Origin of the sequence: Nonomuraea sp. SYSU D8015 (assembly GCF_008065375.1) — a bacterium.
In the GTDB taxonomy this organism is placed as follows: domain Bacteria; phylum Actinomycetota; class Actinomycetes; order Streptosporangiales; family Streptosporangiaceae; genus Nonomuraea.
In genome coordinates this window covers 1-114,631 of sequence record NZ_VJYI01000014.1, presented here as the reverse complement: position 1 = coordinate 114,631, position 114,631 = coordinate 1, and the positions used below count along the sequence as shown (strand labels likewise).

Below are 114,631 nucleotides of genomic sequence, written 5' to 3'. Positions count from 1 at the left end.
GATGCCAGGCGCTCCCGCGCCGAAGTTCACCAGCACCGCCCCGTTGCCCTGCCTGTCGGCGGCCAGCCGGCCGAGCATCAGGGTGATCTTCCGTCCGCCGGGACGGGACCAGTCCACCGGTACGCGAAGTGCGGCGCACTCCATGCCGAGACCGCCGTCACCGTCCGGACACGGCCCCCAGCCGAGCGTGCTGCGGGCCGACGCCTGCTGGGGTGCCAGTGTGGCGAGGAGGCAGAGCGCCATGGCCGGCGCCGCCGTATGACGTGCGAAGTTCTTCATGCCGGAAGCCTGACGGAGGGCCCCGGCCAGATCGTCCACCTTTCGATAGACATCCGCGCAGATCTTCGGCGTCGGTCAGGTGAGGCCCGCCCCGCCGCTCTCCGTCGGAAGCGAGTCGAGCCAGCGGGTGAGGCGGGCTCCTTCGCGGGTCATGACGTCCGGGTCGCGCAGGGCGTTGGCCAGCAGGGACATGCCCTGATAGCCCGCCACCAAGGTGAGGGCGAGGTCGCCGGGGTTCGGCAGGCCGGCCTGGCGGAACTGGTCCTCCGCCCAGTCGAGGAGGAGGCGGATCACCTTCGCCGCCTCCAGGTCGAGCCCGCCGTCGTCGCGTTTGTCGAGTTCGGCGGCCAGAGTGCCGGTCGGGCAGCCGTATCGGGCCGCGACGTCGCGCCGGCCCACCCAGGTGTCGACCAGCGCCTTGAGGCGGTCGAGGGGGTCAGGCAGCTTGCCGAGCTCACCGGTGAGCTGGGCCAGGTGGGCGGCATGCTCGTTCAGGGCGGCCTGGACCAGCTCGTCCTTGGTCTTGAAGTAGTAGTACACGTTGCCCACGGGGACATCGGCGGCCTTGGCGATGTCGGCGATGGTGGTGCGCTCTATGCCCTGCTCGTGCAGCACCCGTGCGGCCGCGGACATGAGCCGCCGCCGCTTGCCCGCGGCACGGGATTCCGGTGAGTTGGTCACCCAACTAACTGTAGACAGACCTGCCCGTCAGGCACTAGGCCCGGCCCTCCGGCGGAGCGCTGAAAGCCGCGACCACATCGCCGCCCAGCCGATCGCTGCCGCAGACACGGACCTTTCCGAACAACTGAGAGGCGCGGCTCGAGGTGAGCGCGCGGCAGGGCCTTCCTGGCGCAAAGCCGCAGATCACCATATAACCTCTCCTCCATGACCGGATCCCTGCTCGAGGTGATCGCGCTCAACGTGCGCGACGCCGTGGCCGCCGAACAGGGCGGAGCCGACCGGCTGGAGGTCGTCGCCGACATGGCGGCCGACGGGCTGACCCCCTCTCCGGAGACGGTCGCCGCGATCGCCGCGGAATGCCCTCTTCCCCAGATGGTGATGCTCCGCTGCGACGCCAACTTCGCCGCCGACCCCGACGCCCTCGAGCGGCTGGGCCGGGACGCCAAGGCGCTGGCGCAGGCGGGGGCGGCGGGATTCGTGTTCGGGTTCCTCGACGGCGCGGGCGCCGTCGATCTGGCGGCCACCGAGGCGCTGATCCACGCCGTGTCCCCTTTGCCGTGGACCTTCCACCGGGCCGTCGACCACGCGGCCGACATCCAGGCGGCCTGGCGTGCCGTGCGTCTGCTGCCCAACCTCGCGACCGTGCTCACCTCGGGCTCGCCCACCGGCGTGGGCGACGGCCTGCCGGTGTTACGGGCCCGCGCCGAGGCGGGCGACGGGTCGATCATCCTGGCCGGCGGAGGCCTGCGCCCGGCACACGTGCCCGTCCTGCTGGACTACGGCATCCGGGCCTTCCACGTCGGATCGGCGGTGCGGGCCAGCTGGTCGGACCCGGTCGAGTGGCGGCTGGTACGCCAGTGGCGGGCCTTGGTCGAGCGCGACTGAGCCGGTCAGTGCAGGGCGGCGTCGGCCCTGCGCAGCGCGGCGGCGAGGGTGCGGATCGTGGCGGGCTCGTCCATGACGCCGCCCCCGGCGTCCCGCTGCTCCTCCCAGGCGGTCACGCGCTCGCGGTAGGAGTCGTAGTCCGCCAGATGGAAGGCGTAGACGGTGGCGAACCGGCTGACCAGGTGTGACGGGTGCATGTCCCAGCCCTGGTAGAAGCCGTGCCGCAGCGAGTGGCGCACCAGCTCGGCGTGCCGCCGCCACAGTGCGTGCACATCGGCCCTGCGGTCGGAGGCGGGTGAGGCGGCGAGCGAACCGTCCGAGAGCTCCACGCCCGTGCCGGCGAACGCCGTCTGCATCACGTGTCTGGCGTGGTCGCAGGCCGGATGGTCGAGCCGCTGCTCGTGCGGGGGCAGCCCGAGCGCGGCCGTGTAGTCGAACACGCCGAAGTGGGCCGCCGCCAGCCGCCCGCCCAGCGCCTCGGCCAGCTCGGCACGCAGGAACGGCAGCGTCTGCGGCGCCTCCACCTGCATCTCGAACCGCAGGCGGACGCCCGGCCCGGCCTCCAGCCGCTCCAGCACGTCCGCGAACTGCCCGAGGTAGTCCTCCATCAGCACCTTCGGGAACGTCACCGTGAACCCGTCAGGCAGCGACCCGGCCCGCTCGATCACCCCGGTGACGAAGCCGTCGAGAGTCCGCACCGATCGCCGGGGGTCGCCGTCGGCGAACGACTTCACCCGCGGCCCCCACCGGCGCGGCAGCGCCCCGGCGGCGTGCAGCGCGGCCACCGCCTCGGCGGCCTGCGCCACATGCCCGTCCTCGACCTCGTCGGGGCGTACGCCGTAGCCGTCCTCGAAGTCGATCCGAAGGTCCTCGATAGGCTCGTGCGCGAGCTTGGCGAGGACCTTCTCGTGGACGGCCGCGGCGAGCCGCTCCGGCGCGCCGAACACCTCGGCCAGCTCGACGGGCCCGCCCATATGGGCCTTGACCAGGGACAACGCCTGGTCGCGCCACTCGGCCACGGTGTGGGCGGAGAACCGGTCGGCCGGCACGTACACCGTGTGGACCGGCTGCCACCCGGGCGAGGCGGACAGCTGCGGGTAGCGGGCCTGCTGGGCCCGGTAGGCCGCCGCGAAACCGGGCGGCAGATCAGGGACGGCAGGCACGGAGCATGGCCTCCAAACCGACGAGCTTGACACGTTCGCCGCGGCCGAGGGACCTGGCCAGCTCGGCCTCGGCCGCCTCGATCGCGAGCCACTCGTCGTAGGTTATGGGCCTGATGCCGCGTTCTGCCAGCAGCTCGTCGATGGGTCGCGCCGCCACACGGTCGCGCCCTTCCAGGTCGGACAGCAGCGTACGGACGGTTTCGGCGGCGTCGGACTTGTTGGTGCCGATCACCCCGGTAGGGCCGCGTTTGAGCCAGCCTGCCACGTATTCGCGGTCGCGGACCCGGCCGGCCTCGTTCGGCACGGTCATGGTCTTGTCCGAGAACGGGACCCCGGGCAGCGGAACGCTCTGGTAGCCGACCGAGCGCAGCACCATGCCGACCGGCAGCGTCTCGAACTCGCCCGTGCCCACCACGCGGCCCTCCTGCGACAGCCGGGTGCGTTCGAGCTTGAGCCCCTCGACCCGTTCGGCGCCGAGGATCTCCACGGGCCGCAGCCAGAAGCGCACGTCGAGGCGGCGCGGGCGGCCGACCGGCTCGCGGGCCGCCCATGACTGCAGGACCTTGATGTTGCCCTGGACCTGGCGCGGGAAGTCGCCGCCGAGCACGATGGCCTCGTCGGGGCGCACGCAGACGTCGGCGTTGGCGAGATCACCCAGCTCGCGCAGCTCCTTCAGGGTGAACTTGGCGTGCTCGGGGCCGCGCCTGCCGACCATGTGGATGGCCTTGACCTGGCTCTCGGAGAGGCGCTGCAGCACGTCGTGCGGCACGTCGGTGGCGCGCAGCTCGTCGGCGGTCTTGGCCAGGACACGGACCACGTCGACGGCCACGTTGCCGACGCCGATCACCGCGACCTCGGGGCTGTCGAGCGTGAACCGGCCCGGATCGACGTCGGGGTGACCGCAGTACCAGTTGACGAAGTCGGTCGCGGCCACGCTGCCGGGCAGGTCCTCGCCGGGTATGCCGAGCTTCCTGTCGACCATCGCTCCCGTGCAGTAGACCACCGCGTCGTAGGCGCCCAGCAGGTCGTCGACGGAGACGTGCTCGCCGAGGGTGACGCCGCCGAGGAAGCGGACCTCGGGCAGCTCCAGAACCCTCCGCAGGTAGTTCGCGATCGACTTGATCGACGTGTGATCGGGTGCGACGCCGTACCTCACCAGCCCGTACGGTGTCGGCAGACGTTCGAGCACGTCGACCTGCACGGGCTCAGCAGACTGCTTGACCAGCGCCTCGGCCGTGTAGATCCCGGCGGGGCCCGATCCGATGACCGCCACACGCAACGCCACGTTGCCTCCTAAGACCCGGCCGCCCTGAGCACGCGTCCCACCAGATGCAACCGGCCAGTGTGATCGATGTATCCCCGGTCGCCGGTGCGGACGAACCCGTCCTTGGCGAAAACCGCTTGATCGATGCTGTTGCCAACGTAGCCGCTCATGACCGCCTCCGACCGGAGAAGCACCTCACCGGGCTCCTCGGGAGGCAGGACGCGGCCCTGCTCGTCCCTTACCGACACGTCCACCCCGGCGCGCGGCCGGCCGACGCTCACCTCGGCGTCCTCGGGCGGGTCGTCGGGCCGCGTGCCGAGGCCCAGCCCGGCCTCGGTGCAGATGTAGCGGTTGCAGACCGGCACGCCGTATCTGGACCGCAGCGCGCTGATCAGCTCGGGCGGGGCGGGGGCGCCGCTGGACAGGACGAGCGTCAGGCCGGGCAGGTCGCCGTCGCACGCCAGGATGCCGGCCAGCTGGTCCGGGGTGCCCTGCAGCACGCCGATCGCGTGCTCGCGCATGACCCGCATGACGCCGTCCACGCTCCACGACGGCAGCACGTGACACGTCCGCCCGGTCTGCAGGAACACCGGCAGCCGGGTGGCGAACCCCAGCCGGCCGAGCGGGTGCGGCACCAGCCGGGCCTCGCCCGTGCCCCAGCGCGTCCCCGCCCCGTGGACGCGGATGGCCTCCAGCTGGCGCTCGCCGAACAGCACGCCCTTGGGCGGCCCGGTCCTGCCCGACGTGAACGTGATGACCACCGGGCGGCCTGGGTCGGGCGGGAACGGCGGCGGTGGCGGCTCGGCCCTGCGCAGTCCGGTCAGCGGCGCGGGGTCGTAATCGTGCCGTCCGCCGCCGTCATCGTGCCCGACCGGCAGCGTCACCACGTCGAGCCCGGACATCGGCGGCAGCACACCGGGAACGGTGATGACGATGGCCGGGTCCAGCGTGTCCAGCAGCCCCACGCGCTCGGTGCCGAGGCCCGCGGCCACCGCGCCGATCTTCGCGGCGGCGACGTGGCAGATCACGAACTCCGGGCCGTCGGGCAGCGCGAGAACCACGATGTCGCCGATCCGGATGCCCCGGTGGGCGAGCCCGGCGGCCACCTCGTCGGACAGCCGGTCGAGGTCGGCGAAGGTCAGCGAAGTGCAGCCGGTGACCACGGCCGCGCGCGCCCCGAACCTACGTGCGGCCGCACCGGCCAGCAGGCGCAACATGGCAGCTCCTGGGACAGCGGACGCACTTCCAACTTAACTCGCCCGCCGCGCCCGATCGCGCAGTGCGATCTTGTCGATTTTGCCGTTGACGTTGGTGGGGAGGGAGTCGAGGACGACGACCCGCTTCGGGACCTTGTAGTTGGACATGTTCTCCCGCGCCCAGGCGATCAGCGCCTCCGGGACGACGGTCGCGCCCGGCCTGGGCACCACGTACGCGATGCCCGCCTCACCCGTGCCCGGGTCGGGCACGCCCACGACCGCCGCCTGGGCGAGTGACCCCTCGCGCAGCAGCAGCGACTCGACCTCGGCGGGGGAGACGTTGAAACCGTTGACGATGTAGAGCTCCTTCTTGCGGTCCACGATCGCCAGATTGCCGTGCTCGTCTAGCACGCCGACGTCGCCTGTGTGCAGCCAGCCGTCCGCGTCGACGGCCTCGGCCGTCTTCTCCGGGTCATCCCAGTAGCCGCGCATCACGCCGTAGCCGCGCTGAAGGATCTCGCCGCGCTCGCCGGGCGCGACCTCCTTGCCGTCGTCATCGACGATCTTGACCTCGATGCCCGGCACGGGCCGCCCTGTGGTGCCGGCGATGACCTCGATGGGGTCGCCGGCCCGCGTCATGGAGACGACCGTGCCCTCCATCAGCCCGTACGCGTTGATCATCCGCTCCAGCCCCACCCGCTCGACCAGCCGCCTGATCAGCGGCGCCGGTACGGCGGCGGCGCCGCAGATGGCCACGCGCAGCGACGACACGTCCCAGGAGCCGCGCTCCAGCTCGTCCAGGATCCGGGCGAACAACGTGGGCGGCCCGGCCAGGATCGTGACGCGCTCGGCTGAGATCATCGACATGAGGGCGTCGGGCGTGAAGATCGGAATCGGCAGCATCGTGGCGCGGCGCATCACGCAGGCCACGAGCCCGGCGTTGAGCCCGAACCCGTGGCTGAACGGCGCGATGATCGGGTAGCGGTCGCGCTCGTCCAGCGTGACGATCTCGGACCAGTCCCAGTAGCCGCGCACGACCTGGGCGTGGTCCAGCATCACGCCCTTGGGCGTGCCGGTGGTGCCCGACGTGGACATGATCTCGCACAGGTCGTCCGAGCGGACGGCGAGCGCACGGTCCTCCGCCTCCCGCGCGGAGACCCGCGCGGCGAGGGCGCGTAACTCCGGCGCCGGGGGGACGATCGTGTGGCTCAGGGCGGGCAGCGGCGGCAGCAGCCCGGCGAGCGGGACGGCGCCGGGCCCCTCGCCGGTGATCAGCACCTTCGCGCCGGTCTTCTCGATGAGCTGGGCGGCCTCGATGCCCTTGTACCGCGACGACAGCGGCACGATCACCGCGCCCGCGTCCCAGATCCCGAACGCGTGCGTCACCCAGTACGCCGAGTTCACCCCCCACATCGCCACGCGGTCGCCGGGCTCGACGCCGAGGGCGATGAGGCCGCGGGCGACCTTGGCGGCCGCCGCCCGCAGCTCCGACAACGTCACCCGGGTGCCGCCCTCTGCGATCACCACGGCATCGGGGTGGTGCGCCGCCTGGTCGCGCAGCATGCGGGGGAGCGTCCCCCAGTCCGGTGCCATCGCTCGCCCCCTAGGTGATGAGAGCCCGGTCCCTGCCCAGGTGGTGGCCGCGCAGGTCGTTCACCGTGCCTGGCCGGGGCGTCTCGGAGACCTCCTGGGCGATCTCCACGTCGATCGACACGGGGGTCAGCGCCTGGACGGCCTGCTGGATCCGCGAGCGCCACATGGGGTTGCCGACCAGGCTCTCCCGGTTGAAGGTCACGGTGAGCACGGCCGCGTCCAGCGTGCCCTGGCGGCTGATCGCGAGCTCCCAACCGGCCACGCCGTCGATCTTCGACAGCGCCTTCTCGACGCGGGGCAGCGCCAGCCACACGCCTCTCACCAGCACGTGCTCGCCCACGGTGTGGGCTGGCGCCGGTATGCCGTCGCCGTCGGCCCTGGCGACCTGCCCGGTCCTGAGCACGGCGTCGCCGAGCGTCGAATGCCCGTGCGGCGTGACGACCAGCTCGGCGAGCCCGGGACCGGGGGCCTCGTCCTTGGCCAGGGCCGCCAGCCCCAGCAGGCCGTCCGCCAGCGGCGTGAGCGGATCCTCCTCCGCCGCCCGCCAGGCCAGAGCTCCGCCGCCGAACGGGCTCGCGTACACCTCCGTGACGCGCGCCCCGAACTCCCAGGCGAGATGGCCGAGCGTGCGCTTCGAGGCGATCTCGCCGGTCAGGACGATGTTCCTGAGCCCGAGATCCAGCGGGTCCAGGAGGAACTCCAGGTGCAGGCGGGCGAGGAAGTCCATCGCGCCCGTGGGGGTGGCGACCAGCGTGGTGGCCCTGAGCGCGGACAACGCGTGGTGCAGGCGCATGCGGCCGCGCGGCCCGAGGTCGGCGGCGGCCTGCGCGACGTCGGCCGCGGCGGCGGTCCACAGTGCGCCCGCGGGCTCGGCCAGCGCCACCGCCACGCGGTCCCGCTCGCCGACCCCGGCCGCCCGCAGGGCCGCCGCGGTCAGCCCGGCGGCGGCGGTACGGTCGTCCGGGCCCAGCGGGAAGACGCTCGACGCGTCGGGGGAGACGAGCAGCAGGCCGGTGGCGGAGTGCGCGGCCGCCCCGAGATCGTCCCGAGTGAGCCAACGGGTCATCAACGCACCACCTCGGTCATGAAGAGCGTCATCGATTCGCACACCCGCTCGTGCGCCAGCCCGCCCACCTGGGCCTGGATGATGAGGTCCGTGGCGCCGGCCTCGGCGATCCTGGCCAGGGCCTTGCGCGAGCCCTCCACGTCGTCCACCACCACCATGAGGTGCTCGCGCAGCGTGGCCATGGCCTCCTCGGGCGGCAGCCCGGCGGCGAGCTGGCCCAGCACGCGGTGGGTGGCGTGGCGGGCGTCGTAGTAGTCGGGCGGGGTCACCAGGTTGACCTGGCGGCGGATGTACCACAGGACGGGGTCGGCGGCCGTGGCGTTGGCCTCCTCCCGCGTGGGGGCGACGAACCAGGGGATCATGAGGGCGACGCGGCGGGTTGCCGGGTCGAAGCCATGCTCCGCCAGACATTCCCGATATTTCGTGATGTCGGCGGCTACGTCGTCGATGCCCTTGAGCATCGTCATGCCGAGGAGGTTGTAGCCGTGCCTGGCCGCCGCCAGGTAGCCCTCCAGCGACGTGGACGCCACCCACACCGGTGGGTGCGGCCGCTGGACCGGCCGGGGGTAGACGGCCACGTCGGGGATCTCGAAGAACTCGTTCGACCGGCTGATCGGCTCGCCGTCGGCCTGCCAGATGGCCAGCGTCGCCTCCAGCGAGTCCTCCCAGATCTGCCGCGACTTCTCGAACGGCCGCTGGAACGCCTGGTACTCCAGCGGCGAGGCCCCGCGTCCCGTCCCGAACTCCACGCGCCCGCCGCTCAGCACGTCCAGCGTGGCCACCCGCTCCGCCGTGCGGATCGGGGACTGGAACGGCAGCAGCACCACGCCGAGCCCCAGGTGGATGCGCTCGGTCCGCTGGGAGATGGCGGCCAGGACCAGGTCGGGAGCCGAGGAGTGGGAGAAACCCCTGGTGAAGTGGTGCTCGACGAACCAGGCGGTGTCGAATCCCAGCCGGTCCCCCAGCACGACCTGCTCGACCACGTTGTGGAACGCCTGCTGCTCGACTTCGCGGGTGCGGCCGCGGACCTCCAGTTCGTACCCCAGGCTGATCCGTAGCGACGTCATCCGGCCTCCATTGATGAACCAAGCGCTCGCTTGGTAGAGAGTATCAGCAGCAAGGACTTGCGGGAAGGGCGCGGGCCCGATCAGAGTGGATGCCTGTGAAGCGAAAGCACGCGCTGAGGCGGCCGAAGGAAACCACGGTCCTCGATCACGGCGACGACGATCTCTCGCTCACGAGTGCCCGCCGCTACGAGGCGTTCGGCCGGGTGATGGCCGCCCTGGCGACCGAGGCCGACTTCATCGAGTCGTGCCGCGACCTGACGTGGTGGCGCGGGGCCGACCACAGCTGGCACATCGAGTGGCGCGACGGTCCCTACGCGTCCGAGGCGGCCGCCCTGCTGGCGGAGCAGGTGCGCGATCCCGACTACGAAGGGTCGCTCGTCACCGAGGCGGGTCCGGGCGGCGACGCCTCCGCTGTGCTGGACGTGATGGGCGTACGGTTCGAGTTGCGGGCGATCGACCCGATGGGGCGGGCCACCGTACGCGCCCGGCCGGGCTTCTGGCGCCTGGCCGAGGCCCTCGACACCACCCGCCGCACCAACGCCCGCCACCCCTGGGAAGAGCTCCTGGGCGGCTAGACCTTCCCGGCGCACCCTGGCGCACCCCTGGCGCGGTCCGGCGCGGTCCGGCAAGGCGCCCTGGTGCGCCTCTTCCCGCCCCGCCACCGTCCGAGCCCACGCCTCCATCGTCCCCGGCCACGCGCGCCCTGCAGCGCCGTCGGCTCGCGCCGCGCTCACCGGCGCCGCGTCCACCGGCACCGCACCTGCCGCACCGCCCGGCCCTGCCTCGCGCCGGAGCCGTCCGCGCCGCTCGCCTGCGCCGGCCACGCTCGCGTGCGCCGGGCCATCCGCGCCGGCCCGTGCGTTGGGCGCCCAAACCGTGCCCAGGCGCACGCTGGCCGGTGGCGCCGCGCCATGTCCGCTACTCGCCGGCCCCCTGCCCCTGCCCCGCGTGTGCCGTGACGCGGGTGTGCCGTGCCGCGTGTGTGCCATGCCCCGCGCCTGCCGCTGCCTGTTTGCGCCGCCCGTGCCGCCACTGCCCGTGGCGTGTCCGCCCGTACCGCTTGTCTCCACGCCGCTCCTGCAGGCGCCGCACCGGCCGCCGTGCGGTGATGATCCTGCGACGGCCGCTGGAAAGTGGTCCGCCGGGGCGGGTCAGGTGCCGAGGACGTGGGGGGCCAGGCGGGCGCGGTGGGCCTGGGGCGGGCCGAAGAGTTGCGCGTCGGACGTGGCCCGCTTCAGATATCGGTGCGCCGGGTGCTCCCACGTGATCCCGATCCCGCCGTGGACCTGGATGTTCTCGCCGGCCGCCGACAGATACGCCTCCGTGCAGTACGAGCCGGCGATCGCCGCGAACACCCCGTCCCTGGCCGCCGCCCCTGCCGCCGACCTGGCCGACTCCACGAGGAGCAGCACGTCGGCCAGCTTGTGCTTGATCGCCTGGAACGACCCGATCGGCCGCCCGAACTGCTCCCGCCGCTTGGCGTGCTCCACGGCCATCTCCAGGCACCGCTGCGCCCCGCCCACCTGCTCGGCGGCCAGCGCCGCGATGCCGAGGTCGCGTACGCGGGCATGCGACCCGCCGTCGCCGAGCCGCCGTACCGGGACCTCCTCGAACGTCAGCCGCGTCAGCGGCCTGCTCTCGTCCATGGTCGGGTACGGCTCCCGCCGCGTCGGCGCGGCCTCCACCAGCGCGTCCCCGGCGTAGACGAGCACCAGGTCGCCCTCCAGCGCGTACGGCACCACGCCCGTGAGCAGCCCGCCCGCCAGCCGCAGCTCGCCGTCCCCCGGCAGCACCACGGTCGCGGTCGCCGACCCCTCGGCCAGCGCCGCCAGCACGCCGGAGGCGTCACACGCGGTCGCGGCCGCGACGGCCATCACCGCCGACTGCAGGAAGGGATGCGGGGACAGGACCCGCCCCAGCTCCTCCGCCACCGCGGTCATCTCGGCCGGTCCGCATCCGGCGCCGCCGTACTCCTCGGGGACGAGCAGCCCCGCGACGCCCACGTCGCGCGCGAACTCCCGCCAGGACGCGCCGGGACGCCCGGCGAGGTAGTCGCGGACAACGGCGCGGAGCTCATCGGGAAGCGACACGGCCCTCATGCTAACCAAGCGATTGCTTGATTTGGTAGAGGTATGACCGAAATTTGCCTTTTGTGTAGGTTCACATAATCTGGAGCTGGTCATCCCTAGGGCCGCCAGGGGAAGGGTTGACCGGGGAATGGAGATGAACAACACCGCAATCGACTACGCCGACCTCGCCGAGTACGACCGTCGGCAGAGTGCCATCGAACGGCACCTGGTCGCGGCCTTCCTGGGGGGACTGGTCGTCGGCCTCGCAGGCATGCTCGTCTCCGGTCGCGGCCCCGGCTGGATCGACCAGCTCTACGACCCGTACGTCTACCTCGCCCTGAGCCTGGGGGTCGGGGTCAGCGCGTCGGGATTCGGCTGGGCGTTGCTGACGACGTTCCTGGCGGCGGTGTCCACGCTGGTCGCGGCCATCGGCGCGAGCGCGGTCCGCGGCGACCTCGCCTTCGACATCATCGGCGGCAGCGCCGCCGGGCTCAACTGGACCCTTGCCCTGCTCGTCGGCCTGGGCCTGCTCGCGTACGTCACCCGCAGGGACGACGCCTGGGGCGACCTGGCGGCGGGCGCGGTCGGCGCGGCGCTGATCGCCGACATCGTGGACCGGGCGACGCCGGGGTTCATCGACGGCGAGCGCTCGTTCTGGCCGATGCCGGCGCTGGCCGTCGGGCTGGCGGCGGTCGGCGTGGTGCTCGCCCTGCGCCGGAGCACTCGCTCCCGGATCCGCTCCCTCGCCCTGTCTGCGGTCTTCTCCGGCCTGTTCGTGACCGGCCTGGCGGGCTTCGTGGCGGGTTGGATACCCCTGGCGGTCTGATCTCCGCCGTGGCCTCGCCCAATAAGCCCGAGCGAACGGCTTCCCCAACTCGATAGCCTGTAATCCTCCACATCCAGGTTCGAGCAAGGAGTAGCCGTGTTGCTGCGCATGTCGTCGTTGTTTCTTCGCACCCTGCGGGACGACCCGGCAGACGCGGAAGTGCCGAGCCACAAGCTCCTCGTCCGCGCCGGCTATGTCCGCCGCGTGGCGCCCGGCATCTACTCCTGGCTGCCCCTGGGCAAGATGGTGCTGGAAAACGTCACCAGGATCGTCCGCGAGGAGATGGACCGGATGGGCGCCCAGGAGGTGCTCTTCCCCGCCCTGCTGCCCCGCGAATACTACGAGGCCACCGGCCGCTGGACCGAATACGGCGACACGCTGTTCCGGCTCCAGGACCGCAAGGGCGCCGACTATCTCCTCGGTCCCACGCACGAGGAGCTCTTCACCGACATGGTCAAGGGCGAATACTCCTCCTACAAGGACTATCCGGTCACCCTTTACCAGATCCAGACCAAATACCGCGACGAGGCCAGGCCCAGGGCCGGCATCCTGCGGGGCCGCGAGTTCCTCATGAAGGACTCCTACTCGTTCGACCTCGACGACGACGGGCTCAAGCGCTCCTACGAGCAGCACCGCGAGGCGTACATCAAGACCTTCGACCGGCTCGGCATCCGCTACAAGATCGTGTTCGCCCAGTCGGGCGCCATGGGCGGGTCGGCGTCGGAGGAGTTCCTCGCGCCCACGCCCACCGGCGAGGACACGTTCGTGGCCTGCCACTCGTGCGGCTACGCCGCCAACGCCGAGGCCGTCACCACGCCCGCGCCCGCGGCCCGCGCGTACGACGACATCCCCGCCCAGCGGGTGATGGACACCCCCGACACCCCGACCATCGAGACGCTGGTGTCGTACGTCAACGAGCACCACGGCCTGTCCATCACCGCGGCCGACACGCTCAAGAACGTCGTCGTCAAGGTCTCCACGCCCGGCTCCGACAAGGTCGAGACGCTGGTCATCGGCGTGCCGGGCGACCGCGAGGTCGACTTCAAGCGTCTGGAGGCGGCGCTGGCGCCCGGCGAGCCCGCCATCTTCGAGTCCGAGGACTTCGTCCGGCACCCCGGCCTCGTACGCGGCTACATCGGCCCGCAGGTCCTGCGCGAGCTAGGCATCCGCTACCTCGTCGACCCCCGCGTGGTCACCGGCACCTCGTGGGTGACCGGCGCCAACGAGCCGGGCAAGCACGCCGCCAACGTCGTGGCGGGCCGCGACTTCACCCCCGACGGCACGATCGAGGCCGCCGAGGTGCGCGCCGGCGACCCCTGCCCCCGCTGCGGCTCCGAGCTGTCCATCGACCGTGGCATCGAGATCGGCCACATCTTCCAGCTCGGCCGCAAATACGCCGACGCCGCCGGCCTCGACGCCCTCGGCCCCGACGGCAAGCCGATCCGCATCACGATGGGCTCCTACGGCATCGGCGTCTCGCGCGCCGTGGCGGTCATCGCCGAGCAGGCCCACGACGAGCTCGGTCTGGTGTGGCCGCGCGAGGTGGCCCCCGCCGACGTGCACATCGTCGGCACCGGCAAGGAAAACCAGGTCGAGGCCGCACTGAAGCTGGGCGCCGAGCTGGAGGCGCGCGGCCTGCGCGTCCTGGTGGACGACCGGCCTCAGGTGTCGCCCGGCGTGAAGTTCAAGGACGCCGAGCTGCTGGGGGTGCCGACGATCGTGGTGGTCGGGCGCGGGCTGTCCCAGGGCGTGGTGGAGCTCCGCGACCGGGTGACGGGCGAGAAGTCGGAGATCCCCCTGTCGGACGCCCCCGCCCACATCACCGCCGCCATCGCCTGACCTGGCACGGGCGCCCCGTCACCGGGGGCGCCCTGCCCGGCGACGGCCTGTCACTCGGGTGCTGCGTCACATGGGCCCTCGGGGCGTCGGGTACCGCGCGGCGTGGGCAACAACGGCCGCACATGGCGTGGGCAATACACGGCCGCATGGCGCGACGGCACGGTGTGGCATAGGCGGCACGATGGCTGCGGCGGGAGTCGCCTGACTCAGCCGCGCACACGTGGTGTCACGACCGGGCCGTCTCCCGGGAGGCGAGGATCGAGGCGAAGAAGGCCTTGACCGGCTCCAGAACCCGCATCGGGTCGTGGCCCACGCCGGGCACGACGTCGAACCGCACGGAGATCCCGTGGGCCTCGAAGTTGTCGCGCAGCGCCTTGAGCCGTTCGACGCGCGTGACCCCGTGGGCGTCGGCGCCGTCCATCCAGTTGGCGTCCCCCCGGTTGTTGATCTCCCAGGTCTCCACGTCGAGGCTGCCCACGACCATCTGCACCGGCACGTCCCGCAGCTCCGCCACCCGCGGGGCCCGGCCGAACTCCTCCTCGAACCCCTTCAGCCCGACCCACCACGGGCTGCTGTGATCGATGTACGTGATCCGCCCCGGCGCGCCGATGGACAACCCGGCGAGCCGGTCGGGGTGCAGGTACGCGAAGCGGTGCACGAACTGGCCGCCGCCGGAGAACCCGTGCAGCAGGAACCGCCCCGCGTCCACGTTGAAGCGCTCGCCGACCTCGTCGGCCATGGCCAGCAGCACGTGGTCGAAGCGGATGTCGCCGTACCGGAGGAACTTGAAGTTGTGCAGGTCGTCGGGGTCGCCGATGCCGGCGGGGAAGAGCGGGGCGAGCACCAGGCAGCCGTGCTCCTCCGCCCACCTGGCGAAGTCGTCACGGTATTGCGGGCCGCGCCGCGCCGTGCCGTGCTGCAGGACGGCCATCGGCAGCGGCGCGCCGTCCGGGTCGTGCGCGGACGGGACGTACAGGCAGTAGGAGAACCTCTGGTCGTATCGCGACGCGAAAACGGTCGTGGCCCCCGCCGAATAGAACCCGGTCGGATGCCTGACGACGTGCAATGCTTCAGCCATGGAGCCTCAGCCTGCGCAAACATCGCTTCGATCACAAGGAGATTGACGCCGGCGCGGTAATCTGCAGGGTGGCCGTCACGCTCCTCCTCGACTCACCCGGCGCCGGATCCGTCGCCGTGCAGCAGTCGCCGCTGGCCGAGCTGTGCGCCTGCCTGCACGCCCTCGACGAGCCCGGCCACCACCCCGCCAGCGCGGGCTGGGTGGCCCGGGCGCACCGCGGCGTGGACGGCGGGCTTCTGGCCACGGCCACCGCCTGGGCGCCGCTCTGGGGCGCCTTCCGCGCCCGCTACCTGCTGCCGCTGTCGGCGGGTCCGCGCCGCACGCTGGCCGCCGAGCTGCGGGAGGTGGCCGAGCTGCCCGTCGGCGACTTCGTGGCGATGACCGTGCAGGCCCTGATCGGCAAGAACGAGACCGAGCTCGTCCCGAGTCTGGGCGACGACATGCTGCATCGGCTCCGGCTCATCTCCACCAGCCGCATGGAGATCGGCGCCAGGCTGCGGGCGGACCCGGAGGCGTTCCGCGGCGAGCTGCTCGATTTCCTCGCCGCCTTCGCGGCCGCGGCCTTCGACGCTGAATGGCCCGCGCTGCGGCCCGCACTCGACCGCGACGGCGCCCTGCGCGACCGCGAGCTGCGCAACAGAGGCGCGCGAGCCCTCGCCGACTACCCGGCCGCCGCCGTGGCCACGGGCCCGTCCGCCGGGCCGCTGCGGATCGTCTTCGACAAGCTCTACAACGCCACCGCACGCGTGCACGCCGGGCGTCCCTGCCTGCTGGTCCCCACGGTCCACGGCCGGCCGCACTTCGTGATCAAGCACTATCCCGGCTACCCGGTCGTCATCCAGTACAGCCCCGACGAGGCCGCCACGCCGACGCTGGAGACGGCCAGGCGCAGGCTCGCCGTGCTCCAGGACCCGACCAGGCTGCGCCTCTGCTACGCGATCCTGCGCCATCCGGTGCCCACCGCCGAGCTGGCCACGCAGCTCGGCATGACCGCGCCCCAGGTCTCCCGGCACCTGCGCAGGCTCAGGGAGGCGCAGCTCGTCCACACCCACCGGCGCGGCTCCGTCGTCTACTACCAGCTGGACGCCGCCGCCGTCGAACGCCTCGGACCCGACCTACTCTCCGTCCTGTACAGGTGAGGGCGAGGAGGAGGCCGAGGGCGACGACGACGCCGCGGACGCCGGCATGCCGGGGAAGGCGGGCGGGAGGGCAGGGCGGAAGGCGTAGGCGCGGGTCGTGGCCTCCTGCATGGCCAGCGCGGCGTAGCGGCGCAACGACACGTCGTGTGCGGCCGCCAGCTCGAGATAGGCCGCCGTGACCCCGGTCTCCAGGTGCACCGCCAGCTTGGCGGCCAGTGTGGCGTTGGAGGGGAAGAACGGCAGGGCGTAGGACGCGTCGGGCTCGACAGGGCGGCCGCCCCGCGTCGTGATGAACGAGCGCAGCTGGTCGCGCCGGGCCCGGTGGGCGTCGAAGGCCGCGCTCATCCGATCGCGCAGCGAGCCGGAGGTGCGCGCGCCCAGCAGCCCGTACGCGAACAGCGCCGCGTGCTCGGCCGCCAGCGCCTTGCGCAGCTTCTCGACGTCGTCGGGGCTCACAGCGACCCCGGCAGGGCGACGGCGTGGGCGGCCTCGCAGGCGCCGATGCTGGCGATCAGCTGGGCCACGCCGGGCGAGACGCCCGCGAGCTGGCGCGCCCGCAGGGCCGCCGCCTTGCGCTCGAGATCCCGCAGCTTCGACAGCGACACCTTCGGCGAGGCGGTGGACGACGGTGACGAGGAGGCCGTGGCGGAGGCGGTGGCCGTGACGTGCTTGCGCAACTCGTTCAGATGCGCCTGGTGGCGGTCGCGGAAGGGGCCGAGCTTCTCCGCCCCGCCCGCGATCAGGGACGAATAGAGCGCGATCGTGCGTTCCTTGTCGGCGATGAGCTCCTTCAGCAGGAGCGTCTCGGGGGAGTCAGGGGCCTTGGCGGGCGGCTGCGGCGGGCCCGAGGCGCTGCAGGCGGTGAGCGCGGCCGCTCCGCCCGCCAGCAGGACTCGCCGGGACAGGTGACGCGGGCGCACGAGCGGGACCTCCAGCTGACTACGGACGCTAGCATCGTACGGGCTGGTGCCCGGGATCGCTGTCGGCGACGCTCGCCATTCGACCGTGACGAGTGGCGCTCTTTCCGTGCCCTCGTACGGATAGGGTGTCACTATCGTCGCTGGCTGAGCGGCCAGGCGGCGCAGAGCCAGTGGCGAGGTCCGCCCGGCTGAGACATGACAATAGGGGAGGTCGATATGGGCAGCGCATCACCCCGCGACCACCTGATGAAGCTCCTGGAGCCCGTGGTCAGCGCGGAGGGCCTCGACCTGGAGGACATCACGGTCACCCAGGCAGGCAAGAGACGGCTGCTGCGCGTGATCGTCGACCGCGACGGCGGCGTCAGCCTCGACGACGTGGCCGACGTGAGCCAGGCCGTCTCCGCGGCGCTGGACGACGACGACTCGATGGGCCAGGCGGCCTACACGCTCGAGGTCTCCTCGCCGGGCGTCGACCGTCCTCTCACCGAGCCGCGCCATTGGCGTCGCGCGGCCAGACGCCTGGTGAAGGCCGAGATGAAGGACGGCACCGTGCTGGAGGGCCGCATCCTGGCGGCGGACGAGAGCGGCGTCGACCTCGACGTCGCGGGCACCGCGCGCCGGCTTGATTACGTGGACCTGACCCGGGGACGGGTGCAGGTGGAGTTCCGCCGCATCGACGACGTCGACGGCGACGAAGGCTAAGGGGGAGCCGCCGTGGACATCGACATGAGCGTCCTGCGCAGCCTGGAACGGGAAAAGGACATCTCCTTCGACCTGGTGGTCAAGGCGATCGAGGACGCGCTGCTGATCGCGTACTTCCGGACCGAGGGCGCGGCCTCCAAGGCCCGCGCCCAGCTCGACAGGAGCACCGGTCACGTCACGATCTGGGCAGCCGAGCTCGACGAGGAGGGCGACGTCGTCAGGGAATACGACGACACGCCCAACAACTTCAGCAGGATCGCCGCCACCACCGCCAAGCAGGTCATCCTGCAGCAGCTGCGCGACGCCGAAGACGAGATCAACTTCGGCGAGTTCGCCAGCCGTGAGGGCGAGCTGGTCTCCGGCGTCATCCAGCAGGGCAAGGATCCCCGGGTGGTGCTCGTCGACCTCGGCAAGATCGAGGCCGTGCTGCCGCACGCCGAGCAGGTCCCGGGGGAGGACTACGTGCACGGCGAGCGCATCCGCGCCTACGTGGTGCAGGTGAAGAAGGGACACAAGGGCCCCTCCGTCACCCTGTCGCGCACGCATCCCGGGCTGGTCAAGAAACTGTTCGCCCTGGAGGTGCCGGAGATCGCCGACGGCACCGTCGAGATCGCCGCGGTGGCCCGCGAGGCGGGACACCGTACGAAGATCGCGGTCCGGTCGCGGAAGCCCGGCGTCAACGCCAAGGGCGCGTGCATCGGCCCCATGGGCTCGCGTGTCCGCAACGTGATGACCGAGCTCCATGGCGAGAAGATCGACATCATCGACTGGTCGGAGGATCCCGCGGAGTTCGTCGGGAATGCCCTTTCGCCGGCACGTGTTTCACATGTCGAGGTTCTCGACTTGGAGGGACGCGTCGCGCGGGTGACGGTGCCCGACTACCAGCTCTCGCTGGCCATCGGGAAAGAGGGGCAGAACGCCCGGCTCGCCGCGCGGCTCACGGGATGGCGGATCGACATCCGGCCCGACACCCAGGCGGAAGATGCCGCCGGTTCCGTAGATGCGTCAACACGGTAAGCTGGAATATGGTGGCCAGGCGGCCCCACAGCGCACCTGTGTGGGCTGCAGGGTTCGCACGGCTAAGTCCGAGCTGCTCCGCCTGGTGCGGGTCGAGGACCATGTGGTCCCTGACCTGCGAGGACGGCTCCCTGGTAGGGGTGCATCGCTGCATCCGTCCTTGAGCTGTCTGGAGCTCGCCGAGCGCCGCCGAGCGTTCTTGCGCGCGTTTCGCGTGCCGGGGCCGCTCGACGTGTCGCCCGTGCGGGCGCACCTGGAGGGAGAACCACGAAATGTCATGTAGGACGCCGAGTTGATGGGCGGAGTCAGATTGCTATGAGCGCCTGATGAGCACGCGGCGATGAAGACGTCAAGGTAGCGACGGTCCGGACGGCACAGCCAGCCTCCCGGGCCGAGTAAGGGAGTGCAGTGGCGAAGGTCCGGGTATACGAGCTCGCTAAGGAGTTCGGCGTAGAGAGCAAGGTCGTCATGGCCAAGCTCCAGGAGATGGGAGAGTTCGTCCGTTCGGCGTCCTCGACCATCGAGGCGCCGGTGGTCCGCAGGCTCACCGAAGCTCTGGGCGCATCGAAGGGTGGGCCCTCGAGGGGCGGCGGACAGCCGTCCAACAAGCCGCAGCCGCCAAAGGCTGCTCCCCGGCCGGCAGACAGCCAGGCCGGCAACGGCGCCGCTCAGGCGCCTGTTCCGACTCCTCCGCGCCCGGGTCCCAAGCCCGGTCCGCGTCCGGGTCCCGCGGGCGGCGGTCAGCCGCGCCCGCCGGTGCCCATGCCTCACGCGCAGCAGCAGCCCGAGGCCGCGCGCGGTGAGACGCCCCAGGCTCCGCAGGCGCGCTTCGAGAGCGGTGCGCCCGCCAGGCCTACGCCGGGTCCGCGTCCGACGCCGGGCCCGCGTCCGGGTCCGGGTCCCAAGCCCGGCCCGCGTCCTGGTCCGTCAGGCGGCGGTTCCACACAGGCGCCGCGTCCCGGCGCTCCGTCGGCCGGCGGCCCGCGTCCCGGGCCGAAGCCCGGTCCGCGCGGTCCGCGCCCCGGCAACAACCCGTTCTCGTCCACGGCGAGCGGCATGGGTCAGGCCCGGCCGCCGCGTCCCGGTGGCCAGCGCGACGGCGGTGGCCCCGGCCAGCGCGAGCGTCGCGACGGCCCGCCGCGTGACGGCGGGATGCCGCGTCCGCCGCAGAGCCGTGCCGGCGGCGAGGCCGGTCCCCGTCCCGGCCCGCGTCCCGGTCCGCCGCCCGGCGGTCCGCGTCCGGGTCCCGGTGCGGGCGGTCCCCGTCCTGGTGGCCCGCGTCCCAACCCGATGATGATGCCGCAGGGCCGTCCTGCCGGTCCCGGCGGTGGCGGCGGTGGCCGTACCGGCGGCGGTCCCGGCGGTGGCGGCGGCGGTCGTCCCGGCGGTGGCGGCGGTGGCCGTCCCGGCGGTGGTGGCGGCGGCGGTGGTCGTCCCGGCGGCTTCGCCGGTCGTCCCGGTGGTGGCGGCGGCGCCGGTCCGCGCACCGGCACCGGTGCTCCCGGTGGCGGCGGCGGCTTCGGCGGTCGTCCCGGTGCGGGCGGTCGCGGCCGCGGTGGCGGCACCGCGGGTGCCTTCGGGCGTCCCGGCGGTCGTCCTGCGCGTGGCCGCAAGTCGAAGCGGCAGAGGCGCCAGGAGTTCGACAACATGTCGGCGCCGGCGATCGGCGGCGTGCAGGTCGCTCGCGGCAACGGCGCGACGATCCGCCTGCCGCGCGGCGCGTCGCTGTCCGACTTCGCCGACCGCATCGGCGCGAACCCGGCCTCGCTCGTGCAGATCATGCTGCACCTCGGCGAGATGGTGACCGCGACGCAGTCGGTCAACGAGGAGACGCTGCAGCTGCTCGGCGCCGAGCTCGACTACAACATCCAGGTCGTCAGCCCGGAGGAGGAGGACCGCGAGCTTCTCGAGGCCTTCGACATCGAGTTCGGCGAGGACGAGGGCGACGAGGCCGACCTGGCCGCGCGTCCGCCGGTCGTGACCGTCATGGGTCACGTCGACCACGGTAAGACCAAGCTGCTCGACGCCATCCGCAAGACCAACGTGGTGGCGCGCGAGGCGGGTGGCATCACCCAGCACATCGGCGCTTACCAGGTCGCCGCCGAGCACGAGGGCGAAGACCGGAAGATCACCTTCATCGACACCCCGGGTCACGAGGCGTTCACCGCCATGCGTGCCCGAGGCGCCAAGTCCACCGACATCGCGGTGCTGGTGGTCGCGGCCGACGATGGTGTGAAGCCGCAGACGATCGAGGCGCTCAACCACGCCCAGGCGGCCGACGTTCCGGTCGTGGTCGCGGTCAACAAGGTCGACAAGGAGGGCGCGGACCCGAACAAGGTGCGGGCCCAGCTCACCGAATACGGCCTGGTGGCGGAGGAATACGGCGGTTCCACGCTGTTCGTCGACATCTCGGCGAAGAACGGCACCGGCATCGAAGACCTCCTCGAGGCCATCCTGCTGACCGCCGACGCCGAGCTCGACCTGCGGGCCAACCCGACGATGGACGCGCAGGGCATCGCGATCGAGGCGCACCTCGACAAGGGCCGCGGCCCCGTCGCGACCGTCCTGGTCCAGCGCGGCACCCTGCGTGTCGGTGACTCGATCGTGTGTGGCGAGGCCTTCGGCCGCGTCCGCGCGATGCTCGACGACAACGGCGACGCGGTCGAGGAGGCCCCGCCGTCCCGTCCGGTCCTGGTGATGGGTCTGACGGCCGTGCCCAGCGCCGGTGACAACTTCATCGTCGTCACCGACGACCGGATGGCCCGCCAGATCGCCCAGCAGCGCGCGGCGCGCAAGCGCAGCGCCGAGATGGCGAAGTCGAGCCGCCGCCGCACCCTCGAGGAGCTGTTCAGCGACCTCGAGAAGGGCCGCGTCGATGAGCTCAAGCTCATCATCAAGGGTGACGTGTCCGGTTCGGTGGAGGCCCTGGAAGACGCCCTGCTCAAGATCGATGTCGGCGGCGACGAGGTCAGGCTCCGTGTCCTGCACCGCGCGGTCGGCGCGATCACCGAGTACGACGTCAACCTGGCCGTCGCCGACGACAACGCGGTCATCATCGGCTTCAACGTCCGTCCCGAGCCCCGGGCGCGCGACCTGGCCGAGCGCGAGGGCGTCGACATCCGCTACTACTCGGTCATCTACCAGGCGATCGAGGAGATCGAGGCGGCGCTCAAGGGCATGCTCAAGCCCGAGTTCGAAGAGGTCCAGCTGGGCACGGCGGAGGTCCGCGAGGTCTTCAAGGTGCCGAAGATCGGCAACATCGCCGGTTCGCTGGTCCGCTCCGGCGTGATCGTCCGCAACAGCAAGGCCAGGGTGATCCGCGACGGCGTCGTCGTGGCGGACAACCTGACCGTCTCGTCCCTGCGTCGCTTCAAGGATGACGCGACCGAGGTCCGCGAGGGCTTCGAGTGCGGCATCGGTGTCGGCTACAACGACATCAGGATCGACGACGTGATCGAGACGTTCGAGATGCGGGAGAAGCCGCGCGTGTGACACGCGGCCGGGCGCCCGGCGGGACATCCGCCGGGCGCCTCTCGCACGTCCAGGCCTGGTCCCCACCGCAGCAGGCCGGGCGTGCGTTCACCACACCAGGCCAAGCGGTGGTAGCCAACGATGTATGTGGGTGCTCTGACCCTGGACATCCTGCTCGGCGACGTACGGTCGCTGAAGCAGAAGCGCTCCGCCGTGCGGCCGCTGATCGCCGAGCTGCAGCGGCGTTATCCCAGCATCGCGGTGGCCGAGACCGGCCATCTCGACCTGCACCGCAGGGCTGAGATCGGCATCGCGGTGGTTTCGGCCTCCGCGGGCAACTGCAAAGAGGTGATGGACGCCTGCGAGCGGATGGTGGCCTTCCGCCCTGAGATCGAGCTGCTGTCGGCCCGGCAGCGCCTCTACAACGACGAAGATTGAACGACTGCACGGCCAGGACGTGCGTGAGGGGGAGCGAACATGGTGGATGCCGCACGAGCGCGCAAGCTCGCCGACCGCATCCAGCAGATCGTCGCCGAGATGCTGGAGCGCCGGATCAAGGATCCGCGCCTGGGCTTCGTCACCGTGACCGACACGCGCGTCACCGCTGACCTGCGCGAGGCGACGGTCTTCTACACGGTGTTCGGCTCCGAGGCCGAGCGGTCCGACAGCGCGGCCGCCCTGGAGAGCGCGAAGGGGATCATCCGCTCCGAGGTGGGCCGTCAGACCGGCGTGCGCTTCGCCCCCTCGCTGACGTTCAAGCACGACCCGATCCCCGACAGCGCCCGTCACCTCGACGACCTGATCAACGCCGCGCGGGCCAGGGACGCCGAGGTCGCGCGGCAGGCCCAGAGCGCTTCCTACGCCGGGGACGCCGACCCTTACAAGAAGCCCGAAGAAGAGGGCCCGGAAGCGGCTGGGGACGACCAGGCGTGACGCCCGACGTACGAGACAGGGCCGACCGCCCGGCACGCCTGGAGTCCCGCAACGGCGCCGGCGGCGGCACGATTCCGGAGAGCGCCTGGGATCGGGCGCTCCACCTGATCGGGCGGGCCGACGAGGTCGCGCTGGCCTGCCACGTGACCCCCGACGGCGACGCGCTCGGCTCGATGCTGGCCGTGGCCTTCGTGCTGCGGTCCATGGGCAAGCGGGTGGTGGCGTCGTTCGGCGACCGGATCTTCGCGGTGCCGCGCCTGCTGCGGTTCCTGCCCGGGCAGGAGATGCTGGTGCCGCCGGAGGAGTTCCCGGCCGCGCCGGAGCTGCTGATCACGTTCGACTCCTCGACGTTCGAGCGGCTGGGCCTGCTCAGCGACAACACCGCCAGGGCGCGTGAGGTCATCGTGATCGATCACCACCCGTCCAACGCCGGGTTCGGCACGCTCGCGCTCATCGACGCCACGGCGGCCGCCACGGCGATGCTGGCCGAGCAGCTGATCTACCGGCTCGGCGGGGGGCTCGACCGCGACATCGCCACGTGCCTGTACGCGGGCCTGGTCACCGACACCGGCTCCTTCCGCCACTCCTCGACCACGCCCGCGGTGCACCAGATGGCCGCCAGGCTCGTGGCGACCGGGCTGCGCACCGACGAGATCGCCCGCGAGCTGTGGGACCGCTCGCCGTTCGGCCTGCTCAAGGTGCTGGCGGCCGCGCTCGAGCGGGTGACGCTGGAGGAGGGCCCGACCGGCGGCATGGTGTGGACGTACATCACGCGGGTGGACCGCGCCGCGTACGGGCTGCCGTACGCCGAGCTCGAGGGCATCATCGACATCGTGCGGCGCACCGACGAGGCCGAGGTGGCGGTCGTGCTCAAGGAGGACGACCAGGGCGCCTGGCAGGTGTCCACCCGGTCCAAGGGCGCCGTCGACGTGGGCGCCGCGTGCGCGGCGCTGGGCGGCGGCGGCCACCACAACGCGGCCGGCTACACCTCGCACGCCGGCGTCGAGGAGACCATGGCCGCCCTGCGGCGAGAGCTGGGGAAGGCGTGATGGCCGAGAGCGGTCTGATCATCGTCGACAAGCCGGGCGAGTGGACCTCCCACGACGTGGTGGCCAAGATGCGGCGCATCGCCGGCACCCGCCGGGTGGGCCACGCCGGCACGCTCGACCCGATGGCGACGGGCGTGCTGGTGATCGGCGTGGAGAAGGCCACCAGGCTGCTCGGGCACCTGACGCTGACCGAGAAGGTGTACGAGGCCACGATCCGGCTCGGCGTCAGCACCAACACCGACGACGCCGAGGGCGAGGTCACCGCCACGGCCTCGGCCGCCGGCGTGACCCCGGCCGAGATCCACAAGGGCGTCGCCGCGCTGACCGGCGAGATCATGCAGATCCCGCCGCAGGTCAGCGCCATCAAGGTCAACGGCAAGCGGGCGTACAAGAGCGCGCGTGCGGGCGAGGCCGTCGAGCTGAAGGCCAGGCCGGTCACCGTGCGGGTGTTCGACGTGCTGGACGTCAGGGCCCATGACGACGTCGTGGACGTGGACGCGGTCGTGACGTGCTCCAGCGGCACCTACATCCGCGCGCTGGCCCGCGACCTCGGAGCGGCCCTCGGCGTCGGAGGGCATCTGACCCGGCTGCGCCGCACCCGGGTGGGGCCCTATGACCTGTCGCTGGCCAGGACCATCGAGCAGCTCGCCGAGGAGTGCGTGATCCTGCCGATCGGGGAGGCGGTGGCGGCGGCGTTCCCGCGCAGGGACGTGACCGCCGAGGAGGCGCGTGTCGTCGGGCACGGCGGGCGGCTGCCCGCCACCGGCCTCGGGAAGGGGCCGATCGGCGTGTTCGGGCCGGACGGCGAGCTGCTGGCGCTGGTCGAGGAGCAGGGCCGCACGGCCAAGCCGATCGCCGTCTTCGCCGGCTAGCCGCTTTCGGCGGCCGGCCGTCGCGTGTCGCCGCCGCGCACTGAGATCGCCGCACCCGGGACAAGGGCGCGCCTCCTGCCGAGGGGGCGATGCCCAGACGCGCGACCCTGCCGCCGACCGCCCCCGTCCGAACGGGCGCGCCGACCCAGCCTTGTCTCCGAAAGGACCCACACCGAAGTTCGGGGTGTGGGGGAGGAGGCAGTCGACCGTGGCGGATGTGTGGTGGCCTGTCGGCGCGGGTGCGCGGGTGCGCGGGTGCGCGGGTGCGCGGGTGCGGGCGGGCGGTGCCTGAGGCACAGAGGCGGTCGCTCAGGCGGGTTTGCGGGCGACGATGATGTCGCGGACGATCGCCTGGTCCACCCAGTGCTCGAAGTCCGGGTAGTCCATCACCTGGAGACCGGCGCCGGTGAGGATCTCCGCCAGGTCGGCGCTCTTGCCGCCGTAGGTGTTCCAGGAGATGCCCATCGCGCCGCCCGGGCGCAGCAGCTCCGCCCACACCGGAACGGCCTGGCGCAGCAGCTCCAGAGGGCTGCGGGACAGGCCGGAGCCGCCCTTGCTGCCATGCTGGACCCCGTAGGGGGCGTCGGTCACCAGGACGTCGAACGAGCGGGGCTTGAAGAACTCGCGGCTCTTGAGGGTGTCGGCGTTGACCATGGTCAGGTGCTGCACGTCGCCTGCCTTGACGGCCTCCTTCGACAGGCCGAAGGTGATGTTGAGCCGCCGCCCGACGAGGGCCCGCTCGCGGCGCACCGGCACGGTCTCGGCGGTGTGCTTGAGCCGCTTGTTGCGCAGCCAGGTCTTGATGAAGCCGGTGTACGCCTCGAAGTCCTTGACGTCGACGTCGATGCCGTAGGCGTCGTAGCCGTACATGAGGGCCTGGTTGAGCGTCGTGCCGCGGCCGCACAGCGGGTCGAACACCGACAGCCGCTCGCCCCCCAGCCCTCTGTCGGACGCCAGCACGGTGACGTTGAGCAGCAGCTTGGTGAAGTGCTCGTTGGTCTTGCCGGCGTATTTCTGGATGGTGATGAGGTCGCTGCTCAGCCGGTCGAGGGATTGCATGCGCAGCGGCCTGAGCAGCTCGCCTTCGATCCCAAAAATTGCGTAAACCGAGGAAAGATTCGACAAAAGCGAAATGTCCGGCTGGGTGAGCGGCTCCGCCGTCTCGAACGTCACGTACGGCACGCCGCCGATCGTGGTCTCCTCGCTGCCCAGCACCTCGCCGCGCAACGCCCGCGCACCGAAGACCGCCAGCTCGCTCCTCGTCAGCCGGACGGAGCTCTCGCCGTAGACCCGGTTGAAGGCAGGCAGGATCAGAAGCGCGTATCGAGGCATGATGACCGATCCTATCCTCCTCGATTGGAGGTAACCGTGGCGCGCGTGGCAGGCTTGTGGGGGATTGCCACGAGAAAGGGCCTAGCGTGCAGGGTTCGGGAAGGTCTGTCGTCACCATAGGCGTGTACGACGGGGTCCACCGCGGGCACCAGCGGGTGGTCGAGCGGGCCGTCGCCGTCGCCCGGGAACGGAAACTGCGTGCCGTCGCCGTCACCTTCGAGCCGCATCCGGACGAGGTCGTGCTTCCCGGGTCGCACCCGCAGCGGCTGACGAGCCCCAGGCGCAGGGCCGAGCTGCTGGCGGAGCTGGGGATCGACGAGATCGACACGGTGGAGTTCACGCTCGGCCTGTCGCGCACCAGCCCGGCCGACTTCGCCCAGGCAGTGCTGGGGGAGCGGCTGCGGGCCGCCGCCGTCGTGGTGGGGGAGGACTTCGTGTTCGGGCAGGGCGCGACGGGCGACGTCGAGACCCTGCGGATGCTGGGCGACAAGTACGACTTCGAGGTGGAGGTCGTGCCGATGCTCGACGGCGTCTCCTCGACCGCCATCAGGGAGCGGATCGTGGCCGGCGACGTCGAGGGCGCCGCGGCGGCGCTGGGGCGGCCGCACCGGGTGGAGGGCGTGGTCGTGCGCGGCTACCAGCGCGGTCGCCAGCTCGGTTTCCCGACGGCCAACGTCGAGACGCCGCAGCACACCGCCATTCCCGCCGACGGCGTCTACGCCGGGTGGCTGCAGTGCGTGCCCGTGGCCAACCTGCCCACCCTGTACGCAGGGGAGCGGTGGCCGGCGGCGATCTCGGTCGGCATCAACCCGACGTTCGAAGGGGTGCCGCGGTCGGTGGAGGCGTACGCGCTGGATCGGGACGATCTGGAGCTGTACGGGGCGCACGTGGCGGTGGAGTTCGCCGCCCGCCTGCGCGCCAACAGCCGGTTCGAGTCGATCGAGGCGCTGATCGAGCAGATCCACGCCGACGTCGCCGCCACCCGCCGTCTCACAAGCTAAACCCTTTCTTCTTTTACGCGCTGCCGTGGCCAGCCAAACGCCGACGCCGGCTCGCGTCTGTCCAGGGGAACGGCCGCTGACCGGTCACTGGAGCGATGAGCCTGGGCCGGAGAGAGCGAGGCACGATGCCAACGGAGGCCCGTAGCGAATGCGACCATAAGCAGGGCGCGCCGCCGTTACGGCGCGCACGGGCACCGGCTTCCGTGGTTTCAGTCGTTGCCCCTGAGGGAGTCCAGCAGGCGGGACAGGGCCGCTTGCGTGTCCGCCAGGTCGTCGGGACCGGCGGACTGGGCCAGCCACAGGGCCGCCTCGTTCATCGCGCCCGACAGCAGGCGGGCCAGCGGTGCCACCGGCTGGGCGGGAATCGTCCCGTTGTCGACGAGCGTGGTGAGCGCCTCGGTCAGGTGTTTGGCCGAGGACGCCTCGTCGATCGCGCGCCACTCGTTCCAGCCCAGCACCGCCGGGCCGTCGATCAACATGATCCGCTGGACCTCCGGATCCGCGCCGGCCGCCACGAACGCCGCACACCCGGCCTTGAGCTGGGCCCACGGGTCGTCCGACGCCTCCGCGGCCGCGACCACCCGGGCCGCCACCTCGTGCTGCACCTCTTCCAGCACGGCGCGGAAGAGATCGGCCTTGCCGTCGAAATGGTGGTACAGGGCGCCTTTCGTCACCCCCGACTCGCGCACGATCTCCGCGAGACCGACCGCGCCATAGCCCCTGGCCGCGAACAGTCGCCTGCTCACGGCGATCAGCGTCCGCCGCGTGTGCTCCTTCTGCTCGGCCCTCGTCACCAGCACTCCTTTGACATACCGATGGTACGCGAATAGCGTAGCCTCGCATACCGACGGTATGCGAAAACGGAGGGACGCCCATGGAGCTCAGCAGCTTCTACCCGGTGGTCTGCACGGCCGACGTGGCCGCGTCGAAGGACTTCTACGTGCGGTTGTTCGGGTTCGAGGTGACGTTCGAGGCCGACTGGTACGTGAGCCTGCGCCGCGGGACGTACGAGCTGGCCCTGCTCGACCACACGCACCCCACGCTGCCCGCGGCCTACCGGCGGCCGGTCGCGGGACTGCTGCTCAACTTCGAGGTGGCCGACGTCGACGCCGAATGGGAGCGGCTCGTCGTCCGCGAGGGGCTGCGCCCCGAGCTGGCGCTGCGCGACGAGGACTTCGGCCAGCGGCACTTCATCGTGTCGGATCCCGGCGGCGTGCTCGTCGACGTCATCACGCCCATCGCGCCGTCCGCCGAGTACGCCGCCCAGTACGCGTCCGGTGTGGGTCAGGGGCACCCGAGCACCCTGGACTAGGTGGTAACCTTGCATGTCGGCTCTGTGACGGCGGCGCTGTGCGCTGCCCCTGACGGCCTTCATGCGGCGACTGTAGGCACGCACGGTCGTTCGCGCATCGTCACATCAGCGCGTGCCCGTAGATTAAAGGAGAGCCGTGTCCCTCGACACCGCTGCCAAGAAGTCCATCATCAGCGAGTACGCGACGACCGAGGGTGACACCGGGTCGCCCGAGGTGCAGATCGCACTGCTCAGCAAGCGCATCAGCGAGCTCACCGAGCACCTGAAGACGCACAAGCACGACCACCACAGCCGTCGTGGCCTGCTTCTGCTCGTCGGTCGCCGGCGCCGCCTGCTGAAGTACCTGCAGAAGGTCGACATCCAGCGTTACCGGTCGCTGATCGAGCGACTGGGCCTGCGCCGATAACATAGAAAGGGAGTGGCTGCACGCCGCTCCCTTTCTCATATGGGTAGAGAGCTCATAAAGAGGCGGCCAGGCGCGTGGCGACGTGAATCGGCCCCGCGCCTGACGTACAACTGAAGATCCGAGACACACAGCCCCCGCGTCCGCTCAGCACCATGCGACCCGCGACGCCTGCGGGCCGGTCCTCGGTAGTGGCTTCCGGTAGACGTGATCTGACATCGCACCGGGCGCTTCGATCGAAGACCGGCGCTGCACCTAACGAGGGTGCCGGTGAAACAGGGCGCGGGAGACCGACCACAAGGAGGTCCCCCGTGGAGGGTGTCCACACTGCTGAAGCAGTCATAGACAATGGCTCATTCGGCACGCGCACGATCCGGTTCGAGACCGGTCGTCTGGCGCGTCAGGCGGCCGGCTCCGCCGTCGCCTATCTCGACAACGACACGATGGTGCTGTCCGCCACCACCGCGTCCAAGACTCCGAAGGAGCAGTTCGACTTCTTCCCGCTCACGGTTGACGTCGAGGAGCGAATGTACGCCGCCGGGCGCATCCCCGGCTCGTTCTTCCGCCGTGAGGGCCGTCCGTCCGAGGACGCGATCCTGACCTGCCGCCTGATCGACCGGCCGCTGCGCCCGTCGTTCGTCAAGGGGCTGCGCAACGAGGTCCAGGTCGTGGCCACCATCATGGCGCTCAACCCCGACCACCTCTACGACGTGGTCGCGATCAACGCCGCGTCCCTGTCCACGCAGCTGGCGGGCCTGCCGTTCTCCGGGCCGATCGGCGGCGTGCGGGTCGCGCTCATCGAGGGCCAGTGGGTGGCGTTCCCGACGCACCACGAGCTGGAGCGGGCGACGTTCGACATGGTCGTGGCGGGCCGCGTGCTCGGCGACGGCGATGTCGCGATCATGATGGTCGAGGCCGAGTCCACCAAGGACACGCTCAAGCTGGTCGCCGAGGGCGCCGTCGGGCCCACCGAGGAGACCGTCGCGCAGGGCCTGGACGCCGCCAAGCCGTTCATCAAGGTGCTCTGCGAGGCGCAGGCGCGCATCGCGCAGGTCGCGGCCAAGGAGACGGCCGAGTTCCCGGTCTTCCTGGACTACCAGGAGGACGCCTACGCCGCGGTCGAGTCCGCGGTGAAGAGCGAGCTCGCCGCCGCGCTCACCATCGCCGGCAAGCAGGAGCGCGAGAACGAGCTGGAGAAGGTCAAGGCGCTGGCCGCCGAGAAGCTCCTGCCCGACTTCGAGGGGCGCGAGAAGGAGATCAGCGCCGCGTTCCGCTCCGTGATGAAGAATCTCATGCGTGAGCGGGTCCTCAAGGAGGGCATCCGCATCGACGGCCGCGGCACCAAGGACATCCGCGCGCTGTCGGCCGAGGTCCACGTGGTGCCCCGGGTGCACGGCTCGGCGCTGTTCGAGCGCGGCGAGACCCAGATCCTGGGCATCACGACGCTCAACATGCTGCGCATGGAGCAGGTCATCGACACGCTCAACCCGGAGCGGACCAAGCGCTACATGCACAACTACAACTTCCCGCCCTACTCCACCGGTGAGACCGGCCGGGTGGGCTCGCCCAAGCGCCGCGAGATCGGTCACGGCGCGCTGGCCGAGCGGGCGCTGATCCCGGTGCTCCCGACCCGCGAGGAGTTCCCGTACGCCATCCGCCAGGTCTCCGAGGCGCTCGGCTCCAACGGCTCCACCTCGATGGGCTCGGTGTGCGCCTCGACGATGGCGCTGCTCGACGCCGGTGTGCCGCTCAAGGAGATGGTCGCGGGCATCGCGATGGGCCTGATCGGTGAGGGCGACACGTACGTCACCCTGACCGACATCCTCGGCGCCGAGGACGCCATGGGCGACATGGACTTCAAGGTCGCCGGCACCAAGGAGCTCATCACCGCCCTGCAGCTCGACACCAAGCTCGACGGCATCCCGGCCCACGTGCTGGCCGCCGCGCTCAAGCAGGCCAAGGGCGCCCGCCTGGCGATCCTCGACGTGATGCAGGAGGCGATCGACTCCCCGGCGGAGATGAACCCGACCGCGCCGCGCATCATCACCATCAAGGTCCCGGTCGACAAGATCGGCGAGGTCATCGGCCCGAAGGGCAAGATGATCAACCAGATCCAGGACGACACGGGCGCCGAGATCACCATCGAGGACGACGGCACGATCTACATCGGCGCGACCGACGGCCCGTCCGCCGAGGCCGCGCGGTCGGCGATCAACGCCATCGCCAACCCGCACATGCCGGAGGTCGGCGAGCGCTACCTGGGCACGGTCGTCAAGATCGCGGCCTTCGGCGCGTTCATCTCGCTCATGCCGGGCAAGGACGGCCTGCTGCACGTCTCGCAGATCCGCAAGCTGCACGGCGGCAAGCGCATCGAGAACGTCGAGGACGTGATGAGCGTCGGCGAGAAGATCCAGGTCGAGATCGCCGAGATCGACGGCCGCGGCAAGCTCTCGCTGGTGCCGGTCGAGGTCATCGAGAAGGAGGCCGCCGAGAAGGAGGCGAAGGGCGCCGTCGCCCCCGAGGGCGAGGGTGAGGCCCCGGAGCCCGAGGAGGCCGCCGCCGCACCGGCCGAGGAGAAGCCGGAGCGGCCGCGCCGCACCCGCACGCGCGTGCGCACCCGGAGCAGCAGCGGCGGCGACGGGGACGACCGGAACACGTGAACACGACGACGCTGCACCCCGGCAAGGACGGCGCCGGGGTCGTGAGGCGCACTGTCCTGCCGGGTGGGCTGCGCGTGGTGACCGAGACCATGCCGACCGTGCGGAGCGTCGCGGTCGGCATGTGGGTCGGCATCGGCTCGCGTGACGAGGCCCCCGAGCACATGGGGGCCACCCACTTTCTCGAGCACCTGCTGTTCAAGGGCACTCCGACGCGCGACGCGATGGAGATCTCCGCCTCGATCGAGGGCATCGGCGGCGAGATCAACGCGTTCACCGCCAAGGAATACACGTGCTACTACGCGCGTGTGCTCGACGAGGACCTGCCGATCGCGGTCGACGTGCTCGCCGACGTCGTGACCAGCTCGCTCGTGACCGAGGAGGACGTCGAGTCCGAGCGTGGCGTGATCCTCGAGGAGATCGCCATGCACGACGACGACCCCTCGGACGTGGTGCACGAGCAGTTCGCCGCCGAGCTGTACGGCGACTCGCCGATCGGCCGGCCCATCCTGGGCACGGTCGAGTCGATCAATTCCCTCGGGCGCGACCGCATCGCCGAGTACTACCACCGCTACTACCGGCCCCGCCGCACGGTGGTGTCGGTGGCGGGCAACGTGCGGCACGAGGAGGTCGTGGAGCTGGTCGTGCGGGCGTACGAGCGGGCCGGGGCGCTGACCGGCCCGGCCGAGTTCGCCCCGCCGCGCACCAACGGCCCCGGCGCCGACACGCGTTCGGGCGTCAGGGTGCTCGACCGGCCCACCGAACAGGCCAACCTGGTGCTCGGCACCACCGGCCTGGCCCGCACGGACGATCGCAGGTTCGCCCTGGGGGTGCTCAACTCCGCGCTGGGCGGCGGCATGTCGTCCAGGCTCTTCCAGGAGATCAGGGAGAAGCGCGGCCTGGCCTACTCCGCCTACAGCTACACCTCCGCCTACGCCGACACCGGCCAGTTCGGCATCTACGTCGGCTGCCTGCCGTCGAAGATCGACGACGTCCTCAAGATCTGCCGGGACGAGGTGGCCCGCGTGGTTACCGAGGGGCTGAGCGAGGACGAGATCGAGCGCGGCAAGGGGCAGATGCGCGGCGGGCTCGTGCTCGGACTGGAGGACACCGGCTCGCGCATGTCGCGCATCGGCAAGAACGAGCTGGTCTACGAGGAGCTCATGTCGGTGGACGAGGTGTTGTCCCGCATCGAGGCCGTCACCCCCGACGAGATCTCCGAGATCGCCGGCGACGTGCTCAACCGGCCGCTCACGCTCGCCGTGATCGGCCCGTACGGCGACAAGGACTTCACCGACGCCATCCGCTGACCGGGTGTCGTCGTGGCGGCCCGCCGCAGGCAGCGCAACCGCGCCTGCGGCGGGCCGTTTGTCTCTGTAGGGCGGCCGTCGCCTCCGGCGGACCCGCCGTAGGCAGCGCAACCGCGTCTGCGGTCTGCCGGGCGCCGTGGGGCGCGCCTGCCGCCGTCGAGTGGCGCGGCGGGACCGGCCACCTGCGGTTGAAGTGAGCGCGGAGGCGGCCGGCTGGAGGGCGCCGCCCGCCCGGCGTGGCGGATCCGCAGGCGGCACCCCTGGCGCCGAGCCGAGCGTCCCGAACCGAGTGGCGTGCGAGCACGTTGCCTGTGGCAGGCGGATGCCGGGAGTTCCGCCCACGCGGGCGCGGTGCCGCCTCAGGGCCCGGCGCTGCCCGGTGCGGACGGCGCGGTGCCGCCTCAGGGCCCGGCGCTGCCCGGTGCGGACGTGGCGCCGAGACCCGCCGACACGGGCGCGGCGTCGCCGCTCGCGGTGGTGGCGAGCCCGTGCGCGAGGACTGCGACAGGACAGAGGGGCGGCACTCCGATGGGCGCGTTTCCTGTTGGGATAGGGTGGTCGGTGTGATCAAGGTAGGTGTGCTCGGCGCCCGCGGTCGCGTGGGCGTCGAGGTGTGCAAGGCGGTCGAGGCGGCCACCGACATGGAGCTGGTGGCGGCGCTCGACAAGGACGACTCCATCGAAGGGCTCGAGGGCGCGGAGGTGGTGGTCGATTTCACCCACCCCGACGTGGTCATGGGCAACCTCGAATGGGCCATCGCCCACGGCGTGCACCCGGTGGTGGGCACCACGGGGTTCGACGAGGCGAGGCTGGCGACCGTACGCGGATGGCTGGCGGACTCCCCGGGCACCAACTGCCTGATCGCCCCCAACTTCGGCATCGCCGCCGTGCTCATGATGCACTTCGCGCAGCAGGCGGCCCGCCACTTCGAATCCGTCGAGATCGTCGAGCTCCACCACCCCAACAAGGCCGACGCCCCCTCCGGCACCGCCCGCCGCACCGCGGAGCTGGTGGCCGAGGCGCGAGCCAAGGCCGGGGCCGCCCCGATGCCCGACGCCACCAGCACCGCGCTGGACGGCGCGCGCGGCGCCGACGTGGGCGGCGTGCACGTGCACGCGGTACGCCTGTCCGGGCTGATCGCCCACCAGGAGGTGCTGCTGGGCGGTGACGGCGAGATCCTCACCATCAGGCACGACACGATGAGCAGGGCGGCGTTCACGCCCGGCGTGCTGCTCGGCGTGCGCAGGGTGCGCGAGCTGCCGGGCCTCACCGTCGGCCTGGAGCCGCTCCTCGATCTCTGATCTCCGGTTTGGCCGCACGACGTGCCCACCACCTGGTCGGTCGTGGGCACGTCGTGAGGAGAGGGTCCCGGCTCCGCACAGCCGGGCCTACGATCATCAACACTAATACGAGCGGCGAGTTCCGCCCGAAACATGAGATCGTGTCGGCATGGTGCGATGGGCTGAGGCCGGTGACCTTCCTGTGCTGGTGTCGATCGAGCTGGCGGCGGATCGGTTGTTCGAGCAGGTGGACATCACGTTCCCGCCTGGCACGACCATGATCGAGGAAGTGGACGATCCTGGGCGGGTCCTCGTCGAGGGGATGCCTCCGGCCGGGTTCGCGCTGGTGGGATGGGTGGACGGCAACCTGCATCTCGACCAGCTGGCGGTCCATCCGGACAGCATGCGCCAAGGCATCGGCGGGCGGCTGGTCTCGGCGGTGATCGACCACGCTCGGGCGGCCGGCGCGCCGTACGTGACGCTGACGACGTACCGGGACGTGCCGTGGAACGCGCCCTGGTACGCCCGGCACGGCTTCTCCGTGGTGCCTGAGGGGGAGTGGGGGCCGGAGCTTCGGGCGGTGGTGCAGCACGAGCGGGAGCTGGGGATCGAGGTCGCGCCACGCGTGGTGATGCGCCGCCCCTCCGAGTCCCCGGCGTAACGGCGACCCCGCAGCTCCGGGCCCTCGCCGCGACCGCCGCGACCACCGCGACCGCCATGGCCGCCGCGACCGCCGTGGCCGGGCGTCCGGCGGCGCGATCACCCACCCGCTGCAGGAGCCGCGCCTGCACGGTGCCGGTCCGCCGTTCCGGGGCGTGGCCGCCACAGCCGGGGTCATACGTCGTGGGAGCGAGGGCCGGTGGTCACGTGTCGGGGGCCTTCCGCGGCCGGTGGGCGCGGAGGGGCCGTCGGAAGCCGGTCGTCAGGGGGCGTGTCTCTCGACGGGCGGGCGCGAAGGGACGTCGGCGGGCAGGGCGGGCGCTGGGGGCGGGTGGGCAGGGGAGCGGTGGGAGGCGAGCCAGTCGACGGCGTAGTCGACGGCCGCGGGCAAGGAGAACAGGCGGGCCTCCGCCGCGCCGACCCGACCCCGCCGCACCGCGCCGGTCCCTTCGAAGTCCGCTCCCAGGGCGGCGAAGTCACCGGCGTTGACGGCCACGTCCTCGAACTCGCACCATTCCCGCCCGTTCCCGTCGTCCACCACGGCACGGAACCTGCGCCGCGGCGGGTCGGCGGTGTAGCGGTACTCGGCGAGGTGGAAGGCCGTGCACTTGTCGTAGCCGACGCCCAGCAGCAGGACGAAGGCGCCTGCGTCGTACAGCCGGGCGAGCGGCGACCGCTCACCCAGCAGGCAGTCGCGTTCGTGTCCCTCGACGATCTCGGCCGCTTGCGGCCCGATGGCGGCGAAGGAGGTGTGCGGATGCGCGCTGCGCCTGGCCCCCGGCAGCCGGCGGACGTGCTCGGCGATCCGGCCCATCTGGTGTGAGGGGGTCGTGGCGGGGTCGAAGGCAGGCATGCGGGCGCGGTACGCGGCCACCTCGTCCGGGGTCATTCCGGCCACCGCGGCCCGATAGATGGGTGAGGTGTCGGAGTTGCCCGCCGTGCCGGCGGGGACGACGAGTGTTCCGTCGTCGCCGAGCAGATCCCGCAGTGCCATGACCACGGTTTCCGCCCCACCCTCGGTGTGGCCGAGCCGGCTGAGGGAGGAGTGCACCATCAGCACCTGTCCCAGCCTGATTCCCAGGGCCGCAAAGTCATGACACAACCGGGCGAAACTAAGCAAAGCATCCTTTTCGCTATTTGAGCGCACCTTACGATCACATCATGCCCTAGAGGTGAACTGCCAGGGGCATTCGGGTTGATTGTGTAGTTTGTGGCGATCATGACGCTGAGTCGTTGATCGCTTGAGCGGTCCCCTATACTTCGACGAGTCTCGTGCCGCAATTTCTTCGGCAAGCGGTTCATATCCATTCAGCAAGAGGCGGGTTGTCGCATGACCGTCCTCGGTCGTGGCCGTAATGTTGTGTCCGAAAGGGCACAGGTCGAGGCGGAGGGCGTGGACGAGGCCGCAGAAAAGCCGCGCGAGATTCAAGCTCCGCCCCACCCGAAAGAGGGCAGGATCGCCCGTGTATGGGCAGGCTCGGCGATTTCCACGATCGGCATGCGGACGCTGGGCGTGGCCTATCCGCTCCTTGCTCTGGCGCAGACCGGTTCACCGACCGCCGCCGGATGGGCGGGGTTCTTCCTGACAGTTCCCGTTCTGGTGTTCTACATTCCCGGTGGGCTTCTGGTCGACCGGATATCCCCTCGTCGCATCATTCTCTTCGCGGAGTGCGGTCGCTGGCTGACCGTGCTCACCGTGCTCGTGGCGATGCTGTCCGTCGGCCCGTCGCTGACGTTCCTCATGGTGGCCGCGGCGGTGGAGGGCACGATGTGGGTCCTCTACACCTTGGCGGAGGCGGCGCTCCTGCAGTCCCTGGTGTTGCTGAGGCCGGGTCTGATGCAACGGGCGCTGGCCAAGAGGGAGGCCGTGAGCCATCTCGCGTCCATCGCCGGCAGGCCGCTCGGCGGCTACCTCTTCGGGGTCGGCCGATATGTCCCCTTCTTGATGAACGCAGTGCTGTTCGCGGTCTCTTTTCGGCTGTTCTTCGGATTGCGCCACGAGTCCATCCGCCGCTCGGCCGGCTCTTCGATCTTGCGTGAACTGCCCGGCGGCTTCCGCGCGCTCATGGACCAGCCGTTCCTCGGCGGCTCGATCATGCTGATGACGTTCACGAACCTGCTGGCCCACGCCCTCATCATGGTCTTCGTGGCCGGGTCACACGGCATGCCCTCCGTGGAGATCGGGCTCGTGCTCGCGGCATCGGGGTTGGGCGGGGCGGTGGGTTCCACCGTGGCCTACTTCTATCACCCGAGACGCTCGGTCCTGCTCAACCACAGTTGGATCTGGGCGGCGGCGCTGTTCCTGGCGGCGTTGGGGGCGTGGCTGGGAGCACGCTCGATCTTCTTCGCCGTGGCCTTCTTCACCACCGGCTTCGGCGGTGCGCTGACCAACGTGGCGATCAAATGCGCGGAGGTCTCCATCGTCGATCCGGGGACGCTCGCCCGCGTGGTCGGCGTGTCGCGGCTCTTCTCGCAGGGGGCCATCTGCCTGGCCGCGCCGCTCGGCGGCCTCCTGGTCACCTGGCGGGGCGTGACGGGCGGCACAGTGGTGCTGCTCACCGTCATGCTGCTCGCCGCGGCGCTGCTCACCGGCACGCGGCTGGGCAAATGGTTCGCCCCGCCCCTGCCCGATCTGCCGCGCGGCGTTCTGCAGGTGAAACAGTCGTCACAGAGCGGCGAGCTCTCGAGCGGGCCTGGCCAGGTGACCGGGAAGCGCCGGCTCCTTCGCGGAGATCGCCCGCCTGGCGAGACCCGTAGCGGACGTGAACTTGCCCGCTAGGTGCTCCACGCGGGCCGCGTAGAGCAGCAGCGGGCCGTGGTCGACCGCCTCCGCCAGCGCCTCCACCATCTCTTGCTGGGCTTCGTCCACGCGGTCGGTCCGCGCGAGCGCGAGGGCGTGAGCCACCTTGGCGAACGGCCACCGCAGCGGCTCGGCCCTCTCCAGGTCGCGCAGCGCCGCCTCGGCCTCGTCGCGGCCTCCCATGCCGGCCAGCATCTGACCGCGGCCCAGCAGGGCGCCGACGTTGTTGCCCTCCTTGTCGAGCACGCCGTTGAGCACGCCCACCGCCGCGTCGGGATGCCCGCCGTACCACAGCGCCCAGGCCAGCTCTGTCTGAATAGTGAGATCTGTCGGGACGCGCATCATCGCGGCGCGCAAGTCACGTACGGCCTCGGCGGGGGAGCCCTGTGCCAGCCGCAGCCGCCCCATGGCCATCAGCATGAGACCAACGGCGGCCGGAGCCCCGCCGGTCTCGTAGCTCTTGGCGGCGGCGCTGTAGTGTGCGAGGGCCTTTTCCACCTCTCCGTGCTCGTAAGCGACGTTGCCGAGCAGGGACTCGGCCTGTGCGCGCACATGCAGGTCGTTCCCTTCCGACCGGACCAGTGCCTCCTCGGCCAGTTTGGTCGCCTGCAGGAGATCGCCTTCTCCCAGGGCGCCCTCCGCCTCCCGGAGGAGGTCCTCCGGCCGGAGGCGCCTTCGGGTAGCGTCCACCCGTCCGATGTCGTGTTGGGAGGACTGGAGCAGGCGATCGTAGGCCAGCGCGTACGATCCCTCGCCCATACGTTGGTCGGCGCTGAGGATCCGCCGTTTCACCAGCAGAGCGATCACCGTCCTGCCGATCCCGGCGGTCTTGATCGCGCCGCGGCGGACCGGCTTCCTGTCACCGAAGGTGAGCCGCAACCACGTCCTCAGCCTGCGGTCGTCGCCGTCGAACCGCTCGGCGGCGATCTGCTTGATCTCCCTGTCGTAGTGTTCGGACAGGGCGCGCTCGGCGTGCTGGTGCACATCCCTTCTGGTGATCACGGTGGTCTCCGGCGGCAGGGACCTCCACAACGACTCACCGACCACCTGGAGGTGGGCAGGCTCCACGCCCTGCACCAGTTGCCGGCTCTCAGTCCGTGTCCTGACCCTGATGAGGTCGTGGACGACCTGCTCGGCCGCGCCCTCGGCGAACGTGAGCCCAGTTCCCTCGATCGGCCCTCGCAGGGCCTCCAACGCGCTGTCGAAGCCCAGTGCCTCCAGAGGCACGCGTTCCCACTCGGTCCCGGTGGGCTCCTGCTCGTCCGTCAGATCCGTCAGGTCCGGCCGGTCCACGTTGCCGAGTTCCCATTCATAAGGGAGCAGGTCCATCAGCCGGTCGGTGCGGATCGACAGCAGAAGCCGCAGCCCCTGGTCGGCGCGCAGCGCATCGGCGAGCTGGTCGAAGAACCAGTCACGGTGCAGTTGGCGCTGCCGGCCGCTGGCGAAGAGCTCCTCGACCTGGTCGATGGCGACCAGCGTGGGGAGGGGGTCGCCGTAGGCATCCCGCTTGACCGGCCGGGCCCGCAGGAATTCGGAGATCGTCATGTCCGCGCGCCGGTTGGGCGGTATCTGGGGCGACCACGACACCAGGAGAGCGAGCACGTACGGGTTGTGGAGAGGAATCGCCGCTCGCGGGAAGGCCGATCCGTAGGAGACCCGGCCGAGAGGGAGGACGTCGACCTTGTGAGGGCTCAGCAGCGGCATGACGCCTGCCTCGAGCAACGAGGTCTTCCCGATTCCTGAAGCGCCGTAGAGGACGGTCAGCCGCTGCGACTGCCACAATTTACGGATTTCGTGGGCTTCCTCGTCACGTCCGAAGAATCTGTCCCGATCCTCGGTGCGAAACGCGCGCAAGCCTCGATATGGTCCCGGCGTTTCCTGCCGTCCGTTCATGCCGGAATTCCCCATGCCGGTCCCCGTCCGCTTCGCATGTGCCGCGCATGTCCCCCGTGGCGGCCAAGCTGAATATCTAGATGAAGTTGTCGAAGCCTGCGGCCGGCTCCCGATTGTCCGACTGGCGCGAGGCTATGGCGCTCCGGAGTGCGGGATTGTCGACTTTGCTCAGCACGTCCGGCGACAAGTCGCTTATGTCGATCAGTCCGACCGGTCCGTGTTGCCTGTCACGCATGTGCACTCCATCCGTTTCGGTCATCCAAATATCGGGCGACATGCAGGCGCTTATTCAGATATGGCGATTCTTATTATGATTCTGTGATAAGCGTGGCCACTAATCAAGCTCTAGGATGGTAGCCAACGGTTACCGTACCTCTTCGGCGGTGGAGCGGAGGGCCGACGTGGCTGAGAATTCCATTCCCAAGCAGGGGCCGAAGGTCTGGGAACGGGTCCCCAAACGCAATCCGAACTTCACCGGCCGCAAGGATCTCCTGGCGGCGCTCAGGAAGAGCATGCACACGGTGACCGCCGTCGTGGCCCAGCCCCAGGCGTTACAGGGCCTCGGCGGCGTCGGCAAGACCCAGCTGGCGATCGAATACGCCTGGCAATACCGCGATCATTACGACCTGGTCTGGTGGGTCTCCGCCGACCAGCCGCTGCTGGTCCCGTCGGTGCTCGCGGGCATGGCGCAGGCGCTGGGCCTGCCGCCTGCGACCAGCACCGGTGTGGAGCAGGCGACACAGGCGGTCATCCGCACGCTCGAAAGCGGGGTTCCTTACCGGAGCTGGCTGGTGATCTTCGACAACGCCGAGGAGCCGGAATACATCAAGGATTTCCTCCCCAGAGGGCCCGGCCACGTCCTCATCACCTCGCGTAACTCGCGCTGGAGCGACCACGAGCCGACCATCGAGGTCGACGTGTTCAGGCGAGACGAGAGCAAGGCGTTCCTCCACAGGCGTCTGGGCGATGCGATCGGCGACGACGAGGCCGACCGCCTGGCCGACAAGCTCGGCGATCTGCCGCTGGCGCTGGAGCAGGCCGCGGCTCTGCTCGCGAGAACGCTGATGTCGGTCGACGAGTATCTGACGCTGCTCGAAGAGCAGACGAGCCGCCTGCTCAGCCTGGAAAAGGCGCCGACCTACCCGCAGTCGATGACCGCCGCCTGGCAGCTGTCGGTCTCCCAGCTCGAAGACCGCGTTCCCGCGGCCGTCGAGGTGCTGCGCTGCTGCGCGTTCTTCGGTCCCGAGCCCATCCCGCGCGACGTCTTCCGCCGCGGCAACCGTGTGGCGGGCCCCCGGCTCACGCCCGTCCTGTCGGATCCGATCGAGCTGACCAGGGCGCTGAGTCAGCTGGAGAGCCTGGCGCTGGTCAAGGTCGAGCCGACCACCCGCACGCTCCAGGTCCACCGGCTCAATCAGGCGCTGCTGCGCGACGAACTCCCGGAGGACCAGCGCGCCGAGTTCCGCCACGAGGTGCACCTGCTTCTTTCCGGCACCGCGCCGGCCGACCCCGACGAGACGACCAACTGGCCCCGGTTCGAGGAGCTCGCCGCCCACCTGGAGCCGTCGGGTCTCATCGAATGCACGGTGCCGGCCGTGCGCAAGTTCGCGATCGACCTCGTGCGCTATATGTACGTACGCGGCAGTTACCAGCAGGCGCAGGCACTGCTGAACGAGTACATCCAGAAGTGGACGGAAGCGAGCGGTCCCCGTCATTCCGACGTGCTCGTGGCGCGGATCCACCTGGGCAACGTCTACCTTGCGCTCACCCTGTACAGCAGGGCCCAAGAGCTCATGTCGGAGACCGTGGGCATGATGGAGGAGTCTCTGGGGCCCGACCACCCGGAGACGCTGTGGGGGAAGCAGAGCTACGCCGCCGCGCTCCGGGGCCGCGGAGAGTTCGGCAAAGCACAGGAGATCGACGCCGAGGTCGTCGAGGGTTACGAGCGCCTGTCGGGCGACAACGAAAGAGTCGTCCTGCGAGCCCGCGCCAACCTGGCTCTCGCCTACACGTTGACCAGCGAATACGTCCACGCGCAGAAGATGCTCCAAGAGACCTATCTCCGCCAGAGCAGCATGGACGGCTACGGCCGGCGCAACCTGCTGGCGACGTGGAGCAACCTGAGCAGGGCCGTGCGCCTGGGCGGGCAGCTCGAGGTGGCGATGAACATCGCCGAAGAGGCCTACAACTACGGGGTGGCGCAGCTCGGCGAGGACCACCCCCGCACCCTCCTGGCGGCCAAGGACCTCGCGATCTCGTTGCGCAGGAGCGGCCGCGTGACCGAGGCCCTGCAGCTCATGAGGGACACCCACCACCGCCTGCAGCGTCTCTACGGAGACGGGCACGCCGACACGATGGCCGCCGCCTTGGGCCTGTCCAACACCTTGCGCGCGAACGGCGACCTCGAAGAGGCGCTGACGATCGTGCGGCGGACACTCGAGCACTATCCCGCGGTCTTCGGGGCCAACCATCCGTTCGTCCATGCCAGCAAGATCAATCTGGCGCTGCTCCTGCGCCTCACGGGAGACGCGGCCCGGGCGCAGGAGCTCGACCAGGAGGTGTTGCACGGTCTCGGCGATCTGCTCGGCCGCGATCACGACTACGCCGTGACCTCCGCCGTCAACCTGCAAAACGATCTGGCCGCGCTGGGCCGGCACGACGAAGCCCGCGCGCTGGGCGAGGAGACCATGCGCCGGCTCCGGACGTACTTCACCCCCGACCACTACCTCAGCCTCATCTGCGCGGCCAACTTGTCACTGGACATGCAGGCCACCGGGGCCGAGGAAGAGGCCAAGCGGCTCCTGACCGAGACCGTGCCGCAGCTGGATGCCCTTCTCGGGCGCGAGCACCCCGACGCCCTCGCGGTGGCCGCAGGGCAGCGGGTCAACGGCGATTTCGATCCGCCGCCCATCTGATCGGCGGCGCACCGGCGTGGGGGCGGACGTCAGCCCGCCCCTCGCAGCCGCGCCACGTCCTGAGCGCACCGGTCTCGTATGTAGGTGATCAACCGGTACAGGTCGGCGCAGTAGACCGACGGTTCGGCGAAGCCGGCGGACGGGCTGTAGCGATGCGCGTAGAGGCCGCCACCGCAGGTGGACATGATGTCGCAGCTGCGGCAGAGGGGGGAGAGAGCGAGCTCCCCGATCTGCCGCGCGACGATCGCCGGATGCAGCAGCGCCCGGTCCAGATCGTCGCTGAGCACGTGCAGCCGGGTCTCCGGGGCGCCGTGATAGGCGCTCTTGAGGCTGTCCGCCTGCTCGATCTTCCCGTCGGTCTCGATGACGACCATGCGCACCGGAGACAGGCCGACGGTCTCCGTGCGGGAAGGGCCGCCCATCAGCAACCGCATGATCTCCCTGAACATGCGGATCTCGGTCTGCAGGACAGGGCTGTCGTACCAGACGTCGAAGATCTGGATCAGCCAGTCGGCGTACGGCGTCGCGCTCGAGCCGGGTTCGCGGAACGGAGGCGGGTCCGCCCAGTTGCCGTGAGGCAGCAGGAAGCTGACCGCGGGCGGGTCGTACTCCAGCAGCGCCTCGTACGTGCGCACGGGATCGTTGCGCACGTCGATCGTGCACAGGATGCCGCTGAACAGGTGGTGGTAGGGCCCCGCCGTCAGCCGTCGCAGCGATTCGCTCACCAGGGCATGGCTGCCACGCCCGTCGGCGAAACGGCGGTGCCGGTCCTGGCCTGCGGCGTCCCCGTCCAGGCTCACGCCGACGCGGATCTCCAGGGACTCGAACAACCGCAGGTACGCCTCGGTGAGCCGGACGCCGTTGGTCTGGACGTTGACGTTGACCCTCGTGCCGGTGTCCACCGCGCCGCGAACCCCGCGTACCACCCGGGAGATGAGCTCGGGCCCGGCCAGCAGCGGCTCGCCGCCGTGCAGGATGACGTCGATCTCCGCCAGGTCGTGGCGGGAGGCGTGTTCCGCGATGCGCTCGACCGCGCGGTCGGCGATGGCGTCGGACATCCTGCGCGGCTGCTCGCGCCAGCTCTGGTCCGCCATCTCGTAGACGTAGCAGTAGCGGCAGGCGAGGTCGCAGCGGCTGTGGACCTTCAGGATGAACTGCTGGAAGGGCAGCGGCTCCCAGCCTCCTGCCAGCAACGCGTCGACGTCGAGGAATTCCGGGAACCCCTTGGTGCGTAAGGGCTCCGATTCCGGGCTTCCGAACAACGGCTACCTCTTAAGCGTCGTGCGCCCCATTGTTACGCTGGCCGGGCGCTGCACCCTGTCCCTATCTCTCACGAATACCCCGACGAGTCAAGATTTATGACGATAAGGGCGAGATTTCCCTGGGTAATAATGAAATTCTTCGAAATGTCGGCAAAAGTCGTGGATTTTGGGAACCAGTGGTATTAGCGGGGGTGGCTGCCCTCCTGTGGCGGCGGATCCTCGAAGCGGGCCTCCTTCGGCGGCTCGCCCGTCACCTTCTCCACGATCGTGGCCGCGACCTGGTGCAGCTTGACGTTCCTGTCCTGGGAGACCTGGCGCAGCACCTCGACCGCCTGGTGCGAGGTGCAGCGGCGCTGGGCCATGACGATGCCGAGGGCCTGGTCGATGATCGCCCGCGTGGTGAGCGCCTCCTTGAGCTGCGCCGCCACCTGCCGCATGTGGGCCGCGTCGAGCGCCGTACGGAACAGCAGGCCGATGTGGTCGGCGGTCACGCGCACGGCGACCCGCGTCTCCTCACTGAAGGCCCCGCCCCGGCCCGAATAGAGGGTGAGCACGCCGAGCAGCCTGCCGTCGGACTTCAGCGGCTCGGAATGCAGGCTGAGCAGGCCGGACTCGGCGGCGAACCGGCGCCAGCGGGAGTCGGCGCCCAGGTCGGTGGCCGTCACCGGCTGCCCGGTGCCGAGCGCGTCGATGCAGGGCCCCTGCCCGATGGCCGACTGCAGCTCGTCGAGCAGGCCGGCCCGCTCGTGTGAGCACGCGACGGTGCGCAGGCCGTGTTCGGCGCACAAGGCGATGCTGACCATCGGGGAGTCGGGCATCGCCCGGCTGGCGATGGCGACGCACTCGCCGAGGGCGCGCTCGAACTCCTCGATGTCCGTGGGCGCGCTTGGCCGGTTCAATCAAGACCCCTTGCGCTTGGTTGTCCGGACCGCTTCTCCCGCCTCCTCCTTTCAGACTAGCTCTTCACGAGCTGTATGGGGCGGTGTCAGAAGACGATGGCCAGACCCACCGCGAACAGCAGCCCGTACGCCATCTGCAGCTTGCCCGTCTGCTGCAGCACCGCGATCAGCGCCGGCCCGACGGCCTTGCCGAGCACGGTCCTGATCGGGGTGACCGCCAGCGGCGCGGCGAGCAGCACCAGCGCGGCCCATGGCGTGATCGGCACCATCGCCAGCGCCACCACGAACGGCACCACCTGGCACACCACGTAGAGGGTGCGGGTGCGCTCGGCCCCCAGCACGACCGCCAGCGTGCGCTTGCCGGACTGGCCGTCGGTGCCCACGTCCCGCAGGTTGTTCACGACGAGCATGGAGCACGACAACAGCCCCACCGGGATCGAGGCCAAGAAGGCCGCCCAGCTCAGGGATTCGGTCTGCACGTACGCCGTCCCGACCACGGGGACGACGCCGAAGAACACGAACACGGCCACCTCGCCGAGACCGCGGTAGCCGTACGGGTGCTTGCCGCCGGTGTAGAACCACGCGGCCGCGATCGCCGCCGCACCCACGAGCAGCACCCACCACGCCCGCGTGACCAGCACCAGCACCAGTCCCAGCACCGCCGCCAGCGCGAAAGACCCCAGGGCGGCGGCCAGCACCTGCCGCGGCGTGGCCGCCCGCGAGCCCACCAGCCGCATCGGGCCGACCCGCTGGTCGTCGGTGCCCCGGATGCCGTCGCTGTAGTCGTTGGCGTAGTTGACGCCGATCTGCAGCGAGAGCGCCACGAACAGCGCCAGGATCGCCCGCCACCACACGAAGCCGCCCTCGCCGATCGCCACGCCGGTCCCCACCATGACGGGCACGACCGCGTTGGGGAGCGTGCGCGGGCGGGCGCCGGCGATCCACTGGTCGAGCGTCGCCATCAGCTGATGTCCGTGGTGAGCCTGACCATCCGGATCGGGCGGCCCATGTCGAGGACGCGTTCGGCCATGTCCTCGCCCCACCCGGCGGACTCCAGGAAGCCGAGCACCGCGTGGTTGTCGGCGAAGACCCAGGTCACGATCTGCCGGAAACCGTCGTCGCGAAGGTAGTCGACCGTCGCGTTGAGCAGGCGGCTGCCGTGGCCGCGGCGGACGAAGTCGGGGTCGACCAGGAGCGTCAGCATCTCGGCCACCACACTGGGGTCGAGGTCGGGATCCTCGGCGGGGGCGTGCGAGGCCAGGCCCACCACGCGCTCGCCGCCGCGAGGGGTGACCAGGGCGGCGCTGCCGCCCGCGCCCAGGGCCGGGAAGCCCTCGGTGTCGAGGATGGTCTCCACCGCCACCAGCACCCGATGCATGGGAGTGGGCGGGGCGACGATCGCCTCGTCCCACTGGCGCAGCCACATCTTCTCCGCCGCCGGGCCGGTCATCTGCTCAAGGGGCCCTTCGGGGAGGAACTCCCGATAGCCGTAGCGCCAGGCGCGGATCTGACAATTCGCAACCTGGAGAACATCCTCGCGCCGGGCCGCCCGGACGCCTACGTCTGCCATCTCGGCCCGCTCCTTCGCCTGCCGTTCGTGCCACAAGGCACGAGTTACACCGTATCGGTGTTTGACCCTTGGGGATGACGCGAACCCCGCTTCCTCGCCCGGTAAGCGCGTGTCTTGGTGCGATTGCCGCATATCCGCATAGAACACCACGAGCGAGAACGGTTCTTCGACGAGTCGATGAACGCCCACTGACACGTTCCCTCCGCGCACACCTTGAGCCGATCCCATCCCGCGCCCAGGGCGGCGGCCGCGATCCTGGCCAGACCCCCTGCCACGCCGTGATCTACGGGCGTCAGCTCGGGCCTCCCGTCGTGCCCAGTCCTGACGCGGAGGGGGAGGGCGGGCAGGGCGGCCGGCTCGCGTCTGAGCGCCGCTCTGAGGCCCTCGCGGAGGGCGTGGGCGATGAGGAGGTCGTCGTCGGTAGCGCGGTCGCGCAGGCCGGCGAGGCCGCGTTCGCGCAGCCAGAGGGCCAGCTCGGCGGGGGAGGCCAGCTCGTCGGTGTCGGACTCGACGTCGTAGGTGTTCACGAAGTCTCGGATGAGCTCCGCGGGGAACGACATGCCGGTCACTCTACTGGCATTGTGATCACGTGCGGCCGCGGCTGTCCGTCAGGGGCTGTGGCGTTGTGATCACGTACCGCGGCGGCTGTCCGTCAGCGCCTGGGCGAGCCGCCGCACGCCCTCGTTCAGCTCCGGCAGATGGGTGGCGGCGATGTGCGTGACCCTGATCCGCGGGCCGGGCGGCTCGGACGGGTAGTACATCCGACCGGGGCTCACCAGCGTGCCGTTGCGCCTGGCCGCCTCCACGAGGTCGTTCTCGTCGACGTCGGCGGGCAGACGCAGCCACAGATGCATCCCGCCGATCGGCAGCAGGTGGAGCTCCGCCTCCGGCATGCGCGCGGCGAGCGCGGCCACGAGCGCGTCGCGCCGGGTCCTGATCTCGGCGTGCACGGCCGTCAGATGCCGCCGCCAGACCGGCGACCCGACGAACTCCAGCGCCGTCTCCTGCAGCGGCCGCGCCACGAAGAACGACTCCACGAGCTGGGCGGCCCGCAGCCGGTGCGCGGCGGGCCCGCGGGCGATCACGGCCGCCACCCGCATGCTCGGCGAGAGGATCTTCGTCAGCGAGCCCACGTGGACCACGGTCCCGTGCTGGTCCATTGACGCCAGTGAGGGCGGGGCGTGCTCGGTCAGGTAGCGGGCGTAGTCGTCCTCGATCACGAACGCCCCCGCCGCCCTGGCCACCTGCAGCACCTGCTCCCTGCGCGCCACGGGCAGGGTGGCGCCGGTCGGGTTGTGCAGCGTGGGCTGGCAGAGGAAGACCCGCGCGCCGGTCACGGCGAACGCCTCGGCCAGCAGCTCCGGGCGTACGCCGTCCCTGTCCATGGGAACGGCGGTCGCGCGCAGCCCGGCCGCCTTCGCCGCCGCCAGCGCGCCGGGGTAGGTGGGCGTCTCGACCAGCACCGGCGTGCCGGGGGCCGCCAGGGCGCGGAAGGCGTGCGTGAGCGCCGCCTGGCCGCCGCTGACGATCAGCGCGTCGGCCGCGGTCACGTCGCCGCCCGCCTGGGCCGCGAACCACCTCCGCAGCTCCAGGAGGCCCGTCAGAGGCGGCGCCGCCCAGGCGTCCGGCCGCCGCACCGCCCGGGCCGCCGCGGCCGCCAGCTGCTTGTCCGGCCGCAGCCCGGGGTGGAGATAGCCGCCGGTCAGCGGCACCGTACCCTCGGGGATCGGCGTGAGCAGCGCCGCGACCGGACCGTCGTCCACCACCCGGTCACCGAGGGCGACCGTCTGCCAGGACAGGTCGGCGGTTTCCCCCTTTGTCGTGATTTGGTGCTGTTCGGCGACGAAGGTGCCGCTCCCCGGCCTCGTGACGACCCTGCCCTCCGCGGCCAGCTGGCCGAGGGCCCGCGACACGGTGACGGGGCTGACGCTGTGCCTGCGCATGATCTCCCGGCTGGACGGGAGCCGGGCCCCCGGGCCCAGCCGGGTGGCCTCTTCGCGCAGTATCGCGGCGATCTGGGCGATACTGCTATCGTTGTTCATGAAAGTTGAGAATAGCGCTACTGCCCTCGATCGAGTAGCGGTCCCGGCCGACGACCCCGAGCGCGAGCGCGAGCGCGTGCGCCGTCGCGGCACCGCCCTGGCCTTCCTCGGCGTCCTGGCCTTCTCCGGCTCCTTCCCCGGCACCGTCCACGCCATGGAGGGGTTCGATCCCTGGCTGGTGGCGATCGGCCGGGCCGCCATCGCCGCGCTGCTCGCGTTGGCCTGCCTCAAGGTCGCAGGCCGTCCGCTCCTCCCGCCGCGGCACCTCTGGCGGTCCTACGCCCTCATCTCCCTCGGCGTGGTCTTCGGCTTCCCCCTTTTCAGCGGACTGGCCCTGGCGCTGGGATCGAGCACCGCCCACGCCGCCGTGGTCACGGCCCTCCTCCCCGCCGCCACGGCCGTCTGCGCCGTCCTCCGGGCCGGCGAACGCCCCCGCCCGCTCTTCTGGGTGGCCTGCCTGGCCGGCGCCGCCGCCATCACCGCCTTCACCCTCACCCAGCACCAGGGCCAGGCGGCCTGGCCCGACCTGCTGCTCGTCGCCGCCCTGCTCTCGGCCGCGGTCGGTTACACGGAAGGCGGCCGCCTGGCTCGCCAGGTGCCGGGCTGGCAGGTGATCTCCCACGCCCTCGTCCTCTCCCTCCCCCTGACGGCTCCCGTAGCCGTCGCCCTGGCTTTCCTGACCCCGATCGCGATCACCCCTCACGCCGTCGCAGGCTTCGCCTACGTCTCGGCGGTCTCGATGTTCCTGGGCTTCTTCCCCTGGTACGCGGGCCTCGCCCAGGGCGGGATCGCCCGCGCCGGCCAGACCCAGCTCACGCAGCCCCTCCTGACGCTCGTCTGGGCCTGGTTCCTCATGGGCGAGCGATTCGGCCTGATCACGGTGGTCGCGGCCGTGGCCGTGCTGGTCTGCGTGGCCGTCACCCAGCGCGCCCGCACGTGACCCGCGGCGCGCCCGTACGTGCCCCGCATTGCATCCTGCGCCGGGAGTCGTGGCGCGCCCGTACTTGAAAGCCATGACGCCTCCCCGCAGGATTGGGGGAGGAGGTGTCACAACAATGGCGGACCTCACGATCCCAGAGGGCGGTTTCTGGCCCGCACCGGAAATCCCGCAGCCCAACATCTATCCCATGGAATGGCGGGTCGAGACGGAGAAACTCGCCGCCATCTACGAGAAGTCCAAACGCGTGGTCTGGAACCCGGCCGACCTGCCCTGGGACGGCCTGAACCCGGAGGACTTCACCCGGGAGCAGCGCCTCGGGATCATGTACTGGTTCGCCGTCCTGGCCAACTTCGACGCCTCAGGACCGGCGGTCTTCGCGCGCGCCACCATCCAGGCCTTCGAGAAGCACGAAGAGGACCCGGTCAGGAAGTGCTTCTTCTCCATCACCCGGGACGAGATGAACCACGAGGAGTGCTGCCAACGGACCATCGCCAAGCTCTGGCCCGGCGGCCCGCTCAACTGGACCCCGTCGGACGACCTGGAAAAGGCCGCCCACAACAACATCGGCTGGCTCTACCACAACGGCGGCCGCTACTGGAACGGCTACACCGCGGCCGTGGGCAAATACTCGCTGCCGGTGCTCTTCACCAGCTTCATGATGGGCGAGATGGCGGCCTCGACGCTGTTCAGAGGCATGGCGTCGGGCACCCGGCACCCGGTCTTCAGCGAGATGTTCCAGCGCATCGGCCGTGACGAGTCCCGCCATCTCCAGATCTGCATGACGATCCTGGAGAACGAATGGCCGGGCCTCACGGACGAGACCCGCAGCCTCATCACCCGCCAGCTCAGAGCCGGCTTCGTCTTCCTCAGCATGATCCTCTGGGAGCCCCCCGAGGGCTTCTGGGAGCTGCCGCCCTATTTCCTCCCCAACCACCGCGTCCTCATGGACCACGCCAGGGAGGCCGGCCTGGGCGTGCTGTCGTACGACGAACAGGCCGAGAACTGGCGCGTGGCCATGGCCCGGATCCGCGCCATCGTCGAACGCTGGGGCATCGCCTTCCCCGCCATCCCCGAGCTCGACCTGGAAGGCGTCCAGGTCGACATCATCGACCCCGAGGAGATCATCCCGGTCTTCTAAGCTTGGCTGCCATGTGGCCCCGCATGGACGGACTCAGAGTCCTCGAATTCGGCACGCCCGGCGACCTCCGTACGCGCCTGACCAACCTGGTCCTGGCCGGCGACAAGACCGCCACCGCCGGCCTCCTCACTCTCGACTACGAGGGTGAGGGGGAGGAGGTGGAACACGTCGGCGAACATCTGGTGGTCGTGGACGACACGGGCGCGCGGGCGACGGAAGTAGAGATCACGAGGGTCGAACTGACACCGTTCGCGGCGGTCACGTGGGAGTTCGCCCAGGCCGAGGGCGAGGGCTTCGAGTCGATCGAGCACTGGCGAGAGGCCCACCGCCGCTACTGGGCCGGCCACGGCCACGAGATCGACGACTCCTCAACGGTCGTGTGTCTGTGGTTCCGCGTCGTCGCCGGCTCAGGAGAAGAGACGTCGTGAGGCGGTTTCCTAGCGCTGTGACCACGGACCTTCGCAGGGCCGGCGCCTTGGGGCACACTCTGGTCGTGGAGGAGCATGACAGCGTTCAGCGGCTCTTGGACGACCTGTGTGCCGATCTCGGGTTCTGTCTGCCACCTAGCGAGCGACTGCGGCTGCGGGAGGCGCCTCCCACGAGTGTGGACGCCTTCACGGACGCCGTGTTCAGGGCCGAGGGGATGGACCCCCGACTCCACACGGCCCAACGTCGGCAGGTGAGAGACAGGATCGAGCGACGCCTACCCCGGCAGGCCGACGGGACGGATCGGTGAATCCCCGGGGAATCTCATGAAGTCGGCCATTTCTCCGGCGCGGACACGTAGGTGCCGCGGTACGGCACAGTGAACACCCACCCACGTTCGCGTAGATGCTCAACGGCCTTACGCGCGGTCACCTTGGCGACCCCGTGGCGCCGCATCAGCGCCTTCTCGCTCGGAATCGCCCGGTTGGGCCGGAGCTCCCCGCGCCTGATCCTGGCGATGACGTCCTTGGCGATGATCAGGTAGATGGCCCTCGACTCCTTCACGAGCGGCACACCCAGCGGGCCGACGAACGTGCCCTCTCCTTGGATGGTGTGGACCAGCCCACGCCTGCGGAGCTCCCGTGCGACGTTGCGCGCGGTGGTGCGGGCGATGGCGAACTCGGCCTCCATGACCGCCTCGCTCGGCACGGCCTCGCCTGGCCTCAACTCGCCGCTGACGATCTGCTCCTGGATGATCTCGGCGACTTGCACGTAGAGCGGGACGGGGCCTTCACGGTCGAGCATGCTCATATTGTAGGCGTCTCGATACAAGCAGTTGAGTGAAGTCAAGCCTGGGGCCACGACTCCTTGGGTGAGACGTAACTGCCGCGCTGTGCAACGGTGTAGATCCAGCCCTGCTCTCGGAGGAGCGCCATGGCCCGCCGCACCGTTTCGCGAGCGACGCCGTACTGCTCCACCAGCGCTGACTCGCCCGGGATAGGCCGTCGCGGAAGGAACTCTCCAGCCTTGATCTGCTCGGCGATGTCTGTCGCGATTTGCTGGTAAAGCGGCACCTTTCGCTTCTTGCGCGGGGCTTCTTCGGGTGTGCCGACAAAAGCCCCTTCGCCCTGAACGGTGTAGACCAGCCCTTCCTCGCGCAGCACGTGAATCGCCCGCCTGGCAGTCGTCCGGGCGACTCCGAACTCCTGCTGGATGTCCGCCTCGCTGGGCACGGGGTGTCCGGACGAGAGTCCAGAGACCCGGCGCCGGAGGATGTCGGCGATCTGGATGTAGATGTGGGTGTCCCCGTCGTAGTCGAGCACATAGGCAACATAGGCCAAGACGTACAAGACGCAACATATCCCTCTGTCCATATAGACAGAGGCTTCTTTCCAGATAGACGAGAGGAGACAAGCAGACGTATAGTCGCACCATGGCCGAACCTCTCCGACTGCCCGGCGATGGCGACACTTCGAGCGTCCACGTGCCGGACCCGCAGCCCAACCACACGCTGCTGAGATGGGACCCCGTGCGATCGTCGGGCGAACGCATACGTGTCGTGGCCTACACGAGCGACTGCCAGCCGACGTTCTACGAGCTGTGCCAGGCGGGCGGCCTGTTCTTCATTCGCAGGACCCGCCGAACTGGCGGACGGGTTCTGATCCACGAGTCGGCGAGAATCAGGCGCGCCCTGGTGATTCCTTTGTGGGAGGGCCTTCTGGAGGGAATGGATCCGGTCAAGCACTCCCCGGCATGAAGGACTCCATTGCCCAATTCGGTGGTCGCGGTGAGCTCCGAGTCGAGGCGCGCGAAGGGTGAGACTCGGGTCGCGCCGAGGGTTCGACAGGGCACTTCACTGAGAATGAGAACGGCCATCGCTTGGAACGCTTCGAGTCGCATGATCGGCGATGGCCGCCAGGACTGGTATGACCTGTGGGCGGGGTTGGTGCGGAAAATGTGATTGATGGCCTGGTCTTTTGTCGGGTATCTCTGAGCTCGCCGTGAAGTCCTTATAAGTGACGTCATTGGGCGCTGGATTGTCGCTTATGCCGATATTCGTCATAATTCGTGCAAGGGCTGGACAAGTCGACGAGCGTCAGGTTCAGAGAGATATGGCGCCTTCGTAGGGCGTGGTCTGCTCCTGCGCTTCCTGGAGGCGGACGCTGTGCTCGGCTGCGCGGGCGAGGAGGACTCAGTTGAGGTGAGGTGCGGCGGGGAGCGCCCGGGCTCGGGCAATGACTGGCGATGCGTCGAGCACGGGCACCCCTGCCAAAACACGTGAAGCCGCTGTTCCTCACGCGTTTTGCGCGCCTTTCGCGCAACCCCCGGCGGGGCGCCTCGGTCATTGGGACCGTCGACGCGACCGACAACGCTCCGCCTGGGATCGGCGCGGAACCGTGGACGTGGCCCCGTGCCCATCAGGAGGCGCGGGACCACACCACGACGAGTAAAGGCCGGCTGACGTCCGTATCGGCCTACCCGCGCCATTAGATTCTCATGGTCGTCGCTTGGAAAACCGGCGTTCGGCGCTATACATGGGATCATTCCGTTTGACGTTCGGTGGGTGGGTGGAATGGGTTTACGTGGGGATTCGCCGCCACGCCGTATCCGTGATGATCAGGTGGTCGAGGAGTCGCAATCCGACCGTTTCGGCGGCATCGAGGAGGTGGGCCGTGGCCTCCAGGTCGGCGCCGCTCGGGTCGAGGGAGCCGCTCGGGTGGTTGTGGGCCAGGCCGAACATCGCCCCGCCCGCGGTGAGCACCTGCGTGATCACCTCCCGGACCGGCATTGCCGTGTGGTCGGCGCCGCCCTCGGTCACGACCGAGCGTTTCAGCACGCGGCCGCCGGTGTCGCACACGACCATGACGAGGCGCTCCTGGGTATGGCCGCGCAGCAGCGGAGCGCAATGATCGGCCAGCTCTGCCGTGCTGGTGATGCGTTCGCGTTCGGGCCATGCCTCTGCTCGGCGGGCGAGGTGGAAGGCCGCAGCCACCCTCGCGGCCTTGGCCGGGCCGACGCCACGCACAGTGAGCAGCCGATGAGGGTCGGAACGGCCGAGCCCTTCGAGATCTCCGCAGTGCTCGATCACCTGGGCGGCCAGGTCCAGGGCGCTCGAACCGCGGAATCCCGAGCCGAGCAGCACGGCCAGCAGCTCACGGTCTGCGAGAGCGCTTGCGCCTCTGGACATGAGGCGTTCGCGGGGGCGGTCGTGCTTTGACAGGTCTTTCAGTGCCATCGGCAACCTCCGCGACCGTTGTATCAACGGGCACCGACAATCTCTGACCTGGGCTTTTGCCGGAATTGCGTGGTGGCTTTCGGAGGTGCGGCCTTTGACTTGTCGGACAGGTCGTAAGCGGTCGGTTGTGCAGGTGGCGATGCGCGTCTGCCGAGGGCGTCGTCACGTCTTGCGCTTGCCTGCCGTGGCGTTACGCGGGGTGGACGAGGGCGTGGTTTCGAGGCGGACATGTGGCCGGCTGCCATGGGCCTGCCGCGCAGAGGTGTGTCGCTGGGGTGGCAGGTGAGCCGAGCTCGTTGAGGGCTGAGGCATCCGCGAGGGCAGGGCGGTAGGGGGCGCGCCGGCGGGTGGTGTCCTGCTGCGGACGTGCGAGGTGGTCGGTGCGTCAAGTGGCTCCGGGCGGGAGGCGGGTCGCCCGGAGCCTTCCCCTCTTAGACGGGCATGCTGCCTTCGCCTTGTCAGACGGGCATGCTGTACGTGACGCGGAAGCGGTCGCCCGGGATGACGATGTCGCTCGTCTCCACGGGGCGGTCGCCGGCCCAGTGCGTACGTTCGACGTGCAGAACGTGGACGCCGGCCGCGAGGTCGAGGGCGTCGCTCTCGGCGGGGCGGGGGACACGGGTGTGTACGCTCTCGACGATCTCGGTGATCTTTATGCCGTGCGCGTACATCCTCGCCACCAGGCTCCGTCGCTCCTCTGTGTGCGTGGCGAGCTCCATCGGCTCGTACGAGGTGGCGAGCTGGAGCGGTCTGCCGTCGCCGCGGTAGACGTAGAAGGTCTTCGTGAGCGGGGTCGATTCCTTCACGCGCAGGCGTCTGGAGATGTCGGGGTCCGCCTCGGTCGGCTCGCTGTGCCAGTCCCAGGTCACGCGCCGGCCCTGGGCCTGCAGGTCGGCCGCGAAAGGGGCGGGGTGGTCGAGATATCGCCATCGGTGGAGGGGGGTCAGGTCGGGGCGTTCCCTGACGTAATGGCCCGAGCCCACGCGGCCGATGATGAGGCCTTCGGCGGCCAGCACGCGTAGGGCGTGCCGGGCAGCGGTCTCGCCGACCTGATACTTGCGGGTCAGCTGCGCCCGAGAGGGAATAGGCGCGCCTGGGGGAAGGCTGCCGTCGGTGATCTGTCGCCGGATGTCTTCGACGACACGCAGGTAGACCGGATCTGAGGTGGCCACTAGTCCATCCCTCGGGGTTCGTGTGAGGCGTTGCCCCATGTTGCCGTATTCGACAGGTAACCGACTGTCATCGATGGATGCTGGAGCCCCAACTTTGCGATGGCGGAAAATTATCGGGGAAACCCTGTAACGCAGATGTAAGGAGTGCCGATTCTCCGGTAGAGGTCGTCGATGTGTGTACCCCCGAGCACATATCGGCGACCTCTTCCAATGTCCGGCCGAGCGTGCGGTGAGCAAGTGGTCATCCCGTATCGCTGGGAAGTGGCCGTGCCTCGGAAGGTCGTCTTCTCCTAGGTTGTGGCGTCCGGCCCCACAAGGAGGCCTGCGCATTGCGTGCTTCGAGGAGACCTGGTGATCAGTATCGGCAAGCTTCTTCCGCCGGATCGGGAGGCGTGGGAAGGGCTGTTCCGCGCGTACATCGACTTCTACGAGCGGAGCGAGCCGGACGAGATGTACGACCGGGCGTGGGAGGAGTTCCAGGCGGGCACCCGGCTGCATGCCTTCGGGGCGAGGCTGGACGGGAGGCTGGTGGGGATCACGCATTTCCTCACCCACGGCAGCACGTCGGCGCCGGACACGGAGGTCTGCTACCTCCAGGACCTGTTCACCGCGCCGGACGTGCGCGGGAAAGGTGTGGGGCGGGCGTTGATCGAGGCCGTGGCGGGGTGGGCGCGGGAGCGCGGCTGCTCGCGCGTGTATTGGAACACGCACGAGTCGAACAGCACGGCCCGGCGCCTGTACGACGCGGTGGCCGAGAATCGGGGATTCATCAGGTATCAGATCGAACTGGCGTGATCGGGCATCCCTGGGCAGCGTTGGATTCTGGTGATGGGTCTGGTGCCAGGTCTCGGGGAGGTGGAAGCGTTTTCAGGGGGCGCGGTTTGAGCGGCGTCGGTAGGGGCCGGCGGCTCTCAGGACGCCCGGCGAACGGGGGCAAAGGGTGCCTCCAGGCAGGCGAAGCGGGGTGGCGGCGTCCAATGGATTTCTGAATCCAGGTAGCGTTCGCACTATGGCATCGCCAACTGGAACCACGGATGCACCCTTCGGCCGCATGCTGACCGCGATGGTCACCCCGTTCACCGCCGACGGTGAGGTCGACTACGTGGCTGTGCGCCGGCTCGCCGCCTATCTGGTCGACGAGCAGCGGAACGACGGCCTGATCGTCAACGGGACGACCGGTGAGTCGCCCACCACCTCCGACGAGGAGAAGCAGCGCATCGTCAGCGCCGTCCTCGACGCGGTCGGCGATCGCGCGACCGTGGTGGCGGGGGCGGGCACCAACGACACCCGCCACAGCGTCGAGCTCGCGAAGCAGGCGGCGCGTGCCGGAGCGCACGGGCTGCTGGTCGTGACGCCGTACTACAACAAGCCCCCGCAGGAGGGGTTGTATCGGCACTTCACCGCCGTCGCCGACGCGACCGACCTTCCCGTGATGCTCTATGACATTCCGGGGCGCAGTGGCGTTCCGATCAAGACCGAGACCCTTATCCGGCTCGCGCAGCATGAGCGTATCGTGGCCGTGAAGGACGCCAAGGGCGACCTGTTCGCCGGCAGCCAGGTGATGGCGGCGACGGATCTCGCCTTCTACTCCGGCGACGACCTGCTCAACCTCGCCTGGCTGTCGCTCGGCGCGGCCGGGTTCGTCAGCGTCGTCGGGCACGTGGTGGGCGCCGAGCTGGCGCGCATGATCCGGCTGCACAAGAGCGGCGACATCGCCCAGGCCCTGGCCATCCACGGCCAGGTGGCCCCGGTCGTGGACGGGATCATGCTGCGCGCCGGTGGCGCGATCATGGCAAAGGCGGCGCTGAGCATGGTCGGCGTGCCGGTGGGTCCGGTACGGCTGCCGCTCGTGGACGCCACGGAGCAGGAAAACGCCGAGCTGCGTGCTTGCCTGGTAGCCGGCGGGGTGAAGTTGACAGACGTATAGGAACGGGGAGGAACCGGGAGTTTTGAGCACACGATTTGACCGTGGGGGCCAGGCATGAGCCATCCGCATCCTGAGCTTGGCCCTCCTCCGCCGCTGCCCGATGGCGGCCTGCGCATCGTCGCGCTCGGCGGACTGGGAGAGATCGGCCGGAACATGGCCGTCTTCGAATACGACGGCCGGCTGCTGATCGTCGACTGCGGGGTGTTGTTCCCCGAGCCCGACCAGCCGGGCGTCGACCTCATCCTGCCCGACTTCGACTACATCAGGGACCGCCTCGACGACGTCGAGGCCCTGGTGCTGACGCACGCCCACGAAGACCACATCGGGGCGGTGCCGTATCTGCTGCGCGAGCGGCGCGACATTCCGCTCATCGGGTCCAAGCTCACGCTGGCCTTCATCGAGGCCAAGCTGACCGAGCATCGTATCCAGCCGACGAAAGTCCAGGTCGTCGAGGGCGAACGACACGCCTTCGGGCCCTTCGACTGCGAGTTCCTCGCGGTCAACCACTCGATCCCCGACGCGCTCGCCGTCGCGATCAGGACGCCCGCGGGCATCGTCCTGCACACCGGTGACTTCCGCATGGACCAACTGCCGAGCGACGGCCGGCTCACCGACCTCGGCGGCTTCGCCAGGCTCGGCACCGAGGGCGTCGACCTGCTGATGTCCGACTCCACCAACGCCGAGGTGCCGGGATTCGTCACCAGCGAGCGGGAGATCGGGCCGGTCATCGACGAGGTGATCCGCACGTCCGAACAGCGGGTCATCGTCGCCAGCTTCGCCTCGCACGTGCACCGCATCCAGCAGGTGATGGACGCCGCCGCCAAGCACGGCCGCAAGGTCGCGCTGGTCGGCCGCTCGATGGTGCGCAACATGGGCGTGGCCCGCGACCTGGGATATCTCAAGGTGCCGCCGGAGTTGATCGTCGACTCCCGCGCCATCGAGGAGTGGCCGCCGCAGGACGTGGTGCTGATCTGCACCGGCTCCCAGGGCGAGCCTATGGCGGCGCTGTCCAGGATGGCCAACCGCGACCATCCCATCCGCATCGCGCAGGGCGACACCGTGCTGCTGGCCTCGTCGCTGGTGCCCGGCAACGAGTCCGCGGTCAACAAGGTGATCAACGGGCTGACCAGGTGGGGCGCCCGCGTGGTGCACAAGGGCAACGCCAAGGTGCACGTCTCCGGCCACGCGGCCGCGGGCGAGCTCCTCTACGTCCTGAACCTGACCCGTCCGTCGAACTTCATGCCCGTGCACGGCGAGTGGCGGCACCTGCGCGCCCACGCCAAGCTCGCGGCTCTCACCGGCGTGCCCCAGGACCACATCGTGATCGCCGAGGACGGCGTCGTGGTCGACCTGGTCGACGGTAGGGCGAAGATCGTCGGCGCGGTGCACGCAGGGTACGTTTACGTGGACGGGACGTCTGTCGGCGAGATCACGGACACCTCGCTGAAAGACCGCAGGATCCTCGGTGACGAGGGGTTCATCTCGGTCGTGGTCGTGGTCGACTCCAACACGGGCAAGCTCACGGCCGGCCCCGAGATCCATGCGCGGGGGTCCGGCATCGACCCCGCGCAGTTCGAGCAGTTCATCCCGCAGATCGAGCGGGCCCTCCAGGACAAGGCCGCGGACGGCGTATTGGACGTGCAGGAGATTCGCCGGGTGGTCCGGCGTACGGTCGGGCGTTGGGTGAGCGACACCTACCGCCGCCGGCCCATGATCATTCCTGTGGTGCTGGAGGTCTGACCCTCCTCGCTTCCTGGTGATGGTGGTACGGCAGGCGCTTTCGTCTGCCGTACCGAGGGGGCCCGCCCGTGTGGTGCCTGTTCCGTGTGGTGCGTGTCCCGTGTGGCGGACGTCCAGCTGTGCCGGGCGCCGCCCGTGTGGCGCCTGTGCCGTGTGGCGGACGTCCGGCTGCGCCGGGCCCGGGTGGACTCGGCCTCTGGAAGGCAGCGGGGAGACGTTCGGCTGTGCCGGGTGCGGGCGGGTGTCTCTGGAAGGCAGCGGGCAGACGTCCGGCTGTCGGGGCAAAGAACTCATGTCAGGCATCTCTCCGGCGAAGCAGCCAAGTGGCGCCCAGCAGCGGAAGCGCGGCGTAGGCCACCAGGACAGCGGCGGCCGCGGCTGGTGGGAGGAGTGAGCCGTACACCGAGCTGGCGTTGCCGTCGCCGGTGATCTGGTGGGGAAGGGCACCGATCATGATTGATCCAAGGCGCTCGCTCCAGGGCTCCGGAACGTTGCCGATAATCATGGGAATGACGTAGACGAGCCCCGCAAGGAGAGCGATCGCGCCGGCCGTGGAGCGGAAGAGGGCGCCCAAGCCCAGGCCGAGCAGCGCGAACGCTGGAACCGTGAGGCTGATGGCGGTCAGAATGGGGAGTTTTTCCAGAAGTGCAGTGGCGTACGCGCCGGAGAACCGGTCGCCGAGCACCCACCGCGAGGCGGCGTACGTCCCGAACACCGTCGCCGGGCCGACGACGAGCCCCAGCAAGCCGACCACCGCGGCCTTGGCGGCGAGCACGGGCCAGCGCCGGGGGACGACGGTAAGGCTCGTTCTGATCAAGCCTGTTGCGTATTCGGACGTCATGGTGAGGGCTCCCAGAATGCCCATGCACAGCTGGGGCAGGATCACCAGGACCTCCTCCAGGTCGGCGATCCGGGCACTCGGTCTCCTCTCCGGAGGCGCGCTGTCGTACATGTCGGCGGCCATCAGGGCGAGACCGAGACCGATAAGGACGGCGCCGAGGCTGAGGCCGAGGAGAAGGTATGTCGAGCGGAGAGAGCGGAGCTTCAGCCATTCGGAGGAGAGGATCGCCTTCATCGAGCGGCTCCGTTCGTGACGCTGCCGGCGGTCAAGGACATGTACGCGTCCTCGAGTGAGGGGTAGCGCGCGGTCAGCCCGGCAATGGTGGTTGCGGCGATCAGCTTGCCGCGGCCGATGATGACGATGCGGTCGGCCGTGAGGGCCATCTCGCTCATCAGGTGGCTGGAGAGGAGGATCGTCCTGCCTTCGGCGGCCAGGGAACGCATCAGGTCACGGATCCAGCGCACCCCGTCGGGATCCAAGCCGTTGACGGGCTCGTCGAATATCAGCACACCGGGGTCGCCGAGCAGCGCGGCCGCAATGCCCAGCCGTTGCTTCATGCCCAGCGAGAAGCCGCCCACGCGCTTGCGTGCCACGCCCGCCAGGCCGACCTGCTCCAGCACCTCGGCCACGCGCGTGGGGGTGATGTCGTTGCTGCGGGCCAGGGCGAGCAGCTGGTTGTAGGCGCTGCGGCCGGGGTGGACGGCGCCGGCGTCGAGCAGTGCGCCGACCTCGCGCATCGGCTTGCTGAGCAATGCGTAGCGGCGGCCGTTGACCAGGGCCTGACCGGACGTGGGAGCGTCGAGGCCGAGGATCAGGCGCATGGCGGTGGATTTGCCCGCGCCGTTGGGGCCGAGGAAGCCGGTGACGTGGCCAGGCTCGACTGCGAAGGAGAGGCCGTCCAGGGCCAGCGTGTCGCCGTAACGTTTGGTGAGCCGTCGGAGTTCGATCACGGCGTACAGGATGCGGTGCGGAGGATCGGTCACGCGTCGGACCCAGGTTCGAAATTCAAGGTCAGACCGTGGGCTGACGTGGCGAGGTGGCGGTAGCGGCTACGGTTCAACGCGTGGACGAGACGAATCCCCTCTTCGCAAGGCGGCTGAGCCGCGGGCAGCTGATCCTGCTCGATCTGGCGGCGGGGTTCGTCCTTGCATTCGTGTTCTTCACATCGGCGGCCGGTGCGACGGCGCTTCCGCCTTGGGTGAAGATCACGCTGCCGTGCGGGTTGGGGCTGCCGCTGGCGCTGCGGCGACTGTGGCCGGTGCCCGTCTTCTTGTTCACGCTGGTGTTGGCGATCTTCGCTGTGGTGATCGGGGCCGTCGGGTTTCCGTGGTTCGCGCCTGCCTATGCGCTCTATGTGGTGGCCATGACGGGGAGGGCGGGCAGCCTCCTGCCGGTTTCGGCGATCGGGCTGCTGAGCGTGGTCACCATTGCCGGGCTGGCTGTGGCGGGCACGCCGCGGCAAAACGCTCCTGGCTGGATCCTGCACCTCGATGAGCCGCTCATGGGGATCGCCGCGCTGGGCAGTGCCTGGACGATCGGGCGGGCGGTGTCTGAGCGGAGGCGGTATGCGGCGCGTGATGCCGAGCGGATGGCGGCGCAGGCGGTGATGGAGGAGCGGTTACGCATTGCCCGGGAACTGCATGACGTCGTCACGCATAGCGTCGGGCTGATCGCGGTCAAGGCAGGGGTGGCGAATCACGTGATGGCCACCAAGCCAGAGGAGGCGCAGGATGCTCTCCGCGTGATCGAGACCGCCAGCCGGGGCGCGCTGGTTGAAATGCGGCATCTGCTCGGTGTGCTGAGGTCCGCCGAGCCACCCGAACGTGGTCCGGCACCCGGGCTGGCGGGACTGGAGGGCTTGGTGCGGCAGGCCCGGTCGGCGGGGGTGGAGGTGCACTGCGATTTCCGGATCGGGCGCCTTGGCGGGGATGGCGTGCGGTTGCCTGAGGGGGTGGAGTTGGCGGTTTATCGGATTGTGCAGGAGGCGCTGACCAATGTCGTCAAGCATGCCGCCCCCGCTCGTTGCAGCGTGTCCGTCGTCGCCGATGAAGATGGGAGGGCCGTGCGGATCGAGGTGGTCGACGACGGGCCTGGCAGACGTGCGCTGCCACCTGTGGAAGGGGCCGGACATGGACTGATCGGGATGCGGGAGCGGGTGATGATGTACGGGGGGACGTTCGAGGCCGGGAGGCTTCCTGGGCGGGGGTTTCGGGTCTTCGCGCGGTTGCCGTACGGGGAGGGTTCGTGATCCGGGTGGTCGTCGCCGATGATCAGGCCTTGCTCAGGGGGAGCTTCCGGGTGCTGGTGGACTCCGAGCCCGATTTGAGTGTGGTGGGTGAGGCCGCCACGGGGGTGGAGGCTGTTTCCGTCGCGATGGAGCACCGGCCTGATGTGGTGCTCATGGATGTGCGCATGCCGGAGATGGATGGGATCGAAGCTACTCGGAGGATCAAAGACGTTACCCGGGTGCTCGTTGTGACGATGTTCGATCTTGATGCGTATGTGTACGACGCGTTGCGGGCCGGGGCGAGTGGGTTTTTGCTCAAGGACACGCCGCCTGCCGATTTGCTGGCCGCCATCCGGGTGGTCGCGGCCGGGGAGGCGTTGCTGGCGCCTACGGTGACGCGGAGGCTGATCGAGCAGTTCACGCGGACTCCGGCCGTGCCACAGGTCAAGGGGCTGGACGGGGTGACCGAGCGGGAGCGGGAGGTACTGATGTTGATCGCGCGCGGGTTGTCCAACCGGGAGATCGCCGATCATCTCCAGGTGACCTTGGCGACGGTGAAGACGCACATCACCCGGTTGCTGGCCAAGTTGGAGGCCCGGGATCGGGCGCAGCTTGTCATTGCCGCCTACGAGAGCGGGCTCGTTTCTGCCGCGGGTTGAGGCTTGGGGAGCGCTTGGCGTGGAGAGGTTGCCTTCGTGAGTGACGTGCGGATCGTTTATCGAAAGTACGGCGGGGCGTTGCACTGGAATCATCCCGGTCGAGTTCTTGGGGAAGACGAGCACGGGGTCTGGGCGGGGGTGCCGCGCGGGACGGTGGCGCGCAAAGGAAATGGGCCGCCGGTCCCTTGGGAAGCGAGCACGATCATGTTGTTTCCCCGCGATGCGTGGTGGACTGCCTCTTTCCATTCACAGCCCCACTGGAGCGAGATCTACGTGGATGTCACCACCGTTCCGGAGTGGAGGGACGGTGAGGTGACGATGGTGGATCTCGATCTTGACGTCGTTCGGATGCCGGATGGGCGGATCTTCGTCGATGACGAGGACGAGTTCACCGAGCATCAGGTGGTGCTGGGATATCCGGCTGAGGTGGTCGCGCAGGCGGAAAGCGCGGCGCGGTGGCTGGTGGACGCGGTGGGAGAGCGGAAAGGGCCATTCGGAGGTGCGCATCTGGAGTGGCTGGCCATGGTGATCTGAGGGCTTGTGGGGGATCGCCGATGGCCAGGCGCTGGGCGGCTTCCTCATGGGCGGGAGCGAGGAGATCGCTTCCTGTTGGGTGAGGTCGGAAGCGCTTGCTGTTGGGACCGGGGCTAGGGGGTCGATGGTGTCGGGTAGGGATGGGGCCCGCGGCGGGTCTCATGAGACTTGGCGAAGGGCCTCCGTGAGGGCGGTCAGGCGTTCAGGGGAGGCGAGACCCGCGTGGTAGAGGTGGAACTCGGCCGCTCCTGCCTTGGCGTACGTCCTGAGGTGATCGGCCAGGACGGTGGCGTCGGCCGGGCGGGGCGGAAGGGCCAGGACGTAGGCGCCTACGCGCTGGCTCTGGGTCGACAGCTCCGCCAGGCGGGCCAGGCGGGCGGCGTCCGTGGAAGGGTCGCCCCAGCAACTGGCCACCAGCACGTCCGCGCCCGGTTCGCCCGAGGGGAGGGCGGCGAAGGCGCCGGCTGCCCATGGGTCGGGATTGGCGTGCAGGGTGATGGGGACGTCGGGAGCGGTTTGCCGGGCGACGGCGATCAGGTGTTCGCGTAGGGCGGTGGACAGGCCGACGCGGATCACGCGCACCTCGTCGGCAAAGGGGCCGAGGGCGTCCTCGACAGTGGCAGGTGTCGTGTTCGTGGGGTCGGCACCGGCTGTGCCGGGCCGGTGTGCGGGCAGCGAGCGGTCTATGGTGGCGCGGACCCGGGCCCTGGCGGGTTCGGGGTAGCGGGGGGCGCAGCGGGTGCAGAAACACAGGGACAGGAGGTCGGTGTCGGCGGTGGTCCAGTCCGCGCCGGAGGTCTTCTCGTGGACGCTCTGGTGGCCGAAGCCCATCGGGCCACAGGCCTCCAGGATCAGGCCGTCGGGCTGCCCGACGGTGAGGATCTCCTGGACCATGCGCTCGCAGTATTCGATGACGTCCTCCTGGGCCGGGCACAGCGCGTACGGGTACGGGTCGCCGAACGCGTTACGTACGGCGAGGTCAGGGTGTGCGGCGCCCAGGTGGGAGTTGTGGGTCAGGACGGTCCAGGCGTGGACCGGCAGGCCGACGGCCTTCAACGCGTCTCTGGCCTGGAGGTAGGCGTCGGCGGGGGTCCAGGTCGGTGAGGCGGGCACCAGGCGGCCCCAGGCGGCCGGGCGTATGGGCAGGTAGAAGGCCGGAAAGGGGACGTCGAGGACGCGATGCGACGGATGGTACGGGGTGGCGGCGCGCGTGGAGTGGTAGCTCGCCGCCAGCGCGACCGCGTCCACGCCGAGACCGGCCAGGCGCTCGGGGGCGGAAGGGTCACCGACCACGTCCCAGGGGTAGACGTAGGCGACATTCATGGCAGCGGGCTCCTGGTGGTGGTGGAGAGGGCGGAATGGGCGGGGGTGATGGTCATCGGAACGATCTCGGGACCGGGGGTGCGGTCACCAGCGCGGCCTCGCCGCCGTGAAGCCCGGCTGGAAGCGCTGCATGTACGTCGTGTCGTCCCGCGCCACGATCCCGCACCTCTCGTACTGCTCGTGCATCCGGGCCAGCGCGTCCCGGTCGAGCTCGACGCCGAGGCCCGGGCCGGAGGGCACCGGCACGGCGCCGTCGACGAAGCGGAGGCTGCCGGGCACGACCACGTCCTGGCCGTCCTGCCAGGGCGTGTGGGTGTCGCAGGCGAAGGTGAGGTTCGGGGTGGCGGCGGCCAGGTGGGTCATCGCGGCCAGGCTGATGCCGAGGTGGGAGTTGGAGTGCATGGACAGCGACAGCCCGAACGTGGTGCAGAGGGTGGCGATGTGCGCGGAGCGGACGAGACCGCCCCAGTAGTGGTGGTCCAGGAGGAGCACGCCGATCGCGCGGGAGGCGATGGCGGGCGGGAGGTGCTCGGGGGTGACCACGCACATGTTGGTGGCGAGCGGCATGGGGACGGCGGCCGCCACCTCCGACATTCCGGAAATTTCCGGAGTGGGGTCCTCCAAGTACTGGAGCGTGCCCTCCAGTTCACGTCCCACGCGGATCGAGGTCTCGACGCTCCAGGCGGCGTTCGGGTCAAGGCGCAGCGGCACCCCGGGGAACGCCTCGTGCAGCGCCTTGATGGCGGCGATCTCCTGGTCGGGCGGGAACACGCCGCCCTTGAGCTTGATCGACTTGAAGCCGTACTCCTTGATCAGGAGCGCGGCCTGCTCGACGATGCCCGCCTCGTCCAGCGCCGCGCCGAACCGGTCCGGCTCCTCACCGGGGTGGCCGGCCCACTTGTAGAAGAGGTACGCGCTGTAGTCGACGGCGTCCCTGGCCCGGCCGCCGAGGAGGTCGACGACCGGCACGCCGGCCGCCTTGCCGCGGATGTCCAGGCAGGCCACCTCGAAGGCGGCGAAGACCCGGTCGACGCTCTTCTCCTTGGTGGCGACGCCGGTCAGGCCGTGCAGGTCGCTCACGGCGTCGCCGACGATCGCGTTGATCCGGGCGTACATCGTGTTCATGGCGTGCACGTCGAGCCCGATCAGGGCCTGCGCGCACTCGCGCACCTTGCCGAGGTGACCGAGGTCGCCGTACGTCTCGCCCAACCCGGACAGGCCCTCGTCCGTGACGACCTCGACAATGGTCCGGAGGGCCCATGGCTCGTGAACTCCGGCGGCGTTCAGGAGGGGTGGATCCTGGAAGGCGACGGGCGTTATGCGAATCTCCCTGATGATCATGTTACCCCGTCCATATATGTGAACAATAGCCAGATTTGTGGACAAGTTGCCAAAACTGTAAGAATCAGGCTGAAGAAGTGTCAAGACTCCGAAGGGCCATTCGATGATCTACGGACACGACCCCAGGACCGGCGAGACCGTGGGCGCCGCCCTGCCAGAGACCGACAGCGCCGGGGTCGACTTGATCGTTTCCGCCGCCGCTGCGGCCGGCACGGCCTGGCGGTCCACTCCGGCGGCCGAGCGGGCGCTGGCCCTCGAGGCGGTGGCCGACGCCCTCGCCGCACACGTGGACGAGCTGTGGCAGATCGCCGACCAGGAGACCGCGCTCGGCGAGGTGCGTCTGCGCGGCGAGGTGGCCCGCACGGCCGGGCAGTTCAGGCTCTTCGCCCAGGTGATCAGGGACGGTGGCTACCTGGAGGCCATCATCGATCACGCCGACCCCTCCCTCACCCCGCCGCGGCCCGACGTGCGGCGCATGAAGCATCCGTTGCAGGGCGTGGTCGCCGTGTTCGCGGCGAGCAACTTCCCGTTCGCGTTCTCGGTGGCCGGGGGCGACACCGCCTCCGCCCTGGCCGCAGGCTGCCCGGTGGTCGTCAAGGCGCATCCCGGTCATCCGAACACCTCCGAGCGGGTGGCCAAGATCGTGCGGGAAGCTCTGCCGTACCCTGACCTGCTGGGTCTGGTCCAGGGCATGCAGGCGGGCATCGACCTGGTGAAGCACCCCACGGTGGTCGCGGCCGGGTTCACCGGGTCCGTGGCCGGGGGCAAGGCGATCCAGAAGCTGATCGACGAGCGGGAGGTGCCGATCCCGTTCTTCGGCGAGCTGGGCAGCGTCAACCCCGTGGTCGTGCTGCCCTCCGCGCAGGCGGACAGCGTGGCCACCGGGTTCGCCGCGTCGCTGACGCTCGGGGTCGGGCAGTTCTGTACGAATCCCGGCCTCGTGTTCGTGCCCGAGGGTGACGAGCTGCGCAAGGCCATCGTGGCGGCCGTCGAGGGGACCAGCGGCGGGCCCATGCTGGCCGAGCGGATCAGGGACGGATACCTCGGCGGCGTCGGGCGGCTCAGCGAGCTGCAGCTGCTCGCGGAGGGCAAGCCGGGCGAGGGCGCCTGGGCGGTCACGCCGAAGGTGTTCACCACGGATCTGGAGACGTTCGCGGAGAAGCTGCCGCACATCGGCGAGGAGTGCTTCGGGCCCGCGTCGATCGTGGTGACATATCGCGAAATTTCCGATCTGCGTCCCGTGCTCGAGCGGCTCGACGGCTCACTCACGGCCACCGTCCACGGCGCCGACACCGACGAGGCCGGTGACATCGTCGAGGTGCTCGGCAAGAAGGCCGGGCGGCTCATCTGGAACGGCTGGCCGACCGGCGTGGCCGTGTGCTGGGCCATGCAGCACGGCGGGCCCTGGCCCGCGGCCACCACGACGGCCACCTCGGTCGGGGCCACGGCCATCGACCGGTGGCTGGCGCCGACCGCGTACCAGGACTGGCCGGAGGCCCTGCTGCCGGACGAGCTCAAGGACGACAACCCGCTCTCCATTCCGCGCCGGGTCGACGGAACCTACGTGAAGTGAGCCGAAGGTGTTGCGCCGCCGCCGGTGATGGTCCGGGGGGTCGGGACCGTCTCCGGCGGTGAGCGGCGCGGTCCCGGTCCTGGGGGCCGGGTCTGTTCCGGTGGTGGGTGGGGTGCGGCCAGGTCCGAGCGTTGGGACGGTTCTGGGCGGTGGGTGGCGCGCGGTCTGGGTCCCGGAGGTTGGGGCCCCTTCCGGGCGGTGGGCGGTGCGCGGTCTGGTCCGGAGGTGGCGGGTCGGTTCGGGGGGTGGGCGGTGCGCCGTCTGCGCCGGAAACGACAGGACGTCTCCGGAGGTGGGGCGGCGAGGCGTCTGGTCCGGAGGTGGCAGGGTCCGCCGACAGTTGTCCGGAGATGACAGGATCCGCCACCAGCGGTCCGGAGGCGACAGGATTCGCCGGCTGGCGCACGTCTCCGGTGGCAGGCAGCGCGCCGCCGGTGCTCGGAACGTGGCGTGGTGCCGCCTCCGGACCATCGCCGGTCACGCCCCGGCGATCTCCAGCCCGGTGGCGATGATCTGCTCCAGCTCCGCCACATGCTCGGGCGCCGGATCGACGAGAGGCGCCCGCACGCCTCCCACATCCAGCCCACGCAGCCGTACCCCCGCCTTGACCAGGGAGACCGCATAGCCGGGCACGAGGTCGCGCAGCTCGACCAGCGGCAGGTAGAACCCGGTCAGCAGCCGCTGCACCAGCACCTCGTCCCCGCCCGTCACCGCCTTGTGGAAGGCCAGCGCGATCTCGGGCGCGAAGGCGAACACCGCGCTCGAATACAGGCTCACCCCGAGCCCTCGGTAGGCGGGCACGGTGAACTCGGCGGTCGGCAGCCCGTTGAAGAACGTGAACTCCTTGTCGGTCGACCGCCGCACGGTCAGGATGATCCGCTGCAGCAGGTCGAAGTCGCCCAGCCCGTCCTTGAAGCCCACCACGTTCGGCAACGCGGCCAGCTCGGCGACGGCGGCGGGAGTGAAACGGGCCGTGCCCCGGTGATAGATGATGATCGGCAGCGCGACGGCCTCCGCGACTTCGCGCACGTACCGCACCAGACCTGAGGAAGGGCCGGTGACCAGGTAGGGAGGCATCAGCAGCAGGCCGTCGGCGCGCTGCGCGGCGGCGGCGCGGGCGATCGCCTTGGCGGCGGGCAGCGCGCCGCCGGCACCGGCGAAGACGGGCACGCGCCCTTGAGTGGCGGCGACCGAGGTGGCCACGGTCCGGGTGTATTCGTCGAGATCGAGGGCGTTGAACTCACCGGTGCCGCACGCGGTGAACACTCCTCCCGCCCCGGCCGCGACCCCGTCGGCGACGTGCCGGGCGAGCACCTGCTCCGCGAGCTCGCCGTCGGCCCCGAAGGGGGTCACCGGAAAGAAGAGAACACCATCTAGCCGCATCAACAGTCCTTTCTAGCGGATGCCCTCCCTGCGCAGAGTGGCAGCCAGCTTGCGGGTGTGTTTGATCACCGCTTCGGTGATCGTCTCGACGGTGGCGGGCGTGAGACCCGCGGGCATGGAGCAGCTGATCGCGTCCGTGGCCGGGATGCGGTAGTCGACCGCGACGGCCACGCAGGCCACACCGGGTGTGCCCTGCTCTCGCTCGTACGCCCAGCCCCGCGTGCGAACCTGGTCGAGCTCGCCGGTCAGCTTGGTCAGGTCGGTGATGGAGTGCTCGGTGAGCCCCGCCAGCGGATCGGGGAGCAGGGCCAAGACCTCGTCGTCGGTGAGCTGGGCGAGCAGGGCCTGGCCGAGCGCGGTCACGTGCGCGGGCAGCCGTCGGCCCACCCTCGGGATCACGTGCGCGGCCTCCCGTGACTCCCTGGTCGCCAGGTAGAGCACGTGCGCCCCGTCCCGGCGAGCGAAGTGCACGGTCTGCCCGATCTCGTCCCGCAGGTCCTCCAGCGTCTCCTGCGCGAACGGCAGCGCCGGGTCCTTGTCCAGGTACGCGGTGCCGGTCAGGAGCGCGTGGGGCCCGATGCCGAACGCCGACCTCGCCGAGTCGGTCTCGACCCAGTTGAGCTCGACCAGCGTCCGCATGAGAGCATGCAGGCTGCTGCGCGGGAATCCGGTGCGCTGCTGGAGCTCCGACAGCGTCAGGTGGTCGTGCGACTCGGCCAGGACCTCGAGGATGCGTACCGTCCGCTCGGCGGACTTGACCAGCTGGGGCTCCATGCTCATCCCATCTCGTCTCCTGCGGCTCCTTATCACATCCAGAATATTGGATCGCGTCCAGATACATGGACATCTAACCCTTGACTGCGCCGCTTGTGAGGCCGCGCATGAACTGGCGCTGGAAGGCGAGGAACGCGATGATCGACGGCAGCAGCGCCAGCAGCGAGGCCGCGAGCAGCACGCCGATGCCGACCTCCTCGTCGGAGCGGAGCGAGCGCAGCGCGATGGGCAGCGTCCACATGTCCGACGTGGGCGCGACGATCAGCGGCAGCAGGTACTGGTCCCAGATCATGGTGAACCCGAAGACGCCGATCACGCCGAGCGCGGGACGGCACAGCGGCACGATGATCGTGGCGAAGATCCGCAGCTCGCCCGCGCCGTCGATGCGTGCGGCCTCCTCCAGCTCGACCGGCACCTCCTTCATGAACTCGGTCATGACCAGGATCGAGAAGCCCCAGGCGCCGACCGGCAGGATCATCCCGGCGTACGTGCCGATGAGGTTGACGTTCAGCCCCGGCAGATCGGCCAGGACGAGCGACAGGGGGATCGCGATGATCTCCTCGGGGAGCATCATCGTGGCGAGCATGAGCAGCAGCACGAACGTCATGCCGCGGAACTTCTTGCGGGCCAGCGAGTACGCCGCGAACACGCTCACGAGCATCTGCAGCAGCAGTCCGAAGCCCACGACGACGAACGAGTTGAGCAGATAGAGGTAGACGTTCTTGTCCTTGGCCTGGACGAAGTTCTCCAGCGTGAACTCGTCGGGCCACAACGTGAACGAGGTCGGGTCGAGGGTCTTGCTGAACGCGCTGACCAGCAACCCGACCAGAGGCCCGGTGAAAACGACCACCATGAGGCCGTAAATCAGGACTTTTGCGGTAATGGCCAGAGGTCCCTTCCGCGACTCCAGCCCCAGAGCGCTGTCGAACCTCATGCCGCCTGCCTCCTGCGCATCATCTGCACGACCACGGTGAGCGCGAGCGTGGCCAGGAAGAGCACGATCCCGCCCGCCGCGGCGACGCCCAGCTCGTTCGACTGGAACCCGAGCTTGTAGATCAAGGTCATGAGCACCTCGGACGAGCCGTTGGGCCCGCCGTTCGTGAGCACGTAGACCTCGACGAACACGCGCAGCCCGCGGATGGCGGCCAGCGTGAACAGGATCCAGAACACCGGCCGCAGCGCCGGCAGCGTGATGTGCCGCAGCCGGTGCCACGTGGAGGCCCCGTCCACGGCCGCCGCCTCGTAGAGCGTGCGGTCCACGCCGACCAGCCCGGCCAGGAAGATCATCATGTCGTACGGGGTGCCGCGCCAGATGCTCATCAGCATGATCGACCACAGCGAGGAGTTCTCGCTGCCCAGCCACGGCTGCGGGTCGATGCCCACCCAGCCGATGATCGTGTTGAGCATGCCGTTGTCGGCCGGGTGGAACATGATCCGCCACACCTCGGCCACCGCCGCCATCGTGGTGACCACCGGCAGGAAGGCCGCCGTACGGACGAACCACAGATAGCGGGCGGGGCCCTCGATGAGCAGTGCCAGGCCGAGCCCCAGCACGATCGAGCCGATCGTGGTGCCGAGCGCCAGCACGACACTGTGCCGGATCGCCGCGGCGAACGCGTCGTCAGAGATGATCGTCTGGTAGTTCTCCAGGCCGACCCACGTGCTGGTGATGTATTTGACCTCGTGGAAGCTCATCCACAGGCCCATCGCCATCGGGATGAACTTGAAGTACAGGAACAGCAGCAGCGCGGGCGCCAGGAACAGCCAGGCGATCAGCGGGCCCCGCCACCGCACCGGCTTGGTGCGGCGGTGGGGTGGCGCCGTCCCGGTCTTCGCCCGGGTGAGGGTGGAGGTCATGACGCTTTCTGGCTCTGCAGTTCCTGGGTGAGCTTGGTGTTGAGCCCGTCCATGGCGGTCTTGACGTCCGCCGAGCAGTCGGCCCAGACCGTGTTGATGGCGTCGGCGGAGGTCTGCCGGATCGGCGCCCAGTTGGGCACCGGCGGTGCGTAGACGGCGAAGTCGTACGACTCCTGGAACACCTTCCAGCGCGGATCCTGGCGCTCGGCGCTCATGTCGACGGTGGTGTTGACCGGCAGGCGGACGATGGCGCCGTTGGCGTCCTTGTTCATGCCGATCTTCTGGCCTTCGGGGGAGATCGCGAACTCGGCGAACTTCTTCTGCGCGTCCTCCATCTCGGAGCCGACCATCATGTAGACGTTCTCGCCCTCGCCGAGCGTGCCGGGGCCGCCCGATGGGCCCTTGGGCACCGGCAGGACCTCGATCTTGTCCGTGCCGACGCTCTTGACGAACCGGGCCAGCACGTACGGGCCGACCAGGTAGATGCCGCCCTGGCCCTTCTCGAAGACCTCGTGGGTGACGGTCGTGTCGTTGCTGACCGCGCCGGGGTTGACGGTCTTGGTCTTGCAGAACTGGTCCTGCAGGTATTGCACGGCCTCGACGAACTTGGGGTCGTTGGCGGTGGCCGTGTACTTGCCCGGGCCGTTGGCCTTGAGGAAGTCGCCGCCGTTGGCGTAGATCATCGAGGAGGCGTACCAGGAGGCGTAGCCGCGCTTGGTGCCGGCCGGGATGACGAACCCGCTGGTGTCCTTCTGGCCGTTGCCGTCAGGGTCCTTCTCGGTGAAAGCGCTGGCGAGCTTGGTGAGGTCCTCCCAGGTCTGCGGCGGCTCCATGCCGACCTTCTCGCGCCAGTCCTTGCGGACGATCAGCGCGAACGCCTGGGCGGAGAACGGGGCGGCGTAGAACTTGCCGTCGCTGCCGGTGGCGGCCTTCCAGGCCCGCTCCGAGAGCTTGTCGCCGCCGGACAGGGAGGCCTTGTCGACCTCGCGGAGCCAGCCCTGCGACTGCATGTTGCCGAGCTGGGCGGTGTCGTTGATGACGATGTCGGGAAGCTGCTTCTGCGCGGCCTGTTGGTTCAGCTTGGTCTCGAAGTCGTCGAAGAGCGCGACCACCTTCGTCTTGATCCCACTGGCCTTGGTGAATGCGTCGGCGAGCTTCTGCGCCGTCTTCGCGGAGTCGGAATCGGGCGCCTGCCTGATCCAGATCTCCAGAGCGTTGTCTTCTGAAGTTGATCCCCCGGAACCGCAGCCGGTCAGCGTTACGGCCAGAGACGCGATGATCGCGGCCCCGAGCAGACGACGTGACATCGGACCGCCTCCCGTTCACATACGTGGACATGAGTCGCAGGCTTGGATGTGAATGTGAACGTAACGAGCAGGAAGCTTTCCGGTCAATATTCAAGGATGTGAATTTCGGCCACAGTCGTGTACATCATGGATCCATGCGCATTCTCATGACCGGTGCCGCCGGGAAAGTCGGCACGCTGCTCCGCCCCCGGCTCGCCCGTGAGGGCCGCACCCTGCGGCTGTCCGACCTCCACGCGGTCGAGACCGGCCCGGGGGAGGAGTGGGTGACGGCTGACCTGGCCGATCCGGCCGCGATGGCCGAGGCGATGAAGGGCGTGGACGCGGTGCTCCACCTGGGCGGCCAGAGCCGGGAGCATCCGTGGGCCGACATCGTGCACGCCAACATCAACGGGACGCAGGTCCTGCTGGAGGCCGCCCGCAACGAAGGCGTCCAGCACCTCGTCCTCATGGGAAGCCATCACGCGGCCGGCTTCCACGCCAGGCCGGCGGACGGCGGGGAGCTGCCGGACTACGCCTTCCCGCGGCCGGACACCTTCTACGGCGTGAGCAAGGTCGTCATGGAGGCGTTGGGGAGTCTTTATCACGACCGGTTCGGCATGAACATCACCGTGGTGAGGCTCGGCACGTGCAACGAAGGGTCGCTCGACACGCGCGGGCTGGCCACCTGGATCTCGCCCGACGACCTCGCCAGGCTGGTCGAGGCGGCGCTGGTGGCGCCGGGGTACCACGTCGTGTGGGGGGTGTCGGACAACGCGCGGCGGTGGTGGTCGCTGGAGGAGGCGAAGTCCATCGGGTACGTCTCCCGCGACAACTCGGAGTCCCAGGCGGCGGCGCTGATCGCCGAGCACGGTGAGCCCGACCTGACCGATCCGGTCCACCACCGCGCCGGCGGCATCTTCACCCTCAAGGAACTCGGCGGCTCCTGGTAACTCCACCGGTCCCCGGCCGGGGCCGCGCCTCGGGATTCGGCCCCGGTCCGGCGCCTCCCGCACACGGACGCCGTCCTTCCGGAGCGGCAGGGCCGAAGAGACGGGCGGGACGTTGCGCGGAGTGGGGTAGGGCACGCTGCGAGCGCAGGGGGACGCGAACGGGCACGCGGCGGCCGCGGTGGGCACGTGCAGACGCGCGGTGGTGCGGTGACGTGCAGGTGGGCGGTGGGGCGATGGCACGTGCAGGCACCTGGCCGACGCGGTGGGCCGCATGCGGTGCGGGCGGCCTGAGGCGCGATGGCCGGGCCTGCGAGGGCCCTCGCGCGTCGTCAGGGCCACGCGCGAAGGCGTCGGCGCGTTGCGACGGGACGCGGCAAGATCGCCGCCGCCGGTGGCGCGCCGCGGGCGGCGGAGCGCGGCGTATGGGATTCCCCGAAGGCGGCAGGCCGGCGCGGCGGTGTGGCGGGGCATCGAGGCGGTGAACGGATGCGGCTCCCGCGGCGGAGCACGCCGCCTGCCGCACCCGCATGGCGCCCGCCGCCTGCCGCACCCGCATGGCGCCCGCCGCATGGCGCACCCGCATGGCGCCCGCCGCCTGCCGCACCCGCATGGCGCATAGCGCATGGGGTGCGCAATTCTCCCGAAAAGCGGCCCTACCCCGAGCCGGCCAGGCACCCTGTGGCGGCGTCGGCGCCCCTCCCGAGGCCGGCGTGACCCACAAGGGCACGCTGGGCCCGATGGTGCGACAGCGTTCGCCCAGGGCGGCGGTGAGTCAGGCAGGGGTGACGTGGGAGGATGCGGAGCGGCCCCCGGGTGATGGCAACCGGTTGCAAGAACCTTGACGGCCGGACCGGTGAAGGTCAAGGTTTAGTCTGGCAACCGTTTGCAAGGGAGGACGGCGATGGCGGCGACGATCAAGGACGTGGCGCGCGCCTGCGGCGTCCACGTGTCCACAGTCTCCCGCACCTTCTCCGCGCCGCACCTGGTCAATCCTGCCACCAGGAGCCGCGTGCTGGCCGCCGCGGACGACCTCGGCTACCGCCCCAACCGCGCGGCCAGGGCGCTCACGACGGGGCGCACGTTCAACCTGGGCCTGATCGTGGCGGACATCGCCAATCCGTTCTTCCCGCCGCTCATCAAGGCCGCCCAGGCGCAGGCGAGGGGCCGTGACTACCACGTGTTCGTGGCCGACACCGATGAGGACCCGCGGGTCGAGGAGGAGCTGATCAGGACGTTCACCAAGCAGGTGGACGGCGTCCTGCTGTGCAGCCCCCGCCTGTCGAACCGGATGATCGAGCGCCTGGCCGAGGACGTGCCGTTCGTGGTGGTCAACCGCCGCATCAAGGGCATGCCCGCCGTGCTGATGAACGTCGCCCAGGGCGCCAAGCTCGCCCTGGAGCACCTGTCGGGGCTCGGCCACCGCAGGATCGCCCTCGTGTCCGGCCCGATCGGCTCGTGGACCAGCAACGAGATGCAGGGCGTCGCCGCCGAGACGCCGGGGCTCGACCTCGTCTTCTTCGGCCCCAACCAGCCCACCGAGGCGGGCGGCCTTGGCGTGGCCGCCGACGTCGCGGCGTGCGGGGCGACCGCCGTGCTGGCCTACAACGATCTCGTCGCGCTCGGCCTCATCGAGGGGCTGGCGGCGATGGAGATCGGGGTACCAGACCAGATAAGTGTCGTCGGGTTCGACGACATCCTGCCGGGCCGGCTCAACCGGCCCAAGCTGACCACGGTGGCGATGCCCGCCGTGGCCGCCGGCAGGATGGCCGTCGACCTGCTGCTGCAGTCGGGGGGCGAGGGCGCGACCGTGACCCTCGACACCGCACTCATTGTCCGCGAGTCCACGGGAAGGGCCCAAAAATGATCTTCGGAACGATGCCGTCGGGGGAGCAGGTCGAGCAGGTGGAGCTGTCTTCGGGACGGCTGCGCGCCGAGGTGCTCACCCTCGGCGCCATCGTGCGCTCGCTGGAGGTGTCGGGCCGCAACGTGGTGCTCGGGCTGGACACGGTCGAGGACTACCTGACCCGCAGCCGCTACTTCGGCGCGGTCGTCGGCAGGTACGGCAACCGCATCGCGAACGGCCGCTTCACCCTCGACGGCGTCGAATACCGCCTGCCGGTCAACAACGGCCCCAACAGCCTCCACGGCGGCACCGAGGGCTTCGACCGCAAGGTGTGGACCATCCGAGAGCGCACCGGCGACTCGGTCACGCTCACGCTGACCAGCCCGGACGGTGACCAGGGCTACCCGGGCACGCTGACCGCCGTGGTCACGTACACCCTCCAGGACGACGCCCTGCGCATCGACTACGCCGCCGAGACCGACGCCCCGACCGTGGTCAACCTCACCAACCACTCCTACTTCAACCTCGCCGGCGGCGGCGACGTGCTCGACCACATGGTGCGGATCGAGGCCGACCACTACCTGCCGGTGGACGCGGACAAGATCCCGACGGGCGAGCTGGCGGCGGTCAAGGGCACGCCGTTCGACTTCACCGAGCCGCACGCCGTGGGCGAGCGCATTGACGGCGCGTACGACCACTGCTTCGTGCTGAACGGCGGCATGCGGGTGATGGCCGGCGGCCTCACCATGGAGGTCACGACCACCGAGCCGGGCGTGCAGTTCTACTCGGGCAGCATGCTGAACACGAACGAGACGCCGTACGGGCCCTTCGCCGGGCTGTGCCTGGAGACACAGCACTTCCCCGACTCGCCCAACCAGCCGCAGTTCCCCTCCACGGTGCTCCGCCCCGGCGAGCGCCGCACCTCCACGACCACGTACGCGTTCACGTCCTGACCTGGCGCGGGACGCCGGCGGCCTTGATCACCAGCAGGGCCACGTCGTCCTGCGACGGCTCGGCCGCGAACGTCTCGACCGCGTGCCGCATGCGTTCGGCCACCGCGTGGGCGCTCAGCCCCGTGCAGCCCGACAGCAGCCGGGCCAGCCCGTCGCCGTCGTCGAGCAGGCGGTCGCCGTCGCGCCGCTCGGTCACGCCGTCGGTGACGCACAGCAGCACCTCCTCCGGCGCCAGCTCGAACGTCTCGACGTAGAACCTGGCGTCGGCCTCGATGCCCAGCAGCAGCTGCGGCGTCGCCACGGTCTCCACCGTGCCGTCAGGCCGCAGCAGCAGGGGCGGCGGGTGGCCGGCCGAGGCGATCGTGCACAGCGCGCCGCCCTGGGGGAGCGGGGTCAGCTCGCCGCACAGCAGGCTGAGGAACCTGCCGTCTTCCCCCTCCTCCAGCAGCGCCTGGTTGAGCCGGTCGAAGATGTCGGCCACGGTGTAGTGCTCCTTGGCGAGCAGGCGCACGGCGTGCCGGGCCAGCCCGGTGACCGCCGCCGCCTCGGGGCCGCTGCCGCACACGTCGCCCAGCGCGAAGCACCAGTGGTCGGCCACGGTGAACAGGTCGTAGAAGTCTCCGCCCACGTCCGCGCCCTCCTCGGCCGGCTCGTAGACGACCGCCGACTCCAGGCCGGGCATGGGGGCCACGCGCATCGGCAGCAGGCTGCGCTGCAGCACCCGCGACGTGGTGGCCTGGCGGGCGTACAGCATGGCCGTGTGCAGGTTGAGCGCCACCAGCCGGCACAGGTCCGCCAGCAGGTCGGCGAGCTCCAGCGGCAGGGTCGGCTCGGCCCGGCCGATCACCAGCGCGCCGTGCGAGCGGCCCTGCGTGAGCAGCGGGAACGACAGCACGGTCTCCGGGCCGACCGGCCAGGACACCTCGTCGAGCGAGGTGCGCGGGATGGCCGGCAGCGACTTGCGCAGGTCGGCGTTGTGGCGCTCCTCGCTGTGCCAGACGTGGGCGAGCCTGGTCATGCCCGCCAGATCGGTCAGGTAGACCGCCGCCCAGGTCGCGATCTTTGGGACGACGAGCTGCGCGGTGAGTGCCGCGATCAGCTCCTCGTCGTGCACGCCCGCCAGCAGCTCGCCCGCCTCCGCCAGGAACGACAGCCGCCCCCGGTGCGCCCGGTCATGCTCCGCCAGCCGCTCGCGCTGCACGGGCACGGCCACCTGGCCGGCGATGTGCTGCAGGCTGACCGTCAGCTCCTGGTCGAAGCGCCCCGGTTGCGCGGCCGTCACCACGATGTAGCCGGTCACCTCGCCCGCCACCAGCAGCGGCGCGCACGCCAGCGAGCGCGCCCGCAGCTGCTCGGCCAGCTCGACGTCCTCCGCCAGCAGGTCGTCGAGCATCATGGGCGCCTTGCGGTCGGCCGCGAACACACCGGTGGCGAGCACCCCGACCAGCCCCGCCGTCGCGCCGGCGCCCGCCGCCACTCCGAACCTGGTGCCGCCCTCGGTCGCGAGCAGCACGTACGCCGCGTCGCCGCCGCTCGACACCTGGACGATCTGCGCGATCGTGTCGAGCAGCTCGGCGAACGGCATGTCGCGGTCGAGCAGCTCCTTGATGCGCCGGCCCGCCTCCCTGCGCATCGGCGCGGGCGGAGGTGTCAGGACGTAGCGGTGGTCGCAGGACACCACCATCCAGATCGCCGACCGCTGCCCCCTGGCCCGCAGGTGGGAGACGTAGACGGCCACCAGCCTGCCGTCGTGGTGCCGCATGCGCGCCTCACCCCGCCAGCGGCCCAGGCCGAGCGTGTCGGTGAGGGTCAGCGCGTAGGGGCCGTGGCCGCGCCAGGCGACCAGTTCCTCCAGCTTCATCCCGACGACCTGCTCGGCGCGCCAGCCGAGCAGCTTCTCCGCCTCGGAGTTCCACGACTGCACGATCCCGTCGCGGTCGCAGACGATCACGCCGACGTGCAGCGACTCGACGGGCGCCACCGGGACGGGGGCGGGCAGCAGGGCGCCCGCGGCCTCCTGGTGGTCGCAGCCGTCGCCGAGCTCCATGCGCACCCAGACGCGCTTGGCGTTCCTCGTGTACGTGACGCCCCACGCGTCGGCCAGCAGGCCGGCGAGCGCCAGGCCGCGCCCCGAGGTGCGCATCGTGTCGGCCGGCGGCGTCTCGTCGGTCGCGATGGTCCTCGTGGGGTGGTGGTCGTCCACCTCGATCTCCAGCTTCGCCGGAGTGGCCTCGACGTCCAGGCGGCAGGTCAGCTCGATGCCGGTGCCCGCGTGGACCACGGCGTTGGTGACGAGCTCGCTGGTCAGCAGCACGGCGTCCTCCGCCACATGGCTCAGCCGCCATTCGCCGAGCACCTGGCGGACGAACCTGCGTGCGTGCGCCGGGGCATGCGGCGTGCCCTCGAAGGCCGTGCTCGACACCCGGGTCGTGTCCACTCTGCGTCCTAGAACATCGCCAAATGCAGGTATTGACGACCCCCAGTTTGGCATACTGAGAGTGATCAAACTGCCACATCGTGTCAACGGCTCTTTTCTCGAGGAGGAGTGGGCCTGAGGTGCGGTGTCGCCGGCAGGCCCGTGTCGAGCAGCCCGAGCCGCCACTTTGGGAGGTGTGTCCAGATGGCTACCTTTGACGCAAGACGGTGGACCTACTTCGGGGTGCTTCCTCAGCCCCCGACCCTGGAATCGGTGGGAGCGGAGGGCCGCCGTCTTCCCCCGGGCCTGACGGCCTGGGTCTCCACGGCGGTGACGCAGTGAAGAACGCCGCATTAGCTGTGCAGCTCGAACCTTCTTGCACGGCTGGACCGCTCCACCAGGCGGATCTCCGGCCGTTGCTCGTGGCCCTGCAGGGCCTGCGTGACGGCAACTTCAGGCAGCGTCTCGACGTGTCGGACGATCCGTTCCTCGCCGAGCTCGCGACCGCGTTCAACCAGGTCGTGGACCGCAACGAGCACCTGGCCGTCCAGCTGGCCAGGGTGCGCGGCGAAGTGGCCAGGCGAGGGCGGCTGGACGAGCGGCTGAGCCCCAGCCCGGGCACCGGGAGCTGGGCGGTCAACGTCAACGCGGTCAACTCGCTGATCGACGCTCTGGTCATCCCCGCGGCCAAGGCCACGCGGGTGCTCAACGCGGTCGCCGACGGCGACCTGTCGCAGCGGGTCGACCTGCAGGAGGACAACCGGCCGCTGCGCGGTGGGCTGCGGCTCATGGGCAAGGCGGTCAACCGCATGGTCGACCAGCTCGCGTTGTTCTCCGGCGAGGTCACCAGGGTCGCGCGGGAGGTCGGCACGGAGGGCAGGCTGGGCGGCCGCGCCAAGGTGCAGGGCATGTCGGGCAGCTGGCGCGACGTCACGGAGGCCGTCAATGCCATGGCCGCGCGCCTGACCGCCCAGGTGCGCGACATCGCGGTGGTGACCACAGCCGTGGCGAGGGGCGACCTGACCAGGCAGGTGACGGTCGAGGCCACCGGCGAGCTGCTGGAGCTCAAGCTGACCGTCAACACCATGGTCAACCAGCTGTCGGCGTTCGCCAGCGAGGTGACCAGGGTGGCCCGCGAGGTGGGCACGGAGGGACAGCTCGGCGGACGGGCCGAGGTCAAGGGTGTGAGCGGCACCTGGAAGGACCTCACCGACAACGTCAACTTCATGGCCTCCAACCTCACCACCCAGGTGCGCTCGATCGCCCAGGTGACGACCGCGGTGGCCAACGGCGACCTGTCGAAGAAGATCACCGTGGACGCGCGGGGCGAGATCCTCCAGCTCAAGGACACCATCAACACGATGGTGGGGCAGTTGTCGGCGTTCGCCGACGAGGTGACGCGGGTGGCGCGTGAGGTCGGTACGGAGGGGCGGCTCGGGGGTCAGGCGCAGGTGCGGGGGGTGAGCGGGGTCTGGAAGGACCTGACCGACAACGTGAACTTCATGGCCTCCAACCTCACCGAGCAGGTCCGCGACATCGCCCAGGTCGCCACCGCCGTCGCCCAGGGCGACCTCAGCCGCAAGATCAGCGTGGACGTGAAGGGAGAGATGCTCCAGCTGAAGGACACCGTCAACACGATGGTGGGGCAGTTGTCGGCGTTCGCCGACGAGGTGACGCGGGTGGCGCGTGAGGTCGGTACGGAGGGGCGGCTCGGGGGCCAGGCGCAGGTGCGGGGGGTGAGCGGGGTCTGGAAGGACCTGACGGACAACGTGAACTTCATGGCCTCCAACCTGACCAGCCAGGTCCGCAGCATCGCCATGGTCACCACCGCCATCGCCAACGGCGACCTGTCCAAGAAGATCACCGTGGACGCGCGCGGCGAGATCCTCCAGCTGAAGGACACGATCAACACCACGGTGGACAAGCTGTCCGCGTTCGCCGACGAGGTGACGCGGGTGGCGCGTGAGGTCGGTACGGAGGGGCGGCTCGGGGGCCAGGCGCAGGTGCGGGGGGTGAGCGGGGTCTGGAGGGACCTGACGGACAACGTGAACTTCATGGCCTCCAACCTGACCAGCCAGGTCAGGAACATCGCCCAGGTCGCCACCGCGGTGGCCAACGGCGACCTGTCGAAGAAGATCGACGTGGACGCGCGCGGCGAGATCCTGGAGCTCAAGACCACGATCAACACCATGGTCGACACGTTGTCGTCGTTCTCCTCCGAGGTGACCCGGGTGGCCCGCGAGGTCGGCTCCGAGGGCCGGCTCGGCGGGCAGGCCGAGGTGGAGGGCGTCTACGGCACCTGGGAGCGGCTCACCAAGAACGTCAACGAGCTGGCCGGCAACCTCACCACCCAGGTCCGCGCCATCGCCGAGGTCGCCAGCGCCGTCGCCCAGGGCGACCTCAGCCGCTCGATCAGCGTCGAGGCCAAGGGCGAGGTCGCCGAGCTGAAGAACAACGTCAACCTCATGGTCGCCAACCTGCGCGAGACCACCCGCGCGAAGGACTGGCTGGAGAGCAACCTGGCCCGCATCGCCGGCCTCATGCAGGGCCACCGCGACCTGGTCGAGGTGGCCGACCTCATCCTGCGCGAGCTGACGCCGCTGGTCAGCGCCCAGTACGGCGCGTTCTTCCTGGCCGACGCCGACTCCCCGGACGGCGCGCTGGCCTACATCGCCGGCTACGGCGCCGCCCACGACGTGCTCCCCGACCCGGGCAGCCCCGGCTCGGGGCTGATCAGGCAGGCGGCGCTCGAACGCAAGCGCATCCTGCTGGAGGACGTGCCGCCCGGCTACCTCAAGGTCCACACGGGGCTCGGCGAGGCCGCGCCGGCCAGCGTCGTGGTGCTGCCGATCGTGTTCGAGGAAAACGTGCTCGGCGTGATCGAGCTGGCCTCGTTCAGCCGGTTCAGCGACGTGCACCTGGCCTTCTTCGACAAGTTCGTGGTCACCATCGGCGTCGCGATCAACACGATCATCGCCAACGCCCGCACCGAGGCGCTGCTGTCGGAGTCGCAGCGGCTGGCCCAGCAGCTGCAGGGCCGCTCCGACGAGCTGCAGCGCCAGCAGGCCGAGCTGCGCAAGTCGAACGCGGCGCTGGAGGAGAAGGCCCACCTGCTGGCCACCTCCTCCCGTTACAAGTCGGAGTTCCTGGCCAACATGTCCCACGAGCTGCGCACGCCGCTCAACAGCCTGCTCATCCTGGCCAGGCTGCTGGCCGACAACCCCGAGGGCAACCTGTCGGCGCAGGAGGTGGAGTTCGCCACCACGATCCACAACGCCGGCAGCGACCTGCTCCAGCTCATCAACGACATCCTCGACCTGTCCAAGATCGAGGCGGGGCGCATGGACGTGCGGCCGGAGAAGCTGCCGCTGAGCAAGCTGCTCGACTACGTGGACGCCACGTTCCGGCCGCTCACCGTCGACCGCGGGCTCACGTTCGAGATCGAGGTGCGGCCGGGCACGCCGCGCGAGCTCTACAACGACGAGCGCAGGCTCCAGCAGATCCTGCGCAACCTGCTGTCGAACGCCGTCAAGTTCACCGCCTCCGGCGAGGTGCGCCTGGAGGTGTCGGTCGATCCCACCCGGCGCACGCCGGAGGGCGAGGTGCTGGCGTTCGCCGTCAGCGACACCGGCATCGGCATCGACGCCGAGAAGCTCCCGGCCATCTTCGGGGCGTTCCAGCAGGCCGACGGCACGACGAGCCGGAAATACGGAGGCACGGGGCTTGGCCTGTCGATCAGCAGCGAGATCGCCCAGCTGCTCGGCGGCGAGATCCACGCCAGCAGCGTCGTCGGCGCGGGCAGCACGTTCACGCTGTACGTGCCGGCCCGGTGCCCGGTCCAGAGCGCGTCCGGCGAGCCCGAGCGGCAGCAGCAGTCCCCGCCCAAGGGTGTGGAGACCCGGCCCGCCGCCCAGCCGCAGGACGATTGGCCGGCCCTGGACAACGACGACCTGTGGCGGTCGGCCACGAAGCTCGGCCGGCTCAAGGACGGCCCGCTCGGCGAGGTGTTCTCGGGGCGGCGGGTGCTGATCGTGGACGACGACATCCGCAACGTCTACGCCCTGACCCACGTGCTCGGCCGCCTCGGCATGGAGATCGTCTACGCCGAGAACGGCCGGGAGGGCATCGAGGCGCTGGAGCGCGACGAGGCCATCGACCTCGTGCTCATGGACGTGATGATGCCCGAGATGGACGGCTACGAGACGCTCGCCGCAGTCCGCAGGATGCCGCGGTTCGCCGACCTGCCGATCATCGCGCTCACCGCGAAGGCGATGCCCGGCGACCGGGAGAAGACGATCTCCTGCGGCGCCTCCGACTACGTCCCCAAGCCAGTGGACCTGGACCATCTGCTGGAGATGATGCGGAGATGGATTGAGAGATGAACCGCCAGGTCAAGATCCTGCTGGTGGACGACAACGAGGACAGTCTCGTCGCGCTGGAGGCCATCCTGCGGCCGCTGCAGCAGCGGCTGTTCAAGGCCAGGTCGGGGCAGGAGGCGATGAAGCTGATGCTGCGGTACGAGTTCGCGGTCGTGCTGCTCGACGTGCTCATGCCCGGTATGGACGGCTTCGAGACCGCCACCCACATCAAGCGGCTCGACCAGACCCGCGACGTGCCCATCATCTTCCTGACCGGCACGGAGCCGAGCTACGGGGCCGCCTTCCGCGGCTACGCGGTCGGCGCGGTCGACTACCTCACCAAGCCCTTCGACCCGTGGGTGCTCAGGTCCAAGGTCGCGGTCTTCATCGAGCTGTTCCGCAAGACCGCGGTGCTGGTCGAGCAGACCACGCTGCTCGCCCAGCTCGTCCGCGACCACGAGGCGCTGGGGGACTTCGCGCGGCGGCTCGGCGGGGTCGAGTCCCGGCTCGAGGGCCTGGCCGGGGCCGTCTCCGGCGACGAGGGGCTGCGGGAGACCGTCAAGGAGCTGGCCGACCAGGTGGCGGCCATGCAGGCCGCCTTCGACGCGGTCTCGTCCCCGGCCGGCGAGGTCAGGGCTGTCGACGGCTAGAAGCCGTTCGTCACGACACCGGGGTACGTCCCCGCCGGGGACGGACGGCTCCAACCCGGTGGCGGCGTCGATGTGGTGCGGGGTGGCCACGGACGCCCTACTCGAACGCCTCTCCGGAATGTCCGACGTCCCACCGCACCGGTGCCGCGCCGAGCGTCCAGGGGTCGTCAGCGGCGGCGACGACCACTGCCTCGCATGCCGCGAGCCGTTCGCGGACGTACCGGCGCCGCGCCGCGTCGACATGGCGATCGACCTGGTCGACGAGCACAAGCGAGGGGCTACCCCACGTGGCCCGGGCCAGATGCAGCAGGGCCCGGTCCGCCGGGTCCAGCGGCTCACCGCCGGCTCGCAGCCGAGTCCGGGGTCCCTCGGGCAGCGCAGTGATCCGCTCGGCGAGACCGACGGCGGCCAATGCGGGCTCCACGGGGTCGCTCCGGCCGGGATCGCGATAGCGCACGGCCCGGGCGACGGTGCCCCGCTCCAGCGCCAACTCGGGCGAGGCGAGCCCGACGAGCCGTCTGCGCTCCTCGGGAGGGATCCTGACCAGGTCGCGTCCTGCCAGCCGCACCGTGCCCTGTGCTGGCCGCTCCAGCCCCCCGAGCACGCGCAGCACGGCGCGGACCCGGTCGGCCGACCCCACTACGTGCACCCGGCTGACGGCGGGCACAGCGAGGTCCGGCACGGGCACGCCGTCCACGCGGAGACCGATGACGCTCAGACCCTCCTCCCCGCGAGGGTGCGTCGGCTCCCGCCCCTCGGCGCTCATCGCACCGCCGGAGGCCGTGGCGCCGGCCAGCGCGGGTCCCAGCACGCGCCGCGCCGCCCGGTAGGACTGCCGGTACTCGACCACCCGGCCGAGGTCGGAGATCGAGCCGCCGAGGATTCCCACGATGGTCAGGGCGGTCGCCACGGTCGTCGCGTCGCTGCCGGCGAGCACGCCGGCCACGGCCACGCCGACCAGCGCGGCGCTGGAGCAGGCGACGGCGGCGCCGCGCACCCACCCGGCCGCCCCGGCCCGGTCGACGGCCGCGGTCCGCACCCGCTCGCCGAGATCGGTGACGTTGCGGGTCTCGCGGTCGACCCCGCCTGCCGCCCGGATGGCATCCGTCGCCGCCAGGGTGTCGGCGAGATGGCCCGCGAGCCTGCCCCGGCGGCGACGCAGCTCCCGAGAGCGGGCGTAGGTGGCCGGCGCCAGGCGCAGCAACGCCACGACGAGCGCGCCCAGCGCGATGAGGACCGGGACCACGAGGACCGGCGCGAGCGCCCACAGCGATGCCATCGTGCCGAGGACGACGGGCACGGCGACCGCGAGCGGCGCGATGCCCAGAGCGATCCAGTTGCGGACGGAGTTGAGGTCGTTGCTGGCCCGCGTGATCGTCACGCCGAGCGACGGCCCGCGACCCGACAGCGCGCCTCCGACGAGTCGGCTGCGGATCTCCTGGACGTAGTCCTGGCCGATCCTCTCTGCCTGCACCCGCTCGACCTGCCTCAGCCAGCCCAGTGCCAGCGCGCCGCACAACAGCCCGAGCGCTGCCGACACCCGGATCGGGACCGGCCCGGGTGTCAGCAGGACCGGCATCGCGGCGGCGGTCAGGGCCGCGAGACCGGCATGTCCGACGCCTGTGCCGACGAGAGCGGCCAACGGCCGTAGCCGCGCCCGGACGAGCAGCCGCGGCATCCCTGCTCGCGACCCGCCCCTCATCGCGGCAGCGACCGCGCCACGTCAGGGTCGCACAGGTCGTAGGTGTCGATGACAGGCACGTCGAGCTGGGCGGCGGCCTCCCGGGCGCCGAGCGGGGCGGCGGTCAGCAGGCCGCTGACCGCGCGCACGTCCACGCCCGCCTCCCGCAGCACCGAGACGCCGGCGACGGCGCCCAGAGCGTCTGCGGCGGCGAACACCACACCGTCGATGAGAGTCCCGAACAGCGGGTCGGCGAGCAGGCGCGCCGTCTCGTCCTGATAGACGCCGTCCGCCACTTCGACGACGGTGACGTCGACGCCCGGCCCGGACAACTCCGCCACGAGCGAGCCCAGCAGCCGACGGGCCGTGGAATGGTTCAGCCGGTAGGTCGACGGCAGGCCGAAGTCGGTGAAGTCCAGCACCCGGGTGGCGCCGGCGTCGGTGAACAGCCGGGGGTCGCCGCCCGCGCCGGTCCCTGTGGCCTTGCCTGCGGCAACCGTCAGGCCCGCCGCCGTGAGCCCTCGCACCAGGCAGGCGACAGCCAAGGACTTTCCGGCGTTCATGGATGTGCCGAGGACCGCGAGGACCGGGGCGTTCCCGGCCGGCGGCGCCTCCTCGCGCACGGCCAGCGGCGCGCAGCGGCCCAGGGTGAGCAGACCCTGGCCGTCGGCCAGGAGGCCGAGCGGCTGCACCGTGGTCGCGGGCGCCATCGTGGTGTGCTGGGCGGTCACGGTGCCGATCACGCCGCCTGCGGCGATCAGGTTGGTCAGCCCCAGGTCGCCCGGCACGTACGCCTCGTACTGGTCGGGTGCATAGCGGTGGCCGTAGGCGACGACGATCTCGTCGCCGGGAAACAGGAGTTGCCGGCGGCTTGCCGGGCTTTCCAGCCGGGTGTGTTGCCCGATCTCGGCCACCCGCGCCAGGGCGACGTCGCCGGGCCGCGGCACCACGCCGTCGCCCGTGACGAGGAAGAGCTCACGCGGACGGTCGGCCAGCTCGCAGGCCACATGCCGGGTGGTGTACGAAACCTTCGCCTTCTGCCAGCGGCGCGGGTCGATGATCGTGGTGCGGGCGCCCGTCAGGGCCGACTCGAGCGCCAAGGGGGTCGCCATGGTCGAGTCCGTCCAGTTCTTCGCGTTCGCAGTGATCGTCATGCCCATGACGCTAGGGAGCCCTCATGAGGCAGCTGTGAGTCGCCGATGAGCTACTTCTCATCCGTCGCTGACGGCCGATCGTCGGTACGGCCTGTCACCATGGCCCGCGTGACGACGACGGACGCCCTGGCCCCGTTCCGGTGGCTCGACGTGCCCGAGAGCGAGGGCGGCGGCCGACTCGGCGTGCTCTTCAGCGTGGCCTTCTTCCGCGGGCTCGACCCGGCGGAGGTGGTGGGGCGGCCACGTGGGCGTCTTCCAGGCCGGCGAGTGGTGCGTGGCCATCGCGGGCGGCGTCCGTACGAGCGTTACGGCTCCGACCCGGACCGGCTGAACGGCTTCATGCTGGAGCTGGGCAGGGGCTGGACAGGGGCTGGACAGGCCGGAGGACGAGGCCGCGTGGGACGCCGCCTGGGAGGTCAGGGGATGAGCGCCGCCCGCAGGCGGTCGGCGTGCGCGGGCGTCAGGCCGCTGGACAGGAGGACCCGTCCGGCGCCGCCCTGCGCGCGCAGCGCGGCAAGGAACGTGCGCATCGCGCTCTCAGGCGCCTCCAGCAGTGCAGGGGGCGTTCCGGGAGGCAGTGTGATGTCGAGCATGAGCAGCAGGTCGGGCAGCGCCTTGGCGGTGAGCGCGTAGTCCCTGACGATGGCCTCGTGGTCCACGCCGAGCAGGTCGAGGATCAGCGCCACGACGATTCCCGTGCGGTCCTTGCCCGCGGCGCAGTGGACGAGCGCGGGCAGCCCGTCGGCGATCTCCGCGATGACGCCGGCGAACCACGTCCTGCGGTGCTCCAGGAGGCCGACGTACATGTCGCCGAGGTCCAGGCCCTGGGGCAGGGCGGCCAGCTGGGCCGGAGCGGAGACCGTGCCGGCGCCGAGCGGGGCGTGCCTGACGGCGCCGCCCAGGACGGTCGCCCAGTCGCCGGGGAGCCGCTCGTCGTCGCCGCGCAGGTCGGCGATGAGCCGCAGGCCCGCCACCAGCTCGGCGTCCTCGGGACTGAGCGTGTGGGGCTGGGCGGAGCGGTAGAGAACGCCCGGGCGCAGGCCGGTCTCCGCGGCCACGTCCCGGAAGTTGAGCAGAGGCATGTATCCCATTGAGGTAGATCTTGGCTGCGGCCGTGCGGCGTTCGCATGGACATGGGGTGAACCTCGCGCCAAGTGAGGGGCGTTCGGCGAGCCTACGCGCGCACCGCGGTGTCTCCGTCGTACCTTTGGCATCATGGCCACCCGTACGCCGAAAAGCGCACCGAAGGGGCCGGCGAAGCGGTCGACCTCGTCTCGCTCGACCCCCGCGAAGCGGACAGGAACGCCGGCGGGGCGCTCCAGGGCGAGGGGCACCGCCTCCGGACGCAAGCCCTCGATGACCCACCAGGATCCGATCAGCTGGGTCTTCACGATGATCGGCAAGTTGATCGTCGGGCTGTGGATGCTGCTCGCGAACGGCATCGGCAGCATGGCCCGCGCGCTGGGCAAGAACGCCCGCGAGCTGGATCCGCAGCACCGGCGCGACGGCATCGGCCTGACGGTGCTGGCTGGCGCCATCGTGCTGGCGGCCATGACGTGGCGCAACGCCGACGGAGCGGTCTCCGGCGTGGTGAACGCGACCGTGCGCGGCGTGTTCGGCTCGCTGGCGTGGGCGCTGCCGCTCATGCTCGGCCTGCTGGCCTGGCGCTACTTGCGCCACCCCGACCAGAACGCCGACACCGGCCGCATGGTGATCGGCTGGGCGGCGCTGGTGATCGGCGTGCTCGGGGTGATCCACGTGGCCAACGGCACGCCGTACCCGGCGGGCGAGGGCCAGGGCATGGACAGGGTGTCGGCGGCCGGGGGCATGATCGGATTCATCGTGTCGGCGCCGCCGATGAGCATCCTGCCACCGTGGATCACGATCCCGCTGCTGTTGCTGCTGTCCGGGTTCGGTGTGCTGGTGATCACGGCCACCCCTGTGCACCGGATCCCCGAACGGCTGGCCGAGCTCAAGCACATGCTGTTCGAGCGGCACGCCGAGCCGCAGCCGCGCGAGCCGGGCAAGAAGCGGGTCAGGACCAAGAAGTCCGAGTCGGGCGAGGCCGGCGAAACGGTCAAGCCCTACGACACGCCGGTATTGGCGGAGAAGGACGACAAGCGGGCCGACCACTCTCCGGAGATCGTGCCGGGGCTGACCGACGAGGAGGAGCCGTCGCCGGCCGAGGCGGAGCGCAAGCTGGAGCCGCCGCAGCCGACGCCCGCCCCCCGCAAGGTCGAGCAGCTCGTGCTGTCGCCGCAGGCGGGGCCGTACGCGCTGCCGGACCTGCAGTTCCTCAAGCCGGGCACCGCGCCCAAGCCGCAGACCAAGGCCAACACGACCGTGGTCAACGCGCTGACCAGCGTGCTTGAGCAGTTCGCCATCGACGCGCAGGTGATCGGGTTCACCCGTGGGCCGACGGTGACGCGCTACGAGATCGAGCTCGGCCCGGCGGTGAAGGTCGAGAAGGTCACGGCGCTCACCAAGAACATCGCGTACGCCGTCAAGTCCGCCGATGTCCGCATTTTGTCGCCTATCCCGGGTAAGTCGGCGATCGGGGTCGAGATCCCGAACGCCGACAAGGACCTGGTGGCGCTGGGCGACGTGCTGCGCTCCCAGGTGGCGCAGGCCGACCACCACCCGATGATCGTCGGCCTGGGCAAGGACGTCGAGGGCCGCACCATCGTGGCCAACCTCGCCAAGATGCCCCACCTGCTCATCGCGGGCGCCACCGGCGCGGGCAAGTCGGTCTGCGTCAACGGGCTGATCACCAGCATCCTCATGCGGGCCACGCCGGACGAGGTGCGCATGGTGCTGGTGGACCCCAAGCGGGTCGAGCTCAGCGTGTACGAGGGCATCCCCCACCTCATCACCCCGATCATCACGAACCCGAAGAAGGCCGCCGAGGCCCTGGAATGGGTCGTGGGGGAGATGGACCGGCGCTACGACGACCTGGCGGCGTCGGGGTTCCGGCACGTGGACGAGTTCAACAAGGCCGTCCGGGCGGGCAAGCTGCAGCCGCCGCCCGGCAGCGAGCGGGTCTACCAGCCGTACCCGTACCTGCTGGTGATCGTGGACGAGCTGGCCGACCTCATGATGGTGGCGCCGCGCGACGTCGAGGACTCGATCGTGCGCATCACGCAGCTCGCCCGAGCGGCCGGCATCCACCTGGTGATCGCCACCCAGCGGCCGTCCGTGGACGTGGTCACCGGCCTGATCAAGGCGAACGTGCCGTCCCGGCTGGCCTTCGCGGTCTCCTCGCTCACCGACTCGCGGGTCATCCTCGACCAGCCCGGCGCCGACAAGCTGGTCGGCCAGGGTGACGCGTTGTTCCTGCCGATGGGCGCGAGCAAGCCCATCCGCATCCAGAACGCGTTCGTCTCCGAGAAGGAGATCGCCGAGGTCGTCACGCACTGCAAGGGGCAGATGCAGGCCGAATACCGCGAGGACGTGGCGGCGGCGCCGGTCAAGCGGGAGATCGACGAGGACATCGGCGACGACCTCGATCTGCTGATCCAGGCCGCCGAGCTGATCGTGACCACCCAGTTCGGCTCCACCTCGATGCTGCAGCGCAAGCTGCGGGTCGGCTTCGCCAAGGCCGGCCGGCTGATGGACCTGCTGGAGAGCCGCAACGTGGTCGGCCCCAGCGAGGGTTCGAAGGCGCGCGAGGTGCTCGTGAAGCCCGACGACCTCCCGGGTTTGCTGGCCGACCTGCGTGGCGAATGACCCCAATGCGTGCCTCCCAGGCGGTAACTGGTTGAATATGAACCACTACGCAATGTCGTGGTGAGAGACCAGGCGCCATCGGGGAGGCGTTCGCCGTGCAGGAACAGAGCATCGGGGCCATGCTGGCGGCAGCCAGGCAGTCGGCCGGGCTGACGGTCGCGCAGGTCAGCGCGGCCACCAGGATCCGTGAGACGATCATTCATCGCATGGAGCAGGACGACTACGACCAGTGCGGCGGCCAGTTCTACGCCAGGGGGCACATCAAGGCCGTGGCCAGGGCCGTGGGGCTCGATCCAGAGGCGACCGTGCACCTCTACGACCAGGAACACGGCGGGGCGCCGCGGCCGGTTCGGGCCGCCGCCGTGTTCCAGGCCGACAAGAAGATCAACGTGCCGGAGCACCGGGGCACCAACTGGACGATGGCGCTCGGGGTGGCCCTCACCATCGTGGCCATCTTCGGCACGATGCGGGTGATCGGGGGCGCCGGCGACCATGTGCAGAGCCCCGGCGTCCGGCAGGCCTCGGCGCGGCCGACCGTGCCGCCCAACACGCCCATCACCGAGAGGCCCGAGTCGGCGACCTCCCGGAACGCCGACGGGATGGTGACGGTGCGGATCAGGGCGAAGCGGTCGTCGGTCGTGCACGTGCACGACGCCGAGGGGCGCCGGCTGTTCTCGGGGACGCTGAAGGCGGGCAGGACGTCCACGTGGCGGGCCCCCGGGAAGGTCAGCCTGCTGCTCAGCGACGCCGGCGCGGTGTCGTTGCAAGTGAACGGCAAGACCGTGAAGCGGCTCGGCGGCCGCGGGGAGACGGTGCGGCGCTCGTTCGAGGCGCCGAAGCCGGCGATCAGGCAGCGGGCGCGATAGCGGCCCGATCCGGCAGCGGGCGCGATAGCCGCCCGCGAAAAGGCTTCCTGCGCGGGGAGAGAGCTCCCCGCGTCCTCCCAGCGCGGGCCCAGTGCATCGGGTGGTGGCCAACTCCCGATACCGTAGTGTTCACCATGTCATCCCGCCGAACCGCATCGCTGATCACTCTGGGCTGCGCCCGCAACGAGGTCGACTCCGAGGAGCTGGCCGCGCGGCTTGAGGCTGCCGGTTGGCAGCTGGGCGACGACGACCCCGACGTCGTCGTCGTCAACACGTGTGGCTTCATTGACTCGGCCAAGAAAGACTCCATCGACACGCTGCTGGCCGCCGCCGACTCCGGGGCGAAGGTCGTGGCCGCGGGCTGCATGGCCGAGCGCTACGGCAATGAGCTGGCCGAGGCGCTGCCCGAGGCCAGCGCGGTCATCTCCTTCGACGACTACGCCGAGATCGGCGACCGCCTCGACGACGTGGTCGCCGGCCGGCCGCTCAAGCCCCACACGCCACGCGACCGCCGCACCTTGCTCCCCATCTCGCCGGTGGATCGTGCCGGCGCCCCCAAGGCGAACATCCCGGGTCACGGCGACCTGCCCGAGGGCCTGGCGCCCGCCAGCGGGCCGCGAGTGCTGCGCAAACGGCTCGACGAGAGCCCGGTGGCCTCGCTGAAGCTGGCCTCGGGCTGCGACCGGCGCTGCTCCTTCTGCGCCATCCCGGCCTTCCGCGGCTCCTACGTCTCGCGCACGCCGGACGAGCTGCTGGCCGAGGCCGACTGGCTGGCCCACCGGGGCGTGCGCGAGCTCGTCCTCGTCAGCGAGAACTCCACGTCGTACGGCAAGGACCTCGGCGACCTGCGCGCGCTGGAGAAGCTGCTGCCGCAGCTGGCCGCCGTCGAGGGCGTCGAGCGGGTGCGGGTCAGCTACCTGCAGCCCGCCGAGTTGCGTCCTGGCCTGATCGACGTGATCACCGGCACCGACGGCGTGGCGCCCTACTTCGACCTGTCCTTCCAGCACGCCAGCAACACCGTGCTGCGCCGGATGCGGCGCTTCGGCGACCCCGAGCGCTTCCTGGGGTTGCTGGAGACCGTGCGCGAGCGCGCCCCTGAGGCGGGCGTGCGCTCCAACTTCATCGTGGGTTTCCCCGGTGAGACCGAGGAGGAGTTCGGCGAGCTGGTGGGCTTCCTGGAGGAGGCCAGGCTCGACGTCATCGGCGTGTTCGGCTACTCCGACGAGGACGGCACCGAGGCGGCCGGCCTGCCGGGCAAGCTCGACCAGGACGTCATCGACGAGCGGGTGCGCATCCTCACCGAGCTGGCCGAGGAGCTGACCGCCCAGCGGGCGGAAGAGCGCATCGGCACCGAGGTCGACGTGCTGATCGAAGACGACCTGGGCGACGGCGGCTACGAGGGCCGGGCCGCCCACCAGGGGCCCGAGGTCGACGGCTCGGTCACGGTGCAGGGCATCGGCCTGGTCACGGGGCAGCTCGTACGCGCGGTCGTGGTCGACGCCGAGGGCGTCGATCTGATCGCGCGCATCAAGGCCGGTCCATGAAGAAGGACGAGCGCCGGGTGGTGAGCCCGTGGAACGTCGCCAACATCCTCACGGTCCTCCGGTTGGCGCTCGTCCCCTTCTTCGTCGTCTGCCTCCTGCTGCCGGGCACAGGGTGGCGGGTGGCCGCACTGGTGGTGTTCGCGGTGGCCTCGATCACCGATCACCTCGACGGTGAGCTGGCCCGGCGATACGGCCTGATCACCGACTTCGGCAAGATCGCCGACCCGATCGCGGACAAGGCGCTCACCGGCGCGGCGCTGGTGTGCCTGTCGATCCTGGGCGAGCTGCCGTGGTGGGTCACCATCCTGATCCTCGGCAGGGAGCTGGGCATCACGGCGCTGCGGTTCGTGCTGCTGCGGCACGCGGTCATCCCGGCCAGCTACGGCGGCAAGGTCAAGACCGTGCTGCAGATCGCCGCGATCGTCCTCTACCTCCTGCCCTGGGTTCCCGACGTGGCCCGGTGGGTGGTGATGGGGGCGGCGATGATCGTCACTGTGGGCACCGGCGTCGACTATGTGATCCGGGCCATCAGACTGCGTAAGGTGGCCAGGCAGGCGCGCGGGGAGTGATCGATGGGGGATGTGGCCGGGGTTCTGTCGATGCTGGTGAGCCGGGGCGCGACGGTGGCGGTGGCCGAGTCGCTGACCGGTGGACTCATCGGTGCGGCCATCACGTCCGTCTCCGGGTCCTCCAAGGCGTTCCGCGGCGGGGTGATCTCGTACGCCACCGATCTCAAGCGGGAGCTGCTCGGCGTGCCGGGAGAGCTGCTGCGGCGTGAGGGGGCCGTGCACCCGGAGGTGGCCGCGGCCATGGCGACGGGGGTCGCGCGGCTGTGCGGGGCCACGTACGGGCTGGCCGTGACCGGGGTGGCCGGGCCGGAGCCGCAGGACGGCAAGCCCGTCGGGACGGTCCACGTGGCGGTGTCCGGGCCGGGCGGGAAGATTTGGGGCCGGGAATTGAGACTAGATGGGTCGCGCGAACGTATCAGGGTAGAGACGGTGGACGAGGCCGTTGATCTCCTGTCAGGTGTGCTGAAGGCGAACATAGGGGAACATTCCGGGTGATTACCGTGTTACGTCCCGAGCGAACATGCCTGACACGGTCTGACGCGGTGTCGGTGGATACGGGTACGGTGGAGCTGTGAGTGAGGTCCGTGAGCCAACTGCAAGCACCGAGCGCCCGGCAGGCGGGCCTGATGAGTCGCGCAACGAGGCACGAGCGGCGGTCCAGGGGCGGCGACGCCCGGTGACGACGGCGAGGAGTATGTACGAAGCTAAGAAGACCAATGTGCGGCACGATCCGATCGCGCGGGGCGTGGTGAAGACTTCCGCGCCTGGGAGGGAGCGACAGATGATTCTGCTGCGTCAGCTGCTCGGGGATGTGCTGAGGCGGTTGCGGGTGCGGCAGGGACGCACACTTCGTGAGGTGTCCACGCTTGCCCGTGTCTCGCTCGGCTACTTGTCCGAGGTGGAGCGCGGCCAGAAGGAGGCCTCGTCCGAGCTGCTCGCGTCGATTTGCGGCGCGCTCGGGGTGCCGCTTTCGCAGGTGTTGCGTGAGGTTTCCGACCAGTTCGCGCTGGCGGAGCTCCAGGCTGCTCCTGTGCTTGCCGACGTCCCGGAGCACGAGCGCCTTCCCCTTACCGAGACGGTTCCCGGGTCGATCTCCGACTCCGTGTTCCCTGAAGTCAAGGACATGGTGGCTGCCTAGCGAGGCTGGCAGCCGGCACACCACAGGATCAGCCGTTCCTGTGGCTGCGCACCCATCTCCCCACGGCTGATGCGGGTGCCGCATCGGCGACAGGGCCTCCCCGCCCTGCCGTAGACCCATGTCTGGTTCGCCGGGCGGCGATCACCTGTGGTCACCGTGCCCGCATGTTCCTTGTTGGCGGCCAGCAGCCGCTGTGCCAATGACACGAGCCCGTTGAGATCCTCGATCTCCCCGACCTTCTTCCACGGCCAGATCCCCCGCAGGAACAGGGTCTCGGCACGATAGATCGTGCCGATCCCCGCCAGGTTGCGCTGATCGAGCAGCGCTTCCCCGATGGTCCTGTCGGGCGCCCCTCGCAGCCTTCGCACGGCCTCGTCCGGGTCCCAGTCCGGGCCCAGCAGATCCGGCCCCAGATGGCCGACCAGCCGTGCCTCGTCGCCCGTCCGGACGAGATCCACCATCCCGAGCCTGATCCCCATCGCCGTCCACTCCTGATTGGCCAGGACCAGCCTGACCTGGTCACCGGGCGGAGTGCGGGCGGCCGGCGCCAGGATCCGCCAGCTGCCGTCCATGCGCAGGTGGGTGTGGACGGTCAGGTCGCCCTCGACCCGGGTGAGCAGGTGTTTGCCCCGGGAGAGCGTGGTGAGGACGGCACGGCCGGTGAGGTCGGCGGTGGCGTATCTGGGGACGCGGAAGTCCGACCTCGTCAGCACGCGGCCGTCGAGTGCGTGCCGCAGTCGCGTGGCCGTGCGATAGACGGCGTCCCCTTCTGGCATCCTTCCAGTCTAGAAACGCCCCACCGTCCACAGCCCTTCTCGGCGTTCGGGGCGAGGACTCTGGCGGTCCGGTGGGTGGGCCGGGTGACGACGGTGGTTCTGACGGCGGAGATGACCATAATGTTGGCCAGGAGTGGACTCGCGGAGGGCTGACGGGGCATGCCGGAGATCACGGACTTACGGGCGGGCGATCCGGGCGAGGTCGCTGACTACCGGCTGATGGGGCGGCTGGGCAGCGGCGTTTACCTCGGACAGTCGAGGACGGGGGAGCCGGCGGTGGTCAGGGTGCTGCCGGCGGAGGTGGAGCCGGAGCCGTTCCTGCAGGCGATGGAGCCGTTCCGCGACGTCTCCGCGGTCGGCACCGCGCAGATCCTGGCGACGGGAGCGCTGGAAGGCCAGGCGTACGTCGTCACCGAATACGTCGAGGGCCCCGCGCTGAAAGACGTCGGCGGGACGGTGGACGGCGTGGGCCTCTACCGGCTGGCGGTCGGCACGATCACCGCGCTGGTCACGATCCACCAGGCGGGGCTCGTGCACGGAGACATCCGGCCCGGCAATGTCGTGCTCGGCCCCGACGGGCCGCGGTTGATCAACCCCGGCCTGGAGCAGGCCACGGCGGGTGCCGCGATCTCCACCCGCAAGGTGGCCGTCCCGGCCTTCAGCGCCCCCGAACGGCTGCGCGGCGCCACGGCGGAGGCTCCGGCGGACGTGTTCTCCTGGGCGGCGACCATGGTGTTCGCCGTGAGCGGGGCATCCCCGTTCGAGGGCGGCTCGATGGGCGCGACCGTGGACCGCATCGTCAAGGGCGAGCCGAGCCTGCCCGACCTGGGCGAGTTACACGAGCTGCTGGCCGCGTGCCTGGCCAAGGATCCGGCTGCCCGGCCGGCCGCGAGCGAGGTGCTGCTGCGGCTGGTCGGGCAGACGTCGTTCCTGACCGGGCAGGTGCGGCCCCAGGCGCCGCCGCAGACCGCCCCCTCGCCCCGGAGGCCGGGCCTGGTGCCGCTGGCGGCCGCGTTCGCCGCGGGAGCGCTCCTCTCGGGCGCGGGAGTCTATGCCGTGGTCGATGCCCGCACGCCGCCCAGGACCGCAGCGGCCGCCACCACTCCGTCCGCCACCGCTCCGCTCACGATCACCCCTTCGACGACCGTCGCCCCGAAGGAGAAGGTGGCGCCGAAGGCGGCGAGCACGCTCCCGCTGCCGGCGATCAGCGCCACCTTCTACGAGCATCCGGACGACCACGTGCGGCTGACGGCGTACCTGGAGGCCACCGGCAAGTACACCGGCCACGTACGCGACCGCGCGGGCACCTTCAAGGCCGTGAGCACGACGGAGGAGCCCGTGGTCTCGCCCGATGGCGACTGGGTGGCGCTCAACCCGTGGGTCAAGTACCAGAACTCCGACACGGACTTCGTCAAGCTCACCAGGCTCTCCACCGGCGAGAGCTTCACCGTCACCACGGTCAAGAAGCCGCTGCAGACCATGAATCCGGTCTGGTCGAGAGACGGCACGAAACTGCTGCTCACCGCCGTCGACCTGACCAAGAAGCCCTATACGACCAGGGATTTCGTGCTCATCGACCTGCAGACCAGGAAAGCCTCGCACGTGAGCACCGAGTATCAGGACGACGCCAGCCTCATCTTCACCTTCACGCCCGACGGCACGATCGCCAGGGGGTTCTTCGGTGGTGAGCGTACAGGGATCGACTATTACAACACCTCCGGTCAGGTGATCAAGAGCTTGCACTGGGTGGGGATGCCTCGCGGCAGGGACTGGTTCTCGCCGTCGGGGAAGCAGTTCGTCACGGTATGCCCGAAGAGCGCGAAAGAACTCTGCGTCTGGGACGCCCGGACGGGAGCCAGACGGGCGACGGTGCCGCGCAAGACGGACGAGGGCGACCTGCTCGGCTGGTTCAACGAGAACCATCTCCTGGTGCGTGAGCCGGGGAAGAAGAAGGGCATCGAGCACATCAACATCATCGACTTCGTCGGCGCGACCGAGCGCGTGCTCGCCGACGTGAGCCCGCTCAAGGGACAGCTGCAGTTCGCCGCGGCGCCGCGATGATGAAGCCGCTGCTGGCGGGCGACCCGCCCCAGGTGAACGGGCACCGCGTCCTGGGACGGCTCGGCGAGGGCGGCCAGGGCGTGGTCTATCTCGGCGAGGCGCCCGGCGGGCGGCGCGTCGCGATCAAGGTGCTCGGCGCGGGGCTGGACGATCCCGAGGCACGGGTGCGGTTCCGGCAGGAGATCGAGTTCGCGCGCCGGGTCAAGGCGTTCTGCACGGCACAGGTGCTGGCCACCGGGGAGATCGGCGGGACCCCGTACGTGGTGAGCGAGTTCGTCGACGGGCCCTCGCTGGCGCAGGTGATCCGGGAGCGGGGCGGGCTACGCGGGGCGGAGCTGCGCAGGCTCGCGATCGGGACGCTGACCGCGCTGGCGGCCATCCACCGGGCGGGTGTGGTGCACCGGGACTTCAAGCCCGGCAACGTGCTGCTCAGCAGGGACGGGCCGCGAGTGATCGACTTCGGGATCTCGCGGGCGCTGGAGCAGTCCGAGCTGGCCGGGGAGTTCCTCGTCGGTACGCCGCCGTACATGGCGCCCGAGCAGTTCGCCGGGCAGCAGGCCGGGCCGGCGGCCGACCTGTTCGCGTGGGCCTCGACCATGGTGTGCGCGGCGACGGGCAGCCCGCCGTTCGGGACCGGCGACCTGCCTGCCCTGATCAACCGGATCATGCACGGCGAACCCCGCATCGGCGATCTCGACGGCGAGCTGCGGGAGCTGGTGGTCCGGTGCCTGGCCAAGGAGCCGGCCGCCCGGCCCGCCGCCACGGAGGCGTTGCTCACCCTGCTCGGGCATCCGGTGCCGGAACAGCGGCTGCTGGCAGAGGGCCAACAGTCCGCGGTGCCTCCCGACACCGGCCGCCGGTCGCCGGCGACAGGGCCCTCGCGAGCGGCGGCCGGGGCCTCGCGTTCCGGACCGCCTGCGTCGGGGGTCTCGGGCAACGGGCTCTCCGCGCCCGGTGCGTCGCACCCGGGGCCGTCCGCGTCCGGGGTGCCGGACTCCGGGCCGTCCGTGTCCGGGGTGCCGGACTCCGGGCCGTCCGTGTCCGGGGTGCCGGACCCGGGGCCGTCCGCGTCCGAGGCGGCGGGCCCGGGGTTGGGTGTGGCCCGGCTGCCGCGTCGCTGGCTGCTCGGGGCCGGGGCGCTGGTCGTCGCCGCCATCGTCACCGTGGTGGTCCTGATCGCCCGCCCCGCTCCCGCCCCGGCGCCCCGCTCGGTGCCGACGCCGACCCCGCCGGCGCCCCGTCCTGGGCCGATGGCGCTCACCTCGACGTCGGAGCTGAAGATTCCCGACACGAAGATCACTCTGTACGAGAACCCGGCCGATCCCGTCTGGGTCTCCTCCTACTACGACACGCGCCTCGACGGCCAACGGTTGTCGTATGTCCGCGACCCCGCCACGGGAGCGTTCGCGTTCTTCGCCAACATGCAGGAGCCGATCGTCTCGCCGGGCGGCGGCTACGTGGTCTCGTTGCCGGTCGCCAGGATCGCCCGTACGGACTTCGAGACCATCGTGCTCCATGATCGCGTCACCGGGCGCGACGGGGAGATCAGGACGGTCGACAAACCGGCCACGCTCTTCTCCCCCACCTGGGCGAAGGACGGCCGGCGGCTGCTGGTGAGCGTCTTCGACACGAGCAGGAAGCCGGTCCCGGCCGTGGGCTTCATGGTCCTGGACCCCGCCGCCAGGTCCTTCACGGTCAGCAAGGTCGAGGACGGCGGGAACGGCACGTACGAGTGGGGCACGGGCGACACCGTGCTGCACTCGGCGGCGGACGGCGTGGTCCGGGTACTCGATCTGCGGGGCGGGCGGGTGCGGACCTTCCCCGGCCTCGGGGAGTTGCTGCCTGGTGGCGCGGCACGGACGTCGCTCGGGACAGTGATCACCACGACCTGTCCCAAGAAATCGGAATATGTGTGCTTCTGGGATGAAGCGACAGGCGGCGCGAAGGGCGACGTGCGGCTACCCGAGGGAGCCCGTTTCCGCGGCTGGTTCGACGAGAAACACTTCATGGCCACGGTGCCTGACGGCAAGGACATCAAGGTGGTCATGATGGACACCGGCGGGCGCTCCGTCCGTGTGCTCGCCGAGGGCCCCGCCACCGAGATGGACGGCGTCGTGCTCTGGTTCACGCGGCGCTGACCCACTCGTCCACCAGGGCGCAGAGCTGGTCCAGGGCCGCCTCGACGCGCTCGCGGTCGCCGGTGGTCAGGAAGTCGATCTGCAGCCCGGTGTAGGCCGAGTTGACCAGGGTGGAGATGCGTAGTGCGTCCGCTTCGGGGACGCCGCGTTCGCGGAGCAGGCCCGCCACGAACTCCGATCGGTCCGCCAGCAGCCGGGGAACGTGGCCCAGGAGCCGGCCGCTCGCCGCCAGGCCCTCGATCTCGTGGACCAGGCGGCAGACCGGCAGATTCTCCTCTTGCGTCTGCCAGTCCCACGTGCGGCGGACGATCGTGCCCACGCTGTCCGAGCCCGACCAGCCCGGCAGTGCCCGCAACCAGGCCCGGTGCCGCTCGTCCAGGCGCTCCATGGTGGCCGAGAGCAGGGCCTCCTTGTCGGCGAAGTGGTGGGTGAGCACGCGCGTGGACTTGCCCAGGTGCTCGGCCAGCGGGCGCATCGACAGCGTCGACAGGCCGTGCTCGGCGAGGTAGTCGACGATCTGGTCGAGCAACTCCGAGCGGCGGTGCGGGTCGGCGGTCCTGGCCATCGGCAATCCCTTTGACGTCATTCGGGTGACGACTGTTACCCTAATTGGGAAACGACTGTTACCTTAATCAAGGGGATACCCATGTCCGTAGACGTGCGGCAGCGTGCCCGGCTGCCCGCCTGGTTGCTCGCGCTGGTGTTCACGACGTTCGCGTTCGCGACCGACGACTACGTGATCGCGGGCGTGTTGCCCGCCATCTCGGCGGACCTCGGGGTCAGCGAGGCGGCGGGCGGGCAGCTCGTCACCGCGTTCTCGCTGGCCTTCGCGCTGGGGGCGCCCGTGGCGTCCGTGGTGACCGCCACGTGGTCGCGGCGCCGGCTGCTCACGTGGGCGCTGGCGCTGTTCGTGGCGGCCAACTGGGCCGCCCCGTTCACCGGCTCGTACGCCGTCCTCATGGGGTTGCGGGTGCTGGCGGCGCTGGCGGCGGCGGTCGTCGTGCCGGCCGCGTACGCCATCGCCACCTCCCTGGCCCCCGACGGGCGGCAGGGGCGTTACCTGGCGCTGGTGATGGGCGGGCTGACCGGGTCGCTCATGCTCGGCGTGCCCATTGGCACGTGGGTGGGCGGGGCCTTCGGCTGGCCGGCCACGTTCGGGCTCGGTGGGCTGCTGGGGTTGGTCGCGCTCGTGGCGGTCAGGGGCACGCTGCCCGAGACGCCGCCGGCCGCCGCCATGCCGATCAGGGAGCGGCTGGCGCCCCTGGCCCGGCCCCAGGTGCTGCTCGGGCTGCTCGGCGTCGTGGCGATCGTGTTGGGGAGCATGATGCTGCTGACGTACCTGGCGCCGTTCCTGCGGGACCTGGCCGGGGCCGGGCCCGCCGAGCTGGGCTGGGTGTTCGCGCTGGCGGGGGTGTCCGGGCTGGCGGGCGGGCAACTCGGCGGGCGGGCCGCCGACCGGTGGGGCGCCGATCGGGCGCTGGTCGCGGGGATCGCCGGGTTCGCGGCGGTGATGGCGGTCTTCACGGCCTGCTGGTTCCTGCGGCCGCTGGCGTTGCTCGCGGTCCTGCCGTTGCTGCTGGTGTGGGCGGGCGTGTCGTGGTGGATCCCGCCGCCCGCCCAGACCCGGCTGCTGGCCCTGGCCGGCCCGGCGGGGCCGCAGGCGCTCGCACTCAACAGCAGTGCCGTCTATGTCGGCGTGTCGGGCGGGGGAGCGCTCGGCGGGCTCGTCCTGGAGAGCCACGGCAGCCGCTGGCTCCCCGCCGCGGCGGCCGTCGTCGAACTGGTCGCGCTCACGCTCTTCTGGCTGGCAGGCCGGCGCCGCGCCTGATGGCCGGGCGGTGGTGCGGAGCGCTGCGGTGGGCGGCCGGGCCGCGCGGCAGGCGGGCGGTGATCGACGAGGGTGGTCAGTCCCAGGCGGCGGGGTCGGCGGCAAGCTGGCGGACGCGCTCGGGCAGCGCCCCGGAGGCGACCTGCTCCAGCGTGACCTCCTCCAGGATGGAGCGCTCGGTCGCCCGCAACGCGATCCACACCTGCTGCAACGACTCCGCGGGCCCCCGGTAGCCGACGTGCTCGGGCCGCTCGCCGCGTACGTTGGCCAGCGGGCCGTCCACGGCCCTGATCACGTCCGCCAGTGAGATGTCGGCGGCGGGCCTGGCCAGCACGTAGCCCCCCTCCGGCCCCCGCTGGCCGCGAACCAGACCGGCGCGGCGCATCTGGAGCAGGATGTTCTCCAGATATTTGGGCGGCATGTCCTGTTCTTTGGCAAGCTCGCCCACGGTGGTCGGGCCCGCCCCCGCGGCGGCGAGTTCAGCGGCGGCACGGAGGGCGTAGTCGACACGAGCGGAAAGGCGCATGTTCTCGATTATCCCTCCAGGTGAACATGGTATGTGCGCCGGTCCGCCCGGTTAAGGAGGGTTTGAGCGTTTCAGGCGATCGTGGCTTCGATCAGGTCGTCGACCACCTCGGCCAGGTCGTTGCCCCGGGCGTGGACCCGGCGCTGGCGCATCGCGCCCGAGCCCTTGCGCAGCAGCCGGTCCAGGCCCTCCTGGACGAAGGCCAGGTCACCGGCCTCGGCCAGCGCGGGACGCACGTACTCGAGGAGCCGGCCGGCGAGCACCGGCGCCGGCACGAGCGTGCCGTGCCGCACGTCCAGGCCGTCGCCCAGCAGCCCGTCCCGGGCCGCGCGCCAGTACGCGGCGCGGAGCACCTCGGTGGACACGGGCAGCCCGCGATCGCCCCGCCGCACGGCGGCCAGTGCGGTCACCACCAGGGCGCGGACCAGGCCGATCAGCGTGAGGCTGTCGCTCACGTCGAGCGGCACGTCGGCGGCCCTGATCTCGACGGTCGGCAGGCTGGGGGAGGGGCGGGTGTCCCAGTAGACCGTCTTGGGGTCGAGCAGCGCGCCCGATTCCCCGAGAGCGCGCAGGGCAAGCTCGTAGTCGTCGTACGACGGGAAGTACGGTGGCGCGCCCGCGACCGGCCACCGCCCCCAGGAGATCACCCGCCAGGACGCGTACCCGGTGTCGCGCCCGGCGAAGAACGGCGAGTTGGCGGACAGCGCGATCAGCGTCGGCAGCCAGAGCCGCAGGTGGTTGCCGACGTAGACGGCGTGCTCCCGGTCGGGCACGTCCACGTGCACGTGGAGCGCGCAGATGGTGATCTCGTCCTGGAGCGCGCGGTAGAGCACCCGGCCCTGCAGGTAGCGGGGCACGTCGGTGAGCGGGGGAGAGGCGACGTCCCCCAGCGGGGGGATGCCGCTCGCGACGACCGCCAGCCCGCACGAGCGCGCCGCGTTCGCCACCTCCTTGCGTACGGCACGCAGCTGCGAGCCCAGCTCGCTCAGATCGGCGGAGGGCGGCGTGCGGGCCTCCACCTGGAATCTGGTGATTTCGTGCACCACGTCGGCCACGCCATTCGCGGCGGCCAGGATGTCGGCCGCTCGGGGAGCCACGTGGCGGGTGCGGGGATCGACGACGAGGTATTCCTCTTCGATCCCGATCAGCGGAACCATGCCTGCACCTCGCTGGGGGAGTCCACAAGTCTCCGGATGAAGTTTGTGCCCGTGCCACAGCTTGTGGAAAACCTTTGCAACAAAGGGGTGTCAAGCAGGAAACCCTACGGGGCCGTACAGAGCGTGGTCGGCGCCGGTGGACAGGGCCCAGTAGCGGTCGCCGTACGACCAGTGCCACCACTCGGTGGGGTAGTTGACCAGGCCGGTCGCCTCCAGGGCGGTGGCGAGGAGCTTGCGGTGGGCGCGGGCGTCGGCGGAGATGTCGGGCGCGGCCATGTAGCAGGCGCCGTCGCTCACCTCCGGGTTGTCGTTGACCTCGGTGCCCATGTCGTACTCGATGCCGTCGGGGTCGCACAGCGTCAGGTCGACGGCGGCGCCGGCGGTGTGCGGGGCCACGTTGACCGGTGACACGTAGCGACTCGCCGCGACATGGGCCTCGTCGAACGACATATCGGGATTCGCCGCCAGTAGCTCATCCCGATACTGGGTGAAATAGAGGGACTGCGTGGCGATGGGGCGGTAGCCCTCCACGATCAGCAGGTGGTATCCGTCGGGCAGCAGGCCCTCGGCCCGCTCCAGCCGGTCGAGCAGTCCGGAGCGCAGGTGGGCGTAGGCGCCCGCGGGATCGGCCAGCCGGTGGTCCACCCGCAGGCGCCCGCGGACCTCGGCCAGCGGCTCCCCGCACTCCCGCACCGGGATGGCGGCCACGCGGGGGTCCGAGATGAGCACGACATCGTTCGGGGACTGCCACATGGGCAGAAATTCTCACACAGTGTCGGAGAAAACCTGTTCCCGGGCCTGCTCCAGGGCCGCCACCAGCGCGCCGCGCAGCACCGGGTTGCCCGCGACCCTGGTCGTGACCACCGCCGGCCGGCTCGGGCACACGCGGGCCACGGCCTCCTGCACCTTCGCGGCCAGTCGCTCGCCGCCGGCCCGGCCGACGTCGCCACTGAGCACGATCAGCCCGGGGTCCAGCACGACGGTCACGGCCGCCGCGCCCACGGCCAGCCGCCCCGCCACGGCGTCCAGATAGCCCTCGCCGCCGTTGCGGACCAGGTCGGGCACCGTGATGCCCTGGACGCCGTGCTCGCGGGCCAGGCCGCGCAGCGCGACGTGGCCCACCAGGCGCTGGAAGGAGCCCGACTGCGGCTCGGTGACGTCGGTGGGCAGTGGCTCGCCGGGCACCGGCAGCCAGCCGATCTCGCCGGCGCCTCCGGAGATGCCGCGGTGCAGCTTGCCGTTCAGCATGACGCCGAGGCCCTGGCCGAGGCCCGCCCAGATGACCACGAAGTCGTCGTGGCCGACGGCGGCGCCGTACTGGTGCTCGGCGAGCGCGACCAGGTTGACGTCGTTCTCGATGGTGACGGAGGCGCCGAGGGTCTCCCGGAGGCTGGCCAGCACGCCGACGTGCCAGGCCGGCAGGTCGTACGAGAAACGCACGTCGCCGCTGTCCGGGTCCACCACGCCCCTCGTGCCGATGACGAACGAGCGCAGGCGCGACAGGCTGATGTCGGCCGCCTCGCAGGCCCGCCGCACCGCCGCGTGGACGGCTCGGACCGGGTCGCCGCCGTCGGTGGGGTTGAGGGTGATCTCGACGACGATCCTGCCTGTGATGTCCGCCACACCGACCCGGAGGCTGTCGGGCAGCACCTCCAGGCCCGCGACGTACGCGCTGGAGGGAACCACGGCGTACAAGGCGGCGTGCGGCCCCCGGCCCCCGGCCCGCTCGCCGGCGACCTCCACCAGCCCTCTCTCCTCCAGGCGGGCAAGGAGCTGACCTGCGGTTACCTTGGAGAGCCCGGTCCGTTCCCCCAGCTCGGCCCGGGTCAGCGGCCCGTCCACGAGAAGGAGCTCGAGTGCCGCGCGATCGTTCAGCCGCCGCAGCAGCCGCGGGATCCCCGGGCTTCGACTCATTACCGCACCCCTCTCGTCACGAATCCCTAACGGGCGTTTCTTTTAAGAAAGTTTCTTGTTAGTTTAGCAGCGTCGTTCGGCATTTGACGATCAGCCTGGTGCGGACCGTAGGCCAGCACCCGGGAAGGGAGAACCCTGTGAGGATCGCGAAGATCACAGCCACTACGGTCACCACGGCCGCCCTGGCCCTGGGCCTGGCCGCCTGTGGCTCCAGCCAAGAGCCCTCGTCCTCACCCAGCGCCGCCGCCCCCGCCAGCGGCCCCAAGTACGCCGGCAAGACCCTCAGTGTGTGGCGCCTGGGCGACAGCAACCCGGCCGCGGCCAAGTACATGGACGAGCTCAACGCCGAGTTCAAGAAGCAGACCGGCGCTGACGTCAAGCTCGAGTGGATCCCGTGGCCGCAGGTGGCCGACAAGTTCGCCGCCGCCGCCACCGGCACGGGCCCGGACGTCACCGAGATCGGCAACGACCAGGTGCCGATGTGGCAGAGCCAGGACGCGCTGACGCCGATCACCGACATCGCCCGCGAGGGCGACCGGGCGCAGATCCCCCAGAACCTCTACGGCTACGAAACCGTGGACGGCGAGATCTACGCCGTGCCGTGGGGCGCCGGCGCCCGCGCGGTGCTCTACCGCAAGGACTGGTTCGAGGACCTCAAGATAGAGGTCCCGAAGACCTGGGACGAGCTCGTCGCCGCGGCCAAGAAGATCCAGAAGGAGAAGGGCGAGGGCGTGGACGGCTTCGCCTTCAACGGCGGCTCCGACGCCAACCACCTGCTGGCCGCGTTCGCCTGGGCCGAGGGCGGCGAGTACGCCGTCAAGGAAGGCGACAAGTGGGTCGGCAAGCTCACCGAGCCCGGCTTCGCCAAGGGCTTCGAGACCTACACCGGTCTGGTCAGCGGCGGCCTGTCCAGCAAGGCGAACCTGACGCTCAACACCGTGGACATCCGCAAGCGCTTCGCCAACGACAAGGTCGCGATGTACCTCACCGCGGCCTGGGACCTGCCCGGCATCGAAGAGGACTCCAAGGGCAAGCTGAAGGGCGACAAGCTCGGCTTCTTCCCGCTGCCCGCCAAGACCGGCGGCGTGGCCCCGTCCTTCTTCGGCGGCAACGACATCGCGCTGTGGGGCGGCACCAAGGAGCCCGACCTCGGCAAGGAGTACATCAAGCTCGCCACCAGCAAGACCTGGGCCGACCGCTACGCCAAGGAAGGCGGGCTGCTCCCCGTCTACCCGGACACCCTGGCCGCGCTGAACGAGGACCCGGCACAGGGCGCCTTCGCCCAGGCGTTCGCCAAGGCCAAGGCCTTCCCCGCGGACGCCAACTGGGCCGAGGCCGACGCGACCAAGGCCGTGCTGCAGAACGCCGCGCGGGCCGTCATCGAGGGCAAGAAGGACACCACCACGGCCCTCGCCGACGCCAACAAGGAACTCGAAGAGATCCTGAACCAGTGACGATGGCGGACACCACAACGGTCGCCCGGGGCCGGGATTCGTCTCCCGCCCCGGGGCACCGGCGGAAGAAGAGCGCCGGGCGCGTGCGGGCCAGCGGGATGCCGGTCTGGGCCATCCCGTACGTCCTGCTCGTCCCCGGGCTGCTGGTCATCGCGGGGCTGCTGCTCTATCCGATGTTCCAGCTGGCCGTCATGGCCTTCCAGAAGGTCGGGCTGGCCCAGATCAGGGGGAGCAGGCCGGCCGAGTGGGTGGGCCTGGACAACTTCGAGCGGATCCTCGGCAACGACATCTTCTGGTCGGCCCTGCGCAACACCGTGGTGTTCGCCTTCGTCGCCGTCGCCCTCACGCTGATCATGGGCACGGCGGTCGGCGTGCTCCTGCACCGGCTCGGCAAGAAGATGTCGCTGTTCGTGGTCATCGGGTGCATGTTCGCCTGGGCCGTGCCGCCCGTGGCGCAGGGCGTCATCTGGCGCTCACTCTTCGACGCCGAGGCCGGCATCGTCAACTGGGCGCTGAACCTGCTGCCCGACTGGCTGGCCGCCCCGCCGACGGGCCAGTCGAGCTGGACGGGCACGCCCTGGCTCAACGACACCTTCACCCTCTACGTGGCGCTGACGGTGTGCGTGGTGTGGGCCGGCTTCCCGTTCATCGCGGTCTCGGTGCTGGCCGGGCTCAAGGGCATCCCCGCCGAGCTGTACGAGGCGGCCAGGGTGGACGGCTCCGGGCCGTGGCGCACGTTCACGAAGATCACCCTGCCGATGCTCAAGCCCGTGTTCGCGGTCCTGACGATCCTGTCGATCATCTGGGACTTCAAGGTGTTCAGCCAGCTCTACGTGCTCATGAACGGTCCCACGAACCGCGACGGCTTCAACCTGTCGATGTACGCCGTCGCGGAGGCGTTCAAGCCTCCGCAGAAGCTCGGCACCGGCGCGGCGATCTCGATCGTCCTGACGATCATCCTGCTCCTCATCACCATCGTGTACGTCAGGCAGATCGTGAAACAGGAGGAGATGTGACCCCGCTCGCCCGCAAGAGGCTCGGCAAGATCCTCCTGAACACGGCCGGCGTCCTGGTCTTCCTCTGGGCCGTGTTCCCCGTCTACTGGATGGTCTCCACCGGCTTCAAGGAGAACGACCAGATCTTCACCACGGAGTTCATCCCGTTCCCGACGCACTTCACCTTCGACCACTTCGAGCGGGTGCTGACCGAGGGCGTCGCGAACAACTCCATCTGGCTCTACATGCGCAACAGCGCGATCGTGGCGCTCGGCACCGTGCTCATCGGCTCGGCGTTCGCCCTGCTGTCGGCCACCGCCATCGCCCGGTTCCGGTTCAAGGGCCGCGGCGCGTTCCTCGTGGTGCTGCTGATCGTGCAGATGCTGCCGTCGGAGGGCCTGCTCATCCCGCTGTACATGATGGTCAAGCGGGTCGGGCTCGGCGACCAGCTCATCGGGCTGATCGTCACACAGGTGGCGCTGACGCTGCCGTTCGGCGTGTGGATGCTGCGGACGTTCGTCGCCGCGGTGCCCAAGTCGCTGGAGGAGGCGGCCTGGATCGACGGCGCGGGGCGCATGACGACCTTCTGGAAGGTGCTCTTCCCGCTGGTCGCGCCCGGCCTGGTGGCCACGAGCATCTTCTCCTTCATCACCGCGTGGAACGACCTGGTCTTCGCCCTCTACCTGATGTCGGGGTCGGAGGGATACACGATGCCGGTGGCCCTGCAGTACTTCTTCGGCCAGAAGGGCGTCGACTGGGGCGCGATCATGGCCGGTTCGACCCTGATGACGATCCCGGTCGTCGTCTTCTTCCTTCTCGTGCAACGCCGCATGGTCTCCGGCCTGGTGGCGGGGGCCGTGAAGGGCTGACAAACCACGAAATTTCCGTACGGCGCCGTCGGCGCCGTACTCGATCCTGCCGGAAAACGGATGAGGAGCCATGACTCAGAGTGATCGGGGGCTGCGCCGCCTGGCGGCCGGCACGCTGCTCGTCGCCTTCGAGGGCACAACGGCGCCCGACTGGGTGCTGCGCGAGCTGGAGCACGGCCTGGGCGGTGTCACGCTCTTCGGGTTCAACGTGGCCGACCCCGGCCAGGTGAGCGAGCTGACCATGGCGCTGCGGGGAGCCGGTGAGCCCGTCATCTCGCTCGACGAGGAGGGCGGCGACGTGACGCGGCTGGCGTACCACGTCGGCAGCCCGTACCCGGGCAACGCGGCCCTGGGCGCGGTGGACGACGTCGAGCTGACCCGCCGCGTCTATCGCGCGATCGCCGCCGAGCTGGCCGCCTGCGGCATCAACCTGGACATGGCGCCCAGCGCGGACGTCAACACCGAGGCCGACAACCCGGTGATCGGCACCCGGTCGTTCGGCCCGGACGCGGAGCTGGTAGCCCGGCACACGGTGGCGGCCGTCCAGGGCCTGCAGTCGGTACGGGTGGCCGCCTGCGTCAAGCACTTCCCGGGGCACGGCGCCACCCGCGTGGACTCCCACCTCGCGATCCCGATCGTGGACGTCGACCTGGACCTGCTGCGCGAGCGGGAGCTCGCGCCGTTCCGCGCGGCGATCGAGGCGGGGGCGAAGTCGGTGATGACCGCGCACGTGGCGGTGCCGGTGCTGACCGGCGACACCCCGGCCACCCTGTCCGGCGCCGCGCTGACCGGGCTCCTGAGGGGCGAGCTCGGTTTCGACGGCGTGGTCGTCACCGACGCCCTGGACATGCACGCGATCACCAAGAGCGTGGGGCTGGCGGGGGGCGCCGTGCTCAGCATCGCGGCCGGGTCCGACCTGCTGTGCCTGGGGCCGCTGCCCGCGTACGACGACGTCCAGGCCATCATCGCGGAGATCGTCTCCGCGGTGCGCGAGGGCCGGCTGCCGGCCGAGCGGCTGGAGGAGGCGGCGGCGCGGGCCGCTGCGCTGCGGGAGTGGTTCGGCGGGGCGCGCGAGGTGCCCGGCGAGCCGGACATGGTCGGGCTGCATGCCGCGCGGCGCGCCGTGCGGCTGACGGGAGCGACGGAGCCGCTGGTCGAGCCGCTGGTGATCGAGGTGGACACGCCGCCGACGATCGCCGTGGGGGACGTGCCGTGGGGCGTGGGGCCGTGGCTGCCGGACGCGGAGATCGTCCGCGTCGAGCCCGCGGCCGCCGACGCGCCCGGGTTGCTGGCCAAGGCCGCGAACCGGTCCCTGATCGTCGTGGTCAAGGACGCCCACCGGCACCGGGCGAGCCAGGAGTTGGTGTCGGCGCTGGTGGCGGCCCGGCCGGACGCGACGGTGATCGAGATGGGGCTTCCCGTGTGGCGGCCCGCCAGCGCCGCCTACATCGCCACGTACGGCGCCGCCCGCGCCAACGCCCAGGCCGCGGTGGAACTTCTGACCGCCTGAGCGCCCACCACCGCCCTCACCACCCGCCCGGCCGGACATCACCGCCGCGTGCGCCGGCGGCACATTGGGCGGTGGGCGCCGGCCGGTGGGTGCGGCGAGAGGTGGTGCCGGGCGGTGACGGTGTCGGCGTGGGGCCGGGGACGGGTGTGGCACTCGCGGCGGATCCGTCAGGGGGCGAGGAGCTCCTCGCGGGCCTGGTCGAGGGCGGCGAGCAGGGCGCCGCGCAGCACCGGGTTGCGGTCGGTCACCGTGGTGGTGACGACCTGGGGACGCACCGGGCAGATCCGGGCCACGGCCTCCTCCACCCGGGACGCGAGCGCGGCCCCGCCGGCCTGGCCAACCTCCCCGGCCAGCACCACCAGGCCGGGGTCGAGGATCACGCAGACCGCGGCCACGCCCAGGGCGAGCCGGTTGGCGACCTCGTCGAGCAGCGCCTCGCCCTCGGCGCCCGCGGCCACCGCGACCTGCACGCACTCGCCCGCGCTGCCGGCCGCGAACCCGTACCCCTGGGCCAGCTCCGACACCGCCTCGGCGCTCACCAGCGACTGCAGGCCGCCGGCCAGCGACGGCAGCCGCCCCGGCGCGGTGCGGATGTCCTCCGGCAGCGGAACGCCGGGCACCGGCAGATAGCCGATCTCTCCCGCGCTGCCCGAACGCCCGCGGTGCAGCTTCCCGCCGAGCATGACCGCCAGGCCGAGGCCGCGGCTCGACCACAGCAGCACGAAGTCGTCGAGCCCCTTGGCGGCGCCGTCGGCGCGCTCGGCGATGGCGGCGAGGTTGACGTCGTTCTCGATCGTGACCTCGCGCCGCAGGTCGCCGGCCAGGGCCTCGTGGATGCCCTCGTGCCAGCCGGGCAGGTCGAAGGAGAAGCGCACGTCGCCGCTGCGCGGGTCGACCACGCCCGGCGTGCCGATCACGACGCCGCGCAGCTTGCCGAGCCCGACCTTGGCGCTGCGGCACGCCTTGACGATCGCCTCGTGCACGGCGGAGACCGGGTCCTCGTGGCCGTGGGGGTCGACGGTGACCTCGGCGATGGTGTGGCCGTGGATGTCGGCGACCGCGGACGAGATCAGCTCCGGTCCGACCTCGAGGCCGGCGACGTACGCGCTGGAGGCGATCACGGAGTAGAGGGCGGCGTTCGGCCCGCGCCCGCCGGCCTGCGTGCCGACCACCTCCACCAGGCCGCGCTCCTCCAGCCTGGCCAGCGTCTGCGAGGCCGTGACCTTGGACAGGCCGGTCAGGTCGCCGATCTGGCCACGCGTCATGGGGCCGGTGGCCAGCAGCAGCTCCAGTGCGGCCCGGTCATTGATCTCCCTGAGCAGTCTGGGCACACCAGGGCGTCGCTCCACGCTGAATCCCACCGTTGAATAAAGGAAAAGGTTGTTGGAAGTTTAGCGCTCCCATCCGCACGTGACGGCGCAGGTGATCCTGAGGAGTTCTGGTGAACGTCCGCGTCAGCGGCCGGCGGCGTAGCCCTGGGCGCCGCGCGGGTTGGCGGCGGCCTTGAGGAAGCCGCCGTCCCTGGCCACCGCGCTCAGCCTGCCCAGCGTCCACGGGTCCTGGACCTCGACCTCGTGCCCGCGCCGCCGCAGCTCCGCCACCACACCCGGGTCCACGCGGTCCTCGACGTGCAGGACGCCGGGGCGGGAGCCGCGCGGGTAGAACGAGCTGGGGAAGTGCTCGGAGTGGAACATGGGGGCGTCGATGGCCTCCTGCAGGTTCAGCTGCCCGTGGACGACGGCAAGGAAGAAGTTCAGGCTCCACTGGTCCTGCTGGTCGCCGCCCGGGGTGCCGAACGCCAGCCACGGCCGGCCGTCCCTGAGCGCGAACGACGGCGACAGCGTGGTACGCGGCCGCGCCCCGGGCCGCAGTGAGGCGGGCAGCCCCTCCTGCAGCCAGAACATCTGCGCCCGCGTCCCCAGGCAGAAGCCCAGATCGGGGATGGTCGGCGAGCTCTGCAGCCAGCCGCCGCTGGGGGTGGCCGAGACCATGTTGCCCCAGCGGTCCACGACGTCGACGTGGCAGGTGTCGCCCCGGACCGACCCGTCAGGGGACACCACCTGGTCGCCGGCCTCCACGCCCCCGGCGCCCGCCGCGACCGTCGGCTCGCCGACGCCCTGCGGGGAGCGCGCCCCGGAGACGCCGGGCGCGTTGGCCGCCGTGCCGGGCGCGGGGAAGCCGGGCAGCCGGGGCACGCGCCCGCCGGGAGCGCCCGGCCGCAGCTCCAGACTGGCCTCGGGGCCGACGAGCCGCCGCCGCTCGGCGGTGTACGCCTCACTCAAGAGGTCGGACATGGGCACACCGGCGTCGCCGTACCAGGCCTCGCGGTCGGCGAAGGCCAGCTTGGCGACCTCCGTCACCGTGTGCACGTAGTCGGCGCTGAGATGGCCCATCGCGTCCAGGTCGAACCCGTCGAGCAGGGCGAGCTGCTGCAGGAACACCGGGCCCTGCCCCCAGGGCCCGGTCTTGCACACGGTGTGCCCCCGGTAGTCGAAGGTGACCGGCTCCTCGACCGACGCTGCCCAGCCCGCCAGGTCGTCGCCGGTGAGCAGCCCGCCGTGCACCTCGCCGGAGCTGTCCCGCCAAGCCGTCTTTGCGCTGAACTCGGCGATCGCCTCCGCGACGAAGCCCTCGTACCAGGCCTTGCGCGCGGCTGCGAGCTGCTCCTCCCGGCTGCCGGAGCCGGCCTCGGCGATCAGCTTCCGGTACGTGGCGGCCAGGACCGGGTTGGCCAGCCGCGACCCGGGCGCAGGCACGGCGCCGCCGGGCAGCCAGGTCGCCGCCGACGTCGGCCAGTCCTCGGTGAACAGCCCCCGGACGGACTCGATCGTGGCGGAAATGCGCTCCAGCACCGGGATGCCGTGCTCGGCGTAGTGGATGGCGGGCGCGAGCACGTCGGCCAGCCGCCAGGTGCCCCACCGCTCCAGCAGGAGCATCCACCCGCCGAACGCCCCCGGCACGGTGGCCGCCAGCAGCCCGGTGCCCGGCACGAGGTCCAGCCCCAGCTCCGTGTAGCGCTCGATGGTGGCCGCGGCGGGCGCCACACCCTGCCCGCACACCACCGACACCTTCTGCTCGGCCTCGCTCCAGAGCAGGATCGGCACCTCGCCTCCGGGGCCGTTCAGGTGCGGCTCGGCGACCTGCAGCACGAATCCGGCGGCCACCGCCGCGTCGAAGGCGTTCCCGCCGCGCTCCAGCACGCCCATGCCGGTGGCAGAGGCGAGCCAGTGGGTGCTGGCGACCATGCCGAAGTCGCCCGTCAGCTCGGGCCTGGTGGTGAACAACATCTCTCCCTTTATCGGCTTACAAGATGACATGCTGCCGGATGGTCGCTGGTGGTCAGCGTCGGCTCGTCGGTGCGGCAGGCGTCGTACGCCAGCGGGCACCGCGTATGGAACCGGCACCCGGAGGCGGATCGACCGGGCTCGGCACGTCACCGCCCAGCACGATCCTGCGCCGCTCGCGCTGCCGTACCGGGTCGGGCACCGGCGCCGCCTACCCCGGCCTTGAGTTCAGGCCCGGGGACGAAACGGACTCCCGCGTGGTGTGCCAGGGAATGACGGTTCGTCGCCGAGCGGACCTCCGTCAGGGTATGCACGGGTATTCTTCCCTCTGGTCGTATAGGCGTACCTGTCGGTCCGGGTGCGGCAATAGGCACCGCGTCCGGTCGCGGCAGCAACTAGTACGTGGCTCGGCCATGAGGCCACATGGTCGAGTTCGCCCACATGGAGGGCGTCCAGGGTGTGGGATTTGGGTGCGCCGGGGCGGTGCCGATTCCATTTGGTGCGGCCGCCGCTGCAGCAGCGTACGGGCATGCCGGTCGCCATCAATGCCCCGTAGAGGGCCCAGCGGGTGGAATTGACGGCTGCGGCGTCCCGTAGGGGCGCCTTGGCCTGGGCCAGCACCCGTGCCAGCACCGCCGGGCGGTCGGCCAGGAACTCGGTGACCGGTGAGTTGTTCTTGGCCTGATTGCAGGGTACGCACGCCACAGTCAGGTTGCTGATGCGGTCGGAGCCGCCGCGGGAGCGGGGCTGGATGTGGTCGATGTTCAAGGGGACGCCGCTCGCCGGGCAGTAGGCGCACGCCCGGCCCCATTTTTCCAGCAGGTATTCCCGCACCTCAAAGCCGTGCAAGGTGCCGTGCTGGTACTCCACACCCTCCAGCGGCCTGCCCTCACCCAGGGCGTGGACGTCGAAGCGCGCGGTCTCCACGTGGATCGCCCGCACGGGGGCCAGGCGGCGCAGCCGCAGCACCCAGCTCATCACGGTGTCCACCCGGTGCCGCAGGCTCGGCGGCAGCCAGCCGCCCGGACGGGCGCGGTTGGCGACCTGGGGGCACGGTAACGCAGGTTTCGCGACCGCCTGCCGCGCCGGTAGGCCGCCGGGGCCCTGAGCTTGTCGCGGATCTTGCCGCCGCGATGGTCGAGCTGGATGCCGTACAGCCCATGCCGGGTGCTGCCGTGGGTGCGGAACACGCTGATGCCGGTGTGCCGGCTGCCGGGATCCAGAGCGACCTCCACTCCCTGGACCTCCGACTGCTCGGCGGTGCGGTCCTTCAGCCGGATGACGAAAGGGGTGTGCCGGGCCACCACCGCCCGCCCCGACTTCAGGAGTTCGCGGGCTCGGACAGGGTGGCACGGGTCCAGCGGTGTGCCGTCCGAGGCGAGGACGAACACGCGAGGTGCGGTCTCACGACCGGCTTCTCCGCTTGCGCGGGTGACGCCCGCCGCCCCAG

The 114,631-nt window shown here is 70.5% G+C and carries 98 protein-coding genes and 2 pseudogenes (1 of these 100 cut by a window edge); 51 read left to right on the top strand and 49 right to left on the bottom strand.

Annotated features, from left to right (window positions below; all coding sequences use genetic code 11):
• Nucleotides 1–279, bottom strand: the 5' end (the start) of a protein-coding gene (locus tag ID574_RS41175; protein ID WP_188194454.1) for an alpha/beta fold hydrolase. The gene continues 1,149 nt to the left of window position 1, outside the view; only the first 279 of its 1,428 coding nucleotides appear in the window; the start codon lies at nt 277–279; the stop codon falls past the left edge of the window.
• 75 nt (nt 280–354) lie between these two features.
• The gene (locus tag ID574_RS41170; RefSeq protein ID WP_188194453.1) at nt 355–960 is read right to left on the bottom strand and encodes a TetR/AcrR family transcriptional regulator; all 606 of its coding nucleotides are present in this window, start codon (nt 958–960) and stop codon (nt 355–357) included.
• 204 nt (nt 961–1,164) lie between these two features.
• Here ID574_RS41170 and ID574_RS41165 point away from each other — a divergent pair, with 204 nt between their 5' ends.
• Complete coding sequence (locus ID574_RS41165) at nt 1,165–1,845, top strand: copper homeostasis protein CutC (RefSeq protein ID WP_188194452.1); 681 nt, start codon at nt 1,165–1,167, stop codon at nt 1,843–1,845.
• A gap of 5 nt (nt 1,846–1,850) precedes the next feature.
• Here the strand turns inward: ID574_RS41165 and ID574_RS41160 are convergent, their stop codons facing one another.
• The 6 genes from ID574_RS41160 to ID574_RS41135 are packed head-to-tail and all read right to left on the bottom strand — an operon-like array spanning nt 1,851 to nt 9,194.
• On the bottom strand, nt 1,851–3,008 hold the full coding sequence (locus ID574_RS41160; RefSeq protein WP_188194451.1) for a DUF6986 family protein: 1,158 nt from the start codon (nt 3,006–3,008) through the stop codon (nt 1,851–1,853).
• Complete coding sequence (locus ID574_RS41155; protein ID WP_223167605.1) at nt 2,992–4,293, bottom strand: FAD-dependent oxidoreductase; 1,302 nt, start codon at nt 4,291–4,293, stop codon at nt 2,992–2,994. The genes ID574_RS41160 and ID574_RS41155 overlap by 17 nt, the downstream gene beginning before the upstream one ends.
• 8 nt (nt 4,294–4,301) lie before the next feature.
• The gene (locus ID574_RS41150) at nt 4,302–5,489 is read right to left on the bottom strand and encodes a class I adenylate-forming enzyme family protein (RefSeq protein WP_188194450.1); all 1,188 of its coding nucleotides are present in this window, start codon (nt 5,487–5,489) and stop codon (nt 4,302–4,304) included.
• A gap of 33 nt (nt 5,490–5,522) precedes the next feature.
• A complete protein-coding gene (locus ID574_RS41145) occupies nt 5,523–7,061 on the bottom strand; it encodes an AMP-binding protein (RefSeq protein WP_223167604.1) in 1,539 nt (512 codons plus the stop codon).
• A 10-nt stretch (nt 7,062–7,071) separates the two neighbouring features.
• The gene (locus ID574_RS41140; protein ID WP_188194449.1) at nt 7,072–8,127 is read right to left on the bottom strand and encodes a hypothetical protein; all 1,056 of its coding nucleotides are present in this window, start codon (nt 8,125–8,127) and stop codon (nt 7,072–7,074) included.
• Complete coding sequence (locus ID574_RS41135) at nt 8,127–9,194, bottom strand: LLM class flavin-dependent oxidoreductase (protein WP_188194448.1); 1,068 nt, start codon at nt 9,192–9,194, stop codon at nt 8,127–8,129. Before ID574_RS41135 ends, ID574_RS41140 begins: the two co-directional genes overlap by 1 nt.
• 89 nt (nt 9,195–9,283) lie before the next feature.
• On the opposite strand from ID574_RS41135, the gene ID574_RS41130 reads away from it, so the two are divergent.
• Nucleotides 9,284–9,769 (top strand): hypothetical protein, encoded by a 486-nt coding sequence (locus ID574_RS41130; protein WP_188194447.1) that lies wholly within the window; start codon nt 9,284–9,286, stop codon nt 9,767–9,769.
• Nucleotides 9,770–10,345: 576 nt separating this feature from the next.
• Here the strand turns inward: ID574_RS41130 and ID574_RS41125 are convergent.
• Nucleotides 10,346–11,293: an acyl-CoA dehydrogenase family protein gene (locus ID574_RS41125; protein WP_188194446.1), complete on the bottom strand. Its 948-nt coding sequence runs from the start codon at nt 11,291–11,293 to the stop codon at nt 10,346–10,348.
• Nucleotides 11,294–11,417: 124 nt separating this feature from the next.
• Between ID574_RS41125 and ID574_RS41120 the strand changes: the two genes are divergently transcribed.
• Nucleotides 11,418–12,089, top strand: a complete 672-nt coding sequence (locus tag ID574_RS41120) for a hypothetical protein (protein WP_188194445.1) — start codon at nt 11,418–11,420, stop codon at nt 12,087–12,089.
• Between the two features lie 96 nt (nt 12,090–12,185).
• Entirely contained in the window at nt 12,186–13,928 is a 1,743-nt protein-coding gene (locus ID574_RS41115; RefSeq protein WP_188194444.1) for a proline--tRNA ligase, read from the top strand.
• Between the two features lie 226 nt (nt 13,929–14,154).
• Here ID574_RS41115 and ID574_RS41110 read toward each other — a convergent pair whose 3' ends face one another.
• Nucleotides 14,155–15,006, bottom strand: a complete 852-nt coding sequence (locus ID574_RS41110; protein ID WP_188194443.1) for an alpha/beta hydrolase family protein — start codon at nt 15,004–15,006, stop codon at nt 14,155–14,157.
• Nucleotides 15,007–15,074: 68 nt separating this feature from the next.
• Here ID574_RS41110 and ID574_RS41105 point away from each other — a divergent pair, with 68 nt between their 5' ends.
• Entirely contained in the window at nt 15,075–16,145 is a 1,071-nt protein-coding gene (locus tag ID574_RS41105; protein WP_223167603.1) for an ArsR/SmtB family transcription factor, read from the top strand.
• Here the strand turns inward: ID574_RS41105 and ID574_RS41100 are convergent.
• Both ID574_RS41100 and ID574_RS41095 read right to left on the bottom strand, forming a co-directional pair.
• The gene (locus ID574_RS41100; RefSeq protein ID WP_223167602.1) at nt 16,122–16,601 is read right to left on the bottom strand and encodes a ferritin-like domain-containing protein; all 480 of its coding nucleotides are present in this window, start codon (nt 16,599–16,601) and stop codon (nt 16,122–16,124) included. The two genes, ID574_RS41105 and ID574_RS41100, sit on opposite strands and share 24 nt — an antisense overlap.
• A complete protein-coding gene (locus tag ID574_RS41095; RefSeq protein ID WP_188194441.1) occupies nt 16,598–17,065 on the bottom strand; it encodes a hypothetical protein in 468 nt (155 codons plus the stop codon). The genes ID574_RS41100 and ID574_RS41095 overlap by 4 nt, the downstream gene beginning before the upstream one ends.
• A gap of 216 nt (nt 17,066–17,281) precedes the next feature.
• Here ID574_RS41095 and rimP point away from each other — a divergent pair, with 216 nt between their 5' ends.
• The 8 genes from rimP to truB all read left to right on the top strand — a co-directional run bounded on the left by rimP (nt 17,282) and on the right by truB (nt 25,109).
• Nucleotides 17,282–17,767, top strand: coding sequence for a ribosome maturation factor RimP (gene rimP, locus ID574_RS41090; RefSeq protein WP_188194440.1), 486 nt, complete (start codon nt 17,282–17,284; stop codon nt 17,765–17,767).
• A gap of 12 nt (nt 17,768–17,779) precedes the next feature.
• Nucleotides 17,780–18,784 (top strand): transcription termination factor NusA, encoded by a 1,005-nt coding sequence (gene nusA / locus ID574_RS41085; protein ID WP_223167601.1) that lies wholly within the window; start codon nt 17,780–17,782, stop codon nt 18,782–18,784.
• Complete coding sequence (locus ID574_RS41080; protein WP_188194439.1) at nt 18,768–19,067, top strand: YlxR family protein; 300 nt, start codon at nt 18,768–18,770, stop codon at nt 19,065–19,067. Before nusA ends, ID574_RS41080 begins: the two co-directional genes overlap by 17 nt.
• 125 nt (nt 19,068–19,192) lie before the next feature.
• Nucleotides 19,193–22,276, top strand: a complete 3,084-nt coding sequence (gene infB, locus ID574_RS41075) for a translation initiation factor IF-2 (protein ID WP_188194438.1) — start codon at nt 19,193–19,195, stop codon at nt 22,274–22,276.
• Between the two features lie 120 nt (nt 22,277–22,396).
• Entirely contained in the window at nt 22,397–22,693 is a 297-nt protein-coding gene (locus ID574_RS41070; RefSeq protein ID WP_188194437.1) for a DUF503 domain-containing protein, read from the top strand.
• Between the two features lie 39 nt (nt 22,694–22,732).
• Nucleotides 22,733–23,188 (top strand): 30S ribosome-binding factor RbfA, encoded by a 456-nt coding sequence (rbfA, locus tag ID574_RS41065; RefSeq protein WP_188194436.1) that lies wholly within the window; start codon nt 22,733–22,735, stop codon nt 23,186–23,188.
• Complete coding sequence (locus ID574_RS41060) at nt 23,185–24,237, top strand: DHH family phosphoesterase (RefSeq protein WP_188194435.1); 1,053 nt, start codon at nt 23,185–23,187, stop codon at nt 24,235–24,237. The genes rbfA and ID574_RS41060 overlap by 4 nt, the downstream gene beginning before the upstream one ends.
• Nucleotides 24,237–25,109 (top strand): tRNA pseudouridine(55) synthase TruB, encoded by an 873-nt coding sequence (truB, locus tag ID574_RS41055; RefSeq protein ID WP_188194434.1) that lies wholly within the window; start codon nt 24,237–24,239, stop codon nt 25,107–25,109. Before ID574_RS41060 ends, truB begins: the two co-directional genes overlap by 1 nt.
• A gap of 309 nt (nt 25,110–25,418) precedes the next feature.
• Here truB and ID574_RS41050 read toward each other — a convergent pair whose 3' ends face one another.
• Entirely contained in the window at nt 25,419–26,441 is a 1,023-nt protein-coding gene (locus tag ID574_RS41050; protein WP_188194433.1) for a TRM11 family SAM-dependent methyltransferase, read from the bottom strand.
• Between the two features lie 56 nt (nt 26,442–26,497).
• On the opposite strand from ID574_RS41050, the gene ID574_RS41045 reads away from it, so the two are divergent.
• Nucleotides 26,498–27,442, top strand: a complete 945-nt coding sequence (locus ID574_RS41045) for a bifunctional riboflavin kinase/FAD synthetase (RefSeq protein WP_188194432.1) — start codon at nt 26,498–26,500, stop codon at nt 27,440–27,442.
• 209 nt (nt 27,443–27,651) lie between these two features.
• Here the strand turns inward: ID574_RS41045 and ID574_RS41040 are convergent, their stop codons facing one another.
• Nucleotides 27,652–28,236 (bottom strand): TetR/AcrR family transcriptional regulator, encoded by a 585-nt coding sequence (locus ID574_RS41040; protein ID WP_188194431.1) that lies wholly within the window; start codon nt 28,234–28,236, stop codon nt 27,652–27,654.
• Nucleotides 28,237–28,316: 80 nt separating this feature from the next.
• On the opposite strand from ID574_RS41040, the gene ID574_RS41035 reads away from it, so the two are divergent.
• The 6 genes from ID574_RS41035 (at nt 28,317) to ID574_RS41010 (ending at nt 35,065) form a co-directional block, all read left to right on the top strand.
• A complete protein-coding gene (locus tag ID574_RS41035) occupies nt 28,317–28,754 on the top strand; it encodes a VOC family protein (RefSeq protein ID WP_188194430.1) in 438 nt (145 codons plus the stop codon).
• Nucleotides 28,755–28,890: 136 nt separating this feature from the next.
• The gene (gene rpsO, locus ID574_RS41030) at nt 28,891–29,160 is read left to right on the top strand and encodes a 30S ribosomal protein S15 (RefSeq protein ID WP_132334293.1); all 270 of its coding nucleotides are present in this window, start codon (nt 28,891–28,893) and stop codon (nt 29,158–29,160) included.
• A 308-nt stretch (nt 29,161–29,468) separates the two neighbouring features.
• A complete protein-coding gene (locus tag ID574_RS41025) occupies nt 29,469–31,817 on the top strand; it encodes a polyribonucleotide nucleotidyltransferase (protein ID WP_188194429.1) in 2,349 nt (782 codons plus the stop codon).
• The gene (locus ID574_RS41020; protein ID WP_188194428.1) at nt 31,814–33,124 is read left to right on the top strand and encodes a M16 family metallopeptidase; all 1,311 of its coding nucleotides are present in this window, start codon (nt 31,814–31,816) and stop codon (nt 33,122–33,124) included. The genes ID574_RS41025 and ID574_RS41020 overlap by 4 nt, the downstream gene beginning before the upstream one ends.
• Before the next feature lie 563 nt (nt 33,125–33,687).
• Nucleotides 33,688–34,425, top strand: coding sequence for a 4-hydroxy-tetrahydrodipicolinate reductase (dapB, locus tag ID574_RS41015; protein WP_188194427.1), 738 nt, complete (start codon nt 33,688–33,690; stop codon nt 34,423–34,425).
• Nucleotides 34,426–34,573: 148 nt separating this feature from the next.
• Nucleotides 34,574–35,065, top strand: coding sequence for a GNAT family N-acetyltransferase (locus tag ID574_RS41010; RefSeq protein ID WP_188194426.1), 492 nt, complete (start codon nt 34,574–34,576; stop codon nt 35,063–35,065).
• 261 nt (nt 35,066–35,326) lie between these two features.
• On the opposite strand, the gene ID574_RS41005 is transcribed toward ID574_RS41010, so the two are convergent.
• Nucleotides 35,327–36,118: an AAC(3) family N-acetyltransferase gene (locus ID574_RS41005; RefSeq protein WP_188194613.1), complete on the bottom strand. Its 792-nt coding sequence runs from the start codon at nt 36,116–36,118 to the stop codon at nt 35,327–35,329.
• A 306-nt stretch (nt 36,119–36,424) separates the two neighbouring features.
• Between ID574_RS41005 and ID574_RS41000 the strand changes: the two genes are divergently transcribed.
• A complete protein-coding gene (locus ID574_RS41000) occupies nt 36,425–37,843 on the top strand; it encodes an MFS transporter (protein ID WP_188194425.1) in 1,419 nt (472 codons plus the stop codon).
• On the opposite strand, the gene ID574_RS40995 is transcribed toward ID574_RS41000, so the two are convergent.
• Nucleotides 37,730–39,718 carry a tetratricopeptide repeat protein gene (locus tag ID574_RS40995; RefSeq protein WP_188194424.1) on the bottom strand — a complete coding sequence of 663 codons (1,989 nt, stop codon included), beginning with the start codon at nt 39,716–39,718 and terminating at the stop codon, nt 37,730–37,732. The two genes, ID574_RS41000 and ID574_RS40995, sit on opposite strands and share 114 nt — an antisense overlap.
• Nucleotides 39,719–39,833: 115 nt before the next feature.
• Nucleotides 39,834–39,992 carry a hypothetical protein gene (locus tag ID574_RS40990; RefSeq protein ID WP_188194423.1) on the bottom strand — a complete coding sequence of 53 codons (159 nt, stop codon included), beginning with the start codon at nt 39,990–39,992 and terminating at the stop codon, nt 39,834–39,836.
• A gap of 166 nt (nt 39,993–40,158) precedes the next feature.
• Here ID574_RS40990 and fxsT point away from each other — a divergent pair, with 166 nt between their 5' ends.
• On the top strand, nt 40,159–42,672 hold the full coding sequence (gene fxsT / locus ID574_RS40985) for an FxSxx-COOH system tetratricopeptide repeat protein (protein ID WP_223167600.1): 2,514 nt from the start codon (nt 40,159–40,161) through the stop codon (nt 42,670–42,672).
• A gap of 29 nt (nt 42,673–42,701) precedes the next feature.
• Here the strand turns inward: fxsT and ID574_RS40980 are convergent, their stop codons facing one another.
• The 6 genes from ID574_RS40980 to ID574_RS40955 all read right to left on the bottom strand — a co-directional run bounded on the left by ID574_RS40980 (nt 42,702) and on the right by ID574_RS40955 (nt 48,445).
• Nucleotides 42,702–43,934 (bottom strand): FxsB family cyclophane-forming radical SAM/SPASM peptide maturase, encoded by a 1,233-nt coding sequence (locus ID574_RS40980; RefSeq protein ID WP_223167599.1) that lies wholly within the window; start codon nt 43,932–43,934, stop codon nt 42,702–42,704.
• A 182-nt stretch (nt 43,935–44,116) separates the two neighbouring features.
• Complete coding sequence (locus tag ID574_RS40975) at nt 44,117–44,833, bottom strand: GAF and ANTAR domain-containing protein (protein ID WP_188194421.1); 717 nt, start codon at nt 44,831–44,833, stop codon at nt 44,117–44,119.
• 86 nt (nt 44,834–44,919) lie between these two features.
• Entirely contained in the window at nt 44,920–45,795 is an 876-nt protein-coding gene (locus ID574_RS40970; RefSeq protein WP_188194420.1) for a 1,4-dihydroxy-2-naphthoate polyprenyltransferase, read from the bottom strand.
• Nucleotides 45,795–46,403, bottom strand: coding sequence for a GNAT family N-acetyltransferase (locus ID574_RS40965; protein ID WP_188194419.1), 609 nt, complete (start codon nt 46,401–46,403; stop codon nt 45,795–45,797). The genes ID574_RS40970 and ID574_RS40965 overlap by 1 nt, the downstream gene beginning before the upstream one ends.
• Before the next feature lie 44 nt (nt 46,404–46,447).
• A complete protein-coding gene (locus ID574_RS40960; RefSeq protein ID WP_188194418.1) occupies nt 46,448–46,963 on the bottom strand; it encodes a CGNR zinc finger domain-containing protein in 516 nt (171 codons plus the stop codon).
• 69 nt (nt 46,964–47,032) lie between these two features.
• Nucleotides 47,033–48,445: an aminotransferase-like domain-containing protein gene (locus ID574_RS40955; protein WP_188194417.1), complete on the bottom strand. Its 1,413-nt coding sequence runs from the start codon at nt 48,443–48,445 to the stop codon at nt 47,033–47,035.
• Between ID574_RS40955 and ID574_RS61980 the strand changes: the two genes are divergently transcribed.
• The 3 genes from ID574_RS61980 (at nt 48,444) to ID574_RS40940 (ending at nt 50,951) form a co-directional block, all read left to right on the top strand.
• Nucleotides 48,444–49,385 (top strand): DMT family transporter, encoded by a 942-nt coding sequence (locus ID574_RS61980; protein ID WP_188194416.1) that lies wholly within the window; start codon nt 48,444–48,446, stop codon nt 49,383–49,385. The two genes, ID574_RS40955 and ID574_RS61980, sit on opposite strands and share 2 nt — an antisense overlap.
• 115 nt (nt 49,386–49,500) lie before the next feature.
• Entirely contained in the window at nt 49,501–50,523 is a 1,023-nt protein-coding gene (locus ID574_RS40945) for a hypothetical protein (protein WP_188194415.1), read from the top strand.
• Between the two features lie 23 nt (nt 50,524–50,546).
• Nucleotides 50,547–50,951: an ASCH domain-containing protein gene (locus ID574_RS40940; protein WP_223167598.1), complete on the top strand. Its 405-nt coding sequence runs from the start codon at nt 50,547–50,549 to the stop codon at nt 50,949–50,951.
• Between the two features lie 322 nt (nt 50,952–51,273).
• Here the strand turns inward: ID574_RS40940 and ID574_RS40935 are convergent, their stop codons facing one another.
• Together ID574_RS40935 and ID574_RS40930 are read right to left on the bottom strand one after the other, a co-directional pair.
• The gene (locus tag ID574_RS40935) at nt 51,274–51,753 is read right to left on the bottom strand and encodes a GntR family transcriptional regulator (protein ID WP_188194413.1); all 480 of its coding nucleotides are present in this window, start codon (nt 51,751–51,753) and stop codon (nt 51,274–51,276) included.
• Between the two features lie 41 nt (nt 51,754–51,794).
• Nucleotides 51,795–52,271 carry a GntR family transcriptional regulator gene (locus ID574_RS40930; protein ID WP_223167597.1) on the bottom strand — a complete coding sequence of 159 codons (477 nt, stop codon included), beginning with the start codon at nt 52,269–52,271 and terminating at the stop codon, nt 51,795–51,797.
• A 110-nt stretch (nt 52,272–52,381) separates the two neighbouring features.
• Here ID574_RS40930 and ID574_RS40925 point away from each other — a divergent pair, with 110 nt between their 5' ends.
• Nucleotides 52,382–52,705 (top strand): hypothetical protein, encoded by a 324-nt coding sequence (locus tag ID574_RS40925; protein WP_188194412.1) that lies wholly within the window; start codon nt 52,382–52,384, stop codon nt 52,703–52,705.
• Between the two features lie 822 nt (nt 52,706–53,527).
• Here ID574_RS40925 and ID574_RS40920 read toward each other — a convergent pair.
• A complete protein-coding gene (locus ID574_RS40920; RefSeq protein WP_188194411.1) occupies nt 53,528–54,184 on the bottom strand; it encodes a JAB domain-containing protein in 657 nt (218 codons plus the stop codon).
• 458 nt (nt 54,185–54,642) lie between these two features.
• A complete protein-coding gene (locus ID574_RS40915) occupies nt 54,643–55,356 on the bottom strand; it encodes a GntR family transcriptional regulator (protein WP_188194410.1) in 714 nt (237 codons plus the stop codon).
• 351 nt (nt 55,357–55,707) lie between these two features.
• Here ID574_RS40915 and ID574_RS40910 point away from each other — a divergent pair, with 351 nt between their 5' ends.
• The 3 genes from ID574_RS40910 to ID574_RS40900 all read left to right on the top strand — a co-directional run bounded on the left by ID574_RS40910 (nt 55,708) and on the right by ID574_RS40900 (nt 59,023).
• Nucleotides 55,708–56,151, top strand: a complete 444-nt coding sequence (locus tag ID574_RS40910) for a GNAT family N-acetyltransferase (RefSeq protein ID WP_188194409.1) — start codon at nt 55,708–55,710, stop codon at nt 56,149–56,151.
• A gap of 214 nt (nt 56,152–56,365) precedes the next feature.
• Nucleotides 56,366–57,283: a 4-hydroxy-tetrahydrodipicolinate synthase gene (dapA, locus tag ID574_RS40905; RefSeq protein WP_188194408.1), complete on the top strand. Its 918-nt coding sequence runs from the start codon at nt 56,366–56,368 to the stop codon at nt 57,281–57,283.
• Nucleotides 57,284–57,337: 54 nt separating this feature from the next.
• A complete protein-coding gene (locus ID574_RS40900; RefSeq protein ID WP_188194407.1) occupies nt 57,338–59,023 on the top strand; it encodes a ribonuclease J in 1,686 nt (561 codons plus the stop codon).
• A gap of 295 nt (nt 59,024–59,318) precedes the next feature.
• Here the strand turns inward: ID574_RS40900 and ID574_RS40895 are convergent, their stop codons facing one another.
• Together ID574_RS40895 and ID574_RS40890 are read right to left on the bottom strand one after the other, a co-directional pair.
• Nucleotides 59,319–60,098 carry an ABC transporter permease gene (locus tag ID574_RS40895; protein WP_188194406.1) on the bottom strand — a complete coding sequence of 260 codons (780 nt, stop codon included), beginning with the start codon at nt 60,096–60,098 and terminating at the stop codon, nt 59,319–59,321.
• A gap of 62 nt (nt 60,099–60,160) precedes the next feature.
• A pseudogene (locus ID574_RS40890) lies at nt 60,161–60,814 on the bottom strand (ABC transporter ATP-binding protein); the annotation flags it as partial.
• Between the two features lie 113 nt (nt 60,815–60,927).
• Here ID574_RS40890 and ID574_RS61975 point away from each other — a divergent pair.
• Genes ID574_RS61975 through ID574_RS40875 form a run of 3 tightly spaced genes read left to right on the top strand, consistent with a single transcriptional unit; the run spans nt 60,928 to nt 63,284 of the window.
• The gene (locus ID574_RS61975) at nt 60,928–62,112 is read left to right on the top strand and encodes a sensor histidine kinase (protein WP_188194405.1); all 1,185 of its coding nucleotides are present in this window, start codon (nt 60,928–60,930) and stop codon (nt 62,110–62,112) included.
• Complete coding sequence (locus ID574_RS40880) at nt 62,109–62,750, top strand: response regulator (protein ID WP_188194404.1); 642 nt, start codon at nt 62,109–62,111, stop codon at nt 62,748–62,750. The genes ID574_RS61975 and ID574_RS40880 overlap by 4 nt, the downstream gene beginning before the upstream one ends.
• A 36-nt stretch (nt 62,751–62,786) precedes the next feature.
• Nucleotides 62,787–63,284, top strand: coding sequence for a DUF402 domain-containing protein (locus ID574_RS40875; RefSeq protein ID WP_188194403.1), 498 nt, complete (start codon nt 62,787–62,789; stop codon nt 63,282–63,284).
• A gap of 159 nt (nt 63,285–63,443) precedes the next feature.
• On the opposite strand, the gene ID574_RS40870 is transcribed toward ID574_RS40875, so the two are convergent.
• Nucleotides 63,444–64,607, bottom strand: a complete 1,164-nt coding sequence (locus tag ID574_RS40870; protein ID WP_188194402.1) for a hypothetical protein — start codon at nt 64,605–64,607, stop codon at nt 63,444–63,446.
• Between the two features lie 84 nt (nt 64,608–64,691).
• Nucleotides 64,692–65,948 (bottom strand): glucarate dehydratase family protein, encoded by a 1,257-nt coding sequence (locus ID574_RS40865; protein ID WP_188194401.1) that lies wholly within the window; start codon nt 65,946–65,948, stop codon nt 64,692–64,694.
• 103 nt (nt 65,949–66,051) lie between these two features.
• Here ID574_RS40865 and ID574_RS40860 point away from each other — a divergent pair, with 103 nt between their 5' ends.
• Nucleotides 66,052–67,521 carry an aldehyde dehydrogenase (NADP(+)) gene (locus ID574_RS40860; protein ID WP_188194400.1) on the top strand — a complete coding sequence of 490 codons (1,470 nt, stop codon included), beginning with the start codon at nt 66,052–66,054 and terminating at the stop codon, nt 67,519–67,521.
• A 477-nt stretch (nt 67,522–67,998) separates the two neighbouring features.
• On the opposite strand, the gene ID574_RS40855 is transcribed toward ID574_RS40860, so the two are convergent.
• The 5 genes from ID574_RS40855 to ID574_RS40835 form a co-directional block, all read right to left on the bottom strand.
• On the bottom strand, nt 67,999–68,904 hold the full coding sequence (locus ID574_RS40855; protein ID WP_188194399.1) for a 5-dehydro-4-deoxyglucarate dehydratase: 906 nt from the start codon (nt 68,902–68,904) through the stop codon (nt 67,999–68,001).
• A gap of 12 nt (nt 68,905–68,916) precedes the next feature.
• On the bottom strand, nt 68,917–69,684 hold the full coding sequence (locus ID574_RS40850; RefSeq protein ID WP_223167596.1) for an IclR family transcriptional regulator: 768 nt from the start codon (nt 69,682–69,684) through the stop codon (nt 68,917–68,919).
• A 67-nt stretch (nt 69,685–69,751) separates the two neighbouring features.
• On the bottom strand, nt 69,752–70,612 hold the full coding sequence (locus tag ID574_RS40845) for a carbohydrate ABC transporter permease (protein WP_188194398.1): 861 nt from the start codon (nt 70,610–70,612) through the stop codon (nt 69,752–69,754).
• A complete protein-coding gene (locus tag ID574_RS40840; protein WP_188194397.1) occupies nt 70,609–71,535 on the bottom strand; it encodes a carbohydrate ABC transporter permease in 927 nt (308 codons plus the stop codon). Before ID574_RS40840 ends, ID574_RS40845 begins: the two co-directional genes overlap by 4 nt.
• Nucleotides 71,532–72,842, bottom strand: coding sequence for a sugar ABC transporter substrate-binding protein (locus ID574_RS40835; RefSeq protein ID WP_188194396.1), 1,311 nt, complete (start codon nt 72,840–72,842; stop codon nt 71,532–71,534). Before ID574_RS40835 ends, ID574_RS40840 begins: the two co-directional genes overlap by 4 nt.
• Before the next feature lie 134 nt (nt 72,843–72,976).
• On the opposite strand from ID574_RS40835, the gene ID574_RS40830 reads away from it, so the two are divergent.
• The 3 genes from ID574_RS40830 to ID574_RS40820 all read left to right on the top strand — a co-directional run bounded on the left by ID574_RS40830 (nt 72,977) and on the right by ID574_RS40820 (nt 76,567).
• A complete protein-coding gene (locus ID574_RS40830; RefSeq protein WP_223167595.1) occupies nt 72,977–73,771 on the top strand; it encodes an NAD-dependent epimerase/dehydratase family protein in 795 nt (264 codons plus the stop codon).
• Between the two features lie 901 nt (nt 73,772–74,672).
• The gene (locus tag ID574_RS40825) at nt 74,673–75,635 is read left to right on the top strand and encodes a LacI family DNA-binding transcriptional regulator (RefSeq protein WP_188194395.1); all 963 of its coding nucleotides are present in this window, start codon (nt 74,673–74,675) and stop codon (nt 75,633–75,635) included.
• Nucleotides 75,632–76,567, top strand: coding sequence for an aldose epimerase family protein (locus ID574_RS40820; protein WP_188194394.1), 936 nt, complete (start codon nt 75,632–75,634; stop codon nt 76,565–76,567). The genes ID574_RS40825 and ID574_RS40820 overlap by 4 nt, the downstream gene beginning before the upstream one ends.
• Here the strand turns inward: ID574_RS40820 and ID574_RS40815 are convergent.
• Entirely contained in the window at nt 76,557–79,004 is a 2,448-nt protein-coding gene (locus tag ID574_RS40815) for a SpoIIE family protein phosphatase (RefSeq protein ID WP_188194393.1), read from the bottom strand. The two genes, ID574_RS40820 and ID574_RS40815, sit on opposite strands and share 11 nt — an antisense overlap.
• Nucleotides 79,005–79,405: 401 nt before the next feature.
• Here ID574_RS40815 and ID574_RS40810 point away from each other — a divergent pair, with 401 nt between their 5' ends.
• Both ID574_RS40810 and ID574_RS40805 read left to right on the top strand, forming a co-directional pair.
• Nucleotides 79,406–83,365 (top strand): HAMP domain-containing protein, encoded by a 3,960-nt coding sequence (locus ID574_RS40810; protein WP_442939390.1) that lies wholly within the window; start codon nt 79,406–79,408, stop codon nt 83,363–83,365.
• A complete protein-coding gene (locus tag ID574_RS40805; protein ID WP_188194392.1) occupies nt 83,362–83,991 on the top strand; it encodes a response regulator in 630 nt (209 codons plus the stop codon). Before ID574_RS40810 ends, ID574_RS40805 begins: the two co-directional genes overlap by 4 nt.
• A 97-nt stretch (nt 83,992–84,088) precedes the next feature.
• Here the strand turns inward: ID574_RS40805 and ID574_RS40800 are convergent, their stop codons facing one another.
• The 3 genes from ID574_RS40800 to ID574_RS40790 all read right to left on the bottom strand — a co-directional run bounded on the left by ID574_RS40800 (nt 84,089) and on the right by ID574_RS40790 (nt 87,917).
• Nucleotides 84,089–85,669, bottom strand: a complete 1,581-nt coding sequence (locus ID574_RS40800) for an ABC transporter transmembrane domain-containing protein (protein ID WP_188194391.1) — start codon at nt 85,667–85,669, stop codon at nt 84,089–84,091.
• A 20-nt stretch (nt 85,670–85,689) separates the two neighbouring features.
• On the bottom strand, nt 85,690–86,826 hold the full coding sequence (locus ID574_RS40795; RefSeq protein ID WP_223167593.1) for a DUF1611 domain-containing protein: 1,137 nt from the start codon (nt 86,824–86,826) through the stop codon (nt 85,690–85,692).
• Nucleotides 86,827–87,242: 416 nt separating this feature from the next.
• Complete coding sequence (locus tag ID574_RS40790; RefSeq protein WP_188194390.1) at nt 87,243–87,917, bottom strand: tyrosine-protein phosphatase; 675 nt, start codon at nt 87,915–87,917, stop codon at nt 87,243–87,245.
• A gap of 124 nt (nt 87,918–88,041) precedes the next feature.
• Between ID574_RS40790 and ID574_RS40785 the strand changes: the two genes are divergently transcribed.
• The 6 genes from ID574_RS40785 (at nt 88,042) to ID574_RS40760 (ending at nt 94,669) form a co-directional block, all read left to right on the top strand.
• On the top strand, nt 88,042–90,552 hold the full coding sequence (locus ID574_RS40785) for an FtsK/SpoIIIE family DNA translocase (RefSeq protein ID WP_188194389.1): 2,511 nt from the start codon (nt 88,042–88,044) through the stop codon (nt 90,550–90,552).
• A gap of 95 nt (nt 90,553–90,647) precedes the next feature.
• Nucleotides 90,648–91,418, top strand: coding sequence for a helix-turn-helix domain-containing protein (locus tag ID574_RS40780; protein WP_188194388.1), 771 nt, complete (start codon nt 90,648–90,650; stop codon nt 91,416–91,418).
• 134 nt (nt 91,419–91,552) lie between these two features.
• Nucleotides 91,553–92,962 carry a 30S ribosomal protein S12 methylthiotransferase RimO gene (gene rimO, locus ID574_RS40775; protein ID WP_188194387.1) on the top strand — a complete coding sequence of 470 codons (1,410 nt, stop codon included), beginning with the start codon at nt 91,553–91,555 and terminating at the stop codon, nt 92,960–92,962.
• Nucleotides 92,959–93,531 carry a CDP-diacylglycerol--glycerol-3-phosphate 3-phosphatidyltransferase gene (gene pgsA, locus ID574_RS40770; protein WP_188194386.1) on the top strand — a complete coding sequence of 191 codons (573 nt, stop codon included), beginning with the start codon at nt 92,959–92,961 and terminating at the stop codon, nt 93,529–93,531. Before rimO ends, pgsA begins: the two co-directional genes overlap by 4 nt.
• A 3-nt stretch (nt 93,532–93,534) precedes the next feature.
• A complete protein-coding gene (locus ID574_RS40765) occupies nt 93,535–94,026 on the top strand; it encodes a CinA family protein (protein ID WP_188194385.1) in 492 nt (163 codons plus the stop codon).
• Between the two features lie 286 nt (nt 94,027–94,312).
• Nucleotides 94,313–94,669 carry a helix-turn-helix domain-containing protein gene (locus ID574_RS40760; protein ID WP_127930771.1) on the top strand — a complete coding sequence of 119 codons (357 nt, stop codon included), beginning with the start codon at nt 94,313–94,315 and terminating at the stop codon, nt 94,667–94,669.
• Here ID574_RS40760 and ID574_RS40755 read toward each other — a convergent pair.
• Nucleotides 94,666–95,445, bottom strand: a complete 780-nt coding sequence (locus tag ID574_RS40755; RefSeq protein WP_188194384.1) for an Fpg/Nei family DNA glycosylase — start codon at nt 95,443–95,445, stop codon at nt 94,666–94,668. The genes ID574_RS40760 and ID574_RS40755 overlap by 4 nt on opposite strands.
• A 159-nt stretch (nt 95,446–95,604) precedes the next feature.
• Here ID574_RS40755 and ID574_RS40750 point away from each other — a divergent pair, with 159 nt between their 5' ends.
• Together ID574_RS40750 and ID574_RS40745 are read left to right on the top strand one after the other, a co-directional pair.
• A complete protein-coding gene (locus ID574_RS40750) occupies nt 95,605–97,506 on the top strand; it encodes a serine/threonine protein kinase (RefSeq protein ID WP_188194383.1) in 1,902 nt (633 codons plus the stop codon).
• Nucleotides 97,503–99,644, top strand: a complete 2,142-nt coding sequence (locus ID574_RS40745) for a serine/threonine protein kinase (protein ID WP_188194382.1) — start codon at nt 97,503–97,505, stop codon at nt 99,642–99,644. Before ID574_RS40750 ends, ID574_RS40745 begins: the two co-directional genes overlap by 4 nt.
• Here the strand turns inward: ID574_RS40745 and ID574_RS40740 are convergent.
• Nucleotides 99,631–100,209 (bottom strand): TetR/AcrR family transcriptional regulator, encoded by a 579-nt coding sequence (locus ID574_RS40740; protein WP_188194381.1) that lies wholly within the window; start codon nt 100,207–100,209, stop codon nt 99,631–99,633. The two genes, ID574_RS40745 and ID574_RS40740, sit on opposite strands and share 14 nt — an antisense overlap.
• An 81-nt stretch (nt 100,210–100,290) precedes the next feature.
• Between ID574_RS40740 and ID574_RS40735 the strand changes: the two genes are divergently transcribed.
• Nucleotides 100,291–101,472: an MFS transporter gene (locus ID574_RS40735; protein WP_188194380.1), complete on the top strand. Its 1,182-nt coding sequence runs from the start codon at nt 100,291–100,293 to the stop codon at nt 101,470–101,472.
• Between the two features lie 76 nt (nt 101,473–101,548).
• Here ID574_RS40735 and ID574_RS40730 read toward each other — a convergent pair whose 3' ends face one another.
• The 4 genes from ID574_RS40730 to ID574_RS40715 form a co-directional block, all read right to left on the bottom strand.
• Nucleotides 101,549–101,998 carry an RrF2 family transcriptional regulator gene (locus ID574_RS40730; RefSeq protein ID WP_127930774.1) on the bottom strand — a complete coding sequence of 150 codons (450 nt, stop codon included), beginning with the start codon at nt 101,996–101,998 and terminating at the stop codon, nt 101,549–101,551.
• A gap of 71 nt (nt 101,999–102,069) precedes the next feature.
• Complete coding sequence (locus ID574_RS40725) at nt 102,070–103,155, bottom strand: carboxylate-amine ligase (protein ID WP_188194379.1); 1,086 nt, start codon at nt 103,153–103,155, stop codon at nt 102,070–102,072.
• A 90-nt stretch (nt 103,156–103,245) separates the two neighbouring features.
• A complete protein-coding gene (locus ID574_RS40720) occupies nt 103,246–103,908 on the bottom strand; it encodes a M15 family metallopeptidase (protein WP_188194378.1) in 663 nt (220 codons plus the stop codon).
• A 12-nt stretch (nt 103,909–103,920) separates the two neighbouring features.
• Entirely contained in the window at nt 103,921–105,069 is a 1,149-nt protein-coding gene (locus ID574_RS40715) for an ROK family transcriptional regulator (RefSeq protein WP_188194377.1), read from the bottom strand.
• A gap of 137 nt (nt 105,070–105,206) precedes the next feature.
• On the opposite strand from ID574_RS40715, the gene ID574_RS40710 reads away from it, so the two are divergent.
• From ID574_RS40710 to ID574_RS40695, 4 genes are all read left to right on the top strand, one after another.
• Entirely contained in the window at nt 105,207–106,523 is a 1,317-nt protein-coding gene (locus tag ID574_RS40710) for an extracellular solute-binding protein (protein WP_188194376.1), read from the top strand.
• A 2-nt stretch (nt 106,524–106,525) separates the two neighbouring features.
• Nucleotides 106,526–107,539 carry a carbohydrate ABC transporter permease gene (locus ID574_RS40705; protein ID WP_188194605.1) on the top strand — a complete coding sequence of 338 codons (1,014 nt, stop codon included), beginning with the start codon at nt 106,526–106,528 and terminating at the stop codon, nt 107,537–107,539.
• Nucleotides 107,536–108,387 (top strand): carbohydrate ABC transporter permease, encoded by an 852-nt coding sequence (locus tag ID574_RS40700; RefSeq protein ID WP_188194375.1) that lies wholly within the window; start codon nt 107,536–107,538, stop codon nt 108,385–108,387. The genes ID574_RS40705 and ID574_RS40700 overlap by 4 nt, the downstream gene beginning before the upstream one ends.
• 70 nt (nt 108,388–108,457) lie before the next feature.
• The gene (locus ID574_RS40695; RefSeq protein WP_188194374.1) at nt 108,458–109,897 is read left to right on the top strand and encodes a glycoside hydrolase family 3 protein; all 1,440 of its coding nucleotides are present in this window, start codon (nt 108,458–108,460) and stop codon (nt 109,895–109,897) included.
• 167 nt (nt 109,898–110,064) lie between these two features.
• Here ID574_RS40695 and ID574_RS40690 read toward each other — a convergent pair whose 3' ends face one another.
• The 3 genes and pseudogenes from ID574_RS40690 to iscB all read right to left on the bottom strand — a co-directional run bounded on the left by ID574_RS40690 (nt 110,065) and on the right by iscB (nt 114,572).
• On the bottom strand, nt 110,065–111,246 hold the full coding sequence (locus ID574_RS40690) for an ROK family transcriptional regulator (protein WP_188194373.1): 1,182 nt from the start codon (nt 111,244–111,246) through the stop codon (nt 110,065–110,067).
• A gap of 105 nt (nt 111,247–111,351) precedes the next feature.
• A complete protein-coding gene (locus tag ID574_RS40685) occupies nt 111,352–113,184 on the bottom strand; it encodes a gamma-glutamyltransferase family protein (RefSeq protein ID WP_188194372.1) in 1,833 nt (610 codons plus the stop codon).
• Nucleotides 113,185–113,409: 225 nt separating this feature from the next.
• A pseudogene (iscB, locus tag ID574_RS61970) lies at nt 113,410–114,572 on the bottom strand (RNA-guided endonuclease IscB).
• Nucleotides 114,573–114,631: the final 59 nt, after the last annotated feature.

Excerpts from the sequence above, each read along its gene's own strand:
- ID574_RS40920 (WP_188194411.1), bottom strand. The coding sequence starts at position 54,184 with ATGGCACTGAAAGACCTGTCAAAGCACGACCGCCCCCGCGAACGCCTC.
- ID574_RS40965 (WP_188194419.1), bottom strand. The coding sequence starts at position 46,403 with ATGGCAGACGTAGGCGTCCGGGCGGCCCGGCGCGAGGATGTTCTCCAG.
- ID574_RS41080 (WP_188194439.1), top strand. The coding sequence starts at position 18,768 with ATGCGTCAACACGGTAAGCTGGAATATGGTGGCCAGGCGGCCCCACAG.
- ID574_RS40820 (WP_188194394.1), top strand. The coding sequence starts at position 75,632 with ATGATCTTCGGAACGATGCCGTCGGGGGAGCAGGTCGAGCAGGTGGAG.
- ID574_RS41070 (WP_188194437.1), top strand. The coding sequence starts at position 22,397 with ATGTATGTGGGTGCTCTGACCCTGGACATCCTGCTCGGCGACGTACGG.
- ID574_RS41005 (WP_188194613.1), bottom strand. The coding sequence starts at position 36,118 with ATGGTGCACTCCTCCCTCAGCCGGCTCGGCCACACCGAGGGTGGGGCG.
- ID574_RS41165 (WP_188194452.1), top strand. The coding sequence starts at position 1,165 with ATGACCGGATCCCTGCTCGAGGTGATCGCGCTCAACGTGCGCGACGCC.
- rimO (WP_188194387.1), top strand. The coding sequence starts at position 91,553 with ATGTCATCCCGCCGAACCGCATCGCTGATCACTCTGGGCTGCGCCCGC.
- ID574_RS41010 (WP_188194426.1), top strand. The coding sequence starts at position 34,574 with ATGGTGCGATGGGCTGAGGCCGGTGACCTTCCTGTGCTGGTGTCGATC.
- ID574_RS41035 (WP_188194430.1), top strand. The coding sequence starts at position 28,317 with ATGGAGCTCAGCAGCTTCTACCCGGTGGTCTGCACGGCCGACGTGGCC.
- ID574_RS40955 (WP_188194417.1), bottom strand. The coding sequence starts at position 48,445 with ATGAACAACGATAGCAGTATCGCCCAGATCGCCGCGATACTGCGCGAA.
- ID574_RS40825 (WP_188194395.1), top strand. The coding sequence starts at position 74,673 with ATGGCGGCGACGATCAAGGACGTGGCGCGCGCCTGCGGCGTCCACGTG.
- ID574_RS40860 (WP_188194400.1), top strand. The coding sequence starts at position 66,052 with ATGATCTACGGACACGACCCCAGGACCGGCGAGACCGTGGGCGCCGCC.
- ID574_RS41120 (WP_188194445.1), top strand. The coding sequence starts at position 11,418 with ATGAACAACACCGCAATCGACTACGCCGACCTCGCCGAGTACGACCGT.
- truB (WP_188194434.1), top strand. The coding sequence starts at position 24,237 with ATGGCCGAGAGCGGTCTGATCATCGTCGACAAGCCGGGCGAGTGGACC.
- ID574_RS40865 (WP_188194401.1), bottom strand. The coding sequence starts at position 65,948 with ATGATCATCAGGGAGATTCGCATAACGCCCGTCGCCTTCCAGGATCCA.
- ID574_RS40685 (WP_188194372.1), bottom strand. The coding sequence starts at position 113,184 with ATGTTGTTCACCACCAGGCCCGAGCTGACGGGCGACTTCGGCATGGTC.
- ID574_RS41135 (WP_188194448.1), bottom strand. The coding sequence starts at position 9,194 with ATGACGTCGCTACGGATCAGCCTGGGGTACGAACTGGAGGTCCGCGGC.
- ID574_RS40925 (WP_188194412.1), top strand. The coding sequence starts at position 52,382 with ATGGCCGAACCTCTCCGACTGCCCGGCGATGGCGACACTTCGAGCGTC.
- ID574_RS40720 (WP_188194378.1), bottom strand. The coding sequence starts at position 103,908 with ATGTGGCAGTCCCCGAACGATGTCGTGCTCATCTCGGACCCCCGCGTG.
- ID574_RS40835 (WP_188194396.1), bottom strand. The coding sequence starts at position 72,842 with ATGTCACGTCGTCTGCTCGGGGCCGCGATCATCGCGTCTCTGGCCGTA.
- ID574_RS40870 (WP_188194402.1), bottom strand. The coding sequence starts at position 64,607 with ATGAATGTCGCCTACGTCTACCCCTGGGACGTGGTCGGTGACCCTTCC.
- ID574_RS40805 (WP_188194392.1), top strand. The coding sequence starts at position 83,362 with ATGAACCGCCAGGTCAAGATCCTGCTGGTGGACGACAACGAGGACAGT.
- ID574_RS41140 (WP_188194449.1), bottom strand. The coding sequence starts at position 8,127 with ATGACCCGTTGGCTCACTCGGGACGATCTCGGGGCGGCCGCGCACTCC.
- ID574_RS40790 (WP_188194390.1), bottom strand. The coding sequence starts at position 87,917 with ATGGGATACATGCCTCTGCTCAACTTCCGGGACGTGGCCGCGGAGACC.
- ID574_RS40855 (WP_188194399.1), bottom strand. The coding sequence starts at position 68,904 with ATGCGGCTAGATGGTGTTCTCTTCTTTCCGGTGACCCCCTTCGGGGCC.
- ID574_RS41145 (WP_223167604.1), bottom strand. The coding sequence starts at position 7,061 with ATGGCACCGGACTGGGGGACGCTCCCCCGCATGCTGCGCGACCAGGCG.
- ID574_RS40755 (WP_188194384.1), bottom strand. The coding sequence starts at position 95,445 with ATGCCAGAAGGGGACGCCGTCTATCGCACGGCCACGCGACTGCGGCAC.
- ID574_RS40730 (WP_127930774.1), bottom strand. The coding sequence starts at position 101,998 with ATGCGCCTTTCCGCTCGTGTCGACTACGCCCTCCGTGCCGCCGCTGAA.
- ID574_RS41130 (WP_188194447.1), top strand. The coding sequence starts at position 9,284 with ATGCCTGTGAAGCGAAAGCACGCGCTGAGGCGGCCGAAGGAAACCACG.
- dapA (WP_188194408.1), top strand. The coding sequence starts at position 56,366 with ATGGCATCGCCAACTGGAACCACGGATGCACCCTTCGGCCGCATGCTG.
- ID574_RS40800 (WP_188194391.1), bottom strand. The coding sequence starts at position 85,669 with ATGCCGCGGCTGCTCGTCCGGGCGCGGCTACGGCCGTTGGCCGCTCTC.
- ID574_RS40935 (WP_188194413.1), bottom strand. The coding sequence starts at position 51,753 with ATGCTCGACCGTGAAGGCCCCGTCCCGCTCTACGTGCAAGTCGCCGAG.
- ID574_RS40715 (WP_188194377.1), bottom strand. The coding sequence starts at position 105,069 with ATGAGTCGAAGCCCGGGGATCCCGCGGCTGCTGCGGCGGCTGAACGAT.
- ID574_RS40795 (WP_223167593.1), bottom strand. The coding sequence starts at position 86,826 with ATGACGATCACTGCGAACGCGAAGAACTGGACGGACTCGACCATGGCG.
- ID574_RS40830 (WP_223167595.1), top strand. The coding sequence starts at position 72,977 with ATGCGCATTCTCATGACCGGTGCCGCCGGGAAAGTCGGCACGCTGCTC.
- ID574_RS40840 (WP_188194397.1), bottom strand. The coding sequence starts at position 71,535 with ATGACCTCCACCCTCACCCGGGCGAAGACCGGGACGGCGCCACCCCAC.
- ID574_RS61980 (WP_188194416.1), top strand. The coding sequence starts at position 48,444 with ATGAAAGTTGAGAATAGCGCTACTGCCCTCGATCGAGTAGCGGTCCCG.
- ID574_RS40970 (WP_188194420.1), bottom strand. The coding sequence starts at position 45,795 with ATGGCGACGCTCGACCAGTGGATCGCCGGCGCCCGCCCGCGCACGCTC.
- ID574_RS41050 (WP_188194433.1), bottom strand. The coding sequence starts at position 26,441 with ATGCCTCGATACGCGCTTCTGATCCTGCCTGCCTTCAACCGGGTCTAC.
- ID574_RS40945 (WP_188194415.1), top strand. The coding sequence starts at position 49,501 with ATGGCGGACCTCACGATCCCAGAGGGCGGTTTCTGGCCCGCACCGGAA.
- ID574_RS40850 (WP_223167596.1), bottom strand. The coding sequence starts at position 69,684 with ATGAGCATGGAGCCCCAGCTGGTCAAGTCCGCCGAGCGGACGGTACGC.
- ID574_RS41150 (WP_188194450.1), bottom strand. The coding sequence starts at position 5,489 with ATGTTGCGCCTGCTGGCCGGTGCGGCCGCACGTAGGTTCGGGGCGCGC.
- ID574_RS41125 (WP_188194446.1), bottom strand. The coding sequence starts at position 11,293 with ATGAGGGCCGTGTCGCTTCCCGATGAGCTCCGCGCCGTTGTCCGCGAC.
- ID574_RS40735 (WP_188194380.1), top strand. The coding sequence starts at position 100,291 with ATGTCCGTAGACGTGCGGCAGCGTGCCCGGCTGCCCGCCTGGTTGCTC.
- ID574_RS40705 (WP_188194605.1), top strand. The coding sequence starts at position 106,526 with ATGGCGGACACCACAACGGTCGCCCGGGGCCGGGATTCGTCTCCCGCC.
- ID574_RS41110 (WP_188194443.1), bottom strand. The coding sequence starts at position 15,006 with ATGGCTGAAGCATTGCACGTCGTCAGGCATCCGACCGGGTTCTATTCG.
- rimP (WP_188194440.1), top strand. The coding sequence starts at position 17,282 with ATGGGCAGCGCATCACCCCGCGACCACCTGATGAAGCTCCTGGAGCCC.
- ID574_RS40745 (WP_188194382.1), top strand. The coding sequence starts at position 97,503 with ATGATGAAGCCGCTGCTGGCGGGCGACCCGCCCCAGGTGAACGGGCAC.
- ID574_RS40740 (WP_188194381.1), bottom strand. The coding sequence starts at position 100,209 with ATGGCCAGGACCGCCGACCCGCACCGCCGCTCGGAGTTGCTCGACCAG.
- ID574_RS40895 (WP_188194406.1), bottom strand. The coding sequence starts at position 60,098 with ATGAAGGCGATCCTCTCCTCCGAATGGCTGAAGCTCCGCTCTCTCCGC.
- ID574_RS40990 (WP_188194423.1), bottom strand. The coding sequence starts at position 39,992 with ATGCGTGACAGGCAACACGGACCGGTCGGACTGATCGACATAAGCGAC.
- ID574_RS40960 (WP_188194418.1), bottom strand. The coding sequence starts at position 46,963 with ATGTCGTTCCCCGCGGAGCTCATCCGAGACTTCGTGAACACCTACGAC.
- ID574_RS40725 (WP_188194379.1), bottom strand. The coding sequence starts at position 103,155 with ATGGTTCCGCTGATCGGGATCGAAGAGGAATACCTCGTCGTCGATCCC.
- ID574_RS40900 (WP_188194407.1), top strand. The coding sequence starts at position 57,338 with ATGAGCCATCCGCATCCTGAGCTTGGCCCTCCTCCGCCGCTGCCCGAT.
- ID574_RS40845 (WP_188194398.1), bottom strand. The coding sequence starts at position 70,612 with ATGAGGTTCGACAGCGCTCTGGGGCTGGAGTCGCGGAAGGGACCTCTG.
- pgsA (WP_188194386.1), top strand. The coding sequence starts at position 92,959 with ATGAAGAAGGACGAGCGCCGGGTGGTGAGCCCGTGGAACGTCGCCAAC.
- ID574_RS40785 (WP_188194389.1), top strand. The coding sequence starts at position 88,042 with ATGGCCACCCGTACGCCGAAAAGCGCACCGAAGGGGCCGGCGAAGCGG.
- ID574_RS40760 (WP_127930771.1), top strand. The coding sequence starts at position 94,313 with ATGATTCTGCTGCGTCAGCTGCTCGGGGATGTGCTGAGGCGGTTGCGG.
- ID574_RS40750 (WP_188194383.1), top strand. The coding sequence starts at position 95,605 with ATGCCGGAGATCACGGACTTACGGGCGGGCGATCCGGGCGAGGTCGCT.
- ID574_RS40695 (WP_188194374.1), top strand. The coding sequence starts at position 108,458 with ATGACTCAGAGTGATCGGGGGCTGCGCCGCCTGGCGGCCGGCACGCTG.
- ID574_RS40765 (WP_188194385.1), top strand. The coding sequence starts at position 93,535 with ATGGGGGATGTGGCCGGGGTTCTGTCGATGCTGGTGAGCCGGGGCGCG.
- rbfA (WP_188194436.1), top strand. The coding sequence starts at position 22,733 with ATGGTGGATGCCGCACGAGCGCGCAAGCTCGCCGACCGCATCCAGCAG.
- ID574_RS40940 (WP_223167598.1), top strand. The coding sequence starts at position 50,547 with ATGGACGGACTCAGAGTCCTCGAATTCGGCACGCCCGGCGACCTCCGT.